The organism is Sphingobium sp. B7D2B (assembly GCF_025961895.1).
Classification (GTDB): domain Bacteria; phylum Pseudomonadota; class Alphaproteobacteria; order Sphingomonadales; family Sphingomonadaceae; genus Sphingobium.
Window position 1 is genome coordinate 1,198,219 of the sequence record NZ_JAOQOM010000001.1, and the last position, 114,423, is coordinate 1,312,641.

Below are 114,423 nucleotides of genomic sequence, written 5' to 3' on the forward strand. Positions count from 1 at the left end.
TGAGGATGCCACCGATGTGCCGGTGACGGTGGGAGATTTCTCCGTCGAGCCCGGCTTCTACGTCATCTGCGATTCCAGCGCGGCGGTGTTCATCGCGCCAGCCGACATCGCCCGCGTGCTCGATGCCGCCGAGGACATCGTCCGCCGCGAGGGCGAGATGACCCGCCGCCTCGCCACCGGCGAGAGCGCCAGCTTTGTGCTCGGCGCCAACTACGAATATATGCTCAAGGGCGACCATCAATGACCGACGACAGCAACGTCACCCGCGCCGCCGCGCTCGATACCGCCACCTTGAGCGACGCGCTCGACCGGCTCGGCATCGTCGGCCAGTGCCACCAGATCGCCGGCCGCGACCCCGATTTCCGCATGGCCGGCCGCGCCTACACCATGCTCTGCGGCCCCGCCTCCACGCCCCCCGGCACCGTCGGCGATTATATCGACGATGTCCCCCCCGGCCATGTCGTCGTCATCGACAATGGCGGCCGCGAGGATGCCACCATCTGGGGCGACATCCTCACCGAGATCGCCCATCGCCGGGGCCTCGCCGGCACCGTCATCGACGGGATCAGCCGCGATGTCTCGCTCTGCCGCGCGCTCGGTTACCCGGTGTTCAGCAAGGGCCACTGGATGCGCACCGGCAAGGACCGGGTGCAGGTCGAGGTCACCAATTGCCCCGTCAATATCGGCGGCGCCCGCGTCGCCCCCGGCGATATCCTGCGCGGCGACCCCGATGGCGTGATCGTCATCCCGCAGGCGCATGAGGAGGCCGTCCTCGCCGCCGCCGAGGAGATCCACGCCGCCGAAGAGAGCATCCGCGTTGCCTGCCGCACCGGCATGCGCCTCGATGAGGCCCGCGCGCAGTTTAAATATCACAGCCTTCAGACACGTCAGAAATAAGGGGATCACCCGATGATCATCGACTGCCATGGTCACGTCAGCGCTCCGGTGGAGCTTTGGGCCTATAAGGCGAGCCTGCTCGCGCATCGCGGCTCGCACGGGCGCGGCAGCGTCAAGGTGACGGACGAGCAGATCATTGCCGCCGCGCACCACAAGGAGACCTGGCCGGACGGGCACATCGAGCTGCTGCACAATCACGGCACGGACATGCAGCTCATCTCGCCGCGCCCGTTCCAGATGATGAACTCGGCCAAGCCCGCGCGCGTCGTCCACTGGTTCTGTGAGGAGGTGAACACCCTCATCCACCGCCAGTGCACGCTCATCCCGGAGATGTTCATCCCGGTCGCCGGCCTGCCGCAGGTGGCGGGCGAGCCCATCGAGAATGTCTTTGCGGAGATGGACCGCTGCGTCGCCATGGGCTTCAAGGGCTTCCTGCTCAACCCGGACCCCTATGAGAATGGCGCCGAGGAAGCCCCGCCGCTGGGCGACCGCTACTGGTATCCGCTCTACGAGAAGCTGTGCGAGCTGGATCTGCCCGCGCACATCCACGCCACCGGCTCCCAGTCCGAGCGCTCGCCTTATTCGCTGCACTTCATCAATGAAGAGACGATCGCCACCTATAACCTCTGCACCTCATCGGTGTTCGATGATTTTCCGCAGCTCAAGGTGGTGGTGAGCCACGGCGGCGGCGCCATCCCCTATCAGCTCGGCCGCTTCGAATCCCAGTCGCGCCGCACCAAGCACCTCTTCTCTGAGCGCATGGCCAAGCTCTATTTCGATACCGTGCTCTACACCGAGGGCGCCCTGCGCCTGCTCATCGAAACCGTCGGCCCCGAGCGCTGCCTGTTCGGCTCCGAATGCCCCGGCGTCGGCTCCACCATCGATCCCGCCACCGGCAAGCAAATGGACCACATCGCGCCGTTCATCCAGAAGTTCGACTTTTTGAGCGACGCCGACAAGAAGCTGATCTTTGAGGACAATGCGCGGAAGGTGTTTAATTTGGAGGTTTGAGGGGGACTTGGCGTTTGCTGGAAGAAGTATTGTTATCGGCATGCCCTGAATTTATGCGGAGAGCGACGCTGAGGAATTGATCGTTCGGCTATGATTGGGGGTAAGGGATGAGAAGTAAGCGCGGAATTTTAGTATCCGTGTTGGCATTGCAATTATCGGCATGCGGAGGGGGAGGCGGAGTGGCTTCAACTCCAGCGCCACCAACCCCCAGTCCATCGCCGACCCCAGCGCCTACACCCAGTCCATCGCCGACCCCCATTCCATCCCCTACACCTACACCTACACCTCCGGCGATTGTATTGCCTCCAATCGCAGGGCAAAACAGTAGTGGTCATTTCGCAATCACCGCGGGGGACTCAAAAATACTATCTTACGATGCACCGAGTAAATCTTTTAAAATAGAGGCCGCATACGGCTCGGCCCCCTATCCAGCAGTAACATTTAATGTCGAGCACATCGTCACCGGGGAAAGCAATTACACGACTTACCAGCGAGCGGAGGGGAGTGGACCGGGCCAGATCTCTCGACTAGCACTATCGCTTCCTGGAGACGAAAATGGCAAGATACAGCTCTACCATTCAGGATACGGCTCGTTCGGTGCAAATTCGCTCGGCCCACTGACCCCATGGTATTTTACCTTTGGACAGACTCCAACCTCGACACCCCTGTCGGGAACGGCAACATATTCAGGGCTAGTGGAGGGTTGTTCTGTAGCCTGCGGCAATAGAATTAGCGGAACGTCGACGCTCAATCTCAATTTTCAATCGGCAACGCTCAGCACAGAACTGCATCTATTGTTCTCTACTGAGGCTGGATTCACCCAACTTACACCGATCAGGCTAAGCGGACTGGGCAATCTCGATATATGGAACGGCTCGGCGATCGAAGGTTCTGTGCGCAGTACCGATGGCAGCGTGCGAGGCCGCATTAACGGCGGCTTTTACGGCTTGAATAATGAGGAATTCGGTTTCCAGTTTAACACGTATCAACCTAACGGGCTTTACAATCTTCAAGGTATCACGATTGGCACCCGAAACGGTCAAGCCCCTGCTCCCGACGACCAAAGACTTGATGCCGCCGTGCAACGTGGGGAAGTCTTCGATGGCCCTAGCGCTCATATCGCGCTGAGGCACGACGGATCAAGAGACGCCGGTCTCTACGCTTCTCTACAAAACCGAATACGATACGATCCAGCAACTGATCGCTACACGTTGACGCGAGAATTCTTCAGCGGGATCGTAGAGTTTGGCGCGCCGGAACAGCGTGGTGTACTGAATAATTTAGCAATTTATGAAGTAGCGGAACCCTTAGACCCGGCCAACGTGGCCAAAAATGTCGCAATCGAGCTTTTCAAGATCGGCTCTGCTAACAGCGCGATCAATCTCACCTATTTGACCTATGGTTTCCTTGCATACACCGAAATCAACGACGCTCAGATAATCAATAACTACCGGACATTTCTCTATGGGGTTGGAACACCGACCAGCGCGATCCCAACAACGGGATCTGCCAGTTTCACCGGTATAGTGGACGGCATTTATACGGATATGAACGGCAGATATAGAATATCGGGCACATCGGCTCTAGTTGCCAATTTTGTTGATCGGACGCTGACTACCAGCCTAACCTTCACCGGTTCAAACACCGTTGATGGGGGACCAATTTTAGCGAGCCAGACCTTTAATGGGGAAGGTGCGTTTAAAAACCACCAAAACCCTCTAAGTGTGCAGTATGAAGGGCTTTTAAGCAATTCGACCGATGCCGCTATACGCGGACAATTCGCGGGCAAGTTCTTCGGCCCACTTGCCGAGGAATACGGCTATAGCTTTACAATCAACAATCCTACGATTGTGGCTGCTGGTGTAGCGCTCGGGAAGCGCTGATCCCTTCACCCTCGCTTGCCGCCGTACCCTTCTCGTTGAACAAGATGGATCACACCATGGGGGATGAGATGCGCTACTCGATCATCGCAATGTCACTGCTGCTCGCAGCGTGCGGCCAGCAGCCTTCCGAACAAAGCGCCGATGTCGCTGGGGAAGCAGCCGGTCCGGATGTGGCCGTCACCCGCACGCCGGGCGTGTCGCTGACCTATAGCTACGGCTTCCGTCTCCCGCCGGAGCGACTGGCGACCGCGCAGGAGGCGCATGCCGCGCAGTGCGAGGCCCTGACGCCGGCGCGCTGCCGCATCACCGGGATGAGCTATCAGGTCTATCATAACCGCACGATCAGCGGATCGCTCGCCATGAAGCTGGCGCCTGACGATGCGCGCGCCTTCGGCAAGAAGGGCGTGGCGATCGTCACCGAGCATGGCGGGATGCTCACCGATGCGCGGATCGACAGCGAGGAATCGGGCGCGGTCGTGGAGGGGGCGCAGCGCGACGAAAAGGCCATCGCGGAGGAGCGCGCGCGGATCGAGCAGCAACTCGCCAAGCAAGGTCTGCCCGCTGCTGAGCGCACTCAGCTGCAGGCGCGTCTTGTCGACCTGTCGGACCAGAACCGGCAGGCGGTGACCACGCGCGCCGAGGCAGAGCGCAAGCTCGCGGATACGCCCGTGACGTTCTCCTACAGCTCGGGTCAGGTCGATCCGAGCCTGAGCGACGGGCCGCTGTTGGGCGCCATCAAGGATGGCTGGGTGAATGTCGTCGCGGGCATCGCTGTCCTGCTCATGCTGGCGATCACGCTCCTGCCGTGGATCGCGGCCGCCGCTGGGCTGGCTTTGGCATGGATTGGCATCAAGCGCCTGATCGCGCGGTTCAGGCCGAGCGCGCCGCCTGAAGAATGAGGCTTGGGAGCTGGGCGCTGGGCAGGCCGCGCAGAGCGTTTAGCCAATAGACGTCGATCATCGCCGCCCTGGGCTCTTGCCTGCGCAGGAGCACATGCGGAGATCGGGCGGGAGAGAAGCTTGCGACCTCATGCTCCGTGCTCCTGCGCAGGCAGGAGCCCAGGGCGCAGCGGGCAGACCTCGCAATTATTGGCTCCCCAAACGAAACGCCCGGCCAGATCACGCCAGCCGTGCCGTGCTATCAGCCACCCGCTGCGCATCACGCCGCCAATCCTGCCACGCGATCCCGCCCCTCCGCCTTGGCGTGATACAGCGCCTTGTCGGCCCTGACGACGGCAGGCTCGAAGCCTGTTTCCGCCGCCGTTACCTGCGAGAAGCCGATGCTGACACTCCATGATCCCGGTGCAGCGCCAGCGGCGCGGCATCGGTTCATCAGCGCCTCGACGATCAGGCGTTGCCCTTCGCAACTCGCCGGCAGCAGCAGGATGAATTCGTCGCCACCAATGCGTGCGAGAGCGCCGTCTTGTGCCTGTGCGATCCGGCCTGCCTCCTGCGCAATGCCGCGCAAGACGGCGTCGCCTGCCTCATGGCCATGCAGATCGTTGACGGCCTTGAAATGATCGACATCGATCGCGACGACGGCCGCGCCAGGCGCGAGCAGACGCCGCTTCTGCACCTCCAGGCCCGCCCTGTTCCATACGCCGGTCAGCGGATCACGAAGCGCTGCGGCGCGCAGCGCGTCCTGCGCCTGATCGATTGGCAGAACCAGCAAACCAAGATTGATGATGCCGAGCAACGCCTGATCTGCGAGCAGCGGCAGGCTGCCCAGCGAGTGGTCGCCCGAGAGCACGCCCAGATCGCCCACCAGCGAAATCAGGAATATGGGGATGTAGGCGAGCAGGCCTGCGCCTGCGATCCGCTGCCCGCGTAATGGCCCGGAGATCATCGCTGTCCCGTTGATCGCCATGGCTGCGGTCAGGCCAAGAACATCGGCGATCCGTGGGATTTGGGAGTCTGCCGGGAGCCAGCCTTGGGCCATCAGCCACAGCGGCCCAAGATGGGCAACGCCGATGACCAGCGCCGGCAGCGCCATCCACGGCGCGAGAACGGGCCCGCCTTCGAACCGGCGAACGCCCATGACGGAGACCGTATTGCTGAATGCGAGCATCATCAACAGCGCCGTCGCAGCGCCCATGCCGCGCTCACCCCACAGGGCAAAGCCGATCATCACACCGCCGTAGAGAAGCGCGCTTGCTGACCAGAACAGCAGATAATCATCCGCTTTTCGGCCACGCCAAAGCAGCAGAAATACGATGCCAAAAGCGCTCGTATTCACGAGGCTGCAGAGCTGCAGCGTGTCGATGTCCAGCAGATTCATGATTCATCCGATCTTAAAGCTCTCCTGTCCGAGATCGGGTTAACAATGCGTGATGCCTGCGCATTTCATCGCAGCGGACCACCGTGTTTTGAGATCAGCCGTTCAACGGGCGCCAAGGTCGCGGACGTGGCCGGACGGGGAGGGCGCGGTTTGAATATCGGGCGGAGGTTAGCGCTCGGCTTGCTCCGCTTGTCGCCGCCCTGGCTCCTGCCTGCGCAGGAGCACGGAGGATGAGAGCCAAGCTTCACGCCCGCCCAATATCCCAGTGCTCCTGCGCAGGCAGGAGCCCAGGGCGCCTCGCAGCCACGCGGCATCCCCCAACAAAAAAAGCCCGGCCAGATCACGCCAGCCGGGCCAGTCTGATGCCGAGAGAGGTCGGCTGATCGTGCGCGCGCCGTCCGCCGCCCTCAGGCGTCGACATAGCCCTTGTTATCCTGGCTGATGCGCATCGCCTCCTGCTGCAGCTTCAGCACATGCGCGGGCTGGCCATATTGGAAGATGAAGCGCTTGAGGTGCAGCGCGCCGCCGGCTTCGATTTCCTCGGCGGTCATGCCTTCCATCACGGCGTCGCGGTGGATGGTCGGCAGGGGGATCGCCTTGTTGATCGCGGGGTCGCGGATGATCGCCTTGGGGTCTTCGCCGCGGCCGATCTTCTCCATGTCGCGCAGGAACTGGCGGCGCATCATGCCGATGCCCTTGTCGCTCAGGCCGAGATTTTCCTGTGTCCGGTCCGAGATGGTGCCCTGGCCGATCCAGGCGACGAAATCCTGGTTCATCACATGGCTGGTGATCCACTCGCCGCGCTCGTCCTTGATCGGGCCGAACCAGACCGGGATGGATTCCTGCACATAGGGCTCGGCGTCGCGCGGCACGCGGGTGAAGAACCAGCCGACGCTCATCATCGTCTCATCGTCGATGGGCACGCGGAACTCGAAATGGTCGCCGGTGAACATCGCATTGGGCCACAGGCAGGCGCGGCCGATGGTCCACAGCGGGTTGGTCTCGTCCGTATCCTCGCGGATGCGGTTGTAGGTGAAGCCATAATCATATTCGCGGAAGTCGATCTTGAGGTGCTTGGGGCCATAGGGGCCGGTCTCGCCGCGCAGGCGCTTGCTCCAATTGGCGTGCATCCACTCGAAGTGGATCGGGTCCATCGAGTTTTCCTGCCCCTGCAGCCAGTTGCACGGCAGCTCGGAGATCACGATCTGGCGGAAGCCGTTCTTCCACGAGAAGGGCTCCCAGTCCGGCAGCTCGGGCGCGGGGAGGGGGCCCATATAGGCCCACAGCAACCCGGCATGGGCGCGGACCGGATAGGCCTTGATCCGCACCTTGTCCTTGTAGCGCCCCTGTGGATTGGCGGTATCCTCGAAGGGCTGCTCGGTGCAGGCGCCCTGCGCATCGAACATCCAGCCATGATAGCTGCAGCGCAGCCCGTCGGGCTCGACCATGCCGCAGGCCATGTCGGCGCGGCGGTGGGGGCAGTGGCGGTCCATCAGGCCGAACTGGCCGGAGAGGTCCTTGTAGAGCACCAGAGTCTCGCCCATGATCCGCACCGGCTTAGTGGCGCGCGTCTCGAACTCGCTCTCCCCGGCGATGGGGTGCCAGTAGCGGCGCAGCAGCTCGCCCATGGGCGTGCCGGGGCCGACGCGGGCCAGCTTTTCATTCTGTTCTGCAGACAGCATGGCGCATCCCTCCTTGGTCATCTGCCGGGAATCCGTGGGGGCGCCCGCGGACTCATGTCGTCTTTGCCAATTCGTTGTCATAGACAACAAAGTGCGTCAAGCCCGTGTTTGCCGCACGGGCCTTTTTGTTGTGCGCGGGCAGCGGCATCCCTTATACCGGTCCGTTCGAAACCAAGGGGGACCTGTTCTGTGGCCAGAAAGAAGGCCGGCGCATCGGTGGATCGGCCGAGCTTCCGCAACCTGATGACCTTCCGCCTCCATATGGTGGCGCGCTTTTCCGAGGGGATTTCCGAGGAGTATTATCGCCGGCACCTGGGGCTCTCGCTGCCGGAATGCCGCGTGATCGGCATCACCGCCAGCTATGGCTCGGTCTCCTTCAAGCAGGTCGCGGCGGATGCGCATCTGGAGAAGAGCTATGCCAGCCGCGTCGTCTCCTCGCTGGTCGAGCGCGGGATCATCGAGAAGCAGGCCAATCCGTCGGACAGCCGCTCGGTGCTGCTCCAGCTCACCGATCATGGCAAGACCGTGCACGAGCAGACCTATGCCCTCGCGCTGCGCCTCAACGAGGTGCTGCAGATGCCCTTCACCCGCAAGCAAAGCGATGATTTCTTGGCGTTTCTCGGCCAGCTGGATCAGCAGCTCAAGCGCGTGAGCGGGGTGGTGGAGGATGTCGATGCGCTGGGCAAGGTGCCCCGCATCGAGAGCGCCCCCGCGCCGGAGACCCGCAGCGATGGCGCTATGATGCTGGACCGCGCCTTCGCCCAGAAGCTGCACGACATGCTTGGCCGCTACCTCGCCGAAAACCCCTGAGCGTTTCGCGCGGCACGATTTCGGGGTTGTAGATTCAAACAACAATATCCATGCTCCCGCGCAAACGAGTCAGGAGATGATGGATGGGCGAGGGAACAGTGCTGGAGCGGCTGGCGAGCGTGGCGGGTGCGGATGCGCATCTCATCGGCGGCAAGCTCGTGCAGGGCGCTTTCGAGGACGGGGGGCGTAGCTTCGCGGTGATTGATCCCGCCACCGGTCGCCCCTTCGCGCTCTGCCCGGAGGCCTCGCAGGCCGATCTCGATGCCGCCGTCGCCGCCGCCCGCGCCGCCTTCCCGGCCTGGGCCGCGCGCACCCCGGAGGATCGCAGCGCGCGCATCCACGCCCTGGCCGACAGCATCGCCGCCGCGGCCGATCGCCTCGCCCCCTTGCTCACCCGCGAGCATGGCAAGCCCATCGAGCAGGCGCGCATGGAGCTGACCGTCGCCGCGCATCACATGAAGCAGCTCGCCGCGCTGGAGATCGGCGATGAGGTGCTGCGCGATGATGCGCGCGGCAAGGTGGAGCTGCGCTACCATCCCCTGGGCGTCGTCGGCGCCATCGCGCCGTGGAACTTCCCCATCGCGCTCGCCATGCACAAGGTCGCGCAGGCGCTCTACACCGGCAACACGCTGATCCTGAAGCCCTCGCCCTACACGCCGCTCACCACGCTGGCGGTGGGTGCGCTCGCGGCCGATGTGCTGCCCGCCGGCGTGATGAACGTCCTCGCCGGCGGCAATGATCTCGGCGCCTGGATGACCGCGCATGAGGGGATCGACAAGATCAGCTTCACCGGCTCGGTCGCCACCGGCAAGAAGGTGATGGCCAGCGCCGCCGCCACGCTCAAGCGCATCACGCTGGAGCTGGGCGGCAATGATGCGACGCTGGTGCTGGCCGATGCGGATCTGGACAAGGCCGCTGCCGGCATCGCCCGCAGCGGCTTCTACAATTGCGGGCAGATCTGCATGGCCATCAAGCGCGTCTATGTGGCCGAGCCCGTGCGCGATGCCTTTCTGGAAAAGCTGGTCGAGAAGGTGCGCGCGCTCAAGGTCGGCCCCGGCAGCGAGCCCGGCATGGACATGGGGCCCATCCAGAACCTGCCGCAATATGAGAAGGTGAAGGCCTATCTGGAAGACGCCGTCGCCCGCCCCGGCGCGCAGCTGTTGACGGGCGGGAGCGCGAGCAGAGGGGCGCGAGGCGGCGAGCACGGCGAGGGGGGCTATTTCATCGAGCCGACCATCATCGCCGGGCTGGATGAGAGCGTGCCCCTGGTCTGCGAGGAACAGTTCGGCCCGGTCATGCCCGTGCTCAGCTTCACCAGCGAGGATGAAGTCGTGCAACGCGCCAACGCCACCCGCTTCGGCCTCGGCGCCTCCGTCTGGAGCACGGACGAAACCCGGGCCCGCGCCGTCGCCGGGCAGCTGATGGCTGGCACGGTCTGGATCAACCGCCACGGCCTCAACGAGTCAGACGTGCCCTTCGGCGGCATGAAGGACTCCGGCTACGGCCGCGAGCATGGCGTGCTGGGGATACGGGCCTATCAGGAACTGCAGGTGGTGAGCCGGCCAGTGGGGTGAGGGGGCTAAAGCCCCCGCGCCGGAACCCGCCCCCGTTCGTGTCGAGCGAAGTCGAGACACGCTTGGAAGGGAGCTTTGAGCGACCGCCTGATCGCTTAGGTGTAAATCGGTCAGAAATACTCTTGCCAAAAGTTCCCGTACTCGGTTAGCAGTCAGCTAGCTTACGCGATTAGTGCTTTTGCGCTGGTTCGGCGTTTCGCCGAATCTCATATTATTGTTCCCAATTGGGGCCCTGAAAGAGAGCGATGCGAAGTCGCCTTGAAGGACGCTCCGCTCGATTTCGCATCGCTCTCTTCCAGGGCCTAGGTAAGCAGATGTTACCATTCATGGATGACTTGGACGTCGGATCACTCCACGTCCAAGCGCCAACAGAGGTTATTTTTTTGTGTGGCGGTCGCTACGACGGCCCCAAGGAAGATGGGCTGAAATCGCTCCGCCACGCCTTCCATTGTATTTCGGAACATCCATCCCTCAAAGGCCGGGACATTATTCTGGCAGAGGACGTGACGCGTCGATCTGACTTCGCAAAATATTATGACAATTTCTTGCTGTTTGAGAGTGATATTGCTCAAATAACCGAACTTGTTATTCTATTTTGTGAAAGTGCAGGCAGCTTTGCGGAGCTTGGATCGTTCTCTTCTTATGAAGAAATATATCGGCAAATGTTGGTGGTGATCCGCGATATTTATTGGGAAGAAGATTCTTTTATAAAACTTGGACCTCTATCTTTTCTAAAGAAGAAGTGTGGACCATCATCCGTTTTTGTAATCAGAGATGATGCAATAGGAATTAAGAGCAATTATGATAATAAGGATGATATTTCTGGTCTTAATATAGACAAGTTTAAAGAGGTAATACAAGAGCCTTTGAGAATCAGACTAGAAATAACTAAAGAGCCAACAACTTTTAATTCGTCCAGAACTGGGCATCGTATAAAATTAATTGTAGGTTTGATTCAAGAGTATAGAGCGCTCTCGGTGAATGAAATCGTGTCTGCTATGGCGCATTTCAGTGTGGATGCAACCGAGGCTGAAGTTAGGTGCTATCTTCTGTGTGCCCATTCGGTCGGCTGGATAGAAGAAAAGGCCTCTGGCTTCGATTCCTACTGGATTCCTATTCAAGAAAACGAGGCTTTGAATTATCCAGTTAGTGAGCAGGCCGAGGAGCGCGATCGAACTAGGCGTCGCGTAAAAATTCTGGATCACTGGCGTCAAAAAGACCACAATCGTTATAGGTTGGTTGTACCTGCTACTCAGGAGCAGGATCTATGAGCAAGCTTGTTCGATTTTTATCCATAAAAACCGGCCTCAGCGAGCTAGATGTCGAGCGAATAATCAACCGTGCGCCCGATACCTACAAAAGTTATCCGATCCCGAAGCGTAATGGGAAAGGCGAGCGAATTATTTCGCAGCCCGCACGCGAGGTAAAAGTTTTGCAACGTGTGCTAGTGGAACGGCTTCATGACCTACCAATTCATGATGCCGCGATGGCGTATCGTAAAGGCGTCTCTATTCGATCAAACGCTCTCAAACACTCGCAGAACGGCCCCATCAGAAAGTATGATTTCCAGTCATTTTTTCCGTCGATCAAGGGATCAGATTGGGAGCATTATTGCCTCCAACATCAGATTTTTTCTGATCCGTCAGACGTCGCACGTAGCGTCAATCTGCTCTTCCATCGAGCAGCGCGGGGCCACATTCTGCGCCTTGCAATCGGGGCGCCTGCATCCCCATGGCTTTCTAACGTACTATTATATGAGTTCGACGATTCTGTTTCGCGCGCGGTAGCCAAGGATCGTGTCACATACACACGGTACGCGGATGATTTAACTTTCTCGGCTCCTAGAACCGGGCATCTGACGGTAGTGGACGGAATCGTTCGCAGGACGATCAGCGAAATTGATTCTCCCCGACTAAAATTGAATGAAGCGAAAACGACTGTTGCAACTAAAAAGTATCGTCGGGTTGTGACCGGCCTGATACTCTCTGATAATGGAGAGGTTTCTATTGGGCGTGATAAAAAGCGCCTAGTAAGGGCGCAAGTTCATCACGCACTGGAAAATAGTGTGGGCGAAAAAAATGCTAACAAACTGCTCGGATATATTGCTCATGTTCGTTCGGTCGAGCCGAGTTTTTACTACAAACTATTGGCGCACTACGGTGAAGATTTTGAGGCGCGCGTCCGCATGAAAAGCGCATCTGTCGAGCCTTCTATATAGCTGCCTGGGGCAGGGCTTGTTTTGGCGTCAAACCGGACAGTCGTCAGCTTCACCTTTTAGTTCCGCCCCACCTTCACCTCCACCAACACCTGCCGCTTCTCTTCCCGGATCACCCGCGCCGCCTCGCGCAGCGTGTCGGCCAGCGCGGCCGGGTCGGCCACGCGCGCGGTCCAGGCGCGTGAGGCCTGCGCGATCTTGCAGAAGTCGGGCAGCGGCTCGAGCGAGGTGATCGGCATCACATTGGCGCGCGCCGCGTGGCCCTTGGGGTAGATGCCCAGGGTCGATCCGCGCACCGCGCCCCAGATGCCGTTATTATAGACGATGGTGAGCAGCGGTAGGCCGTGCGCCTCGGCGATCTGGTGGCAGGCGACCGGATTGGCGAACATGTAGCTGCCATCGCCCACCGTCGCGACGACCAGCCGGTCGCGGTCCGCCAGCTGCACGCCCAGCGCGGCGGGGAGCCCCCAGCCGAGCCCGCCGGAGATCGGGTTCTGGAAGAACTGGTCGCCGCGCAGCCCGGTCACGAATTCCGGCTTGGCGCCCAGCTCGCTGACGATGCAGCCCTCCGCGCCGATCAGTTCCACGATCGCGCGGGTGACGAAGGCGGCGGACATGGGCGGCCCGGCCCGCACCGCGCTGTCCAGCTGCGCGCGCCGCGCGGCGTGGCGCTCGGCCAGCCGGGCGAAGCGGGCGGAGCGGTCCCGCGCCAATGTCGGAGGGGGCGTCATGGCCTGCATCGCCTCGTCCAGCGCGGCGATGATGTGGGCGGAGTCGCCGGTCAGCGCCAGATCGGTGGCAAAGCCGCGCAGGGGCACTTCCAGCTGGTGCGGATCGGCCCCGGCCTGGATCACCGTCGCCTGCTCGGCAAAGCCGTGGCGGTGCGGCAGCCAGGGCACGATGGCGTCGAGCACCAGCACCACGTCCGCCGCCGCCAGGTCCTCGCCGGGGTCGAACCCGCCATGCATGGGCGAGGCGCCGTCGATGGAGAGCTGCGAGGGCCAGAACTCGACCACGGGGATCGCGTGGCGCTCCGCAAAGGCGGTGAGCGCGTCGAAGCCGCCACCCCGCGCGCCGGTCCGGAAGGCGACGATCAGCGGGCGCTCCGCGGCATCGAGCAGCCGCGCGGCCTCGGCCAGATCTTCCGGATGCGGCGCGGCGCGGGCGGCGGCATTGCGCGGCTTGCTGTCGCGATAGGTCGTCACTTCGCACAGCGCCTCGCGCGGCAGGCCCAGATACACCGGGCCGCGCGGGCTGGAGGTGGCGATGGCCACGGCGCGGTCGACCAGCGGGGCGATCTGCTCGGGGCGGGAGAGGGTGGCGTCCCACTTCACCGGCTCGCGCACCATCGCGGTCTGGTCGCGCATGTTCTGGCCCCAGTTGATCGGCGAGTTGCGGTGGCCGACCGGCCCGTGCTCCGTATGCGGGGTGATGCCGCTGGCGAGGATAATCGGCACCTGGTCGGAGGCCGCGTTGAGCACGCCCATCACGCAATTGGCCAGGCCCACATTGGTGTGGACCATCACCGCCTGCGGGCGTCCGGTCGCCAGATAATAGCCATGCGCCATGCCGAGCGCGGCTGTCTCGTGCGGGATGAGGATGGGCGTGGGCACCTTGAAGTCCGCCACCTGCGCATGGGCAAAGCCCTCGATCACCGGCGCAAAGTCCGTGCCGCCATTGGCGAACAGATAATCGATGCCATTGGCCGCCAGCCGCCGCAGGAAGATCTCGCCCGCCGAAGCCTCGATCATGGGGGCTTCGATATCCGCCGTCTCCGCAGGGGCAGAAACAGGTTGCGCCGGACTGACCATGAAATCTCCTATCTGTGGCAGCTTATTTTGTTGTCATTGATAACGAAAATTGTGGCTGCTGCAAGGAATCGTGCTATTGGCGAGGGGCAGGGATTGTCTCAAATGACGATCATCAAAACCGCATTCTGTTGTTGCCCAAAGGAGAGTTTTGCATGAAGCCAGCGCCGTTCCGAGCCGACCATGTGGGCAGCCTCATCCGCCCGGAGTATCTCATCGAAGCCCGGAACAAGAAGGCCGCCGGCGAGCTCAGCGCGGAGGAGCTGCTGACCATCCAGCAGGACGCCATCCGCGAGGTCGTGGCGCTGCAGGAAGGCGTCGGCCTCAAGTCAATCACAGACGGCGAGTATAATCGCGGCAGCTGGCACACCGATTTCCTGCTCCGCTTCGCCAATGTCGAACCCTGGCAATCCAGCCACCGCACCACCTTCCGCAACGAGCAGGGCACGGTCGAGAGCAAGCCGCACACGGTGCGCATCACCGGCAAGCTCAGCCGCCCCAAGCCGATCTTCGTCGAGGACTTCAAGTTCCTCAAGACGGTGACGAAGGAAACGCCCAAGATCACCATTCCCTCGCCCTCGATCATGCACTTCCGCGGCGGGCGCGATGCTATCGATGCGCAGGCCTATCCCACGATGGAGGAATTCTACGCGGACCTCGCGGCGGTCTACGCCGAGGAGATCGGCGACCTGATCGAGGCGGGCTGCCGCTATCTACAGATCGACGAGACCAACTTCGCCTATCTCTGCGATCCCACCCTGCGCGCGCAGGTGCCGACCAGCATCGGCGAAGATCCGGACGAACTGCCGCACGTCTACGCCAAGCTCATCAACGCGGCGATCGCCGCCAAGCCCGATGATATGGCCGTCTGCATGCATGTCTGCCGGGGCAATTTCGCCGGGCGCTGGGTCGCCGAGGGTGGCTATGATCCGGTCGCGGACGTCATGTTCAACGAGATGAATATCGACGGCTATTTCCTGGAATATGATTCCGACCGCGCCGGCGGCTTTGAGCCGCTGCGCTTCCTGCCCAAGGGCAAGACGGTGGTGCTTGGCCTCGTGACCACCAAGCGCGGGACGATGGAAAGCCCCGATGACCTCAAGCGGCGGATCGAGGATGCGGCGAAATATGCCGATATCGATCAACTCGCGCTCTCACCGCAATGCGGCTTCTCCAGCGGCATCGGCGGCAACATGATGGACATCGAGCATGAGAAGGCCAAGCTGGAGCTGGTCGTGCGCGTGGCGGAAGACGTCTGGGGCTGAGCCGCCGCGCGCCACGCATCATATGATCTTGTGCAGGGCGGCATCGGTTGGTGCCGCCCTTTTGCATGCGGTGTGGCGAAGGCGAAGCCGATTGACAGTCAGCGGGATAATTATCAAGAAGCTTTATATAAAGTAGATTGTCAATTTGAACGGCCGGAGGTCGGCGGGAGAGGGGGAGCATGAGCGGGCAGTCTCGATCCGATGAAGTCAGGCCGCAGCGGCTGCTCTATCTGCTCAAGCGCGGCTACACGGCGGGCAAGCTGGAGCTTGACGACGTGGTGCGGGCGCACGGGCTGACGACGAGCGATTTCACGATCCTCTCTTTCCTCAAACGCCTCGCGCCCTGCTCGGCGGCGGAGCTGGCGCGAGTGCAGCGGGTTACGCCGCAGGCGGCTACCCAGCAACTCGCCCAATTGCGCGAGAAGAACCTCATCACCAGCGAGACGAGCGAACTCAATCGCCGCATCTCGCTCATCAGCCTGACGCCCGAGGGGCAGGCACGGTTTGAAGCCGTCAATGCTGATGCGCGGCGGCTGGAAGAGCAACTCACGGCCGGGCTGGCGGAGCAAGAGCGCAAGACATTGCTCGATCTGCTCAGCCGTCTGGTCGTGTCCATGGAAGCGAAAGGACAATCCATCGATGACAAGTGAACACACTTATGAGGCCGTGAAGGTCACGCTGGATGACGGCATCGCCTGGGTATCCCTCAACCGCCCGGCCAAGCGCAATGCGATGAATCCGACGATCAACCGCGAGATGTGGCAGGTGCTCGATGAACTGGAGGTGCGGGATGATGTGGGTGTGGTCGTGCTCACCGGCGAGGGGGAGGCGTTCTCCGCCGGCATGGACCTCAAAGAGTATTTCCGGGAGACCGAGGGCGAATCCGCCATTGTACAGGCCCGCTTTCGCCGCGCCGCGACGGATTGGATGTGGCGGCGCCTGACGCACTATCCCAAGGCCACCATTGCGATGGTCAACGGCTGGTGCTTCGGCGGGGCATTCACGCCGCTGGTCGCCTGCGATCTGGCGATTGCCGCCGATGAGGCCACTTTTGGCCTTTCGGAGATCAATTGGGGGATCATCCCGGCGGGCAACGTCACGCGCGCCGTGGCGCAGGTGATGAACCACCGCGACAGCCTTTATTATATCATGACCGGCGATCCGTTCGACGGGCGCAAGGCGGCGGAAATGGGGCTGGTCAACCGCTCGGTGCCGTTGGCCGATCTGCGTGCCGAAACCGAGGCGTTGGCGCGCAAGCTACTCTCCAAGAACCCGACCATCCTGCGCCACGCCAAGTCCGCGTTCAAATATGTCGAGCGGCTGGATTGGGACACGTCCGAGGCGATGCTCGGCGCGATGGCGGCGACGGCGGCGGGTCAGGATACCGAGCGTGGGCGCCGCAAGGGGATGACGCAGTTTCTGGACGAAAAGTCCTTCAAGCCCGGCCTGGGCGGGTATCGCCGCGAGGATTGATCGCTCCTCGCGTGTAAGCGCCGAACCTCACCTGCTCCGCGTCCCCGCCTTGGGCAAGGGGCGCGGGGAGGGCGCCGGTCTCAATCCATCAGGACATTCAAGCCCCGGCTAGCGAGGGTTTCCCGCACTTGCTGCACCCGGACCTTGCTCCGGTCCAGATTCATGCCGCCTTCGCTCAGCAGGGCGCGCACCGCGTCCGTATCGACCTGACGCGGCGAAACGCCGTCGCGCACTGCCACGGCGGCGGCCACACCCGCGGCCTCGCCCATGGCGATGCATTCGGGCATCAACCGCACGCGCTGATGGGCCTCATTGTCGAATGAAACGGTCTTGCCCGCGACCAGCAGGTTCTCGATGCCTTGCGGCAGCAGACAGCGATAAGGCAGGCCCAGCACGACCACCGAGATCGGCATCTCGGTGAGGTCATGGCCCTTGCCGCCCTCGCTGCCATCGGGCTTGTGGCGAACCCAGCCTTTCACATTAGGGCCGCGATAGACCTTGAGGGCGATCTCGTCCGCAAAGGTGGCGCCATCGAAGATGTCGTCGCGGGTGAGCGTGTAGTCGCCGACAATCCGGCGGCTGTCCCGTACACCGATCTGCGGCGCCATATCGATCAGGAAGGCGTCCTCCATGCCGGGAATGCGCTTGACGAACGGTAGGAAATCGCGAGCCCGGCGGCGACCTTCGACCTCCGCGCCAGTAAGATCGGCGGCATCGGTGGGATCCCGATTGAGCACCTGTACGGCATAGAGATAGCCGATGCCATGGCGCAGATTGGCGGGCGTAGCACCAAAGATCGAGATATGGTGGCCGAATGTGCCGGGCAGGGCGCCTTCTTCCTTGCCCTGTGCCACCAGCGACTTCCAGCCGGTGAGGTGGACATATTGGGCACCATCGAGCGGATTGGCCGGCGTGCCCCACAGCTTGGAGAAATCGTCCGGGTTCGCGCGGGCGTGAGCCTGCATCCGCTCCCAGTCGACGCCGCCCATGCGGCACAACATCATCATGGGTTGTGGGTCTTCGCGCGGATGCATGGCGACGCCGGCGCGCGCGGCGACATCGGCATCCCCGCTGGCATCGATGATGACGTCAGCGAGAATGGCCTGCCGACCTGATTTGTTCTCGATGATGACGCCCTTGAGCGCATCCCCCTCACGGATCACGTCGACGACATTGGTGTTGAGCAGGAGATCGACGCCGGCTTCCACCAGCATGTCGAGCACCACCAGCTTAAGCATTTCGGGATCGTAGGCGAGGTTGAAATATTCCGGCAGGAAGGTCTCGGCCGCAGCATCATGCGCGGCAAGGCGCTGCTGCATCTCGCGCAAAATGCCGCTGATATTCTCGCAGCTGAGGAACTCGGTCACGAACGACATCGGCCCCGTGCCGCCGACGACGGCGTTGCGCTCGATCAGCAGCACTTCAGCGCCATTGCGGGCGGCGCGGATCGCCGCTGGGTATCCCCCTGCGCCGGCACCGACGACCAGAACCTGCGTGCGCCGTGCCACCGGGATCTCCCGTGCGGCCTCGGTGATGGTTTCCCGTGCGGTGGGAGCCCCGAATCTCTTCTCCATGTAAAAAATAATATAGTCATATGGTTTAAGCCGCAAGCCGCGATGCCGCTTGCAAAGAATATTATAGTTAGATAGTTCCGTTCGGCGACAGGAAGGGGTGACGCATGATAGCCGTGGACGAGCAGGAGTGGATCGAGGAGCAGCCGCAAGCGGTGCCGGTGGTTGATCGGGCCGCGGTGCTCGTGTGCGGAGGAGGCGCTGGCGGCGTCGCTGCGGCTGTCGCCGCCGCGCGCAACGGCGCGGACGTGCTGATGATTGAGCGGGATACAACCTTGGGCGGCACCGGGCCGCGCTCGTTCGTCACGGAATATCATCAAGCCTTCTTCACCGGCGGGATCATGAAAGAGGTGATCGAGCGGCTACGCGCCGATGGCGGCGCCGATCCGGACCTGGAGGACGGGCATTTCGCCGTGCCGTTCGACCCCGAAATCCTCAAATTTGTCCTCGCCGAACTGGTGGAGGAAGCCGGCGTGCGTGTGCTGCCGCAGACCTGGGTCACCGATGCGATCATCGAGGATGGCGCTGTGCGCGGCGTTGTCGTTGAGAACAAGGCCGGGCGGCAGGCCGTGCTGGCCGACGTGGTGATTGACGCGACCGGCGATGCCGATGTCGCGGCTCGGGCCGGAGCGCCGATGCAGGAGTATAATCACCCGCAGCCGATGGTCATGCTCTTCCAGATCGGCGGGGTGGATTATCGCCACAGTCAGGATCGCAAGGGCCGCACCGAGATGGTGAAGGCAGCCAAGGCTGCAGGCGTTCTGCTGGACGACGTCTATCTCGACAACTTCTCCAACTTCGGCATCGCGCCTTCCACACGGGCGGGGCAGATGGGCTATATCTACGGCGTCCGTGTGCTGCATCGCGACCCTTATGATGCCGACGAGCTGACGGATGCGGAGGTCCGGGCCCGGCAGGGCGTGCGCGCGTTCATGCCGTTCCTGCGCACTGTGCCGGGATTCGAGGAGGCCTATCTCATCAAAGCAGCGCCGATGATCGGGGTGCGCGATTCCCGGCGGATATTGGGCGACTACACGCTCACGCGCGACGACATATTGGAAGGCCTCTTCCACGCGGATGACATCTTCAAGCGTTACCACCGCCTGCCTGACACGCTTGGCTTCGTGCGTCACCCCTCGGATGGCAGCGAAACGACGGCGGCCTTTCGCGAGCGGCTGGCTAACGCCAAGATGGTCACGTCGGTGTTCGGCGTGCCCTTAGGCTGCCTGATGCCGCAGGGCATCGAGAATCTTCTGGTTGCCGGCAAGACCGTGTCGATGAGCTATGAGGCCCATTCGCGCTGTCGGCAGATCCCTGACTGCATGGCCTTCGGTCAGGCGGCGGGGACGGCGGCGGCGCTGGCTTGCCGGGACGGGGTGACGCTGCGCGAGGTCGCCATCGACGAATTGCAGGCGCTGCTGATCGCGCAGGGCCAGAACCTGGCCGATGGCGCGATCGATATCAGCAAGGCCAAGATCCACAATATGGTGCGGGATTAAGCGGATGAGCACGACGATCATGGAACGCACAGCGGGCGCAACGCGCGGTGAGATCATGCTGCCGGGCCGCCGAACCCCGGTCTATCGCGCGGTCGACGTGCTGGTGTGCGGCGGCGGATTGTCCGGCGTAGCGGCGGCTGTGGCGGCGGCGGGGGGCGGGGCGCGCACGCTGTTGGTGGAGCGCAACGTGGTGCTGGGCGGCAATGGCCCCTTGTCCTTCGATATCGCCCTTACGCCCGCAGAACAGGGCATCGCGGCCGAGTTGGTCAGCCGGCTGGAGCGAAACGGCGATGCCGGGCCGGACCTTCTCGGCGATGGTCTGGTTCACGATGCCGAGGCACTCAAATATGCGCTGCTCGATTTCGCGCAGGAGGCGGGGGTGCAACTGCTGTTCTCCAGTTGGGCGGCCGATCCCATCGTGGAAAAGGGCGTCGTGCGGGGCGCGATGGTCGAGAACAAGTCCGGGCGCTTCGCTGTCCCGGCCGGCGCGGTCATCGACGCCACCGGCGATGGCGAACTGGCGATGCGGGCGGGCGCTGCAATGCGCGGGCTGGACGAGCCCGCCAGTATCGCCATGAATTACCGGATTGGCGGCGTCGCGTTCGATGCGGTGCTGGACGGACAAGCGACATGGCCTGCCCGCCTCGCCGAGGCGAAGGCGCGGGGCGTGCTGTCGCCCGATCAGCCGGACCGACTCGTGCTCTATGGGGTAACGTCAGCGGGTCGGGGCAGGGGCGTGGCCTATGTGCGCGGGCCTTCCATGCAGGTTGATGGGGCAACCAGCGTCGCGCAACTGGGCGCGCAGGAGGCGCGGGCGCGGACATTGATCCGCGAGATCCTGCCGCTCCTGCGGACCCTGCCTGGACTCGAAGCGAGCTTTCTGATCGACGTCGCGGGTGCCATGCAGGCCGCGCGCCTTCGCCATGTCGTGGGCGCACATGTGCTCGGCGTTGAGGATGCGCCACTGAAGAGCGATAGTGCGCTCATCGATGCGGCACTGCGCCCCCGCGAGTTGAGCGGGCTGTTCGTCACCGGGCGGGCTGTCTCTGCCGATCCGCGCGCCTGGGCCGCGTTGGGCACGAGCGGATCGTTGCAGCTCGGTGAGCGGGCGGGCGCGCTTGCGCTCGCGCATCTGGCAGCGCGGTCCGCTGCCTGATCGCGGCAGAACTCGGCAATGGCGTCAGCGCTGAAGATTTCGTAGAAGACGCTCCCCCGGCAGCGCGGGGTTTGGGGCGGAGCGTCTTCTTTTTCATGGATTCATCGACCAACACCGATCGCGGCTCCGGCGCCCGCATGATTGCGCTGCTCAAACTGATCGGCGAAAGTGACGGCGATTGCGCGCTCAAGGATCTTGCCGCGGGCACGGGAATGCCGGCCAGCAGCGTGCATCGGCTGTTGCAGATGCTGATCCGCGGCGGGTTGGTAGAGCGGGGCGACGGCACATCCTATCGGGCCGGGCGTGAACTGTTCAGGCTGTCCGCCAACATTCTGAGCCGCAGCCATTATGTCGCGGCAGTGCGCCCATTCCTCCGCACCCTGTGGGCGGGCTGGCAGGAGACGGCGGTATTCTGCACCTATGATGCCCCCCATCATCGCGCCATCGTCTCCGAGCGAATCCTCACGCCGCACACGCTGCGTCATGTGCTGGAGCCCTATACTGATCTTTCGCTGACCTGGGGTTCCCTAGGCCGCGCCATTCTCGCCCATCTGGAGGCGGAGGATTTGGCGGCGGCGCTGGCGCAGAGCCCGGTGGGGCCTTTGACCGGCGCCCCAACGCCGCCGCCCGAGGTGCTGGTGGAGGAACTGGCCGCCATTCGGGAGCGGGGCTGCGCGATCTTCTACAGTCAGGAGGCCGATGTCGCGGGCATCGCGGCGGCTGTCTTCCGCAGCGGCAATGCGGTGATTGGGTCGATCGGCCTCACGATGCCGGCCAAGCGCTTCGGCACGATGGACCGCGAGCGCATGGCTGGTGAGGTCATGGCGGCGGCCCGCACGCTCAGCGCTACCTTCGGCCACGCCTCCGCCGAGGCCTGACGCCCGCCCTGGCGGGCCAGGACGGGTCGTCAGGGTTAGGCGGGATCAGGCTGGCGGGAGGTGGAAGACCTGCGCGGCATTGCGATGGCAGACCGCCTCGCGTTCTTCTCCGTCAAGCGGGGCGTGGTTGATGAAGGTGACGGAGGGCTCCATCTCCTCATAGGGATAGTCGATCGCCCAAAGCACGCGGTCTACACCCAGTACGTCGATCGCGTAGCGCAAGGCCGGGCCATGCTCCACGCCGCTGGTGGTGATGTACACGTTGCGCTTCATGACTTCGGAGGGCTTGAGCTTGCTGCCATAGGCATCGCGCCGGCGCTCGAACCAATGATCCGTGCGCCACAGGTGGAACGGGATGTTTTCACCCATATGGCCAATCACGATCTTGAGGTTGGGCAGCTTGTCGAACACACCGCTGAGGATCAGCCGCATGGCATGGGTGCCGGTTTCGGCAGCATAGCCCCAGATCGCCGATTGCAGCCGATGATCGCGGAAGGGCTCCGCCATGCCGTCCGAAGGGCAGCGCGGGTGGATGTAGATCGGCCGGTCGAGCGCGGCGGCGGCCTCCAGGATCGGCATGAACTTGGGGTCGTCCAGATACTCGTTATTGGTGTGCGAGTTCACGATGAAGCCGCTGAAACCGAGCTTATTGACCGCGCGCTCCATTTCCTTGGCGGCCCGTGTCGGGTCTTGCGGCGCGAAGGACGCAAGGCCGGCGAAGCGTTTTGGGTGAGCGCGGACCACCTCGGCAAGCCGATCATTGGCAAGCTCGGCCATGGCGACGGCCTGATCGGCGCGGAACATCTGCAGGCCCGGCGAGGTGAGCGAAAGTATCTGCATGTCGACACCTAGGCGGTCCATTTCCGCGAGCCGCTCCGTCACGTCGCGCAGGCGGCGAGTGAGGCGGTCCGGTCCGCGAGAACCAAGCGGGTTAATCAGCTGCGCGTCCAGATTGGGCCATGTTCCGGTGGCAAGGGCGGCCAGCGCGTCCTGATGCTCGGCAATCGTCCAGGCTTCCTCGACGGCGATCCGTCGCGCGGGTGCCGCGGCCGGGGGCGGTCGCATCGTGCGCGCGGTCGCGGTGCCGGTCATTGCGCTCATGGCACCGCCAGCGGCGAGTCCGCCTGCCAAAAGCTGCCGTCGATCGAACTCTGCCATTCATCCCTCCTCATTTTTCTTGGGCGGAAGCTACGGCGGCGCGGCGACAAGTCAAGGCTATAATTCCAATATACGGAACAAGACTTCTGAAATATGGAATAAATTTGACATGCGCGCCGAGCGTTGCCATGGTCCCGCCCGATAACAGCCCGACGCACGGGCGTTCTGACATTGGAGGAGAGCGATGATGAAAAAGGCAGATCTTTTGTTGCAGGCCGCGAGCGCCTTGACGCTGGGCGCCGCAACCCTGGCGACACCCGCCATGGCGCAGGATGCCCCCGCTCCCCAACAAAGCGCTGCACAGCAGGCCGATGCCGATGACATCGTGGTGACCGCGCAGTTCCGCTCGCAGCGTCTGCAGGATGCGCCGCTGGCCATCACCGCCGTCTCCGGCGACATGCTGGAAGCGCGCAGCCAGACGAGCATCGCTCAGGTCGCCGCACAGGCGCCCAACGTCAATCTCGCCGAAGCGCCGGCCACCTACGGCCCATCGATCCAGGCGTTCATTCGCGGCGTCGGCCAGTCGGATTCGACGTTCGCACTGGAGCCGGGCGTCGGCCTCTATGTCGATGACGTCTATTACTCGACGCTGCAGGGCTCGATGCTCGATCTGCTGGACCTCGACCGGGTGGAAATCCTGCGCGGGCCGCAGGGCACGCTTGCCGGGCAAAATTCCATCGGCGGCGCGATCAAGCTCTATTCCAAGAAGCCGGACGGTTCGGGTGGCGGCTATGTCCAGGCAACCTACGGTAGCTTCAACCGCACCGAGGTGCGCGGCGGCCTGAACCTGACCGTCGTGCCCGATCAGCTCTTCCTGCGCGTCTCCGGTGCCGGGGTGAAGAAGGACGGCTACGTCACCCGCTACGATTATCGCTGTACGCATCCGACTTCGCCGGTGCGCACCTTCGCGATTTCCGACAATTGCAAGCTCGGCACCGAGGGCGGCAAGTCCTATGTCGCCGGCCGCGGGACGTTGCGCTGGACGCCCAATGACGCGGTCGACATTTCGATCATCGGCGACATCACCCGCGATGACAGCGAGTCCGCGCCCTCCACGCTGCTCTACGTCGGCACGCTGACGGGGCCGGGGTCGAGCGCGACTGCCCCTTATGTCATCGACGGCGTCCGCTATGGTACGGCCACCGGCTCGCCCTTCATCAGCTATTCGCCCTATGGCAACTTCGCGCAGGATACGTTCACGACCAGCCCGTTCGTGAGCTATGAGAATTACCTCAACTACGCTCCGCGTGATGGCACGGCGCCTTATGCGGCGCCAGCGAGTAACTCGCTCGATACCTGGGGCCTCTCAGGCAACATCACCATCGATGTCGGCGATCTGAGCATCACCTCGATCACGGCTTATCGTAGCTATAATTCGGTGTTCACATCGGCCGAGTCCTCGCCGATCAACATCGCGCTGACGGCCAATGACGTGAACCACAATCAGTTCAGCCAGGAACTGCGCGCCAGCGGTGCTATCGGTACGCTGCTGAACTATACGGTGGGCGGCTATTATTTCGAGGGCACCAGCGACGGCGGCTCGCGTGTCCAGCTTCCCACGCTGGAATTTCGCCAGAACGACCATGTCGAATCCCAGACCATCGCTGCCTTCGCCAATGCCGAACTGCATCTGACGGAGAAGCTGACGCTGATCGGCGGCCTGCGCTACACGGACATTACCAAGAGCTTCCAATATGCGCGCAAGGGCAATCCGGGGAACATCTACGGCGGTAATGCGCCGCCGTCGCTCGCCCCGCTCGATGGGCTGGTGCGGACGTTCAAGGGCGATCGTCTCGATTATCGCGGTGTCATCCAGTATCGCTGGACGCCCGACTTCATGACCTATGCGCAGATCGCGACGGGCTTCAAGAGTGGCGGCGCCAACCCGCGGCCGTTCTTCCCGGCGCAGGCGCTGACGCATGATCCCGAGACGCTGACCGCCTATGAAGTCGGTTTCAAGAGCGACCTGTTCGACCGGCTGCTGCGCCTGAACGTCTCCGGCTTCCTCAACAAGTATAACGACATTCTGGTCAGCGTCTCGACCTGTCCGACGGTGCCGGCCGCGCCCTGCGCATTGCCGCTCAACGCCGGCAAGGCGGATGTGAAGGGCTTCGAGGTCGAGGCGACGCTGCGCCCGGTTCGCGGCCTGCTGATCGATGCCTCGCTCGGCTATCTGGACTTCGACTACAAGTCGATTTCCGCCATCGGCCAGAGCGCTGGCATCAACCTCGATATGGACGCGCCCTTCGTGCAGGAATGGCGCTGGAGCGTCGGCGGGCAGTACAAGATCGAACTGGGTGATGCCGGCTCGCTGACCCCGCGCATCGACGTCAATTCGCAGAGCCCCTATTTCTCGACGGCGATCAACCGCGCGCCGTTCAACCAGGTGGAAGGGCGCACGATCGTGAATGCGCGCCTCACGTATCGCGATGTGGCCGAGGATTGGCAGCTCTCGCTTGAGGTCACCAACCTCACCGACCGGCTCTATTATGACGGCCTGTTCGACAATCGCGGATCGACCCAGTCCATCCAAGGGCGCCCGGCGCGTCCGCGGGAATGGGCTGTCACCATCAAGCGCAATTTCTGATAGATGATGACCCCGGCCGGTCTTGCGCCGGGGTCTTGGAAGAGGAGCTTCGAGATGAACATCCAAGTGTCTCACAAGGGGCAGGCCGCCGATCAGGCGACCGGCACGATCGTGGCGGGTTTGCCCATGCCCGAATTCAAGCGGATCACCGTCGAGCCGATCTCCGGCGCGTGCGGCTGCGAGATCAGCGGTGTGGACCTGCGGGAGCCGCTGGATGACGAGACGCTCGCCGAAGTGATGAAGGCGTTCGAGCATTTTCTGGTCATCGTGTTCCGCGACCAGGATCTGACGCCCGAGCAGCACAAGGCGTTCACGCGCTACTTCGGCCCGATCACCGAGCTGCCGCAGGCGCCGACCTATGGCGAGCATCAGGATATGCAGGAAGTGCGCCGCGAAGCGCATGAGCCGGAGAACGTCGTTCCCTCCTTCGAGCACTTCCACACGGACAGCCCGTTCCTGCTGCAGCCGCCGCTCTGCGTGGTGATGCGCGCGCTGGAAGTGCCCAAATTCGGTGGCGATACCGCCTTCTCGAACGGCTACCTCGTCTATGAGCATCTTTCCGATGCCATGAAGGAACTGCTCGACGGGCTCGAGGTCGTTTACTCAGGCAAGGAAATCTGGGCGCGCAATGAGAAGCTGCCGCCCGAGAAGCGCCTGCGCCTGCGTGAATCGCACGGGTTCAGCGAAGACGAGCTGGAGAATATCCACCCGGCGGTGCGTGTTCACCCGGTCACCGGTCGCAAGGCCCTGTTCGCGACCACGGCCTATTTCAAGCGCTTCGTTGGCTGGACGGAGGCGGAGAGTCAGGCGCTGCTCGGCTATCTCCAGAGCCTTGCCCAGCACCTGCATTATCATTGCCGCGTGAAATGGAAGAAAGACACATTGATTGTCTGGGACAATCGTTTCTTGCTTCATCGTGGCGTCCATGATTTCAAGTACGAACGTCGGCATCTCATCCGCACGACGGTCATGGGCGAGAGGCCGATCGGCCCGAAAGGCCCCAGGAAGGATTGAAATTACCCCATGAAAGTCAGTGCTGCCATCGCCAACATCCTCAAGCGTGAGGGTGTAGACGTCATTTTCGGTTATCCGCGCAACGCCGTGCTGGAGGATGCCGCCGCAATCGGCATCCGCCCGGTCATCGTCCGCCAGGAGCGGACCGGCGTTCACATGGCCGATGCGCTGTCCCGCCTGACGCGGGGCAAGCGCATGGGCGTGTTCGCCATGCAACATGGGCCGGGGACGGAAAATGCCTATGGCGGGGTGGCACAGGCTTACTCCGAATCCGTGCCCGTGTTGGTGCTGCCGCAGGGCTATGCCCGCCGCATCGCCTTCGTGCCGGACAATTTCAATGCCAGCGTCTCGATGCGGGATGTGACCAAGCATGCCGAGCCGATCACGGTTGCGGCAGAAACGCAGAACATCATGCGCCGCGCCTTCACGCAGCTGCGCAATGGCCGTCTGCGCCCTGTGCTGGTCGAGATGCCCTGGGACGTGCTGGGCGAAGAAATCGACGCGCCCGAGAGCTATCAGCCGGTTGTCACCACCCGCTATGCGCCCGAGCCAGACGCGGTGAAGCGAGCAGCCGAGGCGCTGGTCGCCGCAAAGCGCCCGGTGATCTACGCCGGGCAGGGCGTGCACTGGGCCGAGGCCTATGAGGAACTGAAGGCGCTGGCCGAGTTGTTGGCCATCCCGGTTTCCACCAGCCTTGAAGGCAAGAGTGCATTCGACGAGACGCATCCACTGGCGCTCGGTTCGGGCGGTGCGGCTATTTCGGGCCAATTGCGGCATTTCCTCGATGAGGCGGACCTCATCTTCGGCATCGGCTGCAGCTTCAGCGAGACGGCGTTCGGCGTGAAGATGCCGCAGGGCAAGCGGGTGATCCATTCGACGCTCGATCCGGCTGACTTCAACAAGAATGTGCCCTGCGAGATGGCGCTGGCCGGCGATGCCAAGCTGACGCTGGGGATGCTGCTCGAGGCGTGCCGCGCGCTGGTGTCAGCGCCACGCGACGCCGGGCCGGTGGCCGCGGAAATCGCCAAGGTCGAGAAGGACTGGCTAGCGAAATGGCTGCCGCTCCTTGAGAGCGACGATGCGCCGATCAGCCCCTATCGCGTGCTCTGGGATCTTCAGAAGACCGTGGATGTCGCCAACACCATCATCACCCATGATGCCGGCAGCCCGCGCGATCAGCTGACGCCCTACTGGAAGTCGATCACGCCACTCAGCTATATCGGCTGGGGCAAGTCCACGCAGCTTGGCTATGGCCTTGGCCTCGCCATGGGCGCCAAGCTTGCCTGCCCGGACAAGCTGTGCATCAACGTGTGGGGTGACGCTGCCATCGGCTTTACCGGAATGGACTTCGAGACGGCGGTGCGCGAGCGCCTGCCGATCCTGTCGATCCTGCTCAACAATGAGGCGATGGCCATCGAACTGCCGGTCATGCCGGTCGCGACCGAGCGCTTCCGGGCGACGGACATTTCCGGCCATTATGCCGATTTCGCCAAGGCGCTTGGCGGCCATGGCGAGCGCGTCACGCGTCCGGAAGAGATCGTCCCCGCCATTCACCGCGCGCTGGCCGCGATCGAGGCGGGGCAACCGGCGCTGATCGAATTCATAACCGCGAAGGAAACGCGCGCTTCGCGACTATAAAAGCGGGCGACCATAACCGGGTGACTATAAACTGGGAGAGATGCGATGGCCGAAACAACGGCGCCCCCGACTGGCTCTGGTCCTGACGGGAGCGTGAAGGATTGGAACTTCAGCGCCGTTTACGGCCTCGGGTTCCTCACACTGGTTTCGGCCTTCAATTATCTCGATCGCTCCCTGCTGGGGCTGGCGCTGCCCTCCATCAAATCGGAGATGCACGTCTCGGACACCGCCCTCGGGCTGGTGTCCGGCCTGGCCTTCCTCCTGTTCTACTCCATCCTCGGCGTGCCCATTGCCTGGGCGGCGGATCGCTACAACCGGCGCAATATCATTGCTGTCGGCTTCGCTTTCTGGAGCCTGATGACGATGGTGACCGGCTGGGTGGCCAACATCTGGCAGCTCGCCATCGCGCGCTTCCTCATGGGCGCGGGCGAGGCGTGCGGCATTGCGCCGTCCAATTCGATCATATCCGACCTGTTCCGCGCGGAGCGCCGCCCGCTGGCCTTCTCGATCTTCGGTACGGCCGTCTCGATCTCATCGATCCTCTTCTTCCCTATCGTCGGCTGGGTGGGCCATGAACATGGCTGGCGCGCGATGTTCGTCGTGGCGGGCATGCCGGGCGTATTCCTGGCGTTGCTGTTCTTCCTCACCGTCAAGGAACCGGAGCGCGGGGCGTCCGAAGCCAAGCGCATCGAGCGTGCGGCGCGGGAAAGCTTCAAGGCGAGCATGGCCTTTCTCGCCAAGCAGCGTGCCTATGTCTTTCTGGTCATCGGCGCCACGCTGATGGGGCTGAATGTCTTTGCCGCAAGCGTGTGGACGCCGACATTCCTGACGCGCGTCCATGGCCTGACATTGGTGGAAGTGGCCGCCACCATCGGCCCGATCCGGGGTGTGTTCGGCGTGGCCGGCGTGGTGCTGGGCGGTCTGCTGATCGACCGGTTGAGCCGCAAGGCCAGCCACTGGCGCATGACCTTGCCGGCGATCACCTGTCTGCTTGCCGCGCCTGCTGAGCTGATCTTCCTGCTCGCCGAGGATACGGCGGTTTGGCTGGCGGCTTATGCGGCCTCGGCGTTCCTCCTGCTGATCCATCAGGGCCCGGTGTTCGCGGCGGTCATGAGCGTGGCGAAGCTGAGGATGCGCGCTGTCGCAACGTCCATCCTGCTGTTCAGCGCTGCGCTGATCGGGCAGGCGCTCGGCCCGCTGGTCGTGGGCTATCTGAATGACGTGCTGCACCCCACGCTGGGTGATGTGGCCGTGCGCTATTCGATGCTGGTCATCGTCGTGACGGCGCTGTTGGCGGGGGTGATGTTCCTGCTCGCTGGGCGGTCGCTGGAGGCAGACGCGAAGCGGGCCTTGGCGGACGCCTAAGAGGCGAGAAGGGCAGACGCTCGCTCCTCGCTAGATTAGACTGCAGATCACGGACGGGAGTTGGTGGCCGGGTCAGACCCAAGGCTGCCAACTCCCGCGTCGTTTCTGATCACAGACCAGTCGCCGCTCGGCCCAACTGCGGCACCAAGCGCGCATAAGGACTGCCGATTCAGCACACGCAAGGGAAGTCGCGGTCATCCACGTTGCAGAACCCAAAAGTTGTAAATCTCAACACTGACCGCAAATCATGTGTTGCAAATCACTCGCAATATCCTAATTGGTGCGACCGACTCGCAATAGCGATCGATGACACCAACTGGGGAACGCCGCATGAGTAAATCCGCCAATCTCACTTCCTTTCTCGCGCTTGGCTGCGTCAGCGCCGTCGCGTTTGCAGCGCCGGCTGTCGCGCAGGATGGCGAGCAGGGGCGCCGTCTGGGCGGGATGACCGTGACCGACACGGCCATCGATGAGTCCGAGATCAAGGTCGAGCGGGCGGAGTCGCCCAAATATACGCGTCCGCTGCTGGATACGCCGCAGACGGTGACGGTGATCGGCGCCAAGACGCTGCAGCAGCAGAACCTGCTCACGCTACGCGAAGTGCTGAGCACCGTGCCCGGCATCACCTTTGGCGCCGGCGAGGGCGGCTTCGGCTATGGCGACCGCATCAACCTGCGCGGCTATTCGGCCAACAACGATATCGCGGTCGATGGCGTCCGCAGCGGCGCAATCATGAACCGCAACGAGACCTATAATATCGAGCAGGTCGAGGTCGCCAATGGCGCGAACTCGGTGTTCAGCGGCGCGGGCTCGGTTGGCGGGTCGATCAATCTGGTGACCAAGAAGCCGCTGGCGGACGACAAGATGTCGGTTCAGGCCGGCGTCGGCACGGACAATTATTATCGCGGCACCGTCGATCTCAACAAGCGCGTGAGCGACATGATCGCGGTGCGGCTGAACGCGGTCTACCACAAGAACGACGTGCCCGGCCGGGACGTGGAGTTCTACGAGCGCTGGGGCGTGGCGCCGGCTGTCACCATCGGCATCGACGGGCCGACCAGCCTGACGCTGCAATATGAGCATCTCGACGACAAGGGCATGCCGCAATACGGCCTGCGCTATTATGCGGCTCAGGGCGGCTATCTGCCCGACTTCAACCAAAGCGCTTATTACGGCTTTGCCAATGTCGACACGCAGCAGTCAGTCACGGATTCGGTACAGGCGATTTTCTCGCACGAACTGAGCGACACGGTGAAGGTGCGCAATCTCACCCGCTATGAGAATGTCAGCCAGTACACCGTTACCAGCCAGCCCACGGGCACCTTCTGCCTGGCGAGCGGTCTGCAGCCGGATGGCAGCGCCTGCACCGTCGCGATCGGCAGCAGCACGCTGGTCGTCCCTGCAGGCTATTATCTGCCGACTGGGGGCCGCGGCACGGCGCGCCACATCCGCAACGAAACCGCCTATAACCAGCTCGACCTGAGCGCTGAGTTCGCGACGGGCGGCATCGAGCACACGCTCGTTCTCGGCGGATCGCTGCTGTGGGAGCGTTATACGCTGAACAATGGCAGCATCCTGCGCGGTGCCGACGGCAGCAATCCCTATGCCGCCCCGAATTATTATCCGCTCACCAACATCGCCAATCCCGGCGCCGTCCTCACGGGACCGGTCGCACCGGCAGGAACGCTGGCGCGCGTCTATGGCAGCAACATCTACACTGGCCCCCAGAACTACATTCAGACCGGCTACAATGTTGGCGAGCAGACCAGCTATGCGGCCTATTTGTTCGATACCATGAAGCTTTCGGACATGTTCGAGATCAACGGCGGCGTGCGCTATGAGCGGTTCGAGGGATCGACCCAGACGCGCAACGTGACCACCGGCGTGGTGACCGGCCCGTTCGAGGCGAAGGACAATCTCTTTTCCTGGCGTGTCGGCGCGGTGTTCAAGCCGATGCCAAACGTCAGCGCCTATGTGGCGGTCGGTAATTCGCGCACACCGTCCAAGGGTTCGGTTGATGGCAGCTGCGCTGTCAACACCTGCAACGTCGAACCGGAATCGGCGAAGAATTACGAAATTGGCGTGAAGGCCGATCTGTTCGACGCCAAGCTGCAACTCGCAGCGGCGGTGTTCCGCAATGAGCGCGACAAGTATCGCGTGGCCTCGGGCGATCCCACGATCCCCGATCAGGTGCTCGATGGCCGCTCGCGGGTGAACGGCGTGTCGCTGAGCGCCACGGGCAACATTACCGAAGCTTGGTCGATCTTCGCCAACTACATGTATCTGGATAGCAAGCTGATCCAGGGCGTGTCCGACTTCTGTCTGGCCAATCCGGTAAGCTGCGGCAACACGGTGGCCAATCCCGATCCGACGGCCGGCACGGCGCTCTCGGCAACGCCTAAGCATTCGGGCAGCCTGTTCACCACCTACAAGTTCCCGTTCGGTCTCGAAGTGGGCTATGGCCTGACCTATCAGGGTCGCCACTCGATGAACCCGACGGCGACGCCGGTCTATTATGTGCCTGCCTATACGCTGCATCGGATCATGCTGGCCTATCCGGTGACCGAGCGGTTGCTGGCGCAGGTGAACGTGCAGAACGTGACGGATGAGGACTATGTCACCACGGTGCGGACCAATGTGAACAACAGCTGGGCGCAGCCGGGGGTGGGGCGGTCCGCCGTATTCAGCCTGACCTACAGCTACTGAGTGTGGGGGGCAGGGGCGAACCGACCCAAAGCGGTTCGCCCCTGATCCACATCAATGATCCGACGAACGTCTGGTAATATTGATTCGCATTATTGACGGAATGGGCCTGTTCGTTGATAGCGGCAGGCGAAAAGGGGTGTCCGCGGTGATCATTTCACACTCGGCAAGTCAGGGGCGCTATGGGCAGGGCAGGCGGTTCAATCCGCTGGTCGTGCTGCTCGTCATCCTGATCCATGCCGGGTTGTTCGCGCTTGTGACCCGCCTCGGGCCCAGTTTCAAGGTCGGTGAGGCGCCCAAGGTCTTCACGGTCAATCTGATCTCTTCGCCGCCGCCTCCGCCGCCCGTCGACGCGCCGCCACCGCCGCCCGCCGCGCCGGAGGTGGTTGTGCCGCGGCCACAGATCGATATTCCACGGATTGATCCGCCGATGGTGGCCGCAAGGCCGGATATTCCGGTCGTCCCCGTCATGGCACCGGGGCCGCCGGCGCCGCCCAGTCCGGCCGCCGCACCGGTCTCAGTGCCCTCGGTCACCGACGGCGGCGACCTGGGCACGCAAATGGTGGCCGGCAAGGCGCCGCGTTACCCCATTGAGAGCCGCCGCAAGCGGGAGCAGGGCGTGGTCCTGCTGGCCTTGACCGTGGGCCTCGATGGCTGCGTGGAAGATATCAGGATCGCGCGCAGCAGCGGTTTCACTCGGCTGGACAAGGCCGCGCTCGATGCCGTCAAGCGCTGGCGCTGGCGGCCCACCTTGCGTGATGGCCAGCCGGTTTTTGTGAAAGGCGTGGTGGAAATCCCCTTCGTCATTCAACCCCAAGACAACGCATAAGGCGCTTCATGCTGATCCCCATTCCAGAGGTGCTCGACGGGCCGACGCTCGCCAAGGTGCGTGATCTCGTCGATTCCGCCGCGTGGGTAGATGGCAACGTCACCTCCGGCCATCAGTCGGCGCTGGCCAAGAACAATCTTCAGTTGCCAGAGGAGGCGCCGCAGGCCCAACAGGCCGGCGAGATCATCCGCGACGCGCTGGGCCGCAATCCTTTGTTCATTGCCGCAGCGCTGCCGCTCAAGATCTTTCCGCCCCTGTTCAACAGCTATGCGGGTGGGCAGTCCTTTGGCGTGCATGTCGATAATGCCGTGCGGATCCAGGCCGGCACCGGCTTTCGCGTCCGCTCGGACCTGTCCATGACCATCTTCCTCGAGCGGCCCGAGGCCTATGATGGCGGTGAGCTGACAGTCGAGACGCAATTCGGCGTGCAGCAGGTCAAGCTGCCGGCCGGCCATGCCGTGCTTTACCCCTCATCCTCCCTGCATCGGGTGGAGCCGGTGACGCGCGGTCGCCGGGTGGCGAGCTTCTTCTGGCTGCAATCGATGATCCGCGACGACGGTGAGCGGCAGATCCTGTTCGATCTCGACAGCAGCATCCAGCAACTGGCCGCCACGCTGGGGCAGGGCCATGCCGAAGTGATCCGCATGACTGGGGTCTATCATAATCTGCTGCGCCGCTGGGCGGACGCCTAGAGCCAGCGACCGCCCTCAGGCTCGCTCAGCCTTTCGGCGTCAGCTTGAGCATCCGGCCCTTGGGGCTGTCCTCGAGCAGCCAAAGCGCGCCGTCCGGCCCGACCCTCACATTGCGCAGCCTCATTCCCATGCGCCAATGATCGGCCTTGGTCGCCGTTTCGCCATCGAGCGAAATCCGCACCAGCGCCTGACCGGACAGGCCGGTGATGAACAGCGAGTTCTTCCAGCCCGCGAACAGGTCGGCATTGTAGTAAGCCAACGAGGACGGCGCGAGCGAGGGGTTCCAGTAGAGCTTGGGCTTCTCGAACCCGTCATCGGCGCTGTGGTCCGGGATGGGGCGCTTGTCATAATGGTCGCCATAGGAGCGGGTTGGCCAGCCATAATTCCCGCCGGCCTTGACGAGGTTCAGCTCGTCGCCGCCCAGCGGGCCCATTTCGACCTGCCACAAACGCTCATTCGCATCGAAGGCGAGGCCGGTCAGATTGCGCTGGCCATAGGTCCAGATAGCGGGATGGAAGCCCTTGGCCGCCAGCGGATTGCCGGCAGCGGGCGTCCCGTCCAGATTGAGATGCAGCACCTTGCCGAGCGTCGACTTGGGGTCCTGCGCCGGGTCGAACTTGGCCCGCTCGCCATTGGTGAAGAACAGACTGCGCTTGTCCGGCGCGATGGCGATGCGGCCGGAATAATGGGCGCCGCTCACCATATTGGGCGTCGCGCGGAAGATGATCTTGACATCCTTGAGCGCGCCGCTTGCTTCATCAAGCGTGGCGGTGGCCAGCGCGGTGCCGGTTTCCTTGCCTTCGCCGGGTTCGGAAAAGCTGAAATAAATCTGGCGACTGGCGGTGAAGTCCGGTGCGAGCACCACGTCCATCAACGCGGCCTGGCCCTCGCTGACGACGGTCGGCGTGCCCAGCAGTACCGTCTTGTCGCCCGTGCGGGGATCGAAAAGGACCATCGCCCCGCGCTTCTGGGTCACCAGCTGCTTCCCATCAGGCAGGAAGGCCATCGACCAGGGATAATCGAAGGTGGCCACCTCGGTGATCGTGAAGGGCAATTGGGAGAGGTCGACCTTGGCCGGAGCGGGGGCGGTAGGCGGTATCGCAGGGGTGGTCTGGGCGAGCGCGGGCGATGCGACGCCCAGGGCCAGAGCCGCCCCCAAGGTGATGCGGTGCGGACGGAATGACATAGGCGCTCTTCTCCAGTCGGTCTTTTGTTGAGCCGGCCCATAAGCGGTGGGCCGGCCCGGAGCAATGACCGAGGCCGCGCGCGCCTTGACCGAGCGCGAAGCGGCGCGCGGCTGGATCAGGCTGCGGGCGTCAGCTTGAGGAGGCGGCCATTTTCTCCGTCCTCAAGCAGCCAGATCGCGCCGTCCGGTCCGGCGCGTACCGCGCGGATGCGCGCGCCCATGTCCCAGTGATCGACCTTGGTCGCGGTTTCGCCATCAAGCGCGATGCGGTCGAGCGACTTGCCGGAGAGGCCGGTGATGAACAGTGAGTTCTTCCACTGCGGGAAGAGGTCGGCATTGTAGTAATCCAGTCCCCCGGGCGAGATGGCCGGCACCCAAAAGACCTTCGGCGCTTCATAGCCGTCGCCCGGCTGATGGTGCGGGATGGCCTTGCCGTTATAATGATTGCCCATGGAGGCGTTGGGCCAGCCATAATTGAGGCCGGGCTTGATGAGGTTGATCTCATCGCCATGGCGCGGCCCCATTTCCATTTCCCACAGGCGCCCATCGGCATCGAAGACAATGCCGAGCAGATTGCGGTGGCCATAGGACCAAACGGCCGGGTGGAAGCCCTTCGCCGCGAGCGGATTGCCGGCTGCCGGGCTGCCATCAAGGTTGAGGCGCAGGACCTTGCCGAGCGTCGCGCCCGGCTCCTGCGCCGGCGTCATCAACTGGCGGTCGCCAGCGGTGAAGAAGAGACGGGTCTTGTCCGGCGAGAAGGCGATTCGGCCGGAATAATGGCCACCCTTGTCGGAGCGATCGTCGCCCCGGAAGATCACCCGCACGTCGCTCAGTGTCGCTGCTGTCGGGTCCAGCTTTGCGGTCGCCAGAGCGACGCGGCTTTTCTTGCCCTCGGCGGCTTCCGAAAAGCTGAAATAGATCGTCTTGCTGGTCGCATAATCTGGCGCGAGCCGCACATCCATGAGCGCCCCCTGATCGTCGCTCTTCACGCTGGGCGTGCCGCTCACCGTCTGCTTGCGACCGCTTTGCGGATCGAGCAGGATCAGCGCGCCTTCCTTCTGCGTGACCAGCATGTGCCCGTCCGGCAGGAATTCCATGGCCCATGGGGAAGCGAACTGCGCGACTTCCGTGGTCTGGAACGGTGCGCCGCTTGCCGCCTTGACCGCATCGGGCGCGGACGCGCTGCCGCAGGCGACAATGGCGAGGCTGAAGGCGCAGGTCAGGCCGAGCTTGCGGACATTCATGGGCGGATCTCCGGCGAGGGGTGGGATGTCCGACCATAGCGACAAGAGCGGCGGGACGGTAGGCCGTTCTATAACAATGGCTTGGCGCACACCGTTGACCAAGACGAAGCATAGAGGCACGACCGCTGGCGCGGAGATGCTGACAAAAAAGGGGAGCCGAAGCTCCCCTTTCTCATATCGACTTTTCCTGAGCGATCAGGCGAAGCTGATGGTCGCGTTGGTCTTGCGACGACGCATGGCGTAGCCGGTGACGGCCAGACCGCAGATCATCATGCCCCAGGTGGCCGGCTCAGGAACCGGAGCGGACGTCTGCGTGACGGCGTAGGTGATACCGTTGACCTTGAAGCTGTCGTTGCTGCCCGAGTTGGAGAAGGCTGCAGCCACATAGAACAGGTTGCCGGACAGATTGTTCGGGTTGATATCCCGGTTCTGGTCCTGACCATTGCCGTTCGACAGGATCGTGGTGCCGAACAGGGAATTGAAAGTCGAATAGTTCGCGATCGTGAACGTGCTGTTGAAGGCCACGTTGGTGCTGCCGATGGCGTAATTGATGTCGGTGTCGCCGAAGCTCACGAGGCCGATCTTGTCGACAGTGACCATCTTGTCGAACTGGAACACCAGAATGTCCGTGTAGCCACTGTTGTCGACCGTGTGCGAGTCGTCACTGGGGCCATTGAGGACGCCGAGGCCGGGCGTGTAGGCGCCGACGGCAGCCTTCGACAGCGTCGTGCCGTTGAGGCTGTAAGCCGTGACTTCCAGTTTGGTGCCGTCCGAGCCCGTGTAGGTGCGCACGTTGCCGATGGAGCCGTCGCTATTGCTGCCGCTGGTCAGCAAGAAGGTGGCTGCCGAGGCGGAAGCCGGCAGCATTGCCGTCGCGGCAATGGTGGCAGCCGACAGCAGTACGGCTTTCCTGAAAGACTTGTGAAACATGATCTATAACTCCCACAGATATTAACTTTCAGGTTTTGCCCCCGGAAATGCGTGCGCCCATGACGGGAGGCCGGTAATCCGGCTCCATCTGGCGCTTTGCATCTGTCAAAGGTCACCCCACCTGAGGTCTTGCAGATATCTTTTCCGTTTCAGTCCTGTCAAAGATGTTGATGATCGGTTAACCATCCAATGTGACCCGAAATTGAACAGTTCACTGGCGCGAGGGCGGCGTTCGACTACGAAGATCGCGTCTAAACCTTTCAATCTTAGGGTTTCTCTGCAAATGGGCTCGTGGCGTCATGCGCGATCAAAAAGTTCCCTCAAATACCGTCGGACGGCATCTTCGCCGCCCGAAGTAGCGTTGCCGGGGGCAATCGGCCCGGACGGGGCCGGCACCTGAGGCAGCGACAGAGTCAGGCGCTTTCCACCGGGTGCAAGTTCCGGTGAGGTTCGCCTGCCTCTTCCCTTGAAGCTTCAAGGTGCGGCTCGCTGCAATCCCGCTCGCGGCGTTTGCCATGCAGCTTGCCTTCAACTGCGACTCCGCCTATATGGCCCTTGCTTTCCTGACATCGTTGCGAAGTTGGGGTCGGCGCCGAAAGGGGCCGGCGGCGAAACCCTGTCGCGTGTCCATGTCCGGGCGAGGCGCAGGCATAGGGAGTGCGAATGAGCGATATTGCGCGGATCGAGACGGTTGTTGCGTCGGAGGCAAAGGCTCTGGGGCTCGATCTCGTGCGCGTGCTGCTCTTCGGCCAAGGCGATGACCGGACGCTGCAGATCATGGCTGAGCGGCCCGATACGCGCCAACTCAACATCGATGATTGCGCCAGCCTCTCGCGCCGCATCTCGGACAAGTTCGATGCGCTGGAAGAAGCGGGCGATGTGCTCATCGAGGACGCCTATCGTCTGGAGGTCAGCTCGCCGGGTATCGACCGGCCGCTCACCCGCCTCAAGGACTATAGCGACTGGGCCGGGCATGAGGCACGCGTTCATTTCGTGACGCCCATGGAGGATGGCCGCAAGCAGGTGCGCGGCATTCTTGCGGGCATCGAGGGCGAGCAGGTGCTGGTCGATGATCCCAAGGCCGGCCGCATCGTCGTGGACTTTGCCAATATCGACAGCGCCAAGCTGATGCTGACCGATGCGCTGATTTCTGCTACTGTCCCGCTCTCCACCGAGGGCGCGGACGAAATCGTCACCCAGGAACAGGAAGACTGACTCTCATGGCCAACGCCATTTCCGCCAACAAGGCCGAGCTGATTGCCATTGCCAATTCGGTGGCAAGCGAGAAGATGATCGACAAGGCCATCGTCATCGAGGCGATGGAAGACGCGATCCAGCGGTCCGCGCGGGCGCGCTACGGCGCCGAGAACGACATTCGCGCCAAGCTCGATCCCGAGACCGGCGACCTGCGCCTGTGGCGCGTCGTCGAAGTGGTCGAGGTGGTCGAGGACTATTTCAAGCAGGTCGACCTCAAGGCCGCGCAGAAGCTCCAAAAGGATGCCGTGATCGGCGACTTCATCGTCGATCCGCTGCCGCCCGTCGACCTCGGTCGCATCGACGCGCAGAGCGCCAAGCAGGTGATCTTCCAGAAGGTGCGCGATGCCGAGCGCGAGCGCCAGTTCGAGGAATTCAAGGATCGCGTGGGTGAGATCATCACCGGCGTCGTCAAGTCGGTCGAGTTCGGCCATGTGGTCGTGAACCTTGGCCGTGCCGAGGGTGTGATCCGCCGCGATCAGCAGATCCCGCGCGAAGTCGTACGCGTCGGCGATCGCGTCCGTGCGCTGATCCTCAATGTGCGCCGCGAGAACCGTGGCCCGCAAATCTTCCTCAGCCGCGCGCACCCCGACTTCATGAAGAAGCTGTTCGCGCAGGAAGTGCCCGAGATTTACGACGGCATCATCACCATCATGGCCGCTGCCCGCGATCCGGGCTCGCGCGCCAAGATCGGCGTGATCAGCCGCGATAGCAGCATCGATCCGGTCGGCGCCTGCGTCGGCATGAAGGGCAGCCGCGTGCAGGCCGTCGTGCAGGAGATGCAGGGCGAGAAGATCGACATCATTCCCTGGAGCGAGGACACGGCGACGTTCGTCGTCAACGCTCTCCAGCCCGCCCAGGTCGCCCGCGTGGTGATTGACGAGGAGGAAGAGCGCATCGAGGTCGTCGTGCCTGACGATCAGCTCAGCCTCGCCATCGGTCGTCGCGGCCAGAACGTCCGTCTCGCCAGCCAGCTCACCGGCAAGGCCATCGACATCATGACCGAGGCGGACGCGAGCGAGAAGCGTCAGCGCGAGTTCGTGCAGCGCTCCGAGATGTTCCAGAACGAGCTGGACGTGGACGAGACGCTCTCGCAGCTGCTGGTGGCCGAAGGCTTCACCGAGCTGGAGGAAGTTGCTTATGTCGGCATCGACGAGCTGGCCTCCATCGAGGGCTTTGACGACGAGCTGGCCCAGGAGCTGCAGAGCCGCGCGCAGGAAGCGCTGGACCGCCGCGAGGCGGCCGCGCGCGAAGAGCGCCGTGGGCTTGGCGTCGACGATGCGCTGGCCGAGATGCCGCACCTCACCGAGGCTATGCTGGTTACGCTGGGCAAGGCAGGCATCAAGACGCTGGACGATCTCGCCGATCTCGCCACCGATGAGCTGGTGGCCAAGAAGCGCAACGACCCGCGCCGTCGCCGCGAAGTCTCCGAGGACAAGGGCGGCATTCTCGCCGAATATGGCCTGAGCGAAGAGCAGGGCAACGAGATCATCATGGCGGCCCGCGCGCACTGGTTCGAGGACGAGCCGGCTGTAGATGACGCCGCTGAGGGTGAAGTGGAAGGCAACGCCTGATGCCCTATGTGAAGATCGAGGTGATCGAAGGCGTGACGCGCGAACAGAAGGCGGCTCTGGTCGCCGATGTTACGCGTTCGCTGGTCGATCGCCTCGGCAAGCGGCCCGAGCAGGTGTTCGTCGTCATCGATGAGGTGTCGGCGGACAACTGGGGCGCTGCGGGCATCCTCGTTTCCGAGCGGGAAGCCGCGCAAAGGGAGGTCGCCGATGCTGCGAATTCCTCCCAATGAGAGGCTGAGGCTTCCAATCATCGCTGCGCGCCCGGCTGCTCCTGCGGAAGCGGGGGGCTGGACTGTGCTAAACGAGAAAATGCTCATCCATCCCGTTCGTGTCGAGCGAAGTCGAGACACGCGAGCGCAGTCCTATCGTGGCTCGACTTCGCTCGACACGAACGGAAGTTTGGAGGCGATGGTCTTAGACGGGCAACTCACAGGAGGTGCCCATGTCTGAGCGTCGTTGCATTCTCTCCAGCGAGCATGGCGATCCCGCCGCGCTGGTCCGTTTGGCTATTTCGCCCGATGGCGACGTATTGCCGGATGTCCGCGCGCGGGCGCCGGGGCGCGGCGCCTGGCTGGGTGTCGATCGCGCGACGCTGGAGGAGGCCATGGTCAAGGGCCGGCTGCGCGGCGCATTGGCGCGGGCGTTTAAGGGTGAGCCGCTTACCGTGCCGGACGATCTGGCCGAGCGGATCGCGGTTGCGTTGCGCGATGATTTCATGGCGCGGCTGGGGCTGGAGGCCAAGGCTTCCAATCTCGCCACCGGTTTCGACAAGATCGATGTCGCGGCCCGGCGCGGACAGGTCCGCATGCTGCTCCACGCGGCGGATGCCGGCGATGACGGGGTGCGCAAGCTGGATCAGGCGTGGCGGGTTGGCGAGGAGCGGGAAGGCGAGGAATTTGCCGGCACACGCTTGCCGGTGGACCGCGACGCCCTATCTATGGCATTGGGCAGAAACAATGTCGTCCATATCGCGGTGACAAACGCTGCTGCGGCAGGCCGCCTGTCCGGTCTGCTCGGTCGCTGGCAAAACTATCTGGGATGCGCTAACGCGGCGCCGAGCTCCGGTTCGGCAGTCGTCAGGCATATGGACGATGATCCCGCGCCTCTGGCGTGAGGACGAACGACTCGGGTCACCTCTGCGGGGGTGCGCCGGATGGAAGATGAAGGGTTAGATTGCGTCGATGAGTGACAATAGGGAAGACAAGCCGACTCTGGGCCGTAAACCGCTTGGTCTCAAGCGGACGGTCGAGGCCGGCCAGGTGCAGCAGAGCTTCAGCCACGGCCGGAAGAATACGGTCGTCGTTGAGGTGAAGCGCCGTCGCGTCATCGGCAAACCCGGTGAGGCAGAGACGGCGCGCGCCGTGCCCGAGCAGGCCGCGCCCGTCGCGCCGCCGGCACCGCCGCCGCCGCCCGCTGCCCGTCCTGCGCCGACCCCGGCGCCGGCACCGCGCGCCTCCTCGACGGATAGCCTGATGAGCCGGCAGGAGCTGCAGGCCAAGCTGCTGCGCGAGGCCGAGGAAGCCCGCATGGCCGCGCTGGAAGATGCGCGCCGCCGTGAAGAGGCCGCCCGCCTGGCCGCGACCGAGGAAGAGAAGCGCCGCGCTGAGGACAATCGCCGCGCGGAGGAAGAAGCCGAGCGCCAGCGCCAGGAAGTCGAAGCAAAAGCTGCCCAGGCGCCCGCGCAAGAGGCTGCTCCGGCGGCACCTGCGGCTGCAGAGACCGCGGCACCTGCCGAAGAGGCTCCCAAGGCCGCGACCGGCGCGACGCCCGAGCGTCCCGCGCCCCGTCGTTTCACGCCTGTGGCCGCGCCGGTCATCAAGCGTCCGGAACCGGCCAAGGTCGAGCGCAAGAAGGGTGGCGACGATCGTCGTCAGGCTGGCAAGCTCACCGTCAACCGTGCGCTCGCCGATGATGACAGCGCCCGCGCGCGCAGCCTCGCCGCGCTGCGCCGTGCCCGCGAGAAGGAGCGTCGTTCGCACTTCTCCGGCTCGTCACAGCCGCGCGAGAAGCAGTCCCGCGATGTCATCGTGCCGGAGGCGATCACCGTTCAGGAACTCGCCAACCGTATGGCCGAAAAGGGCGCGGACCTCGTCAAGTCGCTCTTTAAGCTGGGCATGGCGGTCACCGTCAACCAGACGATCGACCAGGATACGGCCGAGCTGCTGGTCGAGGAATTCGGCCACCGCATCCAGCGCGTCTCTGATTCCGATATCGAGATCGATACCGCGAGCGATGTCGATGCAGCGGAATCGCTGGTCACGCGTCCCCCCGTCGTCACGATCATGGGCCATGTCGATCACGGCAAGACCTCGCTGCTCGATGCCCTGCGCGGCACCGATGTGGTGGCGGGCGAAGCAGGCGGCATCACCCAGCATATCGGCGCCTATCAGGTGAAGACCAAGGGCGGTGAGATCATCACCTTCCTCGATACGCCGGGCCATGAAGCGTTCACTGAGATGCGCGCGCGCGGCGCCAACGTTACCGACATCGTGATCCTGGTGGTCGCGGCGGACGACGGGCTGATGCCGCAGACCATCGAGGCGATCAACCACACCAAGGCCGCCGGCGTTCCCATGATCGTGGCGATCAACAAGGTCGACAAGCCGGATGCCAATCCGCAGCGCGTGCGCGAGCGTCTGCTCGAGCATGAAGTCATCGTCGAGGATATGGGCGGCGACACGCAGGACGTGGAAGTCTCCGCGCTCAAGCGCACCGGCCTCGATGACCTGATCGACAAGATCCTGCTGCAGGCCGAACTGCTGGAGTTGAAGGCCAATCCCGAACGCGCCGCTGAAGGCACGGTCGTGGAAGCGCAGCTCGACAAGGGCCGTGGTCCGGTCGCGACGATCCTCGTGGGTCGTGGCACGCTCAAGGTCGGCGATATCTTCGTCGTCGGCGAGCATTCGGGCAAGGTCCGCGCCATGGTCAATGACAAGGGCCAGCAGGTGAAGGAAGCAGGGCCTTCGGTTCCGGTCGAGGTGCTTGGCCTTGCCGGGGTGCCGATGGCGGGCGACCAACTCAGCGTGGTCGAGAGCGAGGCGCGTGCCCGCGAGGTCGCGGCCTATCGTCAGGAGCTGGCGACACGCAAGCGCACCACGGCGGCCCCGACGAGCTTCGAGCATATGTTCTCGGCGCTCAACACGCAGGTCATTGAATATCCGGTCGTCATCAAGGGCGACGTGCAGGGCACGGTGGAAGCGATCATCGGATCGCTCACCCGCGCCTCTACGGATGAGATCAAGGTGCGTGTGCTCCACTCCGGTGTGGGCGCGATCACCGAGAGCGACGTGACGCTGGCCGCCGCCAGCCGTGCGCCGCTGATCGGCTTCAACGTGCGTCCCAATGCCAAGGCGCGTCAGCTTGCCGAGCGCGACAAGGTCTCGCTGCGTTATTATGACGTGATTTACGACCTCATCGAGGAAGTGAAGCGCGAAATGGCCGGCCAGCTTGCGCCGGAGCGCATCGAGACGGTCATCGGTGCCGCACAGGTCCTGCAGGTCTTTCCGGCCGGCAAGAAGGACAAGGCGGCCGGCCTGCTGGTGCAGGATGGCGTCATCCGCAAGGGCGTCAACGCACGCCTCACGCGCGACAATGTCATCGTTTCGGCAACCACCATCGCCTCGCTGCGGCGCTTCAAGGACGACGTGTCCGAAGTGCGGGCCGGCATGGAGTGCGGTGCGGTGCTCGAGAACACCAACGACATCAAGGTCGGCGATACGCTCGAGCTCTTCGAAGTCGAGGAACGCGCACGGACGCTCTGACGTCCGGCGCGCCGCGAAGGAGGTAAGTCATGAGCGGTTCGGGGGAACCTTCCGTCCGGTTGCTGCGGGTGGGGGAGCAGGTGCGCCATGTGCTGGCGGACGTGCTCCAGCGTGGCGACGTGCATGACGATGTGCTCGCCAGTCACGTCGTGACGGTGACGGAAGTGCGCATGTCGCCCGATCTGCGCCATGCGACAGTGTTCGTGAAGCCGTTGCTGGGGCGGGATGAAGAGGTGGTGCTCAAGGCACTGCGCACCAACACCGCCTATCTGCAGCGCGAGGTCGCCAAGCGCGTGAAGATGAAGTTCGCCGCCAAGCTCAAATTCCTCAGCGATGAGAGCTTCGAGGAAGGCAGCCACATCGATGCGATCCTGCGCTCACCCAAGGTCGCGCAGGACATCGTCGACGAAGAGGAGTGAGAGCCCGGCGTGATGATCCGTTGATCGTTCGCGCGCCGGGCTGATCCGGTTGATATTGTCGAGCGCCGCTTGCACGGGCATCATGCGTCCGTCCGGGGGCATTGCCATGACCATTACGATTACTGCGTTTGAGAGTTCGCCGGATCGCGGCCGTGGCCTAGCGCGCGACATGCCGGTCCGCTGGGCGCTGGAGGAAGTGGGGCAGCCCTACGCTGTGAGCCTCGTCTCCTTCGCGGCGATGAAGCAGCCGCCGCACCGCATGCGCCAGCCGTTCGGGCAAATCCCGACTTATGAGGAGGATGGGCTGGTTCTGTTCGAATCCGGCGCCATCGTCTTCCACATTGCCGAGCGGCATGTCGGTCTGTTGCCGACCGATATGGACGGACGGGCGCGCGCGATTGCGTGGATGTTTGCCGCGCTCAGCACGGTGGAGCCGCCGATCCTCGAGCGCGAGACGGCCGGGCATGTCGATCGCGACAAGGATTGGTATGACGCGCGCCTGCCGATGCTGGAAGGCTGTATCCGGGCGCGGCTGGATGACCTCTCCGCGCGGCTCGGCGAGGCCGCGTGGCTGGACGGTGCATTCAGCGCGGGCGATCTGATGATGATAACGGTGCTGCGGCGGCTCGGCAGCTCGGATCTGCTGAAGGGCTATCCGGCTCTCTCAGCCTATGTCGCACGCGGCGAGGCGCGGCCCGCCTTCCAGCGTGCCTTCGCGTCGCAGCGGGCGGTGTTCGAGAGGCAATCCACGGCTCGCTGAGCCGGGCGACGCCGTCACTTGGTGGCGTATTGCCCCGGCTCTGCCTTGAACGTGTCACGCGCGAAGGCGCGGGCTTGCGTGGCCGTCGTGAAGGTCTCGTCCTGCAGCGTGGAGGTGACCAGCGGATAGCCCTGCGAATTATAGCGCGTCTCGCGCACCGTCAGGCGGAAATTGCCGCCATCGTCCTTGGTGATGAGGAAGGGTTTGATCGTCTCGCGGCTCATTATCGGCTCCCGGCGGAAAGGGGGGTGAGTGAAGTCTGCGCGGAGCGGAACCGCGCAGGCCCACATCTTATCGGTTCTTGCGCGCGAGGTAGCGCGCGTCGCGGGCGGCCTTGCGTTCGGCTTCGGTGAGTTCGGGCTTTTTCTTTGCCTCTTTGGCTGCCTTTGCAGCGGCGGCTTCCTCAGCCTTGGCCTGCTTGGCGGCCTTGCGCTCTTGCGCGGCCAGCCGGGCGAGGCGATGCTTTTCCTGCTGGGCAGCTTCCTGTGCCTGTGCGGCGGCAGCGCGGGCAGCAGCGACTTCCGGATCGACGGGCGCGCGCGTGCGCAATTTTGCCATCACTTCGTTGCGGGCATCGGCTGCGGCAGCAATGCGTGATTGAAAGTCCGGCTCTTTGTATTTTTTCATGCGTAGAATTCAGCTCCGTTTCGCCACTTCGGGCGAGGAGGCCGGGCGACGATGCCGCCCGGCCCTGTATCTTCAAACTGCCCGGTCGTCGGGCAGCCCTTTTCTTCAGACAGCCTGAAGGTTCACGGCCGAAGCCTTGCCGCGCTTGTCATTTTCCAGCTCGTAGGAAATGCGCTGATCCTTCTGCAGGGTGTGCATGCCGGCGCGCTCGACGGCCGAGATGTGCACGAAGGCGTCATTGCCGCCGTCTTCCGGCGCGATGAAACCATAACCCTTGTCGGCATTGAAAAACTTGACTGTTCCGATGGTCATATTGGGTATCCTTGTTCCCAAATGGTAATCGGGCACGCGCGATGCATTCGCGCGTCCCGGCTTCGTGAGGCTAGATGGGGACAAAGGGGGACGCTGAAGCGGTCCGATATCCGTCAAAGGCGACGTTAAGCCCGTATGGTGTAGCACGATGGCGTTGGAATAGAAAGCGAAAGGGCCGGTCATGGCCGGGCGTGGCCGGCGCGGCGTCTCACCGCTTGTCGAAAAGGCAACGCGGAGGCAAAGCTGCGGCATGGCCAAGCTCTATTTCTACTACGCCTCGATGAATGCGGGGAAGTCCACCAATCTGCTGCAGGCGGACTTCAATTATCGCGAGCGGGGCATGGCGACGATGCTCTGGACGGCGCAGGGGACAGCGCGGGAGGGTGATGATGAAGCAGAGGACAGCATCGGCAGCCGGATTGGCCTGCGCGCTGCCGCCAACAGCTTCGATGCCGTGACCGATCTGCACGGGCGCATCCAGGCGGCGCATCTTGAAGGGCCGATTGCCTGCGTGTTGGTGGATGAGGCGCAGTTCCTCTCGCCAGAACAGGTCTGGCAACTTGCGCGCGTGGCTGATGAGTTGGGCATTCCCGTACTGTGCTACGGGCTGCGCACCGATTTTCAGGGCAAGCTTTTCCCGGGCTCGGCGGTGCTGCTCGGCATTGCCGATACGCTGGTCGAGCTCAAGGCGGTTTGCCATTGCGGACGCAAGGCAACGATGAACCTGCGGGTGGACGAGCGCGGCGAGGCGGTCCGGGAAGGCGCGCAGACGGAGATCGGCGGCAATGATCGTTATGTTGCTCTGTGCCGGCGGCATTTCAGCGACGCCATGCGGCGATTCTAGAGTTGCGATGAAGCGATATCATGCAGCGCCGAACGGTTCATCGCCGCTTCACGCGTGTCATGCTATCGTAACGCCATGATCCGGACTCACATCATTATCGGAAGGATGCACGCCATGACCCATTTCAGAAAAGCGATGCTGGCAAGCGCGCTGCTGCTGGCTGGCGCGCCCGTCATTGCCCAGCCGGCCGCGCAAGCGGGCGCCGGCAAGGAAGCGTCGATCCCCTTTGTCGACCAGCGCGGCATTCGCGATTGGCAGGCGGTCAGTGACGATCAGATTTATGTGCAGGCCAGTGGCGGGCAATGGTATTTGGCAACACTGATGACCGGCGCACCGGACCTGCCCTTTGCCCAATCCATCGGCTTCGAGACCAAGGGCCTCGATCGGCTCGACCGGTTCGGCGCGATTGTCGTGGCTGGCACGCGCTACCCGCTCAAATCGCTTGTCGAGAGCGGGCCGCCCCCGAAGAAGAAGTAAGCCCGCTCGTTCACCGGCGCGGGATGCGGGAGCGGAGAGGGGCTGCCCCTCCGCTCCGCACAAATATTCAGCCCGCGTTTCAGACGGCCGTCTGGTGGATATACACCGCGCGCTCGTGGCTGAAGGCCTTGAAGCCGAAATAGCCATGATAGCTGCCCATGCCGCTGCCGTTGACGCCGCCGAAGGGCAGGCGGTTCTCCAGATAATGCGAGAAGACCCCGTTCACGGTCACGCCGCCTGACGAGGTGCGATTGAGGATCTTCTGCACATTGGCTTCGTCATTGCTGTAGACATACAGCGCGAGTGGCTTGTCGCGCTCCTCAATGTAGCTGATCGCCTGATCGAGATTGTCGTACGTCATGACGGGCAGGATGGGCGCGAAAATCTCTTCCTGCAGGATTTTCATCTGCGGATTGACGTCGGTCAGCATGGTCGGGTGGATGGTGCGGTCTTCCGCCTCCAGCACGCCGCCAGCTGCAACGGTAGCGCCCTGCGCCACGGCATCGTCGAACAGGCCCTTCACGCGACTGAAGTTGGCCTGATTGACGACCTGGGCGATGCCTTCCTTCTTGATCCGGCCGTTCTCATAGAGATTCTTCTCGACGTTCGCCTTGAAGCCCTCGACCAGCTTTGCCTTCTGGTCTTCCTTCACGAACACATAGTCCGGGCAGATGCAGGCCTGGCCGCCGTTGAACTGCTTGGCGCCAGCGAGATCGGCCGCGATCTTCTCGACGTCCGCACCCTCATCGATGATGACCGGCGACTTGCCGCCTAGCTCCAGCGTGACGCTGGCGAGATGCTTGGCGGCGGCGGCCATCACGATCTTGCCGACCCGCGTGCTGCCGGTGAAGAAGATGTGATTGAACGGCAGGTCGAGCAGTGCGGTGGCGACGCTGACATCGCCCTCGAACACGGCAACCTCATTCTCCTCGAAGACCGACTTCACGATCTTGGCGGCGACCTTCTCGGTGGCGGGGCACAGGTCGGTGAGCTTGAGGACGCAGCAATTGCCGGCCGCGACGGCAGCGGCAAGCGGGCCGAAGACGAGGCCGAGCGGGAAGTTCCACGGGCCGAGGATCAGGCAGACGCCGCGCGCTTCATAGATGATCTGGGCGCGGTCGGTCTCCACCTTGGAAGGCGTGACTTCGGTCGGCTTCATCCAGTCATCGAGATTGTCGAGAATGAGCTGGATGTTGCCGAGGATGTTCAGCACTTCCGTCACGCGGATTTCCGGCTCGGGCTTGCGGGTATCTTCCAGCACCGCCGCGACGATCTCGTCGGCGTGGGACGCGACGGCATCCTTGAGCTTGGTCAGCTTGAGGCGGCGCTCGGCAGCGGTGGTGGCTTTGACATTCCACTGGTTTGCCTTTTGCAGGGCAAAAACGCGGGCAATGTCATCGGAGATCTGGGAAGCAGTCTGCTGGGTGCCGGTCATGGATCACTCGCCTATATTGGATTGTGGAAGGAAAGGCGCCTTGTAGAGGCTTCACGCGCTGCAAGACAAGGCGCTGGTGGCGTCCGCATGATTTTTTGACAGAGTCATTTCCGGTCGATCACGGCCTGCCCGCAGCACCGGCAGGACGCTGCTCGTATGAGATTCGGATGCGCACCCATTGGCCGACCAGCACCTTGCCACCGACACGGGGCGGGCGCACGCGGAACTGCCATGCGGCGGCCAGAATCGCGCGGTTGATGTCCGATCCATTGGGATATTCTGCCACCGGCACGCAATCGGCCACGCGATAATCGGCAACCGTGCGGCAGGCAATCATGCCCCAGCCCTGGCTGCGCGCGGTCGAGAGATAGCCACGCAATTCCTCGGGATAAGGCTCGCGATACCAGCTGGCGGCGTAGAGCGGTTCGCCATTGGGACCAGTGCCGTCGACCAGCGGTGTATCGGCTGGTTGTCCGGTGTTCGGTGGTCCCATGGGCGTTGCTGGGCGGGCGGGGGCCGGCGGGGCGGGGGCGGCCGGGCGGATCGCGCGAAGATCGACAGCCGCCATCTGGTCCGGCTTCATCTCGATGAAGGCGGGCTTGCGCGGCGCCGGCGGTGTGACGATCGGCTTTGGCACGGGCTGCTTGGGCGGCTGCGGTGGCTCGGGGACCGGCTCGGGTTGTTGCTCCGGTTCGGGCTTGGCTTCCTCGGGAACCGGCTCGGGTTCAGCCTGCTCTGGCTCGGCCTGTTCAGGTTCGGGCGCCGGGTCGGGCGGGATTGCGACGTCGAATGTCAGGACCTTTTTGTCGGGCGCTTCGCGGGCTTCGAAAGGGGAGGGAGCAAAGGCGATGAGCGCCAGCACGATCAGTCCCTCCACCACCAATGCGAGGAGAAACGCCGTCGCGCGCTCGCCAAATCGGGTCCGGGCCCGTCCGGTCAGACGCTGGAAGCCGGAGCGGATGCTGTAAATCAACGGACCTCAACTGCATTGGCACCGGACTGGGCGTGCCGGGCGGGGGCGCAACCCACCCTTGCGCCTATAAGCATGCCTATGGCTACAATATGAACAGATCAAGGCACGCGATGAACAGATCAAGGCACGCGATGAACAGATCAAGGCACGCGCGCCGGCCCTTGCGGCCAGCGGGGCCTGACAGGCGCTATATGCCTCGCTATGGGCAGCCGATGAACGATCCCGACACTATGCCTGACACCGGGCCCAAGCCGCTGCATGGCTGGCTGATCCTCGACAAGCCGCTGGGCCTTGGCTCCACCCAGGCGGTGAGCGCCGTCAAGCGCGCGCTGCGCGAGGCCGGCCTGCCCAAGGCGAAGGTCGGCCATGGCGGTACGCTCGATCCGCTGGCGACAGGCGTGCTGCCGGTGGCGGTGGGAGAGGCGACCAAGCTGGCCGGGCGAATGCTGGACAGCGACAAGATCTACGACTTCACGATTTGCTTCGGCGCGCAGACCGACACGCTCGATCTGGAGGGTGCAGTAATCACGACGTCGGATGTGCGGCCGACCTTGGCGCAGGTAGAGGCGGTGCTGGCGCAATTCACCGGCCCGATCGAACAGGCCCCGCCAGCTTACAGCGCGATCAAGGTGGACGGCCAGCGCGCCTATGACCGGGCGCGGGCGGGCGAAGAGGTGGAGATGAAACTGCGGGCGGTGACGGTGCATGGTCTCTCCGTCAGCGCCCCCACCTCCGTTCGTGTCGAGCGAAGTCGAGACACCGCGGAGCTGGGCGAAGGCATCTCGACTTCGCTCGATGCGAACGGGACGGGGGGAGGCCTCAAGGATGAGCAGGCCGCCAGCGAAACCCTTGAAGCCGTCACCCTCACTGCCCATGTTTCGAAAGGCACCTATATCCGCAGCCTCGCGCGGGACATCGCGCTGGCGCTCGGTACGGTCGGGCATGTGACGATGCTGCGCCGGGTAAAGGCCGGTCCGTTCACCCTGGATCGGGCTATTTCACTGGACATTCTGAGCGATGCTGGTAAAGGGCGCGCCATTGCGCAGCATATGTTGCCATTGACGGCAGGGCTGGACGACATCCCGGCTCTCCCCGTCACCTCGCAGCAGGCGATGGCCTTGAGACAAGGCCGGACACTGCCCGGGGACCCTCGCAAGCAAGGGCTCATGCTGGCAGCCGAGGGCGATACGCCTGTGGCGCTGGTGGAGGCTTTGGGCCCGGAAATCCGGGTCGTGCGGGGCTTCAATCTCTGATTTTGGAAAGGAATGACGATGTCGATTACGGCTGAACGCAAGGCGGAACTGATCAAGGACAATGCCCAGCAAGAGGGCGATACCGGTTCGCCGGAAGTGCAGGTTGCGATCCTCACGGAGCGCATTTCCAACCTCACCGAGCACTTCAAGGGCCACCACAAGGATAATCACAGCCGCCGCGGCCTGCTGATGATGGTCAACAAGCGTCGTTCGCTGCTCGACTATCTCAAGAAGAAGGATGCGGGGCGCTATACCGCTCTCATCGCGAAGCTCGGCCTTCGCAAGTGACCCAATCGTTCGGCCCGCTTCGGCGGGCCGTTTACGTATTGCGTCATCCCCGCGCAGGCGGGGATCCAGCACGAGACAGGCGCGGGAGCGCCGTCCAAGGCTGAGATGACAGAACTGGACTCCCGCTTTGGCGGGAGTGACGAGGAGGGGATGGCACTTCGGCCAACCTCTTTGTGGGACGCAAGACTAGTCCCGAACCGCCGCGGGCCGGCTTAGCCCGCACTGCAGCCCCGCCGCGCAATAGGGCCGGTGGGTGGAAGGAAAACCAATGTTTGATGTGAAGACAGTAGAAATCGAGCTGGGCGGAAAGACCCTCAAGCTCGAAACGGGCCGTATTGCCCGTCAGGCCGATGGCGCGGTGCTCGCGACCTATGGCGAAACGGTTGTGCTGTGCGCTGTCACCGCCGCCAAGTCGGTGAAGGAAGGGCAGGACTTCTTCCCGCTCACCGTTCACTATCAGGAGAAATTCTCGGCCGCCGGGCGTATTCCGGGCGGCTTCTTCAAGCGCGAGCGTGGCGCGACGGAAAAGGAGACCTTGGTCTCCCGCCTGATCGATCGCCCGGTGCGTCCGCTGTTCCCGGAAGGGTTCTACAACGAGATCAACGTGATCGCGCAGGTTCTTTCCTTCGATGGCGAGACTGAGCCCGATATCGTGGCGATGATTGCGGCTTCCGCTGCGCTCACCATTTCCGGCGTGCCGTTCATGGGGCCGATCGGCGCCGCGCGCGTCGGCTACAAGGATGGCGAGTACCAGCTCAACCCGAGCCTCGATGAAGTAAAGACCGGTGAGCTGGATCTCGTCGTCGCCGCGACCGACACGGCCGTGATGATGGTGGAATCGGAAGCCAAGGAGCTCTCCGAAGACGTCATGCTCGGCGCCGTCATGTTCGCGCATGATGCTTCGCGCAAGGTCGTCGATGCGATCATCCAGCTCGCCGAGAAGGCCGCCAAGTCGCCATGGGAGATCGACCTCTCCGACAATACGGCGGACATGAAGGCCAAGCTCAAGAAGCTGATCGGCAAGGACATTGCCGCCGCCTACAAGCTGACCGACAAGTCGGCCCGCTCCGGTGCCCTGAACGAAGCCCGCGCCAAGGCGAAGGAAGCGTTCGCGGCTGAGGGCGCGCAGACCCAGATGGTCGCCAACAAGCTCATGAAGAAGCTGGAAGCGGAAATCGTTCGCGGCGCCATCCTCAAGGACGGTCAGCGTATCGACGGTCGCACGACCACGCAGATCCGCCCGATCGAGGCGATGGTGGGCTTCCTGCCCCGCACGCACGGCTCGGCGCTGTTCACGCGCGGCGAGACGCAGGCCATCTGCACGACCACGCTCGGCACCAAGGATTCCGAGCAGATGATCGACGGTCTGACCGGTCTTTCCTACGAGAACTTCATGCTGCACTATAACTTCCCGCCCTATTCGGTCGGTGAAGTGGGCCGCTTCGGCGCGCCCGGTCGTCGTGAAGTCGGCCATGGCAAGCTCGCCTGGCGCGCGCTGCACCCGGTGCTGCCGAGCAAGGACGAGTTCCCGTACACGATCCGCGTGCTCTCGGACATCACCGAGTCCAACGGTTCCTCCTCGATGGCGACCGTCTGCGGCGGTTCGCTCTCGATGATGGATGCCGGCGTGCCCCTGAAGCGTCCGGTCTCCGGCATCGCCATGGGCCTGATCCTGGAAGGCAAGGACTTTGCGGTCCTCAGCGACATTCTGGGTGACGAGGATCACCTCGGCGACATGGACTTCAAGGTCGCCGGTACCTCCGAAGGCATCACCACGATGCAGATGGACATCAAGGTCGCCGGCATCACGCAGGAGATCTTCGAGGTCGCGCTGCGTCAGGCCAAGGACGGCCGAGCCCACATTTTGGGTGAGATGAGCAAGGCGTTGGGCGAGGTCCGCACCGAACTCTCGGCTCATGCCCCCCGCATCGAAACGCTGCAGATCGACAAGAGCAAGATCCGTGAAGTCATCGGCACGGGCGGCAAAGTCATTCGCGAGATCGTCGCGGAGACCGGCGCCAAGGTCGACATTGACGATGAGGGGCTGATCAAGATCAGCTCGTCCGACGTGAACCAGATCGAGGCGGCCAAGGCCTGGATCCTGGGCATCGTCGAGGAAGCGGAAGTCGGCAAGGTCTATAACGGCAAGGTCGTCAATCTGGTCGACTTCGGCGCGTTCGTGAACTTCATGGGCGGCAAGGACGGCCTCGTCCACGTCTCGGAAATCCGCAACGAGCGGGTCGAGAAGGTGGCGGACGTCCTCAAGGAAGGCCAGGAAGTCAAGGTCAAGGTCCTCGAGATCGATCCGCGTGGCAAGGTGCGCCTCTCCATGCGCGTCGTCGATCAGGAAACCGGCGAGGAGCTGGAGGACACCCGTCCTGCCCGCGAACCGCGCGGTGACCGTGGCGACCGGGGTGATCGCGGCGACCGTGGTCCGCGTCGTGACGGCGGTGGCCGTGGCGACCGTGGTCCCCGTCGGGATCGCGGTGGTGACCGTGGCGGCGAGCGTGGCGAACGCGGCCCCCGCCGCGAGCGCAGCGATGATGACGGCCCGGCGCCCGAGTTCGCGCCTGCCTTCCTGAAGCGCGACGACGACTGATCGCCTTCAAAGCGAGATTGAGAGAAGCCCCGCAGCGATGCGGGGCTTTTTTCATGTTCACGGTCCGAGCGGGCGTTGCAGCTCTGCAAAGTCTCCGAGCCGTTCGAGACAAGCGGCCGCCGTCGGCCTGCGCACAGTGGCTTTTTGCGCACCGGTGCAGTGGATCGAACAGGGCGGTCAGTGGAGAATTTCGTAGACTATGCGCTGGAGCGGGCCGCGCAGGGCCGGGGCCTGTTGGGAACATGGGTCAAGCTGCCGTCGCTGGAGACGCTGGAGCTGATCGGCCATGCCGGCTTCGATGTCGTAGTGATCGACATGGAGCACGCCCCGCACACTCTCGAGCGGGCCTACACGCTGATCGCAGCTGCGCAGGCGATGGGCATGGCCGCGCTGGTGCGACTGCCAGATCATAGCGGATCGCCGATCCAGCCTCTGCTGGATGCTGGCGCGGACGGCCTGCTGGTACCGCGCATCGCCGACCCTGAAGATGCCCGCGCGGTGTGCCGCAAAATGGTGTTCAGTCCGGCTGGGGAGCGCGGTCTCGGCCTTACTTCGCGCGCCGGTCGCTGGGGCCTGGCGCCGATCCCGGACTATGTCGCGCGGGGCGACGGGCAGTGCCTGCGCATGATCCAGCTTGAGGACTGGGCCAGTCTGGAGCGGACGGCCGAGTTCGCGGCGGTCGAGCATGTGGGCGGCATTTTCATCGGCCATGGCGACCTGTTTCTCTCCAGCGGCAAATCGGCCGCGCATCCCGATGTTGAGGCGCTCACCGCCGGCATGCTCGCCGCGACCAAGCAGGCGGGTCTGCTGTCTGGCGTCGCCGTCGGCGCCGCGCAGGAAGCCGCGCCGTATCTGGCGATGGGCTTCTCACTGGTGATGGTGAGCAATGATGCGATGATTTTCGCGCACGCTGCGGCGCAAACGGTGCAGGCGGTGCGGGGAGGGCTGGATTGAGGCGAGCGAGGCGCAGCCCAGCCTGCGCTATTTGTCCTCGACGGAAGCCAGTTTTTCCTCGCGCGGCATCAACGCGCATTTGAATTGCGGCCCGCCAGCGTGGGCGCCTAGCGTGAATGAATAGGGCCGGGCCAACAGGTTGCGGTGTTGAGGAGGGATGACGGTGCGCACAATCAGGAACACTCTCGCAATGGCGGCCATGCTCGCGGCCGGCGCGCTTCTTCCCGCGAGTGCCACAGCCAGGGATGAGGGGAAGCCGGGCCCCATTGCCGTGTACGGCAATATCCAGACCTTCGAGATCGCGCCCGTGCTCCTGGCGGCCAAGACTTTCTATCCCGATGCTGCCACGGTGAAGATGGGCGGCATTCCCAATCTGGTTGGAGAGCCGATCATTGCCGGCTTCGGCGAGGAAGGCGTGGCGGATGTCGCCACGCATGCCGAAACGCAGGCGCTGCGCTACTCGGTCAAGCATCCCAATCTGCGCATCATCCTGCAGGTGACCGAGGGGCAGTATCGCGTTGTTGCGCGGAAATCGGCGGGGATCGCGACCGTGGCCGATCTCAAGGGCAAGCGCGTCGCGTCGATCCCGCAGACGTCCTCGGGCTATTTCTTTCACAAAATGCTGGCCCAGGCTGGCCTGTCCTATGACGATATCGAGGTCGTCCGTACGCCCGGCCCGCTCAGCGAGATGACCAAGGCGCTCGCCGAACGGCGCGTCGATGCCGTGATCATCTGGGAGCCGGAGAGCGAGAACAGCGCGCGCGCCTTGGGTAACGACCTGATCGAGTTCAGCGGCGATGGCGTTTATGCCGAGCAGTTCAACCTCAACAGCACAGCGGAAAATCTCGCCGATCCGGTCAAGCGCAAGAAGATCGTCCGCTTCGTCCGCGCGGTGATCGATGCAGCAGCGGCGCTCCGCAAGGACCCGGCGGCGGCGCAGGCCCTCGTGGTGGAGCGGGGCGGCCATTCGGTGGAGGAAGTGCAGACGGCCTGGAAGCACCACGCCTTCAACGCTGATTATCCTGCCGACCTGCTCGATATCATGACTGAGGAAGAACAGTGGCTGGCAGAGCGTGACAAGCGCCCGGCACGGTCGCGCGCGCAGCTTGCGACGCTGATCGACCGTAGCGTGTACGAAGAGGCGCTGGCGCTGGAGCCGACGACGTGAGCGAGCCGGGGCGCATGATCCTCTCGCGACGCGCGATCCTGCTCGGGAGTGCGGCCACGCTGCTGGCGGGCTGCGCAACGTCACGGATGGCCTCAGCGGGGGCGGGCGGGGACGCAGCGGAGCTGACCGCGCGCCTCGCGGATGTCCGCGCGATCCGCGAGATCAAACGCCTCCAGCATGTCTGGGCGCATTATGCGCAAGCCGGCCAGTGGGCCGACATGGCGCGCCTGTTCGCCGCTGACGGCCTGTGGACCGACGGCACGCAATCCGTGACAGGCCGCACACCCATCGAGGCGCATCTGCGCAGCACGATGGGCGGCGACAGTCGTGGACTGCCGGCAGGGCATCTCAATCTGCGCCTGTTCCTCAGCCCGGTCATCACCCTCGCGCCCGACGGCCAGTCTGCGCGCGGACGCTGGCATGAGGTGGCGATGACGGGCGTGAACGGCCAGTCGGCTGGCTGGGCCGGCGGCATTCACGTGATCGATTATGTCCGGGTCTCCGGCGACGCTGGCGGCATGGGTGGCTGGGCAATTGCACGGATGCACTATCACCCGCAATTCGCCGGCCCCTATGACAAGGGCTGGACGCATGTCGCGCCCAGCGTGCCGATGGTGCCGTTTCATTATACGCCGGATCAGGCCGGTAATCCGTGGGGCGCCAAGCGTCCCGCACCGAGCCCGCTGCCGACCCGCGAGATCGCAGCGCAGGCCGATCTGCTGGTCTCACAGGGGCTGGTGCAGAATCTCCAGGCTGCGTTCGGCTTCTACCTCGACCGCAAGATGGACGACGACATTATCGATCTGTTCACCGAAGATGCGCTGATCGACATTGCCGGCACGGGACAGTTTGTGGGCCAGGCCGGGGTCCGCCGCGCCCTCAGGCTGTTCGGCGAGGCCGGGCTGAAGACAGGGGAATTGAACGACCGTCCCCAGCTCATGCCGGTCGTGACGATGGATGCGGGCGGGCGTAGCGCCACGGTGCGAAATATCGAGATCGGGATGACCGGTCAGCATGGCGGTGAGACCTATTGGTCGGCGACGATTCAGGATTTCACCTGCGCGCGCGGAGACGATGGCCGCTGGCGTATCACGGCGCTGCGCCGCGTGCCGGTGATGCGCGCGGCTTATGCAAAAGGCTGGCAGGCGCCGCTTGCGGCCGGTTTGCCCGGCGTGGCTGCGGCGCGACCGGACAGGCCCTCGCAACTGGCCGACGCCTCCTATCCCGGCCATCGACCAGCACCAGCGCGCTTCGCCGATGCGCTCGCGCCTGCGCCGTCCTTTGCCGGCACCGGAGACGCAGCGACACTGCTCGCCCGCGCGGCCGCCTTCGATGGCGCGGAAAACATCGCCGATGCCTATGGCTATTATATCGACGAGTTCCGCTGGGACAACACGGCCGATCTCTTCGCCACCGACGGCTGGAAAGAGCTCTCCTATATCGGCACCTATGTCGGGCGGGAGCGTGTGCGGGGGTCGCTGTTCGGGCGCTACGGCAATGCCGGGCGCTCGGCGGCGTTCATGGCCATCCACCAGAAGACGCAGCCTTATGTCACCGTTTCGGAAGACGGGATGCGCGCCAATATCCGCCTGCGCTTGTTCCAGTTCAACAGCGCCGCCAAGGGGCAGGGGTCGTGGATTTCGGGCATCTACGAGAATCAGGCTGTGGTCGAGAACGGCATCTGGCGCATTCACGGCATGGATCTCGATTATGTCTGGCTCGCCGATTATGCCGGCGGCTGGGCCGCGATCGTGCCGGGCGCCAGTGAACGCTATCGCCCCAAGCCCGAGGATGTCGCCAAGAACCCGCCGGATGGCCCGCTGCGCGGCGTCACCTTCGCGCCTTATCCCGCCATCGCGCCAATGGGCTTCCATTTCGCCAATCCGGTGAGCGGCCGCGCTCCCGAGACCTTCCTGCACTGGTCGGACGGCCGCCGCGCCGCCGCCACGGAGTAATTCATGTACGAATCCGACGATCCCCGTTCCCGCCTCTCGACTGCCGCAGCCGGGGGAGCCGCGCCGGCCAGCGCCTTCGGGGCCTCCACTTACGCCCGCTTCTATGAAGAAGCCCCACAGGAGACGGCGCCCGGCCTCAAGACCTGGCTCACGCGTGGGCAGAATTTCGTCGTCGCTTACTCGCAGGCGGAAGAAGGCGTGGTGTTCGACCGATCCGGTCAGGTCGACGAATATGTCCTGCTGCTGCCGGATGCGCAGAGCGCAGTGACCATCGAGATCGACGGCGTGGCGCACGAGATTGCCGGCAACAGCATCAACTTCGTGCCGCCGGGCGATAGCCGCATCACGGTCCGCTCGGCTGGCCAGATCGTCCGGCTGTTTTCGCTGGAGGCGCAAGATCTGCTTGCGCGGGTCGTCAATCCGCAGGCCTATGCCGGGCCGCATCCGCAGATTCCGCCGTTCCAGCCGTGGCCCGATCCGGTCGACGGGTTCAAGCTGCGCAGCTACAGTCTGGATGTGCCGGACGAGCCAGGGCGCTTTGGCAAGATCTGGCGATGCACCACCTTCATGGTCAACGTCTTCCCGCCGCAGGGGCCGCGCGATGTGACCAAGCTCTCGCCGCATCATCACGATGATTTCGAGCAGTGCTCCCTGGCGCTGGAGGGCGACTATATGCACCATCTGCGCTGGCCATGGACGGCCAACCAGCATGACTGGCGCGACGACGAGCATGAGCGCTGCGGCGCGCCGTCGGTGTGCGTCATTCCGCCCCGCGTCATCCACACCTCCGCGCCGTCCGCGCCCGGTCGTAACGTGCTGGTCGATATCTTCTCGCCCCCGCGTGCCGATTTCTCGGACATGCCCGGCTGGGTGCTGAACGCGGATGAGTATCCGCGCGCGCAATGATGCAGTCGAGGAGGGGGACGAGATGACATCCTTGACCGATGACGCGGTGCGCAATCCTATCATCGATTGCCATGCCCACATCTTTTCGGCGGACATGCCCGTCACCAGCGGCGCGTGGATCACGCCGGACTATGCCTTTACGGCGGATGACCTGCTCGCGCGGATGGATGCGCATGGCATCCATTTCGCGGTGATTTCGGCGCTCAGCATTTCGGGCAGCTACAATGACTATCTGATTTCCGAACTGCGCCGGCATAAAAGGCTGCGCGGTACCGCGATCGTTCCCCCGGGCACGGATTTCTACGTGCTGGAGCGGATGCGCGACGATGGCATCATCGGCATCCGGCTGCAGCTCGCCCGCGCCGAATATCATGCCGATTATCGCAGCGACGAATATCGGCTGCTGTTTCGCCGCGCCCGCGATCTTGGCTGGCATGTCCATGTCGCCATCGAGGGACAGAACCTGCCGCCGGTGCTCGATGCGCTGGTGGAAAGCGGGGTCGACATCGTGATCGACCATTTCGGCCATCCCGATCCGCAGGCGCCGCTCGATTGCGTCGGCTTCCGCGCGATGCTCGATGCGGTCGACAAGGGACATACCTGGGTCAAGCTCTCGGGCGGCTTCCGCCTGCCGGGGCCGGAAGCCTGGCGCGACGATCCCGATGGCGACCTCGAAAGCCTCGCCCAGCATGTCGCGGAACATCTGGTGGCGCGCGTCGGCACCGATCGCCTGCTGTGGGGCAGTGACGCGCCCTTCGTCGGCTACGAACGCCGCATCGGCTACGAGCAGGTGCTGGCCAGCTACCGCCGCTGGGTGCCCGATCCCGCTCAGCGCGCCCAGATTTGCCGGACTGCACTCAAGCTCTATTTTTCCTGATTGGAGACCATGATGCCCAACACCCAGCTTTCCCGTCGCGGCTTCATCGGTGCGAGCGGCGGCGCCATCGTCGGCGCGGCCATGGTGCCCGCCGCCCTTCAGGCAGCCGAAGTGCCGGTGCTCCATGCCGATGGCATCCATGATGATACCGATGCGCTGGAGGCGCTGTTCGCCGGTCGGCAGGTGCGGGTCGCGCAGAAGGACGTCGTGGCGCGCTATGAAAACGGCACCGTCCGACTGATCAACGGCCGTTACCTCATGAGCCGGCCCGTGCGCGCGCATGGCGATGCCGCGGTCTATACCGGTCACTGCACCTTCCGCATCGGCGAGGGGCCGGCGCTGCCTTATCCGGAACTGCAACAGTTCGCGTGATGAACGCGGGTTCGTAAACGGCATATGCCGGGCAAGGCGTCGTTCAGTGCCGCATCCGGCAAGATTGGATGATGGAGCCCCTCTAGTGCTCCCCCCGAGGCCAGACATGGCTGCACCAATTCGGGAGGGGATGAGATGAAGAGGACTTTCGGCAAGCTTTCAGCGTCCGCGCTGGCGCTGTGTATAGCGCAGACCGGCCATGCGCAGGTCACTGAGGCGGACGGCGCTTCCGAGCGTGGAACCGGGATCGCGGACATCGTCGTTACGGCGACCCGCCGCGCGACCAACCTGCAGGATACGCCGATTGCGATCTCGGCGCTGCCGGCAGACGCGCTGATGGAGCAGGGGCTGACCAACGTCGCCGAAATGTCGCGGGTCGTTCCCAACGTCTCCTTCGAGAAGTCGCAGGCGGCATTCGGCCCCGGCATGAGCGCCTTCATCCGTGGCATCGGCTCGAGCGAGACCAATCTGTCGGGCGAGGCGGGCGTCGCCTTCTATATCGACGATGTCTATTATCCGCTGGTCTTCGGCTCCATGTTCGATCTGCTTGATCTGGAGCGGGTAGAGGTGCTGCGCGGCCCGCAAGGCACGCTGTTCGGCCGCAACTCGCTGGCCGGCGCCGTCAACCTCACTACCCGCCGCCCGGTGCTGGGCGAAGCTTCGGGCTATGGCGAGTTCACAGTCGGCAGCTATGACCGCCGCGAGATGCGCGTCGGTATCAATCTGCCGCTCGGATCGACCATGTCGCTCTCTGTCTCCGGTCTGGTCAAGAAGATGACTGGCTACCAGCGGCAGCTCGATTTCCGCTGCGAAATGATCCGCCGGGGCACGCCTCAGCTGGCCGGTCTGTTCCCGACTGCGGATGCCGGCCTGCTCAACAATTCCGACATCAATCCGCCCAAGGATTGCACCATCGGCCATCTGGGTGGTGAGGATGTGCAGGCCATCCGTGGCCAGATCTACTGGGAGCCCATGCCGCGCCTCAAGATCACCGCCGCGCTGGATTATCTCCAGGACAATTCGGAGGCGGCCATGGATAGCGTCGTCGCCATTAACCCGGCCGTCGCAGCCGGCCGCTCCGCGGTCTCGACGCTGTTCAACCGCTGGACGGCACCGGGCGGCCCGACCTTTGCTTATGATAGCCGCTTCATCACCGGCGACCCTTACACGACCTTCGCGACCTTTGCCGATCCGATCGCGGCTGGCACCGCTATTCCCGGCAACACATTCTACAGTGGCTCGCCCTTCCGCGGCGGTATCACGCACCCCAGCAACGTTCCGCAGACCAACTGGGGCGGCAACGCGCGGATTGAATATGAGATCAGCGACAGCATCGATGTCGTCGGCATCGTCGGCTATCGCCGCTATGATGGCGTGTTCGGGTTCGATGTCGATGGTTCGCCCGTCGCCATGGAAAACAATCGCAATGATGTGTTCCAGGACGACTGGACCGGCGAAATCCGCCTGATCGGCAAGACCGGCTGGGTCGACTGGGTGGCCGGCGCCTTCTATTACTGGGCGGATGGCGAACAGCGCTTCTCGGGCACGTCGCCGTTCAACAATACGCAGCGTTACCTTTGGAGCCGCTACACGCCGGAAAGCAAGGCAGTGTTCGCCAACGCCACGCTGCGGCCCTTTGGTGACCGCTTTGGCCTGACGCTCGGTGGGCGTTTCTCCAAGGACAAGAAGGGTGTCGATTATCGCAGCGTGCTGGATGGCACGACGGCCACCTCGACGCAGTTCACCATCTCGCCCACCGGCCAGACCGTCTTCAACTTCGACATCAAGGATGAGCGGTTCGACTGGAAGGTCGGCGCGGATTACAAGCTGAGCGAGCGCACGATGATCTACGCGTCCGTGGCCACCGGCGCGCGGCTGCCGGGCTTCAATGCCCGTCCGCTGCAGCCGAGCCAGGTCGCGCAATATCCGGGCGATGAAACCCAGTCGTACGAACTGGGCGTGAAGACCGATCTGTTCGACCGCATGCTGCGGATCAACGCTGCGGCCTTCTATACGGACTACAAGACCCGTCCGACAAGCGTCTCCGGTCAGGAGTATCAACTCGGGGCGAACGATCAGCCTTTGCCGGGCGGATTCATAGAGATTCCAAATCCGGTCAATGCCGAATTCACCACCTGCCGTCCGTTGACGCAAGCGGAGATCAACGCCGGCACCCCGGGCTATGCCTGCGTCGGTCGCACCTTCTACCAGAACACGCCGGGCAAGGTGAAAGGCTTCGAGCTGGAGCTGGATTTCCGTCCGGTCGAGGGCTTGGCGGTCGGCGGCTCGATCGGCTACCACAAATTCTCGTCGGCCGATCTTGATGCCCGCCCGGCCGGCCAGAACCGGCGCCCGGTGGCGATCCCCGAGCTCAAGGCCAATGCCGGCATCCAGTATGAGTTGGATGCGCCGGCTCTGCAGGGCACGGTCACGCCCCGTGTCGACTGGTTCTACACCGGCAGCCAAGTCTACAGCCCGGACCGCGTAGAGTATAATCAGGACGGCTATTCGCTGGTTAACGCCCGCCTGACCTACGCAAACAAGGAGTATGATTTCTCCATCGCAGCGGGCGTCACCAACGTCTTCAAGCAGTTCTACTGGCGCAACTACTTCATCTACCAGGCCATCGGCTATCCGCAGATCAACGGCCAGCCGGGCGCCCCGCGCGAGTGGTATCTCACCCTGAACAAGCGGTTCTGATCGGAAGGCGGGCACGTGCTCGCCACCGATCATCAAGCATAGGCGAGAGGAACAAGGTACATGCAGATCATCGACGGTCAGATCCACGAACCCCATATCGGCGGCGGTATGCGCGCCGCCAAGCCCGAAGGCGAGACGATCACGCCGCAGCTTGAAGAGTTCATCAACGTCGAGCTGGCGCGCGAGGCGATCGATTGCGTCGGCGTCGACAAGGCGATTATCTATGCGGGCCGGGCCTTTAACGAAGCCGCGGTGCGCTACTATCCGGACCGGTTCGGAGCGGTCGAAGTGTTCGACCATGCGGCGCCCGATCTCGAGCAGCAGATGGCGGCTTTCAAGAAGAAGCCTGGGATGCTCGCCACGCGCGTGCTGTTCACCAATTACGGGCAGGTCTGGCGTAAGCCGGGCGCGCAGATCGCGGTCAGTCCGCTGGTCAAGCAGGGCGCGTTCGACCGCTATTTCGCTTACGGGGCCAAGTATAAGATCCCGATGTTCGTCGGTGCCCATGAGTTCGGTCACGAGGCCGCCATCTATGCCGAGCGTCACCCGGACATGAATATCATCATCGATCACTACGGGGTCACCCAGTCGATGATCGCGCCGCCCAAGGACCGCTGGGCGAACCTGCCCAAGCTGCTCGACATGGCGCGCTATCCCAATGTCTATGTGAAGCTGTGCGGGATGCCGATCATCTCCAAGGAGGCCTATCCCTATCACGATATCTGGCCGTACATTCACAAGATCCTGCACGCCTTCGGCCCGGAACGGTGCCTGTGGGCCAGCGACATGACCCGGCAGCGCTGGGGCACGGAAACGCCGCCGGGTCCCAACGGCTTCCCGCTCCGCAAGGACTGGAAGCCCTATGCGGACGCGCTCTACAGCCTGCTCCACACCAATGAGATTTCGCAGAGTGACAAGGAGTGGATTTTGGGCGGCACGATCAAGCGTGCGCTCAACTGGGCGTAAGAGCACCGCAACGTACCGATGACATCAGAGCCGGACGATGCCGTCGTCCGGCTCTGTTTGTGCCGAATTCGGCATAAGCTGGATCACTTGGAGATAAGAAGCGGCCCGTTGCGCAATGCGATGGTCCGCATGACATCGCGCCCGGCAAAGGTCGTGCGCGCAAAATATACATAAGGGGGAGGCCGTACGAATGACTTTGAAAGTGAAAGGACGCGGGGGCGCGTCGCATTTGATGTGGGCGGCACTGCCGGCGGCGGCGTCGCTGTCGATGCCGGCTCAGGCGCAGAATGGCAGCGGCGCGGAAAGCGCGAGCGAGCCCTCGATCGTCGTCACGGGCACGCGCATCCGCAACAATGCCTTTAACGAGCCGACGCCCGCGACGGTGTTCGGCATCGAGCAGACTGAGAAGCTGGGCATCGTGAATGCCGGCGATATCGTCGAGCTGATCCCGCAGAACACGGCGTTCCAGTCGGACGCGACCGCCGGCATCACCGCGGGCGCGAATGTCGGCGCTTCCTATGCGAACCTGCGCGGGCTCAACCCGGATTCCGGCACGCGCACGCTCACGCTGGTCAATTCCCGTCGCTTCGTGCCGACATCGGATGGCGGTGCGGTTGATCTCAACCTCATTCCCACCGCGATGATCAAGCGCGTGGAGACGGTGACGGGCGGTGCATCGGCGGCTTATGGGTCGGATGCGATTGCCGGTGTCGTCAACCTCATCCTCGATACCGAGCTTGAGGGGCTACGTGGGCAGGTGGATTATGGCCAGACCTTTCGGGGCGATGGGAAAGGCCATCATGGCTCGCTCGTCTATGGCACGCGCGTCGGCAGCCGCGGCCATATCGTCATCGGCGGCGAATATGAGAAGAAGGACGGCATCGGCGATTGCTCGCTTTCGCGCGACTGGTGTGCGGAAAGCTACGACGTCTTCGTGAATGCCAACAATGTGCTGGCCAACGGCTCGCTCTCGGGCTTCGATCGTCCCGGCACGCCGGGCTATGGTCTGCCCAACTTCATCATCGGCCCCAATTCCAAGCAGGCGTTCAACGATGCGCGGGGCGTCGTCCGCAACCGTGCGCCCGCTGCGCCAGCGGCGCGCAACATCCGCTTCAATGACGACGGCACCGGCATCGTGCAGTTCGATCCCGGCACATACGTCCAATCGTCGCAGACCGGGCCGCGCCAGGGCGGTGACGGCGAATCGACCTATGCAGATTCCGACATCCAGACGCCGGTCGAGCGATTCGTCGGCTACCTCTCCGGCAAATACGACCTGTCGGACACGGTCGAGGCCTATACCGAAGTCACCTACGCGCATCGCTCCGCCTCCAACAGCGGCGTGACAGCCGGCCCACGCTCGACCTATTTCGTGCAGCCGGACAATGCCTTCCTGCCAGCTTCGCTCAAGACGCTGCTAGCGGGCACCCAGTTCAGCCTAGGCAAGGATGTTGATGCGCAGATCCCGGCGCTCAACTCGGTCACCGCAGATGTCTGGCGCGCGGTGTTGGGCGTCACCGGCGAGATCGGTGGCGATTGGAACTGGGACGTCTATTATCAATATGGCCGCAACAAGCGGCATCAGTCGGCCCGCTATTCGCGCGTGAACACCGAGTTCCAATACGGGCTGGACGCCGTGGTCAATCCGGCGACCAACCAGATCGTCTGCCGGGAACTGCTCAAGGCCAATCCCAATCCGCGCGCGCAGGGCTGCGTACCGATGAACCTGTTTGGTCTCGATAATCTCAGCCAGGCGGCCATCGACTACGCCTACCGCCCGGTGGTGGAGGACTTCCTCTATACCCAGCATGTCGCTGCCGCCTCAATCAGCGGCTCGCTGTTCGATGGCTTTGGCGCCGGGCCGGTCGGCGCTGCCACGGGTGTGGAATATCGCAAGGAAAAGGGCGATGTGACCCATGGCGATATTCCGAATTACACTGACTATGCCTTCACCTTTGGCCTGGATTATGGCGGCACCATCGAGGTGCTCGAAACCTTCGGCGAAGTGAGCGTGCCGCTGTTGGCGAACCGTCCGTTCTTTGAGACGCTGGAGCTCAACGGCGCCGTACGCTGGACGCGCAACAAGGCGTCGGATGCGTTCACCAGCGAGGAGAAGACGACCGAGGCGGTGAGCTACAAGCTCAGCGGCATCTGGGAAATCGGCGGCGGAGTGCGCCTGCGTGGCTCGCGCTCGCGCGATATCCGCGCTGCGGGCTTCCGCGAGCTGTTCCAGCGGCAGGTGGCAACGGAGGAAGGCTCATCGCAGGGCATCGTCGACAATCCGAATATCGCGGGCGTCGGCAATGACGATCCGACCCCGATCCTGAATGGCGGCAGCTTCGCGCTGACGCCGGAAAAAGCGGATACGACAACGGCGGGCATCGTGTTCCGGCCCGTTTTCATTCCGGGCCTGCGCATGTCGGTCGACTGGTATCAGATCGCAATCGAGGATGCCGTCAGCCGGCTCGGCGGCCAGCAGATCGTCGATTTCTGCGATCAGTTCGACATCTTCTGCGATCGGATCACCTTCGTCTCGCCGACCAACATCTCGTACATCGACGCCCGGCAGGTGAACCTTGGCAGCATGACCGTGCGCGGCCTCGATTTCGAGTTCGACTATACGCTGCGCCTGTCCGACCTTTCGGCCGATTGGGGCGGGGCGCTCAACCTGCGCGTGCTGGCCAACCACCAATATGACTTCAAGGTGCAGGCCGATCCGACGACGCCGGTGATCGATTATGCCGGGCAGACCGGGCCGGTGAGCAGCGGCGGCAACTTCAACCCCGCGCCCTCGTGGATCGTCAATGCTTTCCTGAGCTATGATAGCGGGCCGTTCAACGCCACGGTGAGCATGCGCCGGATCAGCTCAGGCATCTACAATGTCGAGCGGGTGGGGCCGGAAGATGAAGGCTACGACCCGACGCTGCGCAACAGCATCAACACCAACCGCGTGAAGGGAGCGAGCTATTTCGGCCTCGCCATGTCCTATGCCATTCCGGTCGGAAATGGTGGGAACAGCATCGAGGTCTTCGGCGCGATCGACAATATCTTCGACAAGAAGCCGCCGATTGCGCCGGGTGGTGGTGGCCTGGGTGGCTCCAACTATCCGACCAACCCGGTCTATTTCGACACGTTCGGGGCGCGTTTCCGGACCGGCGTGCGGGTCAAATTCTGATCTGACGCCAGCGCTGCAGATGCGAGCCGGGCTTCCGAAAGGAGGCCCGGCTTTCCTTTGTCGAAATGCCCGCCCGGCCATTCCGGCCGGGCGGGCACCCAAAAGCGATGGACGTTGAAGGGAGGCCGAAGCCTCGGCTCAGAAGCCGACGGCGCCGCCGCCCTTGAGGCCCAGCAGCGCACGGGCTTCGGCAGGCGTTGCAATCTCGCGGCCCAGGGCTTCGATCACGAGGCGGATGCGCTCCACCTGCTGCGCGTTGGAGGTGGCGAGCTCGCCCTTGCCGATAAACAGGCTGTCTTCCAGCCCGACGCGGACATTGCCGCCGAGCAGCGCGCTCTGGGTGCAGAAGCCGAGTTGATGGCGGCCCGCCGCGAAGGCCGAGAACACATAATCCTCGCCGAACAGACTATCGGCCATGGTCACCATATGGGCGAGATTGCGCGGGTCCGCGCCTATGCCGCCCAGGATGCCGAACACGCCCTGGATAAGGAAGGGCGGGTCGATGAGGCCGCGGTCGGCAAAATGAGCGAGCGTGTAGAGATGGCCGATGTCATAGCATTCGAACTCGAAGCGCGTGCCGAATTCCCGGCCGACTTCCAGCATGATGCGCTCGATATAGGCATTGTCATTGTACATGATCCGCCCGCGCGCGCCTTCGACATAGGGCTGCTCCCAGTCGTGCTGCCACTGGGTGACCCGCTTGGCCGCGCCGGAAAAGTCGAAGATCAGCGGCCCCATGTTGAGCGAGCACAGCTCGGGCCGGGCCTGCTTGGCGCCTTCCAGCCGGTCATCAAGCGACATGGTGGCGCTGCCGCCAGTGGAGATGTTGACCACCGCGTCCGTCGCCTGCCGGATGCGCGGCAGAAAGGCCATGAAATCGGCCGCGCGGGGGCTGGGGCTGCCGTCTGCCGGGTTACGCGCGTGCAGGTGCAGGATCGCCGCGCCTGCCTGCGCTGCGCCAATGGCGGCCTCCGCAATCTCGTCCGCGCTCACCGGCAGATGCGGCGACATGGAGGGTGTGTGGATGGAGCCGGTCGGCGCGCATGTGATGATGACCTTGGCGTGTTTGCGCATAAGCGGGTCTAAAGTCCTGCGTGACAGAGATATTTGAGGTTTTGATATTCGGCGAGGCCGTGGTGCGAGCCTTCACGCCCGAGACCCGACTGCTTGACGCCGCCAAAGGGCGCATAAGGCGTCGAGATGAGGCCGGTGTTGATGCCGACGATGCCGCTCTCCAGATCCCGCCCTACGCGGGCAATCGTCGCCGGATCGCTTGAGCAGAGATAGGCAGCGAGGCCAAAGGGCGTGTCGTTCGCCAGCCGCACGCCGTCCTCCACGCTGGCAAAGCCGATGACGCCGGCCAGCGGTCCAAAGGTCTCCTCCCGAGTCAGCAGCGCATCCGAGGCAACGTCGCCAATCAGCGTCGGCACCGCGATGCGCCCGCCCGGCGATGCGCCCCCGGCAATCAGACGTCCGCCATGGCGCAGCGTATCCTCGCGATGCTCGTCGATCTTGGCAATGGCGCGATCGTCGATCATCGGGCCGACATCGATGCCGTCTTCAAAGCCGTCGCCGGCCTTCATCGCCGCGACCTTGCTGCCGAAAGCGTCGAGGAAGCGGTCGCGGATGCCGTTCTGCACATAGATGCGGTTCGCCGCGACGCAGCTCTGGCCGCCATTACGGAACTTGGCGACCATCGCCGTTTCGACGGCGGTGTCGAGGTCGGCATCATCGAAGATCAGCAGCGGCGCATTGCCGCCCAGTTCGAGGCCGAGGCGCTTGATCGTCGCGGCGCAGGCTTCCGCCAGCATTGCGCCCACCGGGGTCGAGCCGGTGAAGGAGAGTTTGCGGACGATCGGCGAACCGGTCATCACCGGGCCGATGGTCTTGGAATTGCCGGTGACCACGCTGAACACGCCCGCTGGGACACCCGCTTCTTCACCCAGCTTGGCGAAGGCCAAAGCAGTGAGCGGCGTCAGCTCGGCCGGCTTGGCGACCATGGTGCAGCCGGCGGCCAGCGCCGGCCCGACCTTGCGCGTGAGCATGGCGAGTGGAAAGTTCCATGGCGTGATCGCCACGCACACGCCGATCGGCTCGCGCTCGACCATCAGGCGGCGGCCAGTCACGGGGGCAGGGATGATCTCGCCCAAAGAGCGGGTTGCCTCATCGGCGTAGAACTCCAGGAAGCCCGCGCCATAGTCGACCTCGGCGCGCGATTCCTTGAGCGCCTTGCCATTCTCCAGCGTGATGAGCCGGGCGAAGTCCTCCTTGTGCTGGATGACCAGCTCATACCAACGCCGCAGGATCGCGCCGCGCTCCTTGGCGGGCCGTCGTGCCCATAGCGGAAAGGCGCGGTTCGCGGCGTCGATGGCCTCAGACACTTGCGCTTCGCTGACGCGCGGCACCTGTCCCACGGTCCCGAGCGTATAGGGATCGTCGACGGCGATGGGGTCGCCACTGCCATCCACCCATTTGCCGGCCACATAGGCCTTGGAAAGCAGAAGATCCTTCTCGTCGAGTTCGCCGCGCTGTCTGCTCATGGGCCTGCTCACTTTGCTTCTTGATCGTCCAGGTTCGGATTTGTGATCGGGGTATCACTTTCGAACAAATGCTCGAACCGGCGATAGGTGCACAGCCAGCGCCCGCCGGCGCCGCGAACATAGCGGTCGGTCGCCAGCGAGATCGTCACCGGCGGATGGGTGGGGAGGGGGCGCACGCCATCGGCGGCATAGAGGAACAGGTAATTGGTCGCTTCCGCGCTGTCCGGCCCGGTGAACCATGCCCGGAAGTTGGTGAAGGCATGGACCGCGAGCCGCTCGCCGCGTTCGGCGCGCCAGTCATAGAATTGCTGGATCTTCGCGCGGCCGTTATAGGAGGCGAACTGGCCGTGGAAGACGGCATCCTCGGTATAATAATCCGAGGCCTTGCGCCCCTTGTTGGTATCGATCTCGTGCCAATATTCGGTCAGCTGCAGCGACAATATCTGGTTCAGATCAAGCACTTCCCTGGCAACCATTGCGTCTTCCGTCCTCCATGTCTCGCCTGTCGGCGTGGAGACCGGGCTGACATAGAGGTTGCGCCGCCGCTTGCCCGGGCGGGCAGGATGACTTGCTCAGGAAGGCGCCGGTCGGCTCGTCAGTTCGAGCCCGCCCGCCGGTAATCGCGCGGCGCCATGCCGAAATGCTCGTGGAAGGTGCGGGTGAAATGCGCCGCGCTGTTGAACCCCCAGGCGAAGGCGATCTCGGTCAATGTATGCCCGGCCCAGGCAGGGTTGCGCAGTTGCTTGCCGCACTCTTCTAGCCGCCGCCGCACGATGTAGCTCGACGCCTTCTCCCCGCGCGAGGCGAAGAGCGTGCGCAGGTAGCGCGGCGAGATGCGCAGCCCCTCGGCGACGCGTGCGGGCGTCAGTTCCGGGTCGCGCAGATTGTCCTCGATGTAGCGAATGACTTCGCTCTGTCGGCCGAGCATCACCGCCGAGCCTTCCGGCTGCTCGTCAAAGCCCATCGCATAGGCCGTGGAGAGCATTTCCAGCACGTGGCGAGCAAAGCGGCCGTCATGATCGGAATGGAAGCCGCTCTGCACCTGCGTATTGAGGTTCTCCAGCATCGCGGACATCACCGCGGTCAGCCCCACCTCATGATCGAGCTTGAGGCCGCAGAAGCGCTCGGGCGTGGGCAGGTGCTTCTTGATGAGGCCGGCATCCACGCGCAGCATGATGATCATCGAATTGTCGCCGAGCGTGAAGCTGTGCGGTGCCGCGCTGTCGCACAGCACGAAATCGCCCTGATCGAGCTGGGCCTGATGCCCGCAATGGTCGAGCACGCTGTTGCCGCGCGCCTGCATGAGGAAGGAGTAGAGGCGCGGCGCGCCGGGGCGGATGTGGTTGCGCGTCCGCTCGATATGGCTGCGATTGGCCGCGATGCTGGCGAGTTGGATCGGCCCGAAATGGCTGAGGCTGAGCCGCGCGGCAAACTCGTGCCGGTCCGCGGGCGTGAAGTTCACGCGATTGAGCTGCTGCGAATAGAGCTTTGTCCATGCCGCCGCGCGCGTCGATATGGGGAAGGCTTCAGTGCTGTAGGATTCCATGCTTATCCTCTCCGCGTGCCCTCTGTCCTTCTATCGAGGCGTCCCGGCCGCTTTCCTTCAGGGTCAACCATTTCAAGGCGCTTTGCAAGTTTCCCATCGTCACACGCCGCCGGAAACGGCGAGGTTCGCGCCATTCACAAAAGAGGCGTCGGGCGAGAGCAGGTAACGGACCGCCTGCGCGATCTCGTCCGCCTGGGCCGCGCGCTGCATCGGCACGCGGGCGGCGCCGGCGGCCAGCCGCTCGGCGCTCAGCATGTCCGTGGCGACCGGGCCGGGGGAGACGCAGTTGACGCGAATGCCATCGCCGCCGACTTCCCGCGCCAGTCCGGTCATCAGGCTGTCGAGCCCGCCCTTGGATGCCGCATACCAGACATATTCCCCGGCCGAGCCATAAGCGGTCGCCCGCGACGAAATGAAGACGATGCCGCCGCCCGCGCCGCCGCGCGAGAGGGCCATGCGCCGCACGGCTTCACGCGCGGCCAACATCGCGCCGGTGAGATTGACCGCCGTTACGCGCTCGAGGGTTTCCGCCGAGACCTCCGCCAGGGGAGAGGCCTGGCCGGTGATCCCGGCGGAATAGACGAGCGCGCCGATCGGCCCCAGCGCCTGCGCTTCGTCGAACAGGGCAATCAGATCGGCCTCCCGCGCGCTGTCCGCCTGCACCGCGTGGGCCTGACCGCCGGCACTGGCGACGCTCGCTGCGACGGCCTGCGCCGCCGCTGCGTCACGCGCATAGCTGAACACGACATGGTAGCCGGACGCCGCGAGCAGCTGGACGATGGCGGCGCCGATGCCGCGGCTGCCGCCGATGACGATCGCAATTGGGGGCTGGCTCATGGAGCGGTTGCCTTTGCCTCAATGGGTTGGGGGGCTTCGTCCCGACCGAAGTCATCCAGTGACTGCAACGCGCGGCCGGCGGTCTCGGGCAGCATCAGCGTTGCGATGAGGGCGCACAGGATGCCCCCCATGCCGACGATGGCCATCGCCGCGCCCAGCGGGATGATGGCGGCCACCAAGGGTACGGTCATGATGAACAGAGCGCTCGCGGCACGGCCGAAATTATAAGCAAAGGCCTGTCCGGTGCCGCGCAGTTCGGTCGGGAACAATTCGGTGAAATAGGGGCCGAAGCTTGCATAGATGCCGAACTGGAAGAAGCCGTAGACGATGCCGAACGGCACGAGGAACCAGACATTCCCGCCCCATGGCCCGAACAGATAGATGGCGGCGGAGATCACGAAGCCGAGGCCGAACAGCCGGAAGGCGTTGCGGCGCCCGACAAAGTCGCTGATCGCGGCGTTGAACAGAAAGCCGAAGAAGCCGCCGACGCTATTGAACATCACGCACAGCCCGGCCATCGCGATGCCGATACCGCGCTCATTGGCGAGGAATACCGTCAGGTAGCTGCTCACGGCATAGCCCGCGCCCTGCGCGCCGACGGCCAGCAGCGAGGCCAAAATGGTGATGCGGACAACCTTGGGCCGGAAGATGCTGGTGAGGCTGGTGCGCTGTCCGGTCTCCTGCGCACGCTGCTGAGCCTGCTTGAACAGATCAGAATCGTCGGACCCACGCCGGATGAAGAAGATCAAGGCGGCCGGAATGATGCCGACAAAGAAGGCGAGGCGCCAGCCGATCTCGGGATCGAAGGCGGAGGCGAAAGGTCCGGCGATCAAGGCTGCGAGACCGGAGCCGACTGCCGCGCCGCTGTGCAGCGTGCCCAGCGCCTTGCCGCGATGCTTGGGTGAGACGATTTCGCCGAGCAGCACCGCGCCGACCGCCCATTCCGCGCCGAAGCCGATGCCTTGCAACACGCGCAGCACGAGCAGTTGCTCGAAATTCTGCGCAAAGCCGGAGGCGAAGGAGAAGAAGGAGAACCACAGGATAGTGAGCTGCAGGATGCGGGCGCGGCCATAGCGGTCGCACAACCAGCCGCCGATCCAGCCACCGATCGCCGCCGCGAAATAATTGGCGCTGGCGATGGTTCCGGCCTCGGTCAGCGAGATGCCAAGACCAACGATGAGCAGCGGGATGAGATACTGATAGACCAGCCCATCCGCGCTATCCATCGCCCAGCCGGCGCTGCAGGTCCAGAACACGCGGCGGGTCTTGCGGTCCGCGCCGCGATACCAGGAGAAGAGGTCGGCTTTCATGGGGTGTCGGTCCTATAGCGCAGCTTCGTAGATGGCGCGCGCATCGGATTCGGTGACCTCGCGCGGATTTCTGATGAGCAGCCGTTGCACGGTCATGGCGGCGGCGGCCATCTTGGGCACCGCGTTGGCGCCGATGCCGAAGGCGGACAAGTGTCGCTCGATGCCGATGGCGGCGGAAAGGCGCTCGATCTGCGCGATGCCGGCCAGCGCATCCGCCTCGTCATCGCCGGTCCGCGCCACGCCAAGGGCGGCAGCGACCTGAGCGTAGCGAGCGGGGGCCGCAGGCAGGGTGAAGCGCAGCACATGCGGCAGCAGCAGCGAGTTGGCGACGCCATGCGGGATGTGGAACTCGCCGCCGAGTGGATAGGCCAGGGCGTGGACTGCTGCGGTATTGACCGGGCCAAGGCACATGCCGCCAAGATGCGCCGCACGCAGCATGGCATCGCGCGCCGCCAGATCGGTGCCGTCCATGCAGGCGCGTTCGAGATGGCCGGCGATCAGCCGGATGCCTTCGAGCGCCCAGGCGTCGACGACGGGATGGGCAAAGCGGTTGGCATAGGCCTCGATGCAATGCGTAAGCGCATCCAGCCCGGTCGCGGCGGTGACGGCGCGGGGCATTGAGACGGTGAGTTCGGCATCCAGATAGGCGAAATCCGGCACCAGATGATCGCTGACCACGCCCTTCTTCAGTTCCGCCGCCACGTCTTCCAGAATGGCGATGGGGGTGACTTCGCTACCGGTGCCGGCGGTGGTCGGGATGCAGGCGAGCGGAATGGCGCGGCCTTGGAGGAGGCCTGTGCCGATGACGTCATCGATGCCCTGCGCGCCATCCATCAGCGCGGCGACCAGCTTGGCGACATCCATCGCACTGCCGCCGCCCAGTCCGATGATGAAGCCGGCTTGGCTCTCGCGCGCCGTCGCCATGGCAGCCTCGAAATCGGGGAACGTCGGCTCGCCGGCAATGGCATCGAAAATCGTGGCGGCGCAGCCGGCTTTTGTCAGTTCGGAGGCGAGTGCTTCGCTGAGCGCACGCAGGGGGCTGCCGGAGACGATCAGCGCGCTTGCGGCCCCGGACGCGACGACATCGGCGGCGCAGGCCGGCAGAAGACCGGCACCGATGCGCACCGTGCGGACGTTGCGCAGGCTCAAAAGCTGTTCAGATTGCAAGGCTCACCTCTCCATCCCATCCCGTCTCTCTCTCGGTAGCGCGCGGCGTGCTGTCTTGATCTAGGCGGCAATATGCTTTGCCGCGCTCGTATCGGCACTTGGTGGCGGAGCCAAAGGGCGAAAGGGGCAGGGCTCCGCGCGAGCCGCGGGCTGACGAAGCGCGCCCGGCAGCGGTGCTAACCTCGCCGCGCCTTTTCGACTCCGAAATGGAGGCAATTGATGGAATGCCGGGGGCGGACTGGGTTAGCGTCTCCTGCTCGATCGACAGGAAGGAACCCATGTCACGCTCCGGCACCTTGCAGGGCATAAGACCGGTGCCGCACCGCGCTATCGCAGGCCGCCCAATGACGTGTCCGCGTTGACCGTGGAGCGGCGGGGTGACGGAGCCAGATCGATCCGGCCAGGCGCGCCGTCATCGTGCGGCCCGGCTGATTCAGGAAGCTGCAGACCGCATCGAGGCCGCGCGCCATCTGCTTGAGATGGAGCAGGAGGTTGCAGAAGGGGCCGGTGCGACGCCCTTTGCCAATGGCGCGTTGCCGGTTGGGCTGCTCAGTCACGCGAACGAGCCGATGGCAGTTGCCCATCTGAATGCGGCCTTGGGACTGCGGGGCCATATCTGTTCGCGCGTGCTCCTGCGCCTGATTGCCGAACCGGACCGACTGGTCCCGCTCGAGGAACTTGCGTTGCTCCTGGACCGCGGCGCGATGTCGCGTGCGGCGATCAAGGTTCACATCTCAACGCTGCGGGCTGCGCTCAGCGAAAAAGGCCTCGCCGGATCGGCGATCGAGACAGGCCGCCGGAGCTATGCCTTTCGCGCGGCAATGCTGCCGGCGCTGTCCAACATCCTCGAAGCGTGCCGTTTTGGTGCTGATTCCGGCAGGAACGAATCAAAACGGGACAGATGAGGTGGGCCCCCATCGCATCGCTCCATCGACCCGTCCTTTAGCGGTTGACTTCCCGTGATCACGGCGCACAAAGTGAAGCTCGCATAACATAATGTTGCCTTAGAAAGCCAAAAAGGCTTCTAAAATTGCAGGGTCGCACCAGATGACAATCGACTTCAAGACATGACGGACCGCCGCTGACTGCCACGCGTTTGAGAATGATGTTGAGGCAGGGATAGGCGAGGAGACACGGGTTCAGTGTGAACCCCGCGAATATCCCAAGGACGGATCGTGATGTTCGATACAGCCAATAAGCCGCGCCCACCGGGCGTGGACGACGATGCGCGCACTTGTCTGCCGGATGACCCGGTGATTGAGCGGGCGCGGCGTTTGCAGGCCCTTATGGGCCAGCGCAGTGCCCTCTTTCCAGAGCCGGTGATGGCCGATGACGCCATGGCGGCCATGCTGACGCTGTTCCTTGCCCAGAGCGAGGGGCGGACGGTCTCCCGGGCATCGTTGAACGGCGTGCAGGATCTGTGCGGCGATCCACAAGACGAGGTGGTTGCATCACTGATCAAGGCAGGTCTGGTCCGCGCCGGGTCGGCGGGAGCGGGCGGGCCTGCTGTCGGGGAAGACGATGCGATCACCCTGACCCCGATGGGATCGGCGCGAATGCGCAATTATCTCGGCGACCATCGCGGTATTGGACAATGAGTGGTCAACCCGACCACCTCACGGGTCTTATTCCCGCCGCTCGGCCCGGTCTTCCCGGTCAGTGAGCGCGGCTGGTGACGATAGGCTCCTCCTGTCTGGTGGTTACGGGACATGCGCCGGCAGAGACGGTGGTCTATCCGCCGCCTCTTCTCACAGCGGCGGCGCATCTTTCGCGCGCGGGGTGTTTCCCGCGCGGCGAGGGTAGTCCGATGCCGAATCGAAAGTTTTTTGACGTGCCCAATATCGTGCAACGCGACGCCGCAGCCCGGTCGGACGCGCCGGCTGATCCTCGCTCCGCGGAAGCTTCGAGCGTTCTGCGGGCCAAGGCCGGCCGCATGCACATGCTCGGCCGTCTGCGCAGCAAGCATTTCTACACGCCCGTCATGGCCGATCGCGCCATGGACGTGATGCTCTCTCTTTTCGTCGGTGAACTGCAGTCCAGTCCGGTGAGCGACACGGCCTTGGCCGTGGGCAACATGCTCAGCCCGGCTGAGGCCGCTGCAGTGATCGATAAACTGGTCCAAGCGGGGCTGGCCGTCGTTGCGGGTGAAGAACCCGAGCGGCGGACGGTCGGGCTAACGCCCCTCGGGTCCGCGAGGATGCGGAGTTATGTCAGCGACCACCCGGACGTCTGACAGCTTCGCAGGTCGACGACCGGCCTGAACCGTGTGCCGCCATCCCCCACGCTGGCGTGCGCATTCCCCGGTTCGGGTCGGGCGTCGACCGTTTTCTGCTCCGCAAGGTGCAGGCCGCGTCGCCGCTTCCCACCTCCCACACAGAGAGCGGCGGCGCGGTTTGCGGGCGGTGCGCCCGCATGGGGAAAGAGGGTCAGGCGCCCATTCAGCCGCTCTCGTTCAGCGCCGGTTCAACGGGCCGGTCCTTGTTTCGCGCGCCATGCATCATCTGTCTTCTGCCCGTGGCGCAAAGCGCGCATCATTCGCTTGGCGCGGTCCGGTTGCTCGGTTAAGAGGCTGCGCATGACCGTTACACCGCTGCGTCGTGGCCGGCTGATTGCCGCCAGCCTGATCTCACTCGCCTTGCTGGCCGGCTGCGCGCGCAGTTCGAACCGCGTTGATACGCGCTATGTCGCGCGCGACGTCAGCACGCTGTATCTGGCGGGCCAGCAGCGGCTCGACAATGGTCGCTTTGCCGAGGCCGCCGTACTGTTCGATGAGGTTGAGCGCCAGCATCCCTATTCGCCTTGGGCCCGCCGCGCGCAGCTGATGAGCTCGTTCAGCTATTATGCCGCGCGCAATTATCGCCAGTCGATCCAGTCGGCCCAGCGCTTCCTCTCGATCCATCCCGGCAACCGCGACGCGGCCTATGCCTACTACCTGATCGCTCTGTGCTATTATGAGCAGATCAGCGACGTGACGCGCGACCAGAAGCTGACGCTTCAGGCCCGCGATGCGCTGAACGAGCTGGTCCGCCGCTACCCCGATTCGCGCTACGCATCCGATGCACGGCTCAAGCTCGATCTGGTGAACGACCATCTCGCCGGCAAGGAGATGGAAGTCGGCCGCTTCTACCAGCGCCGCCGCGAGTGGATCGCCGCCGCGATGCGCTTCCGGCAGGTCGTCGACAATTACCAGCAAACCAGCCACACCGCGGAGGCGCTGCACCGTCTGGTCGAGAGCTATCTGGCGCTCGGCATGACGGAAGAAGCCAAGCGGGCCGCTGCCGTGCTGCAGACCAACTATCCCGATTCGGACTGGTATCAACGCTCCTATCGCCTGATGACGCAGCACGCTCCGAGCGCCTGATCTCTTCCCGGCGCTTTGCGCTGGCGAAGGCGGGTGACAGCATGAGGGCAATGGATTAGCTCTGCACCGCATATGCTGACCGGCCTCTCGATCCGTAACATCGTGCTCATCGAGGCGCTCGATCTCGTGTTCGAGCGGGGGCTGACTGTGCTCACTGGCGAAACCGGCGCGGGCAAGTCCATCCTGCTGGATGCGCTGGGTCTGGCGCTGGGGATGCGGGCCGATAGCGGCCTCGTGCGCGCCGGTGCCGATCAGGCCAGCGTGACCGCGACATTCGATCCGCCGGCGCCCGGTTCGGCCCTGGCCATCCTGCTGGCCGAAAGCGACGTTGCTCAGGAACCGGGCGAGCCGCTGCTGATCCGCCGCACGCTCAAGGCCGATGGCGGCAGCCGCGCCTTCATCAACGATCAGCCCTGCTCGGCGGCGCTGCTGCGCGATGTCGGCGCCTATCTTGTCGAGATTCACGGCCAGCATGATGAGCGGGGCCTCATCAACCCGCGCGGGCATATGGATCTGCTCGATGCCTTTGGCGGACTGGATGCCGGAGCGGTACGCACCGCACACGGCGTCTGGCAGGCTGCGCAGGCGCGGCTCACAGAGGTCCGGGAGACGCTGGAGAGCGCCGCTCGTGAACGGGATTATCTCGCCCATGCTGTGGCCGAGCTGACAGCCTTCGCGCCCGAACCGGGTGAAGAGGAGACGCTCGCCACCGAACGCGCTGACATGCAGAAAGGCGCGCGCCTCACCGAGGACATAGCTGCGCTCGAAGATTTGCTCGGCGGATCGGACGGCGCCCTGGCCAAGCTGCGGCAGGCAGCGCGGCGGCTGGACCGGATCGGCGAGGAGCATGAACTGCTGACGCAGGCGCTGGCTGCCTTCGATCGTGCCGTGATCGAGGCCAGCGAAGCGGAGGAGCATCTCGCGCGGGCTGGCGAGGCGCTATCGGTCGATCCCGCGCGGCTCGACGCGATCGAGACCCGCCTGTTCGATCTGCGGGCCTTGGCGCGCAAGCATCAGGTCGCGGCCGACGATCTGGCCGATCTGGCAGCGCGGATGAGCGATCAGCTCGCGCGCATCGATGCGGGTGAGGCGGGGCTGGCGGATCTTGAACGGGACGTCGCGGCTGCACGGCAGGCTTATGAAGCCGCGGCGCAGGCGCTCAGCGACGGCCGCCGGGAGGCCGCCGCCCGTCTGGACACGGCGGTCGCCGGCGAACTGGCCCCGCTCAAGCTGGATGCCGCGCGCTTCCGCACCGATGTCGAGCCGCTGCCAGAAGGGCAATGGCGCGCGTCCGGCAAGGATCGGGTGGAGTTCATGATTTCCACCAACCCCGGTGCGCCCTTCGCCCCGCTCACCAAGATCGCCTCGGGCGGTGAATTGTCGCGCTTCATCCTGTCCCTCAAGGTCGCGCTCGCCGCACAGGGCAGCGCGGGCACGATGATCTTCGACGAGATCGACCGGGGCGTCGGCGGGGCCGTAGCCGGCGCGATTGGTGAGCGGCTGGCAAGGCTCTCCGGCGGCGGGCAGGTGATCGTCGTCACTCACTCCCCGCAGGTGGCCGCACGCGGCGCAGCGCATCTGCTGATCGCCAAATCCTCGCAAGGCACCATCACCCGCACCGGGGTCCATCCGCTCGACGATGCCGAACGCCGCGAGGAAATCGCCCGCATGCTCTCCGGCGCCGAGATCACCAACGAAGCGCGTGCACAGGCCGAGCGGCTGCTGGAGGGGGTGTGATGGGCTTTCAGAAATTAAACAGGGTGGTGCTGTTTGATCTGGGGCTCATGTTCTTCGGCAGCGTGATGTTTCTCGTGTCGCTGCTCGGAATGCTGGCTTTGCTACTCCTCCTGCACTGGTTGCCAGGCGCCGTTCTGATCGGCATGTTAAGCATAAGCATTTGGAACTTGAAGGCTTCTATTAGTCTTATCAATCAGCCGCTGCTTGGAACTGCCCAATGGATCGTTGCTCGTTCGATTCTCGTCTGCTCGCCGTTACTAGTTCTACTTCTTAAATGACCGACCCCCACACACTCACCGAAGCTGAGGCCGCGAACCGCCTCATGCGGCTCGCGAAGGAGATCGCGAAGCACAACGCGCTCTATCACGCGAACGATGCCCCCGAGATCAGCGATGCCGCCTTCGATGCGCTGGTGCGCGAGAATAATGCGCTGGAGTCGGCCTTCCCGCATCTGATCCGGGCGGACAGCCCCAATCGGCAGGTGGGCGCTTCGGTGGCGACGTCTGCGCTCGCCAAAGTGCGCCACGAGAAGCGCATGATGAGCCTCGACAACGCCTTTGCGGACGAGGATGTGGCGGAATTCGTTGCGCGCGTCCGGCGGTATCTGGCGCTCGGTGAGGACGAGCCGGTCTTGATGACGGCGGAGGACAAGATCGACGGCCTGTCGCTCTCCATCCGCTATGAGGACCGCAAGCTCGTCCGTGCGGCGACGCGCGGCGATGGCGAGGTGGGGGAGGACGTGACGCCGAATGTCGCGCATATCGGCGATATTCCCCAAACCCTGCCCGTCGACGCGCCGGCCATCCTGGAGGTGCGCGGCGAGGTCTATATGGAGAAGTCCTCCTTCACCGCGCTCAATGCGCGGCTGATGGACGAGGCGCGCGCGACGGCCGAGGCACGCGGTGAGGCATTCGACCCCGAGGGCGTGCGCCAGTTCGCCAATCCGCGCAATGCCGCTGCCGGATCGCTGCGCCAGAAGGATGCGAGCGTCACCGCCAGCCGTCCGCTACGGTTTCTCGCGCATGGCTGGGGCGTGGTGAGCGATGATGGCCTGCCTACGGATACGCAACATGGCGTTATGAAAGCGCTGGAAGGTTGGGGCATTCCAGTGTCGCGGCATCTGGTGCTGTGCGATGGCAGCGCGGCGATGCTGGCGCATTATCGCGCCATCCAGCAACAGCGCGCGGACCTGAATTACGATATTGACGGCGTGGTCTACAAGGTGGATCGGCTGGACTGGCAGGCGCGGCTCGGCTTCGTTGCCAAGGCGCCGCGCTGGGCGATTGCGCATAAATTCCCCGCCGAACAGGCCGAGACGACGCTGGAAGCCATCGACATTCAGGTCGGCCGCACCGGTAAGCTGACGCCGGTGGGGCGGCTCAAGCCGGTGACGGTCGGCGGGGTGGTGGTCCAGAACGTCACGCTGCACAATCGCGACGAGATCGCGCGGCTGGGCGTGCGGCCCGGCGACCGGATTCTCGTCCAGCGCGCTGGCGATGTGATCCCGCAGGTCGTGGACAATCTGACGCGGGATGCGGAGCGGGCGCCCTATGTCTTCCCCGATCATTGCCCGGAATGCGGCAGCGAGGCGGTGGCGGAGGAAGGTGAGGTCGATGTGCGCTGCACGGCGGGCCTCATCTGCCCGGCCCAGCGTATCGAGCGGCTCAACCATTTCGTCAGTCGCGGCGCGATGGATATCGATGGCTTGGGCGACAAGACCATTCGCGAGTTCTTCGCGCTCGGCTGGCTGGAGCATGGCCCGGCGGACATCTTCCGGCTCAGGCAGCATCGCGCCGATCTGCTGGGCCGCGAGGGCTGGAAGGAGAAGTCGGTCGACAATCTCCTCAAGGCCATCGAGGACCGGCGCGCGCCCGATGCCGCGCGGCTTCTGTTCGGCCTCGGCATTCGCCATGTCGGCGCGGTAACAGCGCGCGATCTGATGAAGGCATTCGCGGCCTTGCCGGCACTGCAAGCGTGGTCGATGCTTGCCAATGCCGACCGGCTTCCGTTCGCATCGAGCGAAGTCGAGATGCTGATGCGCGAACGGGTCTCGACGTCGCTCGACCCGAACGGGGACGTTGTCCAACAGGCCAAGGCCACGCTCACCGCGATCGAAGGCATCGGCGGCGCCGTGGTCGAGGCGCTGGGCGACTTCTTCCATGAGGAACATAATGTCGCGGCGTGGGACGACCTGCTCGCGCAGGTTTCGCCGCCGCCTTATGTGGTGGATGTGAAGGCCAGCGCCGTCTCGGGCAAGACCATCGTCTTCACCGGCAAGCTGGAGACGATGAGCCGCGATGAAGCCAAGGCGCAGGCCGAGGCGCTGGGCGCCCGGTCCGCCGGATCGGTCAGCGCGTCGACCGATCTGGTGGTGGCCGGGCCGGGCGCCGGCTCCAAGCTCAAGAAAGCCGCCGACCTCGGGATCGAGGTGATCGACGAGGCCGCCTGGGCCGAGATCGTGCGGAGCGCCGGCTAAAGCGCCTCCGCGTCAGGCCAGCGCTGTGCGATACATCGCAAGCAACGCGGCCCAGGCCTTTTCCGCCGCGTCATGGTTGTAGGCCTGGCTGCCGGGCACGCACCAGCCATGGTCGGCGGGGTAGACCTCGACCGTGGCGGTCTTGCCCGCCGCATCGAATGCCTTGCGCAGGATCGTCTTGGACTCCGGCTCCTTGGCATCGTCATTCTGCGCCACCGCGACGAGATAGGCGGCATCGGTCTTGGGGATGAGCAGATGCGGACTGCTCGGCTGGTCGGTGGTCAGGCCTCCGCCATGGAAGCTGCCGACCGCGCCGATCCGCGCCGAAGCCACAGCGGCGGTGCGGAAGGAGAGCGGCCCGCCCATGCAATAGCCCTGCACGCCGGCCTTGCGGCCCTTGTCGACCTGCGGCTGCGCGTCGAGGAAGCCGAGATAGGCCGCCGCGTCATGATCGACCGCGGCATCGCTCATCGCGGCGCGATAGCCGAATAGGATCTTGCGCGACTCCGGGTTGCTGAAGTCGAATGTTCCGTCGATCACCGGCGCGACGGCGTTGCGGTAGAAGGGATTGGGGACGAGCACGACATAACCCTCGGCGGCCAGGCGCCGGCCCATCTCGCGGAACACCGGGCGCAGGCCCATGATGTCCGGCCACATCAGCACGGCGGGCCAGGGGCCTGTGCCGGCGGGGTGGAAGAGGGCGGCATCTGCCGAGCCGTCGGGCGTTTTGATGGTCACATTCTTCTCGGTGACGTTGGCGACGGCCTGCGCGGTCGCCGCGCCAGCGAAGCCGACGGCGGCGCCGGTGGCCATGAACATGCGCCGGGTGACGCTCCAATCCTCGACTAGGCCCTGATGGATGTCATTGTCGCACATGCCGAATCTCTCCCTCGCAGCGTCAGGCGGGGATGGTCGGTCGGCGCGGGCGCCCTGTCAATGCGCAGCCGGTCTTACCAGCTGCCGAAGCCGGGCGCGGCGCCATGATCGCCCGTGTGCCAGCGCGTCGTGCGGCGCCAGCCGAAGCGATGGCGCTTGCGCAGCACCAGCGTGGGCCAATCGCCGTGATCGAACCGCCAGATCAGCACCATGCCCTGCGCGCGATAGGCGGCCTGCACGCGGCCGGCCTGACTATCCAGCAGGCCCGCCAGCATCAGCGTGCCGGCCTCGGCGACCTGCGCGGAGAGGCTTGGCGCCAACTCGATCAACGGCCCGGCGAGAATATTGGCGATGAGCAGATCATAAGGCGCAAGGCCTTGAATGAGCGGATGCTCGACCCCCGGCGCGGCGACCAACTGCAGCGCCCCCGCGCCGGCCCCGAGCGGAACGCCGTTCAAATCGGCATTTTCGGCCGAAACGTCCACCGCGACAGGATCGATGTCGGAGGCCAGCACATGAGCGCGCGGCCACAGACGGTTGGCGGCGAATGCAAGCAGGCCGGTGCCGGTGCCGATGTCCGCAATATTGCCATAGCGCATGCCCCGCGCCTTGAGGTCGGCCAGCGCCAGCAGGCAGCCGCGTGTCGTCTCATGCTGGCCGGTACCGAAGGCGCGGCTGGCGGGGATGAGAAAATCGATGCGGTCGGCGCGCGGGCTGTCCACACTGTCGTGGCGGACATGGAACGGCCCGGCCGTCATCGGTTCCAGGCCGGCCTGGCTCTGCGTCACCCAGTCGGTGTCCGGCAATTGCGCCAGCGTGTAGGGGGTGGCCGCGCCATCGGGCATCAGCGCCGCGATGGCATCGATGGTCGCGCGCGTCGGCTTGGTTTCGAAGATGATGTCAAGCTGCCAGGCATCGGGCTGGCTTTCGTCCGGCTCGCTCGCCAGAATCGCGGGCGGCGAGGGCCAGTCGATGAACAGCGGCTCGGCCTCAAGCTCGAACCGCTCGGCGACGGCGCGCGTGCAGGATAAGGTCATCTGCCAGGGCGTCGCGGGCGCGACGCTGGCGGTGGAGGAACGCTTTGTCATGCCCTCTCTCTAGCCGATTTGGACGGCAAAGGGAGAGAGAATGGACCGTGTCACCCCCCGCGGAGCGGATTTGTCAGACGGCGCGTCGGATTGGCGGATAAGCCTGCTGCGGCTCTGCCTGGGCGTCGGTCGCCGGTGCCATGGAGACCACGAAATTGGCCGAGCGCGTGCGCAGGGCGCCGAGCAGGTTGCGGACTTCGGTGAAGCCGCTTTCCAGCTCGTCGATCTCCGAGGCGACGATCTCCGTATCCTGCCGGATCGCCGAAATGTTCGATGACATGGAGTCGGCGGCAAGCGCCGTCTCGTCCACGGCAGCGGTAATCATCGTCACAGTCTGCGATTGCGCGTCCATCGCGGTGCGGATGCGCATGCCCATGGTCTGCACGTTGAGCACGGTCTCGCGGATACGTTCGTTGGTCTCGACCGTATGCCGCGTGGCGTTCTGGATGGCGGCGATCTTCTGCGCGATGTCGTCGGTGGCGTGGGCGGTCTGGCTCGCCAGCGACTTCACTTCCTGCGCGACGACGGCAAAGCCGCGTCCCGCATCGCCGGCGCGCGCGGCCTCGATGGTCGCGTTGAGGGCAAGGAGATTGGTCTGCCCGGCAATATCGCGGATCAGGCCGAGGATCGATTCGATGGACTGGGCGTGATCGCTCAGCGCCGTCGAGACGTTCACGGCCTCGCCGGCTTGCTCGGAGGCCAGGGCGGCGACTTCCGCCGCCTGGTCCACTTCGGTGCGGGCTTCCTCGATGGCGCGGATCAGGCCGGAGCTGGTGTGCGCGGCCTCGCGCATGGCGATGGCCGATTGTTCGGCAGCGGCGGCGACTTCGGAAGCCTTATCGAGCATCCCGCGCGTGGCGTTCGAAGATTCGCGGGCCTGTTCGCGCAGGCGCTCGCCCAGTTGCGCGGCCAGATCGATCTGCGTGTTCAGCAATTCGGAGAATTTGTCGCGCTGGCGCTGCCGCTCGATCCGGTCCTGCTCGCGGATCGTGTCGGCATAAAAGGCGCAGCACACTTCCGCTTGCACCAGCGAGATGAACCGCATGGCGGCCAGCAGTTCCGAGCGCTCGTCGCGATCGGCCACGAGCTCCGTCAGGATATCACGGACCTTGTCGACCACGCGGTTAATGATGACGATCTGGGTACGGATGGAGACATCGCGCGCCAGCATCTTCATGACGCCGGTCCGCGCCATCTCCGTCCATTCTTCCCCGGCGAAATCGCTGAGCAGTGTTCGATGGAAGGTTCTTGCGCCCTGCCGCGTGGCTTCCAGCTCCGCCGGGCCGACCGCCGCAAGGTCGATGCAGGGGAGGTACACCGCCATGGCAGTGTCGCCCAATTCGTCGATGCGGTCTCCGAGATAAGCCAGGATCTGACGCGCCCGCCCCGGCAATGTCGCTTGGGGGTCGAACTCCTGCAGCCGTTCAGCCATTGAAATCGTGTCGCTTTTTCCTGCGATCATGGCCTCGGTGCCCCTTTTGTCCTGCCATTTGCCGGGTCGTATGGGGTGGCGTGATATCGGCCTTTCGTTAATCGAGGGCTAACACCCTCTGTTTTCCATGTTCATCGGGACCTCAGTCTGCACATTGGTGACATGGCGCCAGCGAGCGTTTGCAGTGCAGCAGCTTTGCGCTAAAGGGGCGCATTCTTTCACGAACAGGACTGCTCGATCATGGCGCAATCCGGGCGAAGGCCGCTTTCCCCGCACCTCACCATCTGGAAGTGGGGCCCGCATATGCTTCTTTCCATCCTCCACCGCGTGACGGGGGATGGCATGGCGATTCTGGGCGGCCTCGGCCTGACTTGGTGGCTGTATGCAGCGGCGAGCGGACCGGCGGCCTATGCGAACTTCCAATATTATGTCTGGCAAGCGGACGCCGGTGATCTGGCTGGCCTGATCGCCAATGTGATCGCGCGCATCGTGCTGATCGGCCTGACCTGGGCGTTCTTCCAGCACATGCTCTCGGGCCTGCGCCATCTGGTGATGGACATGGGCGCGGGCTTTGAGCTGACGGCGAACAAGCGGTGGTCGAAGGTCATTCTCGCCGCCTCGGCGCTGGCGACTGTAGCCTTCTGGGCGTGGATCTTCGTGGGGAGGGCATTCTGATGGGCAGCGGAACCAGACTGGGCCGCGTGCGTGGCCTCGGCTCGGCACGGAGCGGCACGCATCACTGGATCGCCCAGCGCTTCACGGCGATCGGCAATCTGCTGCTGGTCAGCTGGCTGCTGGCCAGCCTGGCGCTGCTGCCGGCGCATGACCATGCGGCCATCACCGGTTGGCTGACCCAGCCCATCGTCGCGGTGCCGATGATGCTGATGATTGTCAGCGTTTTCTATCACATCCGCCTCGGTCTTCAGGTGCTTATCGAGGATTATGTGCATGATGAGGGGCTGAAGTTTGCCACGCTCATCCTGCTGCATTTCTTCGTCATCGGCTGCGCCGCGGTCAGCCTGTTCTCTGTCGCGAAAATCGCCTTGGCCGGAGGGGCGCTCTAATCATGACGCAAGCCTACAAGATCATCGATCACACCTATGACGCCGTCGTCGTCGGCGCCGGCGGCTCGGGCCTGCGCGCCACCATGGGCATTGCCGAGAGCGGCCTCAAGACGGCCTGCATCACCAAGGTGTTCCCGACCCGCAGCCACACGGTCGCGGCCCAGGGCGGCATCGCGGCGAGCCTCGGCAATATGGGGCCGGATCACTGGACCTGGCACATGTACGACACGGTCAAGGGCTCCGACTGGCTCGGCGACCAGGACGCGATCGAATATATGGTGCGTGAGGCGCCGGCGGCGGTCTACGAGCTGGAACATGCCGGCGTGCCGTTCAGCCGCACGCAGGAAGGCAAGATCTATCAGCGCCCGTTTGGCGGCATGATGCAGAATATGGGCGAAGGCCCGCCGGCCCAGCGCACCTGCGCGGCGGCGGATCGTACCGGCCATGCCATGCTGCACGCGCTCTACCAGCAGAGCCTGAAGTATGACGCGGACTTCTTCATCGAATATTTCGCGCTCGACCTGATCATGGAAGACACGCCGGACGGCCCCGTCTGCCGTGGCGTCATCGCCCTCTGCATGGACGATGGCACGATCCATCGCTTCCGCGCCCATTGCGTCGTGCTCGCCACCGGCGGCTACGGCCGGGCCTATTTCTCGGCCACCAGCGCCCATACCTGTACGGGTGACGGCGGCGCCATGGTGCTGCGCGCCGGCCTGCCGCTGCAGGATCTGGAGTTCGTCCAGTTCCACCCGACCGGCATTTACGGCGCCGGCGTGCTCATCACCGAGGGCGCGCGGGGCGAGGGCGGCTATCTCACCAACTCCGAAGGCGAGCGCTTCATGGAGCGCTATGCCCCCTCCGCCAAGGATCTCGCCTCGCGTGACGTCGTCTCGCGGTCCATGGCGATGGAAATCCGCGAGGGCCGCGGCGTCGGCGCGAACAAGGATCATATCCACCTGCACCTCGATCATATCGATCCCAAGGTGCTGGCCGAGCGCCTGCCCGGCATTACCGAGAGCGGCAAGATTTTCGCGGGCGTGGACCTGACCCGCCAGCCGCTGCCGGTGGTGCCGACCGTCCATTACAATATGGGCGGCATCCCGACCAATTATCATGGCGAGGTCGTCACCCGGAAGGGCGACAATCCCGATCATGTCGTGCCGGGCCTGTTCGCGGTCGGCGAGGCTGCCTGCGTCTCGGTGCACGGCGCCAATCGCCTGGGCTCAAACAGCCTGATCGATCTCGTGGTGTTCGGCCGGGCGACCGGCAAGCGCATTGCCGAGATCGTGAAGCCCGATACGCCGCACAAGCCGCTGCCCAAGAGCGGTGACGAGCTGGCGCTGGGTCGCCTCGATCATTTCCGCAATGCCAAGGGCGGCACGCCCACGGCGCAGATCCGCCTCGACATGCAGCGCACGATGCAGGCTCACGCCGCCGTGTTCCGCACCGAGGAGCTGATGGCGGAAGGTGTCGAAAAGCTCGGCAAGATCTACGAGGGGATGACGGACATCGGGGTCACCGATCGCTCGCTCATCTGGAACAGCGATCTCGTCGAGACGCTGGAGCTGGACAACCTCATTTCGCAAGCCAGCGTCACCATCCACGGCGCGATTGCGCGCAAGGAAAGCCGCGGCGCCCATGCGCGCGAGGATTATGCCGATCGCGACGATGCCAACTGGATGAAGCACACCCTCGGCTGGTTCGAAGGCTGGGGCGGCAAGGGTGGCAGCGTGAAGCTCGATAGCCGTCCGGTGCACGACTACACGCTAACCGACGACATCGACTATATCGCGCCGAAGAAGCGCGTTTACTGATCGGGCTCCATCGCGATGGGGCGCCAACAGAGCGTCCCGCGCGATGTGGCTTCGGCAGGCGTTTTCAGCTTGGTCGTAGGGGATCGTCAGTCGTCTGACGATAGCCGGGCTGGCCAGAGCAGGGGCGGCCAGCGCCCCTACCTGGCTGTCATAGCCCTGGCGCTCAGGTCGCTGCGGAAGCGAGTGCCTGTTTGATGCGCAACTTCTCTTTCTTGAGGGTGGCGAGCCGGTAACTGTCCGGCGCAGGACGGGTAATCTCGTCCTTGATCCGGGCCTCCAGCCCGGCATGCTTGGCGTGCAGTGCGGAAACGTGGCTTGTGTCCATCATGTCCTCCTTGGCCATTGCTTCAATGGAGGTTCAGTAGATCACCAATCGCGCCCTCTGTCTCTGGCAATTGCGCGAAGCTGCGATAAATCGAGACCCGTCATGCGGTGTCACGTTCTTTCGTTAAACATTCTTTCTGTGGGCAGACAGAAGCTTGCGGGCACGCGAAAGAAAAGTCGCTAACCACCTTCTTTTGTTGCGCAGTTGCGCATTGCCGCGCCAAGGGTGCCCTGCCATGTAGGCGTGCCGTTCAGGACTGGGGGCGAATCGGTGTTATCGATCGAGGAAATCGAGCAGCGGCTGGAAGCCTTGCGTGTCGAGCATCGCGATCTCGACTGCGCGATTGCGGCTTTGGGTCAGCTTTCCTTGCCCGACCAGCTCCAGCTTGCCCGCCTCAAGAAGCGCAAGCTGCGCCTCCGCGACGAGATCACCATGCTGGAAAACAGCCTGATTCCCGACATTATCGCCTAACCGCCCGCGGGTATAAGCGGCCGCCAGATCGACGGAAACACCCATCCAGATGGGATATTGAAGGTTAATCGACCTGACGTTCCGCCAAGCTTGTGGCAGCACAGGCTCATGAACGACTCGATGCCCCCGCACATGCTTGACCGTCAGCTTGTCGACGCCCTGTATGTCGATGCCATGGTGCTGGCTGATGAGGCGCGCTCCTATTTTGATGATCGCGCCGAGGAGCATCGTCAGTCGCTGGGCCGCATCGGCTGGGTCGATTTCTCCTGCGAATCGATCAAGGTGACGACGCGGTTGATGCACGTCATCGCGTGGCTGCTCACGCAGCGCGCGATCTTCAATGGCGAGATGCGCGAATCCGTGCGGGAGGAGGAGCGTTATCGGCTTGGCCCAGCCGCCCTCACGCCGCTCGATGTCTCCTGCCAGTTCAATGCAGAGATGCGCGCGCTCATCGCCAGCTCCGAGGAGCTTTATGCGCGGGTGGCCCGCCTCGAGCGACAGTTCCTGGCCCGCAGGTCCCGCTTGTCGGCGATGCCGATCAATCCGGCGCATGTTCTGCTGACGCGGCTTGAACGGGCCTTCTGAGCCGTCCGGCCGGACAGCCCGCCGCAAAACGGTGCGTCACGCGCGAATGCCGCTTGCAGTCCTGCGACAAGCTCATAGACAGGCCTGATGCTGCGGCGATCGCGTTTGGGCAGGTGTTCCCGTGCAGGTGGGACTTTCATGGCGATCCTGCTGGCGGCGCAGGGCGCGCTGACGTGCGACCGCGCGCTGGCGCAAACGTCGCCCGGTCAAGCCACCCCATCGCCCGACGCCGCGCAGGACGCGCTCGATCTCGATGACATGCCCGACATCGGCCTCGACTGGCCGGACCTCGATCAGTCGGGGGAAACTCTGGCAGTGGAGGGCAGTGACGCCGGAGGAGAGGCCGAGCCCGCGCTAGCTGGCGGGCAGGGGACAGCAACGCCTGCAACGCAAGCGCCCGCCGGCACTGAGCCGGACCCCCTAGGCGGCACGGCGGGCGAAGCGGCAGCCCTTGCTGCGCTCGACCCCACCCAGCCGCTGCGTTATCAGCTCAATCTTGAAGGGCTGGATGATGCTGCCGATCCCATGTTCTACAGCCGGTTCGATGCACTATCGGCGCTGCGGACGGGGGAAGGTGACCGGGCGAGCATCGCGCAGATCCGGCGCCGGGCGCAAACCGACGAAGAACTGCTCGAAGATCTGCTGCGCACCCGGGGCTATTATGAGGGCCGGAGCCGCGCGCGCTTTGGGGTGAGTGGAGCGAGTGACCCCTATGTCCGCGTCGCGCTGCGCGCCGTCCCCGGGCAGCGCTTCGCCCTGAGCGCGGTGGAGGTGTTCGGGCTGGACGGGACGATGGCGGACGGCAAGCCGCTGCGCTCGCTCTTTCCTGTGAAGGTAGGAGACCCTGCCGACACCGATACCATATTGGCCGCGACAAGCGCGCTGCGTGTCAGCCTCGAAGAGGGCGGCTATCCATTTGCGCAGGTGCGCGAGCCGGTGCTCACTGTCGACCATCAGCAGCGTCAGGCCCTACTCAGCCTCAACGCCGATACCGGTGACTTTCTTCGCTTCGGCTCGATCCGTGTAAACGACGGCGCGCCGTTCGATGCGCGGCACGTGGCCGTCATCAGCCGCTTTTCTCCGGGCGACCCGTTCAAGCAAAGCGAACTCACCGATCTTAACCGGGCCATCGTCGCGACCGGACTGGTCTCCCAGCTCACCATCACGCCCGAAGCGCGGCCGGACCGCGAGGCGGTGGACATCGTCGTGAACATGACTCGCGCGCCGCCACGGACGATCGCCGGGGAAATCGGTTATGGCACGGGCGAAGGCGCGCGCGTGGAAGTGCGCTGGCAGCACCGCAATCTGGTGCCGCCGGAAGGGGCGGTGACGCTGCGCGGCGTGATCGGTACGCAGGAACAGAGCGCGTCCGCGATCTTCCGGCGCAACAATCTGTGGCAGCGCGATCAGGCTCTCAATGGCGAGCTCAGCATCGCCAATGTCGATCAGCCGGCTTATGACGCGCTGACCGCCGGCATCGCCGCGAGCCTGGAAAAGCACACCAACCTGATTTTCCAGAAGGAATGGACCTGGTCCGCCGGCCTTGAGCTGCGTGTCAGCGACGAGCGGCGCCTATATGAGGGGTCGCCCGATCCGGTGCGGCGCCGCTATCTCATTCTCGCCCTGCCGACGAGCCTGACCCATGATGGCAGCGACGATCTGCTCGATCCGCGCAAGGGCTTCCGCCTCGGCGGGCGCCTGTCTCCCGAACTGTCCCTGCAGGATGGCGCCTTCGGCTATGTCCGCGCGCAGATCGATGGCAGCACCTATATTCCGGTCGGCGAGCAACTGACCATCGCCGGGCGCGCGCGTCTCGGTACCATCGTCGGCGCATCGGCCGACCGCATCGCGCCGACGCGGCGCTTTTATGCCGGCGGCGGCGCCTCTGTGCGTGGCTATGCCTATCAGGCCATCGGCCCGCGCGACCTCAATAACGATCCGGTGGGCGGGCGCAGCCTCGGCGAAATCTCGCTGGAAGCGCGCTATCGCTTCGGCAGTCTCAACCAGTTCGGCATCGTGCCGTTCATAGATGCCGGCACGATCTCGCCCGATCCCCTGCCGACGATCCGCGAGATGCGTGTCGGCGCGGGCCTTGGCTTTCGCTATTACAGCAACTTCGGGCCGATCCGGATCGATGTCGGCACCCCGCTCAATCCGCAACCGGGTGACTCGCGCATCGGCGTCTATGTGTCGCTGGGGCAGGCCTTCTGATGGGCGCGCAAGACGAGCCCCTGCCGGAGGGTGCGTCGGAGCAGACGCCGCCGCCGGCCCGCCGCAAGCGCTCGCTGCTGCGCTCGGGGTTCAGCCTCTCGGTCATCCTGCTCATGGTGGCGCTGGTGGTGGCGCTCTGGGGTGGGGTGCGCTGGCTGGATAGCGAAGGTGGCCATCGCTTCATCATCCGCAAGATCGCGCAGTGGGAGGCGACCTCGGGCCTGCGCATCACCGTGGGCGCCATTGAGGGGCGTGTCTTCAACGACATGGTGCTGCGCGATGTGCGCTTTTTTGATACGCAAGGGCAGTTCGCCAGGATCGATCGCGCCGATGTGAGCTGGTATCCGCTCGGCTGGCTCTCCAACCGGCTCGATCTTGATCGGCTGCATATCCATTCGGCCGACCTTTCCCGTCGGCCTGCGCTCAAGCCCTCGACCTCGCCCAAGCAGCCGCTGCTCCCGGGGTTCGACATTCGGCTGGCGGACCTGCGGGTGGACAGGCTGGGCATCGGTCCGGCGGTGCTGGGCGAGGCGCACGTGGTCCGCGCCATCGGCAATGCCGACGTGCGCTCCGGTCGCGCGGTCATCGACCTGCTGGCGACCGCGCCGCGCACCGGCGACGTGCTGCGTGTGGCGCTGGACAGTCGCCCGGACGATCGTCGGTTCGATCTCGATGCGATTGTCGTCGGGCCACAGGGCGGCGTGATCGCGGGCACGCTGGATGCGCAGCAACCGGTGTCGCTTCGCATCCATGGCGATGGCGACTGGCGCCGCTGGAAGGGCCGGCTGACGGCCCTGACCGCCAATCGCCTTACTGCGAACGTTGCACTGACCGCAGTGGAGGGCCGCTATCGGGCGAAGGGCCCGTTGGCCTTGCTCGGCCCGCTCGAACCGCTGACCGTGCTGGGCAGCCAGCAGGCGCAGATCGAGACGGACGTGCGGTTCGACAACCGGCTGCTCTCGGGCACTGCTTCGCTGGCGATGCCAGCCGCCAAGCTGACGGCCAATGGCGGTGTGGATTTCGGCCGCAATCGTTTCGATGAGCTGCGCGTTTCTGCGGTGGTCGCGCGGCCCGGCCAGTTGGCGAAGGGCGTCGCCGGCCAGTCCGTCAATCTGCGCGCCCGGCTGTCCGGCGCATTCGATGCGATGGAGGTGGGGTATCTGCTGACCTCTGCCGAGCTGCGGCAGGGCGGGTTGGCGCTTCGCAATATCCGTCTGGAAGGCGAGGGCCGGCTGAACGGCCCGCGCGGACGCTTCCCCATCCGGCTGACGGCGCAGGCACTGACTGTCGGCCAGCGCGCTGTGGACGAGCGGCTGCGCAATCTCGTCGTTCAGAGCGTGCTGCTCAAGAATGGCGATGATCTGCGCATGGATCGCTCGGACGTGCGGGCCAGCGGTTTTCGCGGTCAGATCGAGGGGCAAGGCAATCTCGGCTCTGGGAGCTATCTTGCGAGTTTTCGCGGCGGCCTGAATGGACTGGAGATTGCCGGCCTGGGTCGGCTCGATCTCGATGCCGTGCTGCGGCTGGCCCGACCGCCGCAAGGGCAGAGCAGCTTTTCCGGCACTGCCCGCGCGACGATGCGGCGGCTCGACAATGGCTTCCTGCGCGGCCTTGGGGATGGGCTGCCAGTCATTACCAGTCAGGTCGGGCTGGCGCCGGGCGGCGGCATCGCGTTGCGCGATCTGCGGCTGGTGGCGCCCGCGCTCACCCTTGTCGGCCAAGGGCGGATCGACGGCGCTGGTCAACTCGATCTTCGCGGTCAGGGCGAGCATCGCGATTACGGTCCCCTGCAACTGGCGCTCGCCGGCAAGCCGGATCGCCCCCGGGTGGACATCACCCTCGCGCGCCCGCTGCCGGCAGTCGGCCTCGCCAATGTCCACGCGCTGCTGACCCCGGACGATCAGGGCTATGCCGTGACGGTCGAGGGCGGCTCGATGTTCGGCACCTTCGCCGCGACCGGCGCGATCCTGCTGCCACGCGGCGGCGCCGCGACGATCTCGGTGGCGGATCTGGGGGTTAGCGGCGTCACGGTGCGCGGCGATCTGGTGCCGGTCGATGGCGGCTTGCAGGGCGCCCTGTCGCTCTCCGGTCCCGCCGAGGGCGCGGTGACGCTGGGCATGGTCGATGCCGTGCAGCGCATCGGCTTCGATGTCGATCTGAGCGGGGCCAACTTCACAGGCTCGCCGGGCATCGTCATCAATCGTGGCTCGCTGGAGGGCGAAGCGCTGCTCCGTCCTGGCGCGGTGACGATCAACGCCAATGCGCAGAGTCGCGGCGTACGCGTCGGCGGCGTGCGGATCGGGCGGTTCGCCGGTGCGCTCAAGCTGATCAATGGCGAAGGAACGGCCACCCTCTCCATGAATGCGCGGACGGGGCGCAGCTTCGATCTGCAGGCGCGCGCCGGCATCGCGCCGAACCGGATCAGCATCGATCTGGATGGCTCGCTGGATGAATCGGCGATCCGGCTCGACCGGACGGCAGTGCTCAGCCGGGAAGGGGATGGCTGGCGTCTGGCGCCAGCGACCCTGCGGATGCAGCGCGGCGCCCTGCGTCTCTCCGGCTTCCTCGGCGCAACGCGCACGGAGTTGGACGCCACAATGCAGGCCGTGCCGCTGCTGCTGCTCGATCTCGCCAATGACGATCTGGGATTGGGCGGCACAATGGATGGCACGGCGCATTATGTCGCGCCGGTCGACGGGCCGCCGACCGGCAAGCTCAACCTGCGCGTCAAGGGCCTCACTCGCTCTGGCCTGGCGCTCAGCTCAGCGCCGATCGATATGGGCCTTAATGCCGAGCTGGATACGCGCCGGCTGGCAGCCCGCGCCGTGGTGGCGCGTGGCGGCAAGGTGGTCGGCCGCGCGCAGGCGCTGGTGACGCCGCTCGGCAGCGGGTCGCTGAGCCAGCGGCTGTTCCGCTCGCCCTTGCAAGCCCAGTTCCGCTATGCCGGCGATGCCGACACGCTCTGGCGGCTCACCAATGTCGAGATCGTTTCGCTGGGTGGCGATCTTCGCCTGTCCGCCAGTGCCGGCGGCACCTTGTCCGATCCGCGCATTGAAGGGACGCTCTCCACGCGCAATGGCCGCATCACCAGCCCGGTGACCGGCATGGTGATCCGCGATGTGCAGGCAAGCGGCCGGTTCAACGGATCGCAACTGTCGATTCCGGATCTCCAAGGCCGGGCCGGCAGTGGCAAGGTCACCGGCACGGCCGTGTTCGATCTCTCCGCCGAGCGCGGCATCGGCATGGATATCGCGCTGCAGGCGGATCGCGCGGTGCTGATGGACCGCGACGATGTCGGCGCGACGGTAACTGGCCCCGTACGCATCGTCTCCTCCGGCAGCGGCGGCACGATTTCGGGCAATCTGGAGGCTGTCTCCAGCCGCTTCACGCTCGGGCGCGCCAGTTCATCGACGGAAATTCCGCGTCTGCGTCTGGTGGAGATCAACCGCTCGGGCGATCAGGTGGAGCGGGCGCGGGCGGATGCGCCCTGGCGGCTGGACATTACCGCCAAGGCGCCGCGCGGGCTCATCGTCGAAGGGCTAGGGATGCAGAGCGAATGGTCGGCCGATCTCAAGATCGGCGGGCTGGCGACCGCGCCCGCCTTCTCCGGCGTGGCGACGCTGACGCGCGGCACCTATGATTTCGCGGGGCGCCGGTTCGATCTGCAGGAGGGCCGCCTGACCTTCACCGGTAGCACCCCCGTCAATCCGCGCCTCGATATCCGCGCGGTGGCGGACGTGCAGGATTTGAGCGCAACGATCAACGTGACCGGCACGAGTATGCGGCCGATCATCGCGTTCTCCAGCATTCCGGCGATGGCGCAGGATGAATTGCTCTCCCGCCTGCTGTTCGGCACGTCCATCGCCAACCTCTCGGCGCCCGAGGCGCTGCAACTCGCGTCCGCGGTGGCGGCGTTCCAGGGCGGGGGTGGTGGCCTCGATCCGATCAACGCCGTCCGCCGCGCGACTGGCCTCTCGCGCCTGCGGGTGCTGGCCGCCGATACCACGACGGGACGGCAAACCTCGATCGCGGCCGGCAAGAATATCGGCGAGCATCTCTATGTCGAGCTGATTACAGACGGGCAGGGCTATAGCGCCACCAGCATCGAATATCAGATCACCCGCTGGCTGGCCTTGATCTCGACGGTCTCCACCATCGGCCGCCAGAGCGCCGCGGCGCGGATCTCAAAGGACTACTGAGCCGGGGTTGGCGCGGTCAGGCGCCGGCGCCAGCTGCCGTGGCGGAACCAGTAGAGGCAGAGCAGGGCCGCCGCGACATTGGCGATCGGGTAGCTCCACCACACGCCTGCGATGCCCCAGGGGGTGGCATAGGCGATCAGATAGGCTGCGGGCATCTGAAACCCCCATTGCATGATGATCGAGATGATCATGGAGTGGCTCGGGCTGCCGGCGCCCCGGAACGCGCCGAGCAAGGCCTGCGGCACAGTCAGTACGCCCAGAAAGGGGAAGTAGACATAGGCGAAGGTCGAGGCGAGGGCGATCACATCTGATTCGCCCGGCGCCAGCGCGGCCATCATCGCTGGCACGAATGGCAAGTTCATGAGGCCGATGAGCGTCATGCCGCAAAAGCCGAGCCAGGCCGAGAGGCGCGCAGCCTGCTCCGCGCGCTCGGTGAGGCCGGCGCCGATATTCTGGCCGACCACGGCGGCGGTCGCGATGGAGAGGCCGAGCATCGGCGTGAACCAGAAGAATAGCGGCCGCGTCCCCACGCCATAAGCGGCGAGGCCGAGCGTGCCGAAGCTGGCGGCCAGGGCCATGAGCAGCACCGAGCTGAAGGTGCGGATCGCCTGCTCGATGGAGGCCGGCAGGCCGAGCCCCAGCGCCAGGCGGATATGCGACCAGTCCGGCCGAAAATGCCGGGCCCGCACATGCAGGACGGATCGCCCTGAGAGCATGTGACGGAGCAGCACCAGCAGCGCGCCGATCTGTACGATCACCGTCGCCAGCGCAGCCCCGGCAATGCCCAGGGCGGGAAACGGCCCGATGCCGAAGATCAGCAGCGGATCGATCAGTGCATTGGCGATGACGCTGCCGATCTGCACGCGCATGGCAAAGCGCACCTCGCCGGCGGCCTGCAACATCGCCTGCATGGCCATGAAGCCAAACATCGGCACCATGCCGATGAAGCGGACGTGCAGATAATCGGTTGCCCGCGCATGGATCGCCGGTTCCACACCGATCAGGGTGAGCACGGCCGACGCCGACAAGGCGCCCGCGAGGGTGAAGGCCAGCGCGACGATGCCGACCATCAGCAGGGTCTGCGCCGCGACATGATCGAGCGCTTCCATCCGCCGCGCGCCCATATTCTGCGCGATGAGCACCGCGCCGGCAGTCGACAGGCCGGAACCTAGGCCGATCAGCACGAAGAACAGCGGCCCGCTGGCGGTCACAGCGGCAATCGCGGCCTCGCCGAGCCGGCCAACCCAGAAGGCGTTGACGATATCGAAGCTGGCCTGCGCGAGATTGGTGACGGTGATCGGCCAGGCCACCCGCAGCAGCACCGTGAGCAGCCGCCCTTCCGTCATCGAGACGCTTCTGCCGCCCATTGTCGCGCGATCCTCCCCCAGCTTCGCTCAGGCCTAGAGAGCGGCCCTGCGGATGACAAGCGACGATGATTGGCGCGCCCTATGCGTGAAGTCGGCGTGGGTCATCGGCATTCACCCACAACAAAAGGCCCGGGATCTTCCGATCCCGGGCCTTCCGTTTCGCTTAATCCTGAAGATCAGGAGCTGTAGTACATGTCGAACTCGACCGGGCTGGGCGCCATTTCCCAGCGGTACACTTCCGGCCACTTCAGCTCGATATAGGCGTCGATCTGGTCCTTGGAGAACACGTCGCCCTTGAGCAGGAAGTCGTGGTCGGCTTCCAGGCTGTTCAGCGCTTCACGCAGCGAGGCGCAAACCGTGGGGACCTGGCTCAGCTCTTCGGGCGGCAGGTCGTAGAGGTTCTTGTCCATCGCCTCGCCGGGATGGATCTTGTTCTCGATGCCGTCGAGGCCGGCCATCAGCAGCGCGGCGTAGCACAGATAGGGGTTGGCCATCGCGTCGGGGAAGCGGAACTCGACGCGCTTCGCCTTGGCGCCCGAACCGTAAGGAATACGGCAGGAGGCCGAGCGGTTGCGAGCCGAATAGGCCAGAAGCACGGGCGCCTCGAAGCCGGGGACCAGACGCTTGTAGCTGTTGGTCGTCGGGTTGGTGAAGGCGTTAAGCGCCTTGGCGTGCTTGATGACGCCGCCGATGAAGTAGAGGCACATGTCGGACAGGCCGGCATAGCCGTTACCAGCGAACAGCGGATTGCCCTTGTCCCAGATCGAGATGTGGGTGTGCATGCCCGAGCCGTTGTCCTGCGCGATCGGCTTGGGCATGAACGTGGCGCTCTTGCCATAGGCCTGGGCGACCATCATCACGACATACTTGTAGATCTGCATGCGGTCAGCGGTGGTGACGAGCGTGCCGAAGGTGAGGCCCAGCTCGTGCTGCGCAGCGGCCACCTCATGGTGGTGCTTGTCGCAGGGCAGACCCATTTCGAGCATGGTCGTGACCATCTCGGCGCGGATGTCCGTGCAGGGATCGACCGGAGCGACCGGGAAGTAGCCGCCCTTGGCGCGCGGACGGTGGCCGAGGTTGCCGGCCTCATATTCGCGGCCGGTGTTGGTCGGCAGCTCGATGTCGTCGATCTTGTAGAAGGACTCGTTGTAGTCCGTGTTGAAGCGGACGTCGTCGAACATGAAGAACTCGGCTTCTGGCCCCACATACACGGTGTCGCCGAAACCGGCGGCCTTCACATAGGCCTCGGCGCGCACGGCGGTCGAGCGCGGATCGCGGCCGTAGAGTTCGCCGCTCGAAGGCTCGACGATGTTGCAGAACAGGATCATCATCGGCGTCGCGCTGAATGGATCGACATAGACCGCGTCCAGATCGGGCTTGAGGATCATGTCGGACTCGTTGATCGCCTTCCAGCCCTCGATGGAGCTGCCGTCGAACATGAGGCCTTCCTCAAGCTCGTCCTCGCCCAGCACGCCGGCGCACATGGTCAGGTGCTGCCACTTGCCCTTGGGATCGGTAAAGCGCAGATCGACCCATTCGATCTCCTTTTCCTCGATCATCTTGAGGATGTCTTTGGGCGTATTGGCCATGAGGATGTTACCTTCTCTTTGGTCTGAGTTGTTGCGGGTCTTCGGTCAGCGAACGGAAACGGTCAGATGGCAGCTTCGTCGAGCTCGCCGGTGCGGATGCGCACGGCCTTTTCGACGGGGATGACGAAGATCTTGCCGTCGCCGATGCGGCCCGTCTGTGCGGCGCTGGAGATGGCATCGACCACGCGATCGACGATCTCGTCCGCCACCACCACTTCGAGCTTCACCTTCGGCAGGAAGTCCACGACATATTCGGCGCCGCGATAAAGCTCGGTGTGACCCTTCTGTCGCCCGAAGCCCTTCGCCTCCGTGACGGTGATTCCGGATACGCCGACTTCGTGCAGCGCTTCCTTCACATCATCCAGCTTGAACGGCTTGATGATTGCTTCCACCTTCTTCATGTCAAACGCACCCCTTTGTTTCGCGGTTTGATTGCGGACCACGACATGCTGCCCGGACGATTTCGACCCAGGCGACATGCGCGACCGCGCAGGAAATCGGACGCTACAGCGCCCGTTCGCGAATCACCAGCGAAGCATTGGACACTTTGCGACGACTTGTCGATATTGCCCGGATTTCGGGCATTTTGGGCAGCAGTTGCCCAAATAATAGGCACCGATCTGCGCCTATTGAAACACCAGCACCGGATAGCGACCAGCTTCAATAAGGCGGGCGGTGCAAACCCTTGGGGCTGAGCGTGAAAATCTCGCAGCCATCCTCGGTAATGCCGATCGAATGCTCGAACTGCGCCGAGAGCGAGCGGTCGCGCGTGACCGCCGTCCAGCCATCCTCGAGCATCTTCACGGTCGGCTTGCCGGCATTGATCATCGGCTCGATGGTGAAGATCATGCCCGGCCGCAATTCGGGGCCGGTGCCGGGCCGCCCGACGTGGATGACCTCGGGCGCGTCATGGAACACCCGGCCGAGGCCGTGGCCGCAGAAATCCCGCACCACGCCATAGCGATGCCGCTCGGCATAGCTCTGGATCGCATGGCCGATGTCGCCGAGATGATTGCCCGGCTTGGCCTGCTCGATGCCGAGCATCAGGCAGTCATAAGTCACGTCGACCAGGCGCCGCGCCTTCACCGGCACATCGCCGACCAGGTACATGCGGCTGGTGTCGCCATGCCAGCCATCGACCAACGGGGTCACGTCGATGTTGACGATGTCGCCGTCCTTGAGCGGCTTGTCGCCCGGCATCCCGTGGCAGATCACATTGTTGAGGCTGATGCAGCAGCTATAGGCATAGCCGTGATAGCCCAGTGTCGCGGGGACGGCGCCGGCATCCAGCATCATCTGGCGGATTAAATCATCGATGTCGGAGGTCTTCGCGCCCGGCACGACCAGTGGTACGATCGCATCGAGAATCTCGGCGGCCAGCCGCCCCGCCTTGCGCATTCCGGCAAAGCCCTCCGGGCCATGCAGCTTGATGGCGGAGGTGCGGACGTTCTGGGTTTCGGCGGTCGGCGTGAGATAGGTCGTCATCCGCTCCATATAGGGGGAGGCGTGCGGAAAGGCGATAGGCTTGCCAGGGGAAGGGGGGACGCAATGCAGGACGCTGCCGAAATAGCCGGAGGGGACCTCAGCGGAGGCTGCGCGTGCGGCGCGGCGCGCTATCGCGTTTCGCGCGCGCCGATCTTCGTGAACAATTGCCACTGCCGGCGCTGCCAGGTGCAGACGGGGTCGACGTCGGTCGTCAACATGTTCTTGGAAGCGGAATGCGTGGACCTCTTGAGCGGAAGGCTCAGCGAGCATGTCGTAAAGGCAGGCAGTGGCGGCGACCACATCATCTGCCGTTGCACTGCATGCGGCACGGCGCTCTGGAGCTATTATCCCCGGCTGGGCAGGCTCGGCGCGGGGGTGCGGGTCGGCACGCTGGACGACCCTGCGCGGGTGAAGCTGGACGCAGTGATCTTCACCGCCAGCAAAATGCCATGGACGGCGCTGCCCGAGGATATCCCGTGCTTTGAGGCTACCTACAATCCGGCGGAACTCCTCCCGCCCGACCGTTTCTCGCGCCTTGAGGTGCTCATCGCCCAGCGCGCGGCTGGCGGCGGATGACAGCGCCGGGCAGAAATTTTCCGGTCTCGCTTGGCGCGATGCGGCGCCGGGTCTAAAGCCGGGCCATGAGCGAACGCATCTGGACTGCCGCCCTTCTCGTGATTGGCGACGAGATTCTTTCTGGTCGCACGCAGGACCGCAATGTGGCGCAGATCGGCACCTGGCTGAACGTGCAGGGCATCCGCCTGCGGGAAGTGCGCGTGGTGGGCGATGATGCGGCGGCGATCGGCGAGGCGGTGAATATTCTGCGCGCGCGCAACGATTATCTTTTTACCACGGGCGGCATCGGCCCCACGCACGACGATATCACGGTCGATTCCATCGCGGCTGCCTTGGGCGTGCCCGTGGTCGTCCATCCCGAAGCGCGTGCAATTCTGGAAGCCTATTACGCCTCGCGGGGCGGCATCAACGAGGCGCGGCTGCGCATGGCGCGCGTGCCGGAGGGCGCCGCGCTGATCCCGAATCATTATTCCGGCGCCCCGGGTATTCGGGTCGGCAACATCTTCATCATGGCCGGCGTGCCGCACATCACGGCAGGGATGCTCGCGGAACTGACCGGCAAGCTCGAGGGCGGCGCGCCACTGCTCTCGCGCACGATTGGCTGCAATGTCGCCGAAAGCGAAATTGCTGATCAACTCGCCCAGATCGAGCGGCGGCACGAGGGGTGCCAGATCGGCAGCTATCCCTTCTTCCGCGAAGGCAAGGTCGGCGCCAATTTCGTGGTCCGCGCTACCGATCAGGCGCGGCTCGATGCCTGTGTGGACGATCTCAACGCGGCGCTGGTCGCGGCGGGTTTTCAGCCGGTCGACGGCGGTATCTGACACACAGAGGGCGGCCCGCGCCTGGCGGTGATGCGGGGGCGTGCTCTATCCCGCATATTCCGTCGCGCGAACGAACATCCGCACGAGACGCTGGCGAAGGGTCTGCCTTCGGTCGAAGTTGTCGACGGTAGCCGAGCGCGCGAGATCCCCGCAACGCCCCGAGAACTGCACTGCCCCGGCGTCCTCGGCGCAGCGCGCGAGCCAGCCGGCCGATGTGGCGACCGCGCGGTCATGGATCGTCAGCGCGCGGGTGCAGAGCGCAGGCATGTCGTCGGTGCAGCCCATCGCGAAGGCCAGATAAGCGATATAGTCGGGCGCCCACACATCGTCGGAGACGCCCATCGCATCAGCGTCTGGAATGTCATCCGCGAGGATTTCGCAGCCATTTCCGTCGATGAATGGGCTATCATTGTGGAGGAAGCAGGCGCGGGACAGGATGTTGAAGGCCCGGTCCAACTGTGGTTGGCCGGCCAGACCCCTGCGGTAGATGATGCCCAGATATTTGCAGGCATAAGGGCCAATCCCGATGTCGGATGAATCGCAGACGCGGGCCATTTTTTCCTGCGCGGCGCCATAGTTGCGCAGCGTGGTATTCAGAAAATAGATCTTGCCGGCTTCGTAGCACCCGCCCATCTGAATGCCCGCGGCGCAGGAGGCTTCGTAAGCGACGAGAGCGGCGCGTGCATCGCCCCGCCGTTCCGCCGCGACGCCGGCCTGCCAGCAACTGTCCACGTTCGAGTCTTTCACGCAGGCAGCGGAAGACTGCTCGCCCCCGGACGAGGCCTGCGCCGGCTGGGCCGTCGCTGCGCTCGAGAGAAACATCGCGCCGATCATCATGACGAGGGCTGCCAGCACTGATCGCATCTTTGTCTCCCGAACAGACGAACGGGACGCCATCATTCAGGAGGCGGCCGTCATGCGCTGCATTTGCCGACCTCCGCTGCGTGGATCAAGCGCCGTGGAGCGGCTACCCCCAAATGCATCGGGCGAGCGGGAAAATCCAACCGGTTCGGTGGGTTAATGCTGGTGGGAGTTGGAAGCTGGAGCGGGTGAGGGGAATCGAACCCCCGTCGTCAGCTTGGGAAGCTGCTGCTCTACCATTGAGCTACACCCGCTAATCAGGCGTTTCGCGCTGATCAGGCCGCCCCTGTTGCATCGTTTTGGCAACCGCGGCGGCGGCGACGCCTATGGCATAGGCTCGTCATAGCGTCAATTTGTGAACGACGCGACTCGGCGCCTGACACTGCGGCTGGGGAAACGCATGAGCAGCCAAGTTACGGTCGCGAAAGGTCGGGCTTGAACGGTATCAACTTCGCTCAGAATCGACCGGCTGCTTGCCGGCTGCTCTGTTAGCAATACCGAAACATCCGAAGTCGACCTCAGCCAGGTTACTTTCACGTTTGATCAAGACGAGCGCTCTGTGCACCGCGACCATCTTGCGACGTCCCTCGACGAGATTTGATAGAGCGGCAGACATATCATCCAACAGCTTTTGAAAGCGCGCCGGCTCAATCACCGTGGTACGTTTGGTTTCGAGGATACTTGTCGTCAGCCGCGCCAGATCGAGCAGGGCCAGGTCCGTACTGTTGAAGGCGGTTTCGATGTCGGCCGCAATGGTGCGACCGCCGGCTTCAGAAATGTCCATAAATCCTCCGAGATGCAGATGTACCGGGTGACGCCGCCAGTGTTAGCCTGGGAACCTTTTCTCGCAAGTGTGCTGCCAGCTCCAGCGGGCGGGAACCCTCACGGATTGGCGGCGTTGGTTCAATTGGTCTGGCATGTGGCGGCGGGGATGCTGCTCAACTCCTCCTGGGACCTTTTCGGGGAAGTATAATCGTCACGAATATCCCTTATTGTGGCGCACCACCGGATCCGAGCCGGCTTCTACTCAGCTGGAACTTCGACCCCTGGTTGTTGGCCGCCATGCTGGGCGGGACGATCCTGCTGCTCGCGACCGTCGGGCGACAGCGGCCCGGTCTCGTCGCCGCCGGTTGCGGCATTCTGCTGGTCGCGTTTGTATCGCCGCTCTGTGCCCTCGCTAGCGCATTGTTCTCCGCGAGAACCGTGCACCACATTCTGCTGGTCGCCTGCGCGGCGCCGGTCTTCGCGCTTCTTTTGCCACGCGGGCGCTCCGGCAGCGCGGCGCTGCCCCTCGCCGCATCCACGGGCACGCTCTGGCTTTGGCACATTCCCGCTTTCTACACGGCGGCGCTCAATGATCATGCCCTGTACTGGCTGATGCAGATTTCCCTGCTCGGCACCGCCATCTGGTTCTGGCACGCGATACTCTCGGCGCGCGCGGCATGGCCGGCGGCGATGGTCACGCTTGCCGCTGGCGTGGGGCAGATGGGCCTGCTGGGCGCGCTGATCACCTTCGCGCCGCGCGTGCTTTATCCCCATCACCGCATCGCACCCCTGGCCTATGGGATCGATCCCTTGCACGATCAGCAGCTTGCCGGGTTGATCATGTGGGTGCCGGCGATGCTGCCTTATGCCGTGATCGCCGGATTGATCGCGCGCCGCCCCTGGAGTGATGGCTGGCGGTGGACGCCCGCGTGACAGCGTGGATCCCGCTCATCAAGGGATTGCACATCGCTGCGATCCTGTTGTGGACCGCCGGCCTGATCGCCTTGCCGCTGCTGTTGGCGCAGCATGAGCGCGGGCAGGGCCAGCAGGCGTATCAGCGCATCCGCCGCTTCTCCCATTATGGCTATACCCATTTGCTGACGCCGGCTGCGGTGATCGCGGTTTCGGCCGGAACGGCATTGCTGTTCCTGCGCGAAGTGTTCGTGCCGTGGATGTTCACCAAGCTGCTGTTCGTGGGGCTGCTGGTCGGGCTGCACGCCTGGATCGGCAATCTCGTCGTGCGGATGGGCGAGCATGGCAATCAGCGTCAGCCCTCGCCGATCCTGCCGCTGGTGCTGCTCGCCCTCCTTCTGTGCGCGGCGATCTTTGCGATCGTGCTGAGCAAGCCTTCTATCGACCTGACCATGCCGGATTGGCTGACGACGCCGCGCGGCCGTCAATTGCCGGTCGACGAGGTGCCGATTTGATAGTCAAACACCAGCTTGCCGCCATGCCACCCGGCAAAGGCCACGAAAATGGCCGACAGCACGGAGAGCAGCAGGCCATAAGGGAGCACGGCGGATTCGTAGCCGGACAGCCGATAGCCCCAATTGGCGCCGAGGATGGACAGCAAGGTGATCGCGACGATGAAGTGCGTCCAGCTTGCCGCCCGGGCGCGAATACCCGGCACGCTAAGCAGCTCCACCGTTCCGGAAAGGCCGGCGAGCAGGCCCATCAGAAAGGCCATGCCGGTGCTCCACAGCGCCGCGCGCGCCCAGAAGCCGTCTCCGGTCCACCAGTAGAAGAGATCGGCGCCCAGCGCGCAGGCCGCGAGGCCGATCGGGAACGAGACGAGCATGGCGTGAACGGGGTGGCCGGACACCGCGATTTTCGATTCGGCGTCATCGAAGGAGGGGTTCGCGCTGATTGGGTCGGTCAGCGCATCTTCGCGCTGTTCGGTGCTGGGCATGGCCGTCCTTTACGCTGTCTGCGCTCTCGGGTCATAATGCCCGGCGCGGCGTTTTTCTCCAGCGGCTGTGCCGGCCGCTACTCGACGCTAGAGCCCGCAGGGCCGGCGGCGGATGCTATCGCGTCCTTGTGGTGGGTCATGCTGGCCGGGGCGGTGGCAATCCTTGTGCTGGTCTGCGCGCTGCTCGCGCTCGCCTTTCGAGGCGGCTCACTGGAGCGCCCGACCTCGGCCAAGCGGTGGATCATCGGCGGCGGGCTCATCTTCCCGTCCGTCGTTCTCGTCGCGCTGCTGGCTTATGGTCTGGTCATTGGCGAGCGGCTGCTGCCGCGCAACGATGCGCAGACCCTGCGCGTCGTTGCCGAAGCGAGCCGATGGCAGTGGACCTTCACGCAGCCCGGTCGCACCGGCGATGTCGTCACGCAGGATGTGCTCAACATCCCCGCCGGCCGACCGGTGGATATCGAACTGCGGACGCTCGACGTCATTCACGCTTTCTGGGTGCCGCGCCTCGCGGGCAAGATGGACGCCATTCCCGGCCACCGCAATGTCCTGCGCATCGAGGCCAACGTGCCGGGCGTCTATCATGGCCTGTGCGCCGAGTTTTGCGGCCCGGGGCACACGGGTCACGCTTTCCGCGTCGTCGCGCATGATCCAGCGGGCTGGGCGCGCTTTGTGGCGGGGGACGGGCAGTGAAGGCGCTCCAGCTTCATCGTGCCCTAGAGCGCATCTGGGGAACGCCGCGCGGCTGGCGGGGCACCATCTCGACGGTCAATCACAGCGTGATCGGCGTGCGATTGATGGTAACCGCCTTCATCTTCTTCCTGATCGGCGGTCTGCTGGCGATGCTGATCCGCGCCCAGCTGGCGACGCCGGGCAGCGCCTTCGTCGGGCCGGATATCTACAACCAGCTGTTCACGATGCATGGCAGCATCATGATGTTCCTGTTCGCGATCCCGATGTTCGAAGGGTTCGCGATGTACATGCTCCCCAAGATGTTGGGCGCGCGCGATCTCGCCTTCCCGCGTATCACGGCCTATGGCTGGTGGTGCTATCTGTTCGGCGGCACGATGCTGATCGTGGCGATGCTGTTGGGCGTCGCGCCCGATGCCGGCTGGTTCATGTACACGCCGCTCTCGTCCAAGCCCTATTCGCCGGGCATCAATTCCGACTTCTGGCTGCTTGGCATCACCTTTGTTGAGATTTCCGCGATGGTGACGGCGGTCGATATCGTCGTCTCGATCCTCAAATTGCGGGCGCCCGGCATGTCGCTGGATCGGATGCCGCTATTTGCCTGGTACATGCTGGTGACGGCGCTGATGATGTTGATCGGCTTCCCGCCGCTCATCCTCGGCTCCATCCTGCTCGAACTGGAACGCGCGTTCGGCTGGCCGTTCTTCGATGCGGCGCGCGGCGGGGACTCCCTGCTGTGGCAGCATCTTTTCTGGCTGTTCGGCCACCCGGAGGTCTACATCATCTTCCTGCCGGCCGCCGGCGCGATCTCGACCATCCTGCCGGTCATGGCGCGGACCCGCATCCTTGGATATGGCTGGATCGTCGCGGCGATCCTGGCGCTCGGCTTCCTGAGTTTCGGGCTGTGGGTCCACCACATGTTCACCGTCGGTATTCCCCATATGGCGCTGGCTTTCTTCTCCGCCGCCTCGACCCTGGTGGCGGTGCCGACCGGGGTGCAGATCTTTGCCTGGCTGGGCACGCTATGGGCCGGCCGGCCGCAAATGAAGCTGCCGATGCTGTACCTGATCGGCTTCTTCGTCACCTTCGTGATGGGCGGGTTGACCGGCGTGATGGTCGCCATGGTGCCGTTCAACTGGCAGGCGCATGACAGCGCCTTCGTCACCGCGCATCTCCATTATGTGCTGTTCGGTGGCTTCGTCTTCCCGATGCTGGCGGCGGCCTATTACTGGCTCGGGCATTTTACGGGGCGGCAGCATAGCTACACGCTCGGCAAGGCGGCCTTCTGGCTGATCTTCACCGGCTTTCACCTGACCTTTTTCCTGATGCATCTGGTCGGCCTGCTCGGCCAGCCCCGCCGCATCGACAGCTATCCCGAGGGGCTCGGCTGGACGGGCTATAATCTGCTCTCGTCGGTCGGCGGCTTTGTGATGGCGACCGGCGTGGCGCTGTTCGTCATCGACATTGCGCTGCAGATTTTCCACGCGCCGCGCACCCGCCGCAACCCGTGGAATGCGGGCACGCTGGAATGGGCGATGATGCTGCCGCCGCCATCCTACAACATCGCGAGCCTGCCCCATGTCGATGACCGCGAGCCGCTCGAAAAGGCGCCCGACCTTGCGCTTTCGCTGGCGCGCGGGGAGGGCTATCTCGCCGAGCCGCGCCATGGTTGGCGCGAGACGCTGGCCGTGGACACGGCAAGCGGGCGGGTGGAGCACATCGTCGTCCTGCCGGGCAACACGACGCTGCCTTTGTGGACGGCGATGGTTACCGGCAGCTTCTTCCTGCTGATGCTGTTCAAGCTCTACATCTTGACGCCGGTGCCGCTCATCCTGCTGGCGGCGCTTGGCTGGCGCTGGGCGTGGCTCCTTGGCGACAAGCAGGTTCGCGGCGCGCTGCCCATCGGACATGGGGTCGAGGCGCCGCCCCATGCCGAGATAGGCGGATCGCCCGGCTGGTGGGGCAGCGTGTTCCTGCTGTTCGCCAACGGCACCTTCTTCGGCGCGCTCCTGTTCGGCCATGCCTTTCTCTGGATCATCGCCCCGAACTGGCCCCCGCCGGCGCTCGTCCTGCCTTCCCTCCCGATTTTGCTGGCGGGACTCGCGGGGGCGGGGGTGGCTATGCTGTTCGGCCGCCGCCTGCGCGATGTTGCCATTGCCGGGAGTGGGCTGGCGACGTTGCTGGCTGCGTTGATCGTGACGGCCTGGCTGCTGGCCCCCCCGCCCGCGCTGCATGCTTATGGGGCGGTGGTGGCCGTGCTGCTCGGCTATGCCATACTCCATGGAGCACTCGCTCTGCTGATCGGCCTGTTCGTCTGGCAACGGCGTCGGGCAGGATATGTGGCCGCCACCCATGGTGCCGAGCCCAGGATCGCACGGCTCTGGGCGGATTATGCCATTGCCGTCTGCGCCATTACCCTCGCATGCACCCATCTTCCCGGACTGCTGGCATGACCGCGCTGTTCCGAGCGATGGCAGGGCTGATCGCCTGGGCGGCGGCCTTCGCGCTGCTATATGCCGTGCAGGGCCTCGCCTGCGCCTGGGGCTGGGACGATGCCGGCCTCGCCAGCGTGAGCGCCGCGCGGGTGGTGCTGGTCGTCATCTACCTGGTTTCGGTCGGCGCGGCGGCATGGCTATGCTGGGTCTTTCGGCCCCAACCGGTTCGACCCGAGTCCAGCCGCATGGACCTGCTCGCCTGGCTGGCCTTTGCCAGCGCCGTCACCGGTCTAGTCAGCATCTTATATACCGGCATACCGGTCCTCACCGCGACCATCTGCACGTGAGGACTCGCCCTGACGGGAGGAGGCCGCCGCCGGACGCGCTCTCGACGCTGGCCCCTCAGGGCGACCTTGATCGAGCCGGACATTCGCCGGGCTGATCTGGAAATCCGTGACTTTTCCGACCTTCAGCGCGTGACAAGCGCGCGAAACGCCCCTTATGGTGGCCCCGCTCCGTAACAAGCGATCAGTGCAGGCATCGCTGGGCGGAAGGCGACAGGAGGGGAAATTTGTGAGCAACAGGGTTCACCGCTGGCACACGCGGCTGATGGTCGCGGCAGGCGCCGGGCTTCTGGCAACGACGGCGACACCAGCCATGGCGCAGGCCTTTGGCGAGCGCAGTGCGGTCAATATTCCGACGTGCAACCGCGACTGTCTGATCGGCTATGCGCGCGATTACATGGCGGCGCTGGCGAAGAAGGACCCTTCGTCCCTCAAGCTCGCGGCGGACGTGCAGTTTACCGAGAACAATGTCGTCATCCCGATCGGCAAGGGTCTGTGGCGCTCGATCAGCAAGGTCGCGCCGACTGGCCTCGAAGCCGCCGATCCGCTCACCGGGCAGGTCGCCTGGTTCGGCGTCGTGTGGGAGCATGGCGAGCCGGCTTATTATGCGATGCGGATGCGCGTGCAGAATGACAAGATCGACCAGATCGAGACGGTCGTGCATCGCCGCACCGGCCTGCCGGCGCCCTTTGGCGATCCGGACAAGGTCGCGCATCACCCTGCCTTCAACGAGGTTCTGCCGCCCGATCAGCGCGTCTCGCGGGCGCGGCTGATTGCGGTGGCGCAGAGCTATTTCAACACCGTCGAGCGAAATGACGGAACGGTGTTCGCGCCCTTCACCGACGATTGCGGGCGGCTGGAGAACGGCATCAGCACCACCGCGCCGGGCAAGGGCGTTTCCGACGAGCCGGGCGCGAACGGCAATGCGGCCTCGCTGGCCTCGGGCTGCCTCGAACAGTTCAAGCTCGGCATCTACTACATCAACAAGCGCATCCGCGAGCGGCGCTTCCCGCTGGTCGACGAGGAGCGGGGCGTCGTCATTGCCTCCGGCTTCTTCGATCATGACAATGAGGTGGAACGCTACAAGCTGACCGACGGGCGCGAGATGAAGACCGCGCTCAAATGGCCGAACTCGATTACGCTGCTGGAAGCCTTCCGCGTAAGAGACGGCGCGATTCAGGAGATCGAGGCCGTGTTCACCTATGTGCCCTATTTCATGCACAATCCCTGGGCGACCGGCCGCGAGCATGGGGAGCAGGGCGAATGAGGCGCGCGTTTCTCACCGCAGCCGCGCTCTGCGCGCTCGTCACCGCGCCGGCCATGGCGCAGACCACGGCACAATCTTCTGCGCCTTGCGACTCCGCCTGCCTCAGCCAGCTCGCGGGCAGCTTTATGAGCGCGATGGCCAAGGCCGATCCGGTCGGCGTGGCATGGGCCGACCCGGTGCTCTACGCCGAGAACAGCGTGCCGGTGCGCATCGGCGAAAGCTCGTGGGTCACCATCAAGGCGGTCGATGATGCGCCGCTGGTGGTGACGGACAGCCAGACGGGCCGCGTGGTCTGGTTCGGTTCTGTCGAGGATCATGGCCAGCCCGGCTTCTACGCCATGGACATGGCGACGGAGGGCGGCAGGATTGCCGCCGTGCAATCCGTCATCCGGCGCAAGCAGGGGCGCCAGCCCTTCGGTGATCCGGTTACCTACGCGCCGGCCAAGAGCCTGACGAGCAGCCTCAGCCCGAAGGCACGTCTGCCGCGCGGTCAGATGAAGGCTTTGGTCGATGCTTATTTCTCCTCGGTCGCCGCGAATGGAGAAGGACCGGCGGTCAGCTTCGACAAGGGCTGCACGACCATCGAGAATGGCGTGCCGGTGACCGGTTTGCTGGCCGCCAAAAGTGCAAAGGATGCCGGCTGTGCGGCGCCTTTGACGCGCGGCCTGTTCGGCGAGGTCGAGGCGCTGCGCCATGAGGTCGTGGCCATCGACGAGGCACGCGGGCTGGTCGCCGCGATCGGCTATCGCGACCTTTCCGGGGCGCAGATGCAGTTCACCGGGCGGGACGGCCAGAGCTACCCGGCTGAGGCCCATTATGCGCGCACGGTTGGTTTTGTGAGCATCTTCAAGATCGCCAATGGCCGCATCGCGCGGATCGAGACGATCTCCAACGAAGTGCCCTATCTCATGCCCGCGCCGTTCGCCAAGCCGCTGCCGAAGGACATCATCGTCGCGGACAAGGGCGTGTTCCCCGAGAATGCCGACGTCGATTCCAAGGGCAATTTCTACATCAGCAGCTTCAAGGGCAATATCTACCGCGCTGTGCCGGGCAGCACGCAGGCCATCGCCTGGATCCGCCCGGACGAGAAGAACAAGCTGGCAGCGGTGCTGGGCGTGCTCGTCGACGAGCGGACCAACACGCTGTGGGCCTGCTCGGTGCCGATGGGGCAGGTGGGCGCGGTGTCCGCGCTCGTCGCCTTCGACCTCGCATCGGGCGATCTCAAGAAGCGCTACGAGATGCCTGCGCCGGCCAGCGCGTGTAATGACATCGCGCTCGCCAAGGATGGCACGGCTTATATCGCCGAGACCACCAATGGGCGCATCTTCACGCTTGCGCCGGGTGCAGAGGCGGTGTCGCTGCTGGTCGAGGATAAGGCCCTGCTTGGCGGTGTCGATGGCATCGCCTTCAGCGAGGATGGCACGCTCTACGTCAACAATGTCCGGCAGAACACGATGCTGCGGGTCAATCGGCGAGGGGATGGCAGCTTTGCCGGCCTGACGAAGCTCAATGTCTCGCAACCGCTCAACGGGCCGGACGGCCTGCGGCCCATCGGGGGCAACCGCTTCCTGCAGGCCGAAGGGCCGGCAGGGCGGATCAGCCTGCTCACCATCGAAGGAGATGATGTGACCGTGAAACTGCTCAAGGATGGCATGGACGGCGTGCCCGGAGTCACCCACTTCGATGGCTTTGCCTATGCGGTGGAGAGCAAGGGCCGTTTCCTCTTCGACCCCGCCCTCAAGGGGCAGGACCCGGGCGCCTTCGCCTTGCGGGCCGTGCCGATGGGAGAACTGCGATGAGGCGTGCGGCATCGCTGGGACTGGGGCTGGTGCTGTGCGGGCTGCTGATCGCGGCCGGGCCGGTGCAGGCGCAGATGCAGACGGGCATTGATCGCGAGATCGACACGCTCACCACGCGCGTCGAGAAACTGGAGGGCGCCCGCGCGGTGATGAAGCTGCAGCGCGCCTTTGGTTATTATCTCGACCGGGGCTTGTGGCAGGACGCCGCCGACCTGTTTGCGGACAAGGGCAGCATCGAGATCGGCGCCGATGGCGTCTACATCGGTAAGGACCGCATCCGCGATTATCTGAAGGCCCTGCATGGCGGGCAGGATGGGCTGATCTATGGCCAGCTCAATGAGTGGGTGACGCTCCAGCCGGTCGTGGATGTCGCGCCCGATGGCCGCAGCGCCAAGGCACGGTGGCGGGACCTCGGAATGCTCGGCCAGCACAAGCAGCATGCCGAGTGGCGCGACGGCATTTACGAGAATGAGTATGTGAAGGAAGACGGCGTGTGGAAGATCGCGCGGTTGCACCTCTACATCAATTTCGTGGCGCCTTATGAAAAGGGCTGGGCACGGCTCAAGCCCGGCGAGGGGCTGGTGCGCAGCGCGGCCAGCAAGGCCATGCCGCCGGATCGCCCATCGACCAGCCCGCGCGCCTTCCCGGATCGCACGCTTCCGCCATTCCACGCGCCCAATCCCGTGACCGGCCAGCCCGTGTCGGAGACCGTGCAATGAGCGCCCGCACCAGCATCATGGCCGCGCTGATCGCCGGCCTTGTCATCACGGCGCCTGCGCCGGCCGCGGCCCAGAGTGACGCGTCCCTGCGCGGCAAGGTCGCCGCCTATCAGAAGCGGGTACAAGCGCTGGAGGACCAGCTTGCCATCGAGAACCTCACCGCGACCTTCGGCTATTATTTCGACAAGGGCCTGTGGAACCAGGCGGCGGACCTGTTCACCGCCCGCGGGCAGTTTGAATATGGGCAGCGCGGGGTCTATATCGGCCCGGCGCGCATCCGGCAGGCGATGCTGCTCTTTGGGCCGCAGGGCCTGAGCGCGGGCAGCCTCAACAATCACATGATGCTGCAGCCCATCGTGGTGGTGGCGCCGGATGGCCGCACGGCGACGGGGCGCTGGCAGGGCATGGTGATGCTCGCCCGGCCCGGCGAGAACGGCCGTTGGGGCGTTGGCATCTACGAGAATAAATATGTGAAGGAAGGCGGGGTGTGGAAGTTCGACACGCTGCACTTCTACGTCACCGCAATGACCGATTATGATCTGGGTTTCGCCAAATATGCGATCCAGATGGACGGGCCGAGCGCGTTGTTCCCGCCGGACAAGCCGCCGACGGAGGTCTACCGCTCCTTCCCGAACGCTTATCTCCCGGCCTTCAGCTACGATCATCCGGTCACCGGCCAGTCGCTCAAGGCGCTGCCGATGGAGGGCGATGACATCGTTGGCCGCCCGGATCGCGGCATGGAGAGCGGCAAGCGCGAAGAGAGCAGCGCAGCAAAGGGAATGAGGCAACCATGATGAACCGGACCCGCATCGTCGCGGCCCTGATCGCCGCATCCGCCCTGCTTCCTGTGGCGCAGGCCTCGGCGCAAACCGCCCCCAAGACGACCGCCGAACGCCTCGCCGCGCTGGATGAGCGCATCACCCGACTGGAAGACCTCAACGCCATCGAGAAGCTGCAGCGCAGCTATGGCTATTTCGTCGACAAGAGTCAGTGGCATCCGCTGTCCGAGCTGTTCACCGAGGATGCCACGCTGGAGATTGGCGGCAAGGGCATCTTCCTCGGCAAGGCGCGGGTGCTCGAATATATGCAGAAGGCCTTCGGGCCGGACGGCACCAAGAAGGGTGCGCTCGCCAACCACATGCAGTTCCAGCCGATCCCGGACATTTCCGCAGACGGCAAGACCGGCTGGGTGCGGGCGCGCGCCTTCGTGATGAGCAATGGCGGCTGGGGCCTGCCGCTCTACGAGAATGAGTATCGCAAGGAGAATGGCGTCTGGAAGATCAGCCGCCTGACCGGTCCCTTCACCATGTACACGAGTTGGGAAGGCTGGGGCAAATGGGCGATGAACAACACCTGGCCGGACAAGTTCGATCCGCCGCCGGATCTGCCGCCCTCGGTCGTCTACCTGACCTATCCCGCTTATTACATCGTGCCGTTCCATTATCCCAATCCGGTCTCCGGCAAGGTGTTCACGCCGGATCGGGATGAAGTTGGCGCCTATCACCGCCCGCCGGGCACGAAGGCGCAGATGGATTCGCTCAAGGTCGGTCGCTGGGTCGATGGATCGCAGCCGATTGGCCAGCCGCCGAAGGACTGAACACGATGATGGCGATGTGGAGACGGCCCGTTGGTGCGGTCGGGATAGCTGTGCTGGTTCTGGGCGCGCTGATGGTTGCGTTCATGGCGCAGTTGCAGGCGAGCGGCCGGGCCGAGGTCGACAGCGCGCGGATGGCGGCGCAGGCGACCGACGGCACGGAGTG

102 protein-coding genes and 1 tRNA gene (2 of these 103 cut by a window edge) are annotated in these 114,423 nt (G+C 64.4%); 71 read left to right on the plus strand and 32 right to left on the minus strand.

Annotated features, from left to right (window positions below; translation table 11 throughout):
- The 6 genes from M2341_RS05395 to M2341_RS05420 all read left to right on the plus strand — a co-directional run.
- Window positions 1–244, plus strand: partial view of an RraA family protein gene (locus tag M2341_RS05395; protein ID WP_264584515.1) — the end only. The gene continues 434 nt to the left of window position 1, outside the view; only the last 244 of its 678 coding nucleotides appear in the window; its start codon lies beyond the left edge, outside the window; the stop codon is at window positions 242–244.
- Window positions 241–897, plus strand: a complete 657-nt coding sequence (locus M2341_RS05400) for an RraA family protein (protein WP_264584516.1) — start codon at window positions 241–243, stop codon at window positions 895–897. Before M2341_RS05395 ends, M2341_RS05400 begins: the two co-directional genes overlap by 4 nt.
- Window positions 898–909: 12 nt before the next feature.
- Complete coding sequence (locus tag M2341_RS05405; RefSeq protein WP_181558959.1) at window positions 910–1,908, plus strand: amidohydrolase family protein; 999 nt, start codon at window positions 910–912, stop codon at window positions 1,906–1,908.
- 160 nt (window positions 1,909–2,068) lie between these two features.
- On the plus strand, window positions 2,069–2,236 hold the full coding sequence (locus tag M2341_RS05410; RefSeq protein ID WP_264584517.1) for a hypothetical protein: 168 nt from the start codon (window positions 2,069–2,071) through the stop codon (window positions 2,234–2,236).
- Window positions 2,208–3,791, plus strand: a complete 1,584-nt coding sequence (locus tag M2341_RS05415; protein ID WP_264584518.1) for a transferrin-binding protein-like solute binding protein — start codon at window positions 2,208–2,210, stop codon at window positions 3,789–3,791. Before M2341_RS05410 ends, M2341_RS05415 begins: the two co-directional genes overlap by 29 nt.
- A gap of 56 nt (window positions 3,792–3,847) precedes the next feature.
- On the plus strand, window positions 3,848–4,690 hold the full coding sequence (locus M2341_RS05420; RefSeq protein WP_264584519.1) for a hypothetical protein: 843 nt from the start codon (window positions 3,848–3,850) through the stop codon (window positions 4,688–4,690).
- A gap of 259 nt (window positions 4,691–4,949) precedes the next feature.
- On the opposite strand, the gene M2341_RS05425 is transcribed toward M2341_RS05420, so the two are convergent.
- Window positions 4,950–6,068 carry a sensor domain-containing diguanylate cyclase gene (locus M2341_RS05425; protein WP_264584520.1) on the minus strand — a complete coding sequence of 373 codons (1,119 nt, stop codon included), beginning with the start codon at window positions 6,066–6,068 and terminating at the stop codon, window positions 4,950–4,952.
- Between the two features lie 407 nt (window positions 6,069–6,475).
- Window positions 6,476–7,750, minus strand: a complete 1,275-nt coding sequence (locus M2341_RS05430) for an aromatic ring-hydroxylating dioxygenase subunit alpha (protein WP_264584521.1) — start codon at window positions 7,748–7,750, stop codon at window positions 6,476–6,478.
- 189 nt (window positions 7,751–7,939) lie between these two features.
- Between M2341_RS05430 and M2341_RS05435 the strand changes: the two genes are divergently transcribed.
- The 4 genes from M2341_RS05435 to M2341_RS05450 all read left to right on the plus strand — a co-directional run bounded on the left by M2341_RS05435 (window position 7,940) and on the right by M2341_RS05450 (window position 12,352).
- On the plus strand, window positions 7,940–8,560 hold the full coding sequence (locus M2341_RS05435) for a MarR family winged helix-turn-helix transcriptional regulator (protein WP_181558965.1): 621 nt from the start codon (window positions 7,940–7,942) through the stop codon (window positions 8,558–8,560).
- A gap of 83 nt (window positions 8,561–8,643) precedes the next feature.
- Window positions 8,644–10,134, plus strand: a complete 1,491-nt coding sequence (locus M2341_RS05440) for an aldehyde dehydrogenase family protein (protein ID WP_264584522.1) — start codon at window positions 8,644–8,646, stop codon at window positions 10,132–10,134.
- 326 nt (window positions 10,135–10,460) lie between these two features.
- Window positions 10,461–11,405 carry a retron St85 family effector protein gene (locus M2341_RS05445; protein ID WP_264584523.1) on the plus strand — a complete coding sequence of 315 codons (945 nt, stop codon included), beginning with the start codon at window positions 10,461–10,463 and terminating at the stop codon, window positions 11,403–11,405.
- Window positions 11,402–12,352 (plus strand): retron St85 family RNA-directed DNA polymerase, encoded by a 951-nt coding sequence (locus M2341_RS05450; RefSeq protein ID WP_264584524.1) that lies wholly within the window; start codon window positions 11,402–11,404, stop codon window positions 12,350–12,352. The genes M2341_RS05445 and M2341_RS05450 overlap by 4 nt, the downstream gene beginning before the upstream one ends.
- A 56-nt stretch (window positions 12,353–12,408) precedes the next feature.
- Here the strand turns inward: M2341_RS05450 and M2341_RS05455 are convergent, their stop codons facing one another.
- Window positions 12,409–14,160: a thiamine pyrophosphate-requiring protein gene (locus M2341_RS05455; RefSeq protein WP_264584525.1), complete on the minus strand. Its 1,752-nt coding sequence runs from the start codon at window positions 14,158–14,160 to the stop codon at window positions 12,409–12,411.
- Window positions 14,161–14,312: 152 nt separating this feature from the next.
- Here M2341_RS05455 and M2341_RS05460 point away from each other — a divergent pair, with 152 nt between their 5' ends.
- From M2341_RS05460 to M2341_RS05470, 3 genes are all read left to right on the plus strand, one after another.
- Window positions 14,313–15,422, plus strand: coding sequence for a 5-methyltetrahydropteroyltriglutamate--homocysteine S-methyltransferase (locus tag M2341_RS05460; protein ID WP_264584526.1), 1,110 nt, complete (start codon window positions 14,313–14,315; stop codon window positions 15,420–15,422).
- 179 nt (window positions 15,423–15,601) lie between these two features.
- Window positions 15,602–16,072 (plus strand): MarR family winged helix-turn-helix transcriptional regulator, encoded by a 471-nt coding sequence (locus tag M2341_RS05465; RefSeq protein ID WP_264584527.1) that lies wholly within the window; start codon window positions 15,602–15,604, stop codon window positions 16,070–16,072.
- Entirely contained in the window at window positions 16,062–16,895 is an 834-nt protein-coding gene (locus M2341_RS05470; protein WP_264584528.1) for a p-hydroxycinnamoyl CoA hydratase/lyase, read from the plus strand. The genes M2341_RS05465 and M2341_RS05470 overlap by 11 nt, the downstream gene beginning before the upstream one ends.
- Before the next feature lie 80 nt (window positions 16,896–16,975).
- On the opposite strand, the gene M2341_RS05475 is transcribed toward M2341_RS05470, so the two are convergent.
- Window positions 16,976–18,403: an FAD-dependent oxidoreductase gene (locus M2341_RS05475; protein WP_264576329.1), complete on the minus strand. Its 1,428-nt coding sequence runs from the start codon at window positions 18,401–18,403 to the stop codon at window positions 16,976–16,978.
- Between the two features lie 170 nt (window positions 18,404–18,573).
- On the opposite strand from M2341_RS05475, the gene M2341_RS05480 reads away from it, so the two are divergent.
- The 3 genes from M2341_RS05480 (at window position 18,574) to M2341_RS05490 (ending at window position 21,999) form a co-directional block, all read left to right on the plus strand.
- Window positions 18,574–19,965 (plus strand): FAD-dependent oxidoreductase, encoded by a 1,392-nt coding sequence (locus tag M2341_RS05480; RefSeq protein WP_264584529.1) that lies wholly within the window; start codon window positions 18,574–18,576, stop codon window positions 19,963–19,965.
- 4 nt (window positions 19,966–19,969) lie between these two features.
- Window positions 19,970–21,121 (plus strand): FAD-dependent oxidoreductase, encoded by a 1,152-nt coding sequence (locus M2341_RS05485; protein ID WP_264584530.1) that lies wholly within the window; start codon window positions 19,970–19,972, stop codon window positions 21,119–21,121.
- Between the two features lie 95 nt (window positions 21,122–21,216).
- Window positions 21,217–21,999: an IclR family transcriptional regulator gene (locus tag M2341_RS05490; protein ID WP_264584531.1), complete on the plus strand. Its 783-nt coding sequence runs from the start codon at window positions 21,217–21,219 to the stop codon at window positions 21,997–21,999.
- A 45-nt stretch (window positions 22,000–22,044) separates the two neighbouring features.
- On the opposite strand, the gene M2341_RS05495 is transcribed toward M2341_RS05490, so the two are convergent.
- Complete coding sequence (locus tag M2341_RS05495) at window positions 22,045–23,157, minus strand: amidohydrolase family protein (RefSeq protein ID WP_264584532.1); 1,113 nt, start codon at window positions 23,155–23,157, stop codon at window positions 22,045–22,047.
- 184 nt (window positions 23,158–23,341) lie between these two features.
- Here M2341_RS05495 and M2341_RS05500 point away from each other — a divergent pair, with 184 nt between their 5' ends.
- The 7 genes from M2341_RS05500 (at window position 23,342) to M2341_RS05530 (ending at window position 33,985) form a co-directional block, all read left to right on the plus strand.
- Entirely contained in the window at window positions 23,342–25,744 is a 2,403-nt protein-coding gene (locus M2341_RS05500) for a TonB-dependent receptor (RefSeq protein ID WP_264584533.1), read from the plus strand.
- Window positions 25,745–25,798: 54 nt separating this feature from the next.
- Window positions 25,799–26,758 carry a TauD/TfdA dioxygenase family protein gene (locus tag M2341_RS05505; RefSeq protein ID WP_181558976.1) on the plus strand — a complete coding sequence of 320 codons (960 nt, stop codon included), beginning with the start codon at window positions 25,799–25,801 and terminating at the stop codon, window positions 26,756–26,758.
- Between the two features lie 9 nt (window positions 26,759–26,767).
- Entirely contained in the window at window positions 26,768–28,396 is a 1,629-nt protein-coding gene (locus M2341_RS05510) for a thiamine pyrophosphate-requiring protein (RefSeq protein WP_264584534.1), read from the plus strand.
- A 45-nt stretch (window positions 28,397–28,441) separates the two neighbouring features.
- Complete coding sequence (locus tag M2341_RS05515) at window positions 28,442–29,761, plus strand: spinster family MFS transporter (RefSeq protein WP_264584535.1); 1,320 nt, start codon at window positions 28,442–28,444, stop codon at window positions 29,759–29,761.
- A 330-nt stretch (window positions 29,762–30,091) separates the two neighbouring features.
- Complete coding sequence (locus M2341_RS05520) at window positions 30,092–32,467, plus strand: TonB-dependent receptor (RefSeq protein WP_264584536.1); 2,376 nt, start codon at window positions 30,092–30,094, stop codon at window positions 32,465–32,467.
- Between the two features lie 136 nt (window positions 32,468–32,603).
- Window positions 32,604–33,293 (plus strand): energy transducer TonB, encoded by a 690-nt coding sequence (locus tag M2341_RS05525; protein ID WP_264584537.1) that lies wholly within the window; start codon window positions 32,604–32,606, stop codon window positions 33,291–33,293.
- An 8-nt stretch (window positions 33,294–33,301) separates the two neighbouring features.
- Window positions 33,302–33,985, plus strand: a complete 684-nt coding sequence (locus M2341_RS05530) for a Fe2+-dependent dioxygenase (protein ID WP_264584538.1) — start codon at window positions 33,302–33,304, stop codon at window positions 33,983–33,985.
- Between the two features lie 25 nt (window positions 33,986–34,010).
- On the opposite strand, the gene M2341_RS05535 is transcribed toward M2341_RS05530, so the two are convergent.
- From M2341_RS05535 to M2341_RS05545, 3 genes are all read right to left on the minus strand, one after another.
- Window positions 34,011–35,171 carry a PQQ-dependent sugar dehydrogenase gene (locus M2341_RS05535; RefSeq protein WP_264584539.1) on the minus strand — a complete coding sequence of 387 codons (1,161 nt, stop codon included), beginning with the start codon at window positions 35,169–35,171 and terminating at the stop codon, window positions 34,011–34,013.
- A gap of 116 nt (window positions 35,172–35,287) precedes the next feature.
- Entirely contained in the window at window positions 35,288–36,415 is a 1,128-nt protein-coding gene (locus M2341_RS05540) for a PQQ-dependent sugar dehydrogenase (protein ID WP_264584540.1), read from the minus strand.
- Between the two features lie 195 nt (window positions 36,416–36,610).
- Complete coding sequence (locus M2341_RS05545; protein WP_264584541.1) at window positions 36,611–37,345, minus strand: PEPxxWA-CTERM sorting domain-containing protein; 735 nt, start codon at window positions 37,343–37,345, stop codon at window positions 36,611–36,613.
- A 663-nt stretch (window positions 37,346–38,008) separates the two neighbouring features.
- Between M2341_RS05545 and rimP the strand changes: the two genes are divergently transcribed.
- The 7 genes from rimP to M2341_RS05580 all read left to right on the plus strand — a co-directional run bounded on the left by rimP (window position 38,009) and on the right by M2341_RS05580 (window position 45,113).
- Complete coding sequence (gene rimP / locus M2341_RS05550; RefSeq protein ID WP_181558985.1) at window positions 38,009–38,560, plus strand: ribosome maturation protein RimP; 552 nt, start codon at window positions 38,009–38,011, stop codon at window positions 38,558–38,560.
- 5 nt (window positions 38,561–38,565) lie between these two features.
- On the plus strand, window positions 38,566–40,173 hold the full coding sequence (gene nusA, locus M2341_RS05555; RefSeq protein WP_264584542.1) for a transcription termination factor NusA: 1,608 nt from the start codon (window positions 38,566–38,568) through the stop codon (window positions 40,171–40,173).
- Window positions 40,173–40,403 carry a tautomerase family protein gene (locus M2341_RS05560; RefSeq protein ID WP_181558987.1) on the plus strand — a complete coding sequence of 77 codons (231 nt, stop codon included), beginning with the start codon at window positions 40,173–40,175 and terminating at the stop codon, window positions 40,401–40,403. Before nusA ends, M2341_RS05560 begins: the two co-directional genes overlap by 1 nt.
- A gap of 212 nt (window positions 40,404–40,615) precedes the next feature.
- On the plus strand, window positions 40,616–41,287 hold the full coding sequence (locus M2341_RS05565) for a DUF448 domain-containing protein (RefSeq protein WP_264584543.1): 672 nt from the start codon (window positions 40,616–40,618) through the stop codon (window positions 41,285–41,287).
- A 67-nt stretch (window positions 41,288–41,354) separates the two neighbouring features.
- On the plus strand, window positions 41,355–43,934 hold the full coding sequence (gene infB / locus M2341_RS05570) for a translation initiation factor IF-2 (protein ID WP_264584544.1): 2,580 nt from the start codon (window positions 41,355–41,357) through the stop codon (window positions 43,932–43,934).
- A 29-nt stretch (window positions 43,935–43,963) separates the two neighbouring features.
- The gene (gene rbfA / locus M2341_RS05575; RefSeq protein ID WP_264574692.1) at window positions 43,964–44,353 is read left to right on the plus strand and encodes a 30S ribosome-binding factor RbfA; all 390 of its coding nucleotides are present in this window, start codon (window positions 43,964–43,966) and stop codon (window positions 44,351–44,353) included.
- 106 nt (window positions 44,354–44,459) lie between these two features.
- The gene (locus tag M2341_RS05580) at window positions 44,460–45,113 is read left to right on the plus strand and encodes a glutathione S-transferase family protein (RefSeq protein ID WP_264574693.1); all 654 of its coding nucleotides are present in this window, start codon (window positions 44,460–44,462) and stop codon (window positions 45,111–45,113) included.
- A gap of 14 nt (window positions 45,114–45,127) precedes the next feature.
- On the opposite strand, the gene M2341_RS05585 is transcribed toward M2341_RS05580, so the two are convergent.
- The 3 genes from M2341_RS05585 to M2341_RS05595 all read right to left on the minus strand — a co-directional run bounded on the left by M2341_RS05585 (window position 45,128) and on the right by M2341_RS05595 (window position 46,052).
- Window positions 45,128–45,337 carry a hypothetical protein gene (locus tag M2341_RS05585; RefSeq protein ID WP_181558992.1) on the minus strand — a complete coding sequence of 70 codons (210 nt, stop codon included), beginning with the start codon at window positions 45,335–45,337 and terminating at the stop codon, window positions 45,128–45,130.
- Window positions 45,338–45,404: 67 nt separating this feature from the next.
- Window positions 45,405–45,740, minus strand: coding sequence for a DUF6481 family protein (locus tag M2341_RS05590; protein WP_181558993.1), 336 nt, complete (start codon window positions 45,738–45,740; stop codon window positions 45,405–45,407).
- A 105-nt stretch (window positions 45,741–45,845) separates the two neighbouring features.
- Window positions 45,846–46,052, minus strand: coding sequence for a cold-shock protein (locus M2341_RS05595; protein WP_181558994.1), 207 nt, complete (start codon window positions 46,050–46,052; stop codon window positions 45,846–45,848).
- 250 nt (window positions 46,053–46,302) lie between these two features.
- On the opposite strand from M2341_RS05595, the gene M2341_RS05600 reads away from it, so the two are divergent.
- Window positions 46,303–46,896, plus strand: a complete 594-nt coding sequence (locus M2341_RS05600) for a thymidine kinase (protein WP_264585992.1) — start codon at window positions 46,303–46,305, stop codon at window positions 46,894–46,896.
- 114 nt (window positions 46,897–47,010) lie between these two features.
- Window positions 47,011–47,373 (plus strand): DUF6491 family protein, encoded by a 363-nt coding sequence (locus M2341_RS05605; protein WP_264584545.1) that lies wholly within the window; start codon window positions 47,011–47,013, stop codon window positions 47,371–47,373.
- Between the two features lie 79 nt (window positions 47,374–47,452).
- Here the strand turns inward: M2341_RS05605 and M2341_RS05610 are convergent, their stop codons facing one another.
- Together M2341_RS05610 and M2341_RS05615 are read right to left on the minus strand one after the other, a co-directional pair.
- Entirely contained in the window at window positions 47,453–48,808 is a 1,356-nt protein-coding gene (locus M2341_RS05610) for an aldehyde dehydrogenase family protein (protein WP_264584546.1), read from the minus strand.
- Between the two features lie 118 nt (window positions 48,809–48,926).
- Window positions 48,927–49,781 (minus strand): hypothetical protein, encoded by an 855-nt coding sequence (locus tag M2341_RS05615; RefSeq protein ID WP_264584547.1) that lies wholly within the window; start codon window positions 49,779–49,781, stop codon window positions 48,927–48,929.
- Between the two features lie 254 nt (window positions 49,782–50,035).
- Here M2341_RS05615 and truB point away from each other — a divergent pair, with 254 nt between their 5' ends.
- The 12 genes from truB (at window position 50,036) to M2341_RS05675 (ending at window position 66,994) form a co-directional block, all read left to right on the plus strand.
- On the plus strand, window positions 50,036–51,034 hold the full coding sequence (truB, locus tag M2341_RS05620; RefSeq protein WP_264585993.1) for a tRNA pseudouridine(55) synthase TruB: 999 nt from the start codon (window positions 50,036–50,038) through the stop codon (window positions 51,032–51,034).
- Window positions 51,035–51,052: 18 nt separating this feature from the next.
- Window positions 51,053–51,322 (plus strand): 30S ribosomal protein S15, encoded by a 270-nt coding sequence (gene rpsO, locus M2341_RS05625; RefSeq protein ID WP_181558998.1) that lies wholly within the window; start codon window positions 51,053–51,055, stop codon window positions 51,320–51,322.
- 268 nt (window positions 51,323–51,590) lie between these two features.
- Window positions 51,591–53,921: a polyribonucleotide nucleotidyltransferase gene (gene pnp, locus M2341_RS05630; RefSeq protein WP_181558999.1), complete on the plus strand. Its 2,331-nt coding sequence runs from the start codon at window positions 51,591–51,593 to the stop codon at window positions 53,919–53,921.
- Between the two features lie 180 nt (window positions 53,922–54,101).
- A complete protein-coding gene (locus M2341_RS05635) occupies window positions 54,102–54,875 on the plus strand; it encodes an HpcH/HpaI aldolase family protein (RefSeq protein WP_264584548.1) in 774 nt (257 codons plus the stop codon).
- Between the two features lie 190 nt (window positions 54,876–55,065).
- Window positions 55,066–56,043, plus strand: a complete 978-nt coding sequence (locus M2341_RS05640) for an ABC transporter substrate-binding protein (protein WP_264584549.1) — start codon at window positions 55,066–55,068, stop codon at window positions 56,041–56,043.
- Window positions 56,040–57,998, plus strand: a complete 1,959-nt coding sequence (locus M2341_RS05645) for a nuclear transport factor 2 family protein (RefSeq protein ID WP_264584550.1) — start codon at window positions 56,040–56,042, stop codon at window positions 57,996–57,998. The genes M2341_RS05640 and M2341_RS05645 overlap by 4 nt, the downstream gene beginning before the upstream one ends.
- A 3-nt stretch (window positions 57,999–58,001) precedes the next feature.
- Complete coding sequence (locus M2341_RS05650; protein ID WP_264584551.1) at window positions 58,002–58,904, plus strand: hypothetical protein; 903 nt, start codon at window positions 58,002–58,004, stop codon at window positions 58,902–58,904.
- A gap of 22 nt (window positions 58,905–58,926) precedes the next feature.
- Window positions 58,927–59,781, plus strand: a complete 855-nt coding sequence (locus M2341_RS05655; protein ID WP_264574702.1) for an amidohydrolase family protein — start codon at window positions 58,927–58,929, stop codon at window positions 59,779–59,781.
- A gap of 9 nt (window positions 59,782–59,790) precedes the next feature.
- Window positions 59,791–60,153: a twin-arginine translocation signal domain-containing protein gene (locus M2341_RS05660; RefSeq protein WP_264584552.1), complete on the plus strand. Its 363-nt coding sequence runs from the start codon at window positions 59,791–59,793 to the stop codon at window positions 60,151–60,153.
- 135 nt (window positions 60,154–60,288) lie between these two features.
- Window positions 60,289–62,853, plus strand: a complete 2,565-nt coding sequence (locus M2341_RS05665) for a TonB-dependent receptor (RefSeq protein WP_264584553.1) — start codon at window positions 60,289–60,291, stop codon at window positions 62,851–62,853.
- Between the two features lie 60 nt (window positions 62,854–62,913).
- Window positions 62,914–63,819, plus strand: coding sequence for an amidohydrolase family protein (locus tag M2341_RS05670; RefSeq protein WP_264584554.1), 906 nt, complete (start codon window positions 62,914–62,916; stop codon window positions 63,817–63,819).
- Window positions 63,820–64,009: 190 nt separating this feature from the next.
- Window positions 64,010–66,994, plus strand: coding sequence for a TonB-dependent receptor plug domain-containing protein (locus tag M2341_RS05675; RefSeq protein WP_264584555.1), 2,985 nt, complete (start codon window positions 64,010–64,012; stop codon window positions 66,992–66,994).
- A 138-nt stretch (window positions 66,995–67,132) separates the two neighbouring features.
- On the opposite strand, the gene M2341_RS05680 is transcribed toward M2341_RS05675, so the two are convergent.
- From M2341_RS05680 to M2341_RS05710, 7 genes are all read right to left on the minus strand, one after another.
- Entirely contained in the window at window positions 67,133–68,068 is a 936-nt protein-coding gene (locus M2341_RS05680) for a 3-keto-5-aminohexanoate cleavage protein (protein WP_264584556.1), read from the minus strand.
- A gap of 8 nt (window positions 68,069–68,076) precedes the next feature.
- Window positions 68,077–69,534: an NAD-dependent succinate-semialdehyde dehydrogenase gene (locus M2341_RS05685; RefSeq protein WP_264584557.1), complete on the minus strand. Its 1,458-nt coding sequence runs from the start codon at window positions 69,532–69,534 to the stop codon at window positions 68,077–68,079.
- Between the two features lie 8 nt (window positions 69,535–69,542).
- A complete protein-coding gene (locus tag M2341_RS05690; RefSeq protein ID WP_264574709.1) occupies window positions 69,543–70,010 on the minus strand; it encodes a nuclear transport factor 2 family protein in 468 nt (155 codons plus the stop codon).
- Window positions 70,011–70,129: 119 nt separating this feature from the next.
- Window positions 70,130–71,080, minus strand: a complete 951-nt coding sequence (locus M2341_RS05695) for a helix-turn-helix domain-containing protein (protein WP_181559011.1) — start codon at window positions 71,078–71,080, stop codon at window positions 70,130–70,132.
- A 99-nt stretch (window positions 71,081–71,179) separates the two neighbouring features.
- Window positions 71,180–71,917 carry an SDR family NAD(P)-dependent oxidoreductase gene (locus M2341_RS05700; protein ID WP_264584558.1) on the minus strand — a complete coding sequence of 246 codons (738 nt, stop codon included), beginning with the start codon at window positions 71,915–71,917 and terminating at the stop codon, window positions 71,180–71,182.
- On the minus strand, window positions 71,914–73,227 hold the full coding sequence (locus tag M2341_RS05705; RefSeq protein ID WP_264574711.1) for an MFS transporter: 1,314 nt from the start codon (window positions 73,225–73,227) through the stop codon (window positions 71,914–71,916). The genes M2341_RS05700 and M2341_RS05705 overlap by 4 nt, the downstream gene beginning before the upstream one ends.
- A 12-nt stretch (window positions 73,228–73,239) precedes the next feature.
- Window positions 73,240–74,394 carry an iron-containing alcohol dehydrogenase gene (locus M2341_RS05710; RefSeq protein WP_264584559.1) on the minus strand — a complete coding sequence of 385 codons (1,155 nt, stop codon included), beginning with the start codon at window positions 74,392–74,394 and terminating at the stop codon, window positions 73,240–73,242.
- A gap of 377 nt (window positions 74,395–74,771) precedes the next feature.
- On the opposite strand from M2341_RS05710, the gene M2341_RS05715 reads away from it, so the two are divergent.
- The 7 genes from M2341_RS05715 to ligA all read left to right on the plus strand — a co-directional run bounded on the left by M2341_RS05715 (window position 74,772) and on the right by ligA (window position 81,968).
- Entirely contained in the window at window positions 74,772–75,299 is a 528-nt protein-coding gene (locus tag M2341_RS05715; protein ID WP_264584560.1) for a helix-turn-helix domain-containing protein, read from the plus strand.
- Between the two features lie 273 nt (window positions 75,300–75,572).
- Window positions 75,573–75,992, plus strand: a complete 420-nt coding sequence (locus M2341_RS05720) for a hypothetical protein (RefSeq protein ID WP_264584561.1) — start codon at window positions 75,573–75,575, stop codon at window positions 75,990–75,992.
- A gap of 209 nt (window positions 75,993–76,201) precedes the next feature.
- Window positions 76,202–76,627 carry a hypothetical protein gene (locus M2341_RS05725; protein ID WP_264576296.1) on the plus strand — a complete coding sequence of 142 codons (426 nt, stop codon included), beginning with the start codon at window positions 76,202–76,204 and terminating at the stop codon, window positions 76,625–76,627.
- A 342-nt stretch (window positions 76,628–76,969) separates the two neighbouring features.
- A complete protein-coding gene (locus tag M2341_RS05730) occupies window positions 76,970–77,755 on the plus strand; it encodes an outer membrane protein assembly factor BamD (RefSeq protein WP_264576295.1) in 786 nt (261 codons plus the stop codon).
- A gap of 72 nt (window positions 77,756–77,827) precedes the next feature.
- A complete protein-coding gene (gene recN / locus M2341_RS05735) occupies window positions 77,828–79,492 on the plus strand; it encodes a DNA repair protein RecN (protein ID WP_264584562.1) in 1,665 nt (554 codons plus the stop codon).
- Window positions 79,492–79,770, plus strand: a complete 279-nt coding sequence (locus M2341_RS05740) for a hypothetical protein (protein ID WP_264584563.1) — start codon at window positions 79,492–79,494, stop codon at window positions 79,768–79,770. The genes recN and M2341_RS05740 overlap by 1 nt, the downstream gene beginning before the upstream one ends.
- Entirely contained in the window at window positions 79,767–81,968 is a 2,202-nt protein-coding gene (gene ligA / locus M2341_RS05745; RefSeq protein WP_264584564.1) for an NAD-dependent DNA ligase LigA, read from the plus strand. The genes M2341_RS05740 and ligA overlap by 4 nt, the downstream gene beginning before the upstream one ends.
- 12 nt (window positions 81,969–81,980) lie before the next feature.
- Here the strand turns inward: ligA and M2341_RS05750 are convergent, their stop codons facing one another.
- The 3 genes from M2341_RS05750 to M2341_RS05760 form a co-directional block, all read right to left on the minus strand.
- Entirely contained in the window at window positions 81,981–82,844 is an 864-nt protein-coding gene (locus tag M2341_RS05750) for a dienelactone hydrolase family protein (RefSeq protein ID WP_264584565.1), read from the minus strand.
- Between the two features lie 74 nt (window positions 82,845–82,918).
- A complete protein-coding gene (locus M2341_RS05755) occupies window positions 82,919–83,932 on the minus strand; it encodes a 50S ribosomal protein L11 methyltransferase (RefSeq protein WP_264584566.1) in 1,014 nt (337 codons plus the stop codon).
- A gap of 73 nt (window positions 83,933–84,005) precedes the next feature.
- Entirely contained in the window at window positions 84,006–85,364 is a 1,359-nt protein-coding gene (locus tag M2341_RS05760; RefSeq protein WP_264584567.1) for a methyl-accepting chemotaxis protein, read from the minus strand.
- A gap of 240 nt (window positions 85,365–85,604) precedes the next feature.
- On the opposite strand from M2341_RS05760, the gene sdhC reads away from it, so the two are divergent.
- Genes sdhC through sdhA form a run of 3 tightly spaced genes read left to right on the plus strand, consistent with a single transcriptional unit; the run spans window position 85,605 to window position 88,245 of the window.
- On the plus strand, window positions 85,605–86,039 hold the full coding sequence (sdhC, locus tag M2341_RS05765) for a succinate dehydrogenase, cytochrome b556 subunit (RefSeq protein ID WP_264569748.1): 435 nt from the start codon (window positions 85,605–85,607) through the stop codon (window positions 86,037–86,039).
- Window positions 86,039–86,428, plus strand: a complete 390-nt coding sequence (gene sdhD / locus M2341_RS05770) for a succinate dehydrogenase, hydrophobic membrane anchor protein (RefSeq protein ID WP_181559024.1) — start codon at window positions 86,039–86,041, stop codon at window positions 86,426–86,428. The genes sdhC and sdhD overlap by 1 nt, the downstream gene beginning before the upstream one ends.
- A 2-nt stretch (window positions 86,429–86,430) precedes the next feature.
- Window positions 86,431–88,245, plus strand: coding sequence for a succinate dehydrogenase flavoprotein subunit (sdhA, locus tag M2341_RS05775; RefSeq protein ID WP_264584568.1), 1,815 nt, complete (start codon window positions 86,431–86,433; stop codon window positions 88,243–88,245).
- Between the two features lie 163 nt (window positions 88,246–88,408).
- Here the strand turns inward: sdhA and M2341_RS05780 are convergent, their stop codons facing one another.
- The gene (locus M2341_RS05780; protein WP_181561349.1) at window positions 88,409–88,570 is read right to left on the minus strand and encodes a YdcH family protein; all 162 of its coding nucleotides are present in this window, start codon (window positions 88,568–88,570) and stop codon (window positions 88,409–88,411) included.
- Between the two features lie 270 nt (window positions 88,571–88,840).
- On the opposite strand from M2341_RS05780, the gene M2341_RS05785 reads away from it, so the two are divergent.
- From M2341_RS05785 to M2341_RS05800, 4 genes are all read left to right on the plus strand, one after another.
- Window positions 88,841–89,041 (plus strand): YdcH family protein, encoded by a 201-nt coding sequence (locus M2341_RS05785; RefSeq protein WP_181559026.1) that lies wholly within the window; start codon window positions 88,841–88,843, stop codon window positions 89,039–89,041.
- 108 nt (window positions 89,042–89,149) lie between these two features.
- Window positions 89,150–89,626, plus strand: a complete 477-nt coding sequence (locus tag M2341_RS05790; RefSeq protein WP_264584569.1) for a DUF1465 family protein — start codon at window positions 89,150–89,152, stop codon at window positions 89,624–89,626.
- A gap of 138 nt (window positions 89,627–89,764) precedes the next feature.
- The gene (locus M2341_RS05795; protein ID WP_264584570.1) at window positions 89,765–91,837 is read left to right on the plus strand and encodes an autotransporter assembly complex protein TamA; all 2,073 of its coding nucleotides are present in this window, start codon (window positions 89,765–89,767) and stop codon (window positions 91,835–91,837) included.
- On the plus strand, window positions 91,837–96,036 hold the full coding sequence (locus tag M2341_RS05800; RefSeq protein ID WP_264584571.1) for a translocation/assembly module TamB domain-containing protein: 4,200 nt from the start codon (window positions 91,837–91,839) through the stop codon (window positions 96,034–96,036). Before M2341_RS05795 ends, M2341_RS05800 begins: the two co-directional genes overlap by 1 nt.
- Here the strand turns inward: M2341_RS05800 and M2341_RS05805 are convergent.
- The 4 genes from M2341_RS05805 to map all read right to left on the minus strand — a co-directional run bounded on the left by M2341_RS05805 (window position 96,030) and on the right by map (window position 100,477).
- Window positions 96,030–97,403, minus strand: coding sequence for an MATE family efflux transporter (locus tag M2341_RS05805; protein ID WP_264584572.1), 1,374 nt, complete (start codon window positions 97,401–97,403; stop codon window positions 96,030–96,032). The genes M2341_RS05800 and M2341_RS05805 overlap by 7 nt on opposite strands.
- Window positions 97,404–97,579: 176 nt before the next feature.
- Window positions 97,580–98,992 carry a type I glutamate--ammonia ligase gene (glnA, locus tag M2341_RS05810; RefSeq protein ID WP_181559031.1) on the minus strand — a complete coding sequence of 471 codons (1,413 nt, stop codon included), beginning with the start codon at window positions 98,990–98,992 and terminating at the stop codon, window positions 97,580–97,582.
- 62 nt (window positions 98,993–99,054) lie between these two features.
- Window positions 99,055–99,393 (minus strand): P-II family nitrogen regulator, encoded by a 339-nt coding sequence (locus M2341_RS05815; protein ID WP_181559032.1) that lies wholly within the window; start codon window positions 99,391–99,393, stop codon window positions 99,055–99,057.
- 259 nt (window positions 99,394–99,652) lie between these two features.
- Entirely contained in the window at window positions 99,653–100,477 is an 825-nt protein-coding gene (gene map, locus M2341_RS05820) for a type I methionyl aminopeptidase (protein WP_264584573.1), read from the minus strand.
- Window positions 100,478–100,540: 63 nt separating this feature from the next.
- Here map and M2341_RS05825 point away from each other — a divergent pair, with 63 nt between their 5' ends.
- Both M2341_RS05825 and M2341_RS05830 read left to right on the plus strand, forming a co-directional pair.
- Window positions 100,541–101,053 (plus strand): GFA family protein, encoded by a 513-nt coding sequence (locus tag M2341_RS05825; protein ID WP_264584574.1) that lies wholly within the window; start codon window positions 100,541–100,543, stop codon window positions 101,051–101,053.
- 65 nt (window positions 101,054–101,118) lie between these two features.
- Entirely contained in the window at window positions 101,119–101,874 is a 756-nt protein-coding gene (locus M2341_RS05830) for a competence/damage-inducible protein A (RefSeq protein ID WP_264584575.1), read from the plus strand.
- A 45-nt stretch (window positions 101,875–101,919) separates the two neighbouring features.
- On the opposite strand, the gene M2341_RS05835 is transcribed toward M2341_RS05830, so the two are convergent.
- From M2341_RS05835 to M2341_RS05845, 3 genes are all read right to left on the minus strand, one after another.
- A complete protein-coding gene (locus tag M2341_RS05835) occupies window positions 101,920–102,738 on the minus strand; it encodes a hypothetical protein (RefSeq protein ID WP_264584576.1) in 819 nt (272 codons plus the stop codon).
- 177 nt (window positions 102,739–102,915) lie between these two features.
- Window positions 102,916–102,989: transfer RNA gene (locus tag M2341_RS05840), tRNA-Gly, on the minus strand.
- 191 nt (window positions 102,990–103,180) lie between these two features.
- The gene (locus M2341_RS05845) at window positions 103,181–103,519 is read right to left on the minus strand and encodes a hypothetical protein (RefSeq protein WP_264584577.1); all 339 of its coding nucleotides are present in this window, start codon (window positions 103,517–103,519) and stop codon (window positions 103,181–103,183) included.
- Between the two features lie 266 nt (window positions 103,520–103,785).
- On the opposite strand from M2341_RS05845, the gene M2341_RS05850 reads away from it, so the two are divergent.
- Window positions 103,786–104,433: a cytochrome c oxidase assembly protein gene (locus M2341_RS05850; RefSeq protein ID WP_264584578.1), complete on the plus strand. Its 648-nt coding sequence runs from the start codon at window positions 103,786–103,788 to the stop codon at window positions 104,431–104,433.
- On the plus strand, window positions 104,430–104,927 hold the full coding sequence (locus M2341_RS05855) for a CopD family protein (protein ID WP_264584579.1): 498 nt from the start codon (window positions 104,430–104,432) through the stop codon (window positions 104,925–104,927). The genes M2341_RS05850 and M2341_RS05855 overlap by 4 nt, the downstream gene beginning before the upstream one ends.
- Here the strand turns inward: M2341_RS05855 and M2341_RS05860 are convergent.
- Window positions 104,897–105,409 (minus strand): DUF2231 domain-containing protein, encoded by a 513-nt coding sequence (locus tag M2341_RS05860; protein WP_264584580.1) that lies wholly within the window; start codon window positions 105,407–105,409, stop codon window positions 104,897–104,899. The two genes, M2341_RS05855 and M2341_RS05860, sit on opposite strands and share 31 nt — an antisense overlap.
- A 36-nt stretch (window positions 105,410–105,445) precedes the next feature.
- Here M2341_RS05860 and coxB point away from each other — a divergent pair, with 36 nt between their 5' ends.
- From coxB to M2341_RS05905, 9 genes are all read left to right on the plus strand, one after another.
- The gene (gene coxB / locus M2341_RS05865; protein ID WP_264584581.1) at window positions 105,446–106,102 is read left to right on the plus strand and encodes a cytochrome c oxidase subunit II; all 657 of its coding nucleotides are present in this window, start codon (window positions 105,446–105,448) and stop codon (window positions 106,100–106,102) included.
- Window positions 106,099–108,552: a cytochrome c oxidase subunit I gene (gene ctaD, locus M2341_RS05870; protein WP_264584582.1), complete on the plus strand. Its 2,454-nt coding sequence runs from the start codon at window positions 106,099–106,101 to the stop codon at window positions 108,550–108,552. Before coxB ends, ctaD begins: the two co-directional genes overlap by 4 nt.
- Window positions 108,549–108,881, plus strand: a complete 333-nt coding sequence (locus M2341_RS05875) for a hypothetical protein (RefSeq protein WP_264584583.1) — start codon at window positions 108,549–108,551, stop codon at window positions 108,879–108,881. The genes ctaD and M2341_RS05875 overlap by 4 nt, the downstream gene beginning before the upstream one ends.
- Window positions 108,882–109,107: 226 nt before the next feature.
- Window positions 109,108–110,145, plus strand: coding sequence for a hypothetical protein (locus M2341_RS05880; protein ID WP_264584584.1), 1,038 nt, complete (start codon window positions 109,108–109,110; stop codon window positions 110,143–110,145).
- Window positions 110,142–111,944 carry an SMP-30/gluconolactonase/LRE family protein gene (locus tag M2341_RS05885; RefSeq protein ID WP_264584585.1) on the plus strand — a complete coding sequence of 601 codons (1,803 nt, stop codon included), beginning with the start codon at window positions 110,142–110,144 and terminating at the stop codon, window positions 111,942–111,944. The genes M2341_RS05880 and M2341_RS05885 overlap by 4 nt, the downstream gene beginning before the upstream one ends.
- Window positions 111,941–112,663, plus strand: a complete 723-nt coding sequence (locus M2341_RS05890) for a nuclear transport factor 2 family protein (RefSeq protein WP_264584586.1) — start codon at window positions 111,941–111,943, stop codon at window positions 112,661–112,663. Before M2341_RS05885 ends, M2341_RS05890 begins: the two co-directional genes overlap by 4 nt.
- On the plus strand, window positions 112,660–113,457 hold the full coding sequence (locus M2341_RS05895) for a nuclear transport factor 2 family protein (protein ID WP_264584587.1): 798 nt from the start codon (window positions 112,660–112,662) through the stop codon (window positions 113,455–113,457). Before M2341_RS05890 ends, M2341_RS05895 begins: the two co-directional genes overlap by 4 nt.
- Window positions 113,454–114,260, plus strand: a complete 807-nt coding sequence (locus tag M2341_RS05900; protein ID WP_264584588.1) for a nuclear transport factor 2 family protein — start codon at window positions 113,454–113,456, stop codon at window positions 114,258–114,260. The genes M2341_RS05895 and M2341_RS05900 overlap by 4 nt, the downstream gene beginning before the upstream one ends.
- A gap of 5 nt (window positions 114,261–114,265) precedes the next feature.
- On the plus strand, window positions 114,266–114,423 hold the start of the coding sequence (locus M2341_RS05905; RefSeq protein WP_264584589.1) for a PQQ-dependent dehydrogenase, methanol/ethanol family. Its footprint extends 1,981 nt past the window's final position; 158 of the gene's 2,139 nt are visible here — the first part of the coding sequence; the start codon lies at window positions 114,266–114,268; its stop codon lies off the right edge, out of view.

Excerpts from the sequence above, each read along its gene's own strand:
- M2341_RS05400 (WP_264584516.1), top strand. The coding sequence starts at position 241 with ATGACCGACGACAGCAACGTCACCCGCGCCGCCGCGCTCGATACCGCC.
- M2341_RS05405 (WP_181558959.1), top strand. The coding sequence starts at position 910 with ATGATCATCGACTGCCATGGTCACGTCAGCGCTCCGGTGGAGCTTTGG.
- M2341_RS05410 (WP_264584517.1), top strand. The coding sequence starts at position 2,069 with ATGCGGAGGGGGAGGCGGAGTGGCTTCAACTCCAGCGCCACCAACCCC.
- M2341_RS05420 (WP_264584519.1), top strand. The coding sequence starts at position 3,848 with ATGGGGGATGAGATGCGCTACTCGATCATCGCAATGTCACTGCTGCTC.
- M2341_RS05425 (WP_264584520.1), bottom strand. The coding sequence starts at position 6,068 with ATGAATCTGCTGGACATCGACACGCTGCAGCTCTGCAGCCTCGTGAAT.
- M2341_RS05430 (WP_264584521.1), bottom strand. The coding sequence starts at position 7,750 with ATGCTGTCTGCAGAACAGAATGAAAAGCTGGCCCGCGTCGGCCCCGGC.
- M2341_RS05440 (WP_264584522.1), top strand. The coding sequence starts at position 8,644 with ATGGGCGAGGGAACAGTGCTGGAGCGGCTGGCGAGCGTGGCGGGTGCG.
- M2341_RS05445 (WP_264584523.1), top strand. The coding sequence starts at position 10,461 with ATGGATGACTTGGACGTCGGATCACTCCACGTCCAAGCGCCAACAGAG.
- M2341_RS05450 (WP_264584524.1), top strand. The coding sequence starts at position 11,402 with ATGAGCAAGCTTGTTCGATTTTTATCCATAAAAACCGGCCTCAGCGAG.
- M2341_RS05455 (WP_264584525.1), bottom strand. The coding sequence starts at position 14,160 with ATGGTCAGTCCGGCGCAACCTGTTTCTGCCCCTGCGGAGACGGCGGAT.
- M2341_RS05460 (WP_264584526.1), top strand. The coding sequence starts at position 14,313 with ATGAAGCCAGCGCCGTTCCGAGCCGACCATGTGGGCAGCCTCATCCGC.
- M2341_RS05465 (WP_264584527.1), top strand. The coding sequence starts at position 15,602 with ATGAGCGGGCAGTCTCGATCCGATGAAGTCAGGCCGCAGCGGCTGCTC.
- M2341_RS05470 (WP_264584528.1), top strand. The coding sequence starts at position 16,062 with ATGACAAGTGAACACACTTATGAGGCCGTGAAGGTCACGCTGGATGAC.
- M2341_RS05480 (WP_264584529.1), top strand. The coding sequence starts at position 18,574 with ATGATAGCCGTGGACGAGCAGGAGTGGATCGAGGAGCAGCCGCAAGCG.
- M2341_RS05485 (WP_264584530.1), top strand. The coding sequence starts at position 19,970 with ATGAGCACGACGATCATGGAACGCACAGCGGGCGCAACGCGCGGTGAG.
- M2341_RS05490 (WP_264584531.1), top strand. The coding sequence starts at position 21,217 with ATGGATTCATCGACCAACACCGATCGCGGCTCCGGCGCCCGCATGATT.
- M2341_RS05495 (WP_264584532.1), bottom strand. The coding sequence starts at position 23,157 with ATGGCAGAGTTCGATCGACGGCAGCTTTTGGCAGGCGGACTCGCCGCT.
- M2341_RS05500 (WP_264584533.1), top strand. The coding sequence starts at position 23,342 with ATGATGAAAAAGGCAGATCTTTTGTTGCAGGCCGCGAGCGCCTTGACG.
- M2341_RS05505 (WP_181558976.1), top strand. The coding sequence starts at position 25,799 with ATGAACATCCAAGTGTCTCACAAGGGGCAGGCCGCCGATCAGGCGACC.
- M2341_RS05510 (WP_264584534.1), top strand. The coding sequence starts at position 26,768 with ATGAAAGTCAGTGCTGCCATCGCCAACATCCTCAAGCGTGAGGGTGTA.
- M2341_RS05515 (WP_264584535.1), top strand. The coding sequence starts at position 28,442 with ATGGCCGAAACAACGGCGCCCCCGACTGGCTCTGGTCCTGACGGGAGC.
- M2341_RS05520 (WP_264584536.1), top strand. The coding sequence starts at position 30,092 with ATGAGTAAATCCGCCAATCTCACTTCCTTTCTCGCGCTTGGCTGCGTC.
- M2341_RS05530 (WP_264584538.1), top strand. The coding sequence starts at position 33,302 with ATGCTGATCCCCATTCCAGAGGTGCTCGACGGGCCGACGCTCGCCAAG.
- M2341_RS05535 (WP_264584539.1), bottom strand. The coding sequence starts at position 35,171 with ATGTCATTCCGTCCGCACCGCATCACCTTGGGGGCGGCTCTGGCCCTG.
- M2341_RS05540 (WP_264584540.1), bottom strand. The coding sequence starts at position 36,415 with ATGAATGTCCGCAAGCTCGGCCTGACCTGCGCCTTCAGCCTCGCCATT.
- M2341_RS05545 (WP_264584541.1), bottom strand. The coding sequence starts at position 37,345 with ATGTTTCACAAGTCTTTCAGGAAAGCCGTACTGCTGTCGGCTGCCACC.
- rimP (WP_181558985.1), top strand. The coding sequence starts at position 38,009 with ATGAGCGATATTGCGCGGATCGAGACGGTTGTTGCGTCGGAGGCAAAG.
- nusA (WP_264584542.1), top strand. The coding sequence starts at position 38,566 with ATGGCCAACGCCATTTCCGCCAACAAGGCCGAGCTGATTGCCATTGCC.
- M2341_RS05560 (WP_181558987.1), top strand. The coding sequence starts at position 40,173 with ATGCCCTATGTGAAGATCGAGGTGATCGAAGGCGTGACGCGCGAACAG.
- M2341_RS05565 (WP_264584543.1), top strand. The coding sequence starts at position 40,616 with ATGTCTGAGCGTCGTTGCATTCTCTCCAGCGAGCATGGCGATCCCGCC.
- infB (WP_264584544.1), top strand. The coding sequence starts at position 41,355 with ATGAGTGACAATAGGGAAGACAAGCCGACTCTGGGCCGTAAACCGCTT.
- rbfA (WP_264574692.1), top strand. The coding sequence starts at position 43,964 with ATGAGCGGTTCGGGGGAACCTTCCGTCCGGTTGCTGCGGGTGGGGGAG.
- M2341_RS05580 (WP_264574693.1), top strand. The coding sequence starts at position 44,460 with ATGACCATTACGATTACTGCGTTTGAGAGTTCGCCGGATCGCGGCCGT.
- M2341_RS05585 (WP_181558992.1), bottom strand. The coding sequence starts at position 45,337 with ATGAGCCGCGAGACGATCAAACCCTTCCTCATCACCAAGGACGATGGC.
- M2341_RS05590 (WP_181558993.1), bottom strand. The coding sequence starts at position 45,740 with ATGAAAAAATACAAAGAGCCGGACTTTCAATCACGCATTGCTGCCGCA.
- M2341_RS05595 (WP_181558994.1), bottom strand. The coding sequence starts at position 46,052 with ATGACCATCGGAACAGTCAAGTTTTTCAATGCCGACAAGGGTTATGGT.
- M2341_RS05600 (WP_264585992.1), top strand. The coding sequence starts at position 46,303 with ATGGCCAAGCTCTATTTCTACTACGCCTCGATGAATGCGGGGAAGTCC.
- M2341_RS05605 (WP_264584545.1), top strand. The coding sequence starts at position 47,011 with ATGACCCATTTCAGAAAAGCGATGCTGGCAAGCGCGCTGCTGCTGGCT.
- M2341_RS05610 (WP_264584546.1), bottom strand. The coding sequence starts at position 48,808 with ATGACCGGCACCCAGCAGACTGCTTCCCAGATCTCCGATGACATTGCC.
- rpsO (WP_181558998.1), top strand. The coding sequence starts at position 51,053 with ATGTCGATTACGGCTGAACGCAAGGCGGAACTGATCAAGGACAATGCC.
- pnp (WP_181558999.1), top strand. The coding sequence starts at position 51,591 with ATGTTTGATGTGAAGACAGTAGAAATCGAGCTGGGCGGAAAGACCCTC.
- M2341_RS05640 (WP_264584549.1), top strand. The coding sequence starts at position 55,066 with ATGGCGGCCATGCTCGCGGCCGGCGCGCTTCTTCCCGCGAGTGCCACA.
- M2341_RS05650 (WP_264584551.1), top strand. The coding sequence starts at position 58,002 with ATGTACGAATCCGACGATCCCCGTTCCCGCCTCTCGACTGCCGCAGCC.
- M2341_RS05655 (WP_264574702.1), top strand. The coding sequence starts at position 58,927 with ATGACATCCTTGACCGATGACGCGGTGCGCAATCCTATCATCGATTGC.
- M2341_RS05660 (WP_264584552.1), top strand. The coding sequence starts at position 59,791 with ATGATGCCCAACACCCAGCTTTCCCGTCGCGGCTTCATCGGTGCGAGC.
- M2341_RS05665 (WP_264584553.1), top strand. The coding sequence starts at position 60,289 with ATGAAGAGGACTTTCGGCAAGCTTTCAGCGTCCGCGCTGGCGCTGTGT.
- M2341_RS05670 (WP_264584554.1), top strand. The coding sequence starts at position 62,914 with ATGCAGATCATCGACGGTCAGATCCACGAACCCCATATCGGCGGCGGT.
- M2341_RS05675 (WP_264584555.1), top strand. The coding sequence starts at position 64,010 with ATGACTTTGAAAGTGAAAGGACGCGGGGGCGCGTCGCATTTGATGTGG.
- M2341_RS05680 (WP_264584556.1), bottom strand. The coding sequence starts at position 68,068 with ATGCGCAAACACGCCAAGGTCATCATCACATGCGCGCCGACCGGCTCC.
- M2341_RS05685 (WP_264584557.1), bottom strand. The coding sequence starts at position 69,534 with ATGAGCAGACAGCGCGGCGAACTCGACGAGAAGGATCTTCTGCTTTCC.
- M2341_RS05690 (WP_264574709.1), bottom strand. The coding sequence starts at position 70,010 with ATGGTTGCCAGGGAAGTGCTTGATCTGAACCAGATATTGTCGCTGCAG.
- M2341_RS05695 (WP_181559011.1), bottom strand. The coding sequence starts at position 71,080 with ATGGAATCCTACAGCACTGAAGCCTTCCCCATATCGACGCGCGCGGCG.
- M2341_RS05700 (WP_264584558.1), bottom strand. The coding sequence starts at position 71,917 with ATGAGCCAGCCCCCAATTGCGATCGTCATCGGCGGCAGCCGCGGCATC.
- M2341_RS05705 (WP_264574711.1), bottom strand. The coding sequence starts at position 73,227 with ATGAAAGCCGACCTCTTCTCCTGGTATCGCGGCGCGGACCGCAAGACC.
- M2341_RS05720 (WP_264584561.1), top strand. The coding sequence starts at position 75,573 with ATGTTCGATACAGCCAATAAGCCGCGCCCACCGGGCGTGGACGACGAT.
- M2341_RS05725 (WP_264576296.1), top strand. The coding sequence starts at position 76,202 with ATGCCGAATCGAAAGTTTTTTGACGTGCCCAATATCGTGCAACGCGAC.
- M2341_RS05730 (WP_264576295.1), top strand. The coding sequence starts at position 76,970 with ATGACCGTTACACCGCTGCGTCGTGGCCGGCTGATTGCCGCCAGCCTG.
- recN (WP_264584562.1), top strand. The coding sequence starts at position 77,828 with ATGCTGACCGGCCTCTCGATCCGTAACATCGTGCTCATCGAGGCGCTC.
- M2341_RS05740 (WP_264584563.1), top strand. The coding sequence starts at position 79,492 with ATGGGCTTTCAGAAATTAAACAGGGTGGTGCTGTTTGATCTGGGGCTC.
- ligA (WP_264584564.1), top strand. The coding sequence starts at position 79,767 with ATGACCGACCCCCACACACTCACCGAAGCTGAGGCCGCGAACCGCCTC.
- M2341_RS05750 (WP_264584565.1), bottom strand. The coding sequence starts at position 82,844 with ATGTGCGACAATGACATCCATCAGGGCCTAGTCGAGGATTGGAGCGTC.
- M2341_RS05755 (WP_264584566.1), bottom strand. The coding sequence starts at position 83,932 with ATGACAAAGCGTTCCTCCACCGCCAGCGTCGCGCCCGCGACGCCCTGG.
- M2341_RS05760 (WP_264584567.1), bottom strand. The coding sequence starts at position 85,364 with ATGGCTGAACGGCTGCAGGAGTTCGACCCCCAAGCGACATTGCCGGGG.
- sdhC (WP_264569748.1), top strand. The coding sequence starts at position 85,605 with ATGGCGCAATCCGGGCGAAGGCCGCTTTCCCCGCACCTCACCATCTGG.
- sdhD (WP_181559024.1), top strand. The coding sequence starts at position 86,039 with ATGGGCAGCGGAACCAGACTGGGCCGCGTGCGTGGCCTCGGCTCGGCA.
- sdhA (WP_264584568.1), top strand. The coding sequence starts at position 86,431 with ATGACGCAAGCCTACAAGATCATCGATCACACCTATGACGCCGTCGTC.
- M2341_RS05780 (WP_181561349.1), bottom strand. The coding sequence starts at position 88,570 with ATGGACACAAGCCACGTTTCCGCACTGCACGCCAAGCATGCCGGGCTG.
- M2341_RS05790 (WP_264584569.1), top strand. The coding sequence starts at position 89,150 with ATGAACGACTCGATGCCCCCGCACATGCTTGACCGTCAGCTTGTCGAC.
- M2341_RS05795 (WP_264584570.1), top strand. The coding sequence starts at position 89,765 with ATGGCGATCCTGCTGGCGGCGCAGGGCGCGCTGACGTGCGACCGCGCG.
- M2341_RS05800 (WP_264584571.1), top strand. The coding sequence starts at position 91,837 with ATGGGCGCGCAAGACGAGCCCCTGCCGGAGGGTGCGTCGGAGCAGACG.
- M2341_RS05805 (WP_264584572.1), bottom strand. The coding sequence starts at position 97,403 with ATGGGCGGCAGAAGCGTCTCGATGACGGAAGGGCGGCTGCTCACGGTG.
- glnA (WP_181559031.1), bottom strand. The coding sequence starts at position 98,992 with ATGGCCAATACGCCCAAAGACATCCTCAAGATGATCGAGGAAAAGGAG.
- M2341_RS05815 (WP_181559032.1), bottom strand. The coding sequence starts at position 99,393 with ATGAAGAAGGTGGAAGCAATCATCAAGCCGTTCAAGCTGGATGATGTG.
- map (WP_264584573.1), bottom strand. The coding sequence starts at position 100,477 with ATGACGACCTATCTCACGCCGACCGCCGAAACCCAGAACGTCCGCACC.
- M2341_RS05825 (WP_264584574.1), top strand. The coding sequence starts at position 100,541 with ATGCAGGACGCTGCCGAAATAGCCGGAGGGGACCTCAGCGGAGGCTGC.
- M2341_RS05830 (WP_264584575.1), top strand. The coding sequence starts at position 101,119 with ATGAGCGAACGCATCTGGACTGCCGCCCTTCTCGTGATTGGCGACGAG.
- M2341_RS05835 (WP_264584576.1), bottom strand. The coding sequence starts at position 102,738 with ATGCGATCAGTGCTGGCAGCCCTCGTCATGATGATCGGCGCGATGTTT.
- M2341_RS05845 (WP_264584577.1), bottom strand. The coding sequence starts at position 103,519 with ATGGACATTTCTGAAGCCGGCGGTCGCACCATTGCGGCCGACATCGAA.
- M2341_RS05860 (WP_264584580.1), bottom strand. The coding sequence starts at position 105,409 with ATGCCCAGCACCGAACAGCGCGAAGATGCGCTGACCGACCCAATCAGC.
- coxB (WP_264584581.1), top strand. The coding sequence starts at position 105,446 with ATGCCCGGCGCGGCGTTTTTCTCCAGCGGCTGTGCCGGCCGCTACTCG.
- M2341_RS05875 (WP_264584583.1), top strand. The coding sequence starts at position 108,549 with ATGACCGCGCTGTTCCGAGCGATGGCAGGGCTGATCGCCTGGGCGGCG.
- M2341_RS05885 (WP_264584585.1), top strand. The coding sequence starts at position 110,142 with ATGAGGCGCGCGTTTCTCACCGCAGCCGCGCTCTGCGCGCTCGTCACC.
- M2341_RS05890 (WP_264584586.1), top strand. The coding sequence starts at position 111,941 with ATGAGGCGTGCGGCATCGCTGGGACTGGGGCTGGTGCTGTGCGGGCTG.
- M2341_RS05895 (WP_264584587.1), top strand. The coding sequence starts at position 112,660 with ATGAGCGCCCGCACCAGCATCATGGCCGCGCTGATCGCCGGCCTTGTC.
- M2341_RS05900 (WP_264584588.1), top strand. The coding sequence starts at position 113,454 with ATGATGAACCGGACCCGCATCGTCGCGGCCCTGATCGCCGCATCCGCC.